This is a genomic window from Paenibacillus sp. sgz302114 (assembly GCF_056120345.1).
This window is the reverse complement of sequence record NZ_JBVYOI010000002.1, coordinates 1-115,343: the sequence shown is the minus strand read 5'-3', so window position 1 is coordinate 115,343 and position 115,343 is coordinate 1. Positions and strand designations below refer to the sequence as shown.

Annotated in this window: 103 protein-coding genes, 1 rRNA gene and 1 other RNA gene (1 of these 105 running past the window's edge); 72 read left to right on the top strand and 33 right to left on the bottom strand. The window is 50.2% G+C overall.

The features are described 5' to 3' along the window. The 6 genes from AC0LWF_RS05565 to AC0LWF_RS05540 form a co-directional block, all read right to left on the bottom strand. On the bottom strand, positions 1-71 hold the start of the coding sequence (locus tag AC0LWF_RS05565; RefSeq protein ID WP_474650570.1) for a YheC/YheD family endospore coat-associated protein. Its footprint begins 1,060 nt before the window's first position; 71 of the gene's 1,131 nt are visible here — the first part of the coding sequence; the start codon lies at positions 69-71; the stop codon falls past the left edge of the window. Between the two features lie 134 nt (positions 72-205). Further along, complete coding sequence (locus tag AC0LWF_RS05560; protein ID WP_474650569.1) at positions 206-781, bottom strand: GNAT family N-acetyltransferase; 576 nt, start codon at positions 779-781, stop codon at positions 206-208. Positions 782-817: 36 nt separating this feature from the next. Then, positions 818-1,960, bottom strand: coding sequence for a YheC/YheD family endospore coat-associated protein (locus tag AC0LWF_RS05555; protein WP_474650568.1), 1,143 nt, complete (start codon positions 1,958-1,960; stop codon positions 818-820). Further along, positions 1,960-3,336 carry a YheC/YheD family endospore coat-associated protein gene (locus AC0LWF_RS05550; protein WP_474650567.1) on the bottom strand — a complete coding sequence of 459 codons (1,377 nt, stop codon included), beginning with the start codon at positions 3,334-3,336 and terminating at the stop codon, positions 1,960-1,962. The genes AC0LWF_RS05555 and AC0LWF_RS05550 overlap by 1 nt, the downstream gene beginning before the upstream one ends. Then, on the bottom strand, positions 3,333-4,526 hold the full coding sequence (locus AC0LWF_RS05545) for a YheC/YheD family endospore coat-associated protein (protein WP_474650566.1): 1,194 nt from the start codon (positions 4,524-4,526) through the stop codon (positions 3,333-3,335). Before AC0LWF_RS05545 ends, AC0LWF_RS05550 begins: the two co-directional genes overlap by 4 nt. Before the next feature lie 21 nt (positions 4,527-4,547). After that, a complete protein-coding gene (locus AC0LWF_RS05540) occupies positions 4,548-5,909 on the bottom strand; it encodes a YheC/YheD family endospore coat-associated protein (RefSeq protein ID WP_474650565.1) in 1,362 nt (453 codons plus the stop codon). Between the two features lie 274 nt (positions 5,910-6,183). Here AC0LWF_RS05540 and AC0LWF_RS05535 point away from each other — a divergent pair, with 274 nt between their 5' ends. Beyond that, positions 6,184-7,476: a DRTGG domain-containing protein gene (locus tag AC0LWF_RS05535; protein WP_474651201.1), complete on the top strand. Its 1,293-nt coding sequence runs from the start codon at positions 6,184-6,186 to the stop codon at positions 7,474-7,476. Here AC0LWF_RS05535 and AC0LWF_RS05530 read toward each other — a convergent pair. The 3 genes from AC0LWF_RS05530 to AC0LWF_RS05520 all read right to left on the bottom strand — a co-directional run bounded on the left by AC0LWF_RS05530 (position 7,473) and on the right by AC0LWF_RS05520 (position 8,820). Beyond that, complete coding sequence (locus tag AC0LWF_RS05530) at positions 7,473-7,769, bottom strand: YtpI family protein (RefSeq protein WP_474650564.1); 297 nt, start codon at positions 7,767-7,769, stop codon at positions 7,473-7,475. The two genes, AC0LWF_RS05535 and AC0LWF_RS05530, sit on opposite strands and share 4 nt — an antisense overlap. Before the next feature lie 208 nt (positions 7,770-7,977). Beyond that, positions 7,978-8,490 (bottom strand): sporulation membrane protein YtrI, encoded by a 513-nt coding sequence (locus tag AC0LWF_RS05525; protein WP_474650563.1) that lies wholly within the window; start codon positions 8,488-8,490, stop codon positions 7,978-7,980. Between the two features lie 3 nt (positions 8,491-8,493). Next, positions 8,494-8,820: a YtrH family sporulation protein gene (locus tag AC0LWF_RS05520; RefSeq protein ID WP_090578996.1), complete on the bottom strand. Its 327-nt coding sequence runs from the start codon at positions 8,818-8,820 to the stop codon at positions 8,494-8,496. A gap of 144 nt (positions 8,821-8,964) precedes the next feature. Between AC0LWF_RS05520 and AC0LWF_RS05515 the strand changes: the two genes are divergently transcribed. From AC0LWF_RS05515 to AC0LWF_RS05480, 8 genes are all read left to right on the top strand, one after another. Next, positions 8,965-12,723 (top strand): DNA polymerase III subunit alpha, encoded by a 3,759-nt coding sequence (locus AC0LWF_RS05515; RefSeq protein ID WP_474650562.1) that lies wholly within the window; start codon positions 8,965-8,967, stop codon positions 12,721-12,723. 228 nt (positions 12,724-12,951) lie between these two features. Next, positions 12,952-13,434, top strand: a complete 483-nt coding sequence (locus tag AC0LWF_RS05510) for a phosphatidylglycerophosphatase A family protein (RefSeq protein WP_474651200.1) — start codon at positions 12,952-12,954, stop codon at positions 13,432-13,434. A gap of 183 nt (positions 13,435-13,617) precedes the next feature. Then, a complete protein-coding gene (locus AC0LWF_RS05505) occupies positions 13,618-13,812 on the top strand; it encodes a glutamate decarboxylase (RefSeq protein WP_090578748.1) in 195 nt (64 codons plus the stop codon). A gap of 42 nt (positions 13,813-13,854) precedes the next feature. Further along, positions 13,855-14,727, top strand: a complete 873-nt coding sequence (gene accD / locus AC0LWF_RS05500) for an acetyl-CoA carboxylase, carboxyltransferase subunit beta (protein WP_474650561.1) — start codon at positions 13,855-13,857, stop codon at positions 14,725-14,727. Continuing rightward, on the top strand, positions 14,717-15,724 hold the full coding sequence (locus tag AC0LWF_RS05495; RefSeq protein WP_090578754.1) for an acetyl-CoA carboxylase carboxyltransferase subunit alpha: 1,008 nt from the start codon (positions 14,717-14,719) through the stop codon (positions 15,722-15,724). The genes accD and AC0LWF_RS05495 overlap by 11 nt, the downstream gene beginning before the upstream one ends. A gap of 56 nt (positions 15,725-15,780) precedes the next feature. Beyond that, positions 15,781-17,535, top strand: coding sequence for a pyruvate kinase (gene pyk / locus AC0LWF_RS05490; RefSeq protein ID WP_474650560.1), 1,755 nt, complete (start codon positions 15,781-15,783; stop codon positions 17,533-17,535). A gap of 171 nt (positions 17,536-17,706) precedes the next feature. Then, positions 17,707-18,228: an acyl-CoA thioesterase gene (locus tag AC0LWF_RS05485; RefSeq protein ID WP_474650559.1), complete on the top strand. Its 522-nt coding sequence runs from the start codon at positions 17,707-17,709 to the stop codon at positions 18,226-18,228. A gap of 3 nt (positions 18,229-18,231) precedes the next feature. Then, complete coding sequence (locus tag AC0LWF_RS05480; RefSeq protein ID WP_474650558.1) at positions 18,232-18,624, top strand: FxsA family protein; 393 nt, start codon at positions 18,232-18,234, stop codon at positions 18,622-18,624. Positions 18,625-19,183: 559 nt separating this feature from the next. Here AC0LWF_RS05480 and ytvI read toward each other — a convergent pair. Further along, complete coding sequence (gene ytvI, locus AC0LWF_RS05475) at positions 19,184-20,302, bottom strand: sporulation integral membrane protein YtvI (RefSeq protein WP_474650557.1); 1,119 nt, start codon at positions 20,300-20,302, stop codon at positions 19,184-19,186. A gap of 190 nt (positions 20,303-20,492) precedes the next feature. On the opposite strand from ytvI, the gene ppk1 reads away from it, so the two are divergent. Further along, complete coding sequence (gene ppk1, locus AC0LWF_RS05470) at positions 20,493-22,553, top strand: polyphosphate kinase 1 (RefSeq protein ID WP_474650556.1); 2,061 nt, start codon at positions 20,493-20,495, stop codon at positions 22,551-22,553. Here the strand turns inward: ppk1 and AC0LWF_RS05465 are convergent. Then, positions 22,544-24,073 carry a Ppx/GppA phosphatase family protein gene (locus AC0LWF_RS05465; RefSeq protein ID WP_474650555.1) on the bottom strand — a complete coding sequence of 510 codons (1,530 nt, stop codon included), beginning with the start codon at positions 24,071-24,073 and terminating at the stop codon, positions 22,544-22,546. The genes ppk1 and AC0LWF_RS05465 overlap by 10 nt on opposite strands. Before the next feature lie 303 nt (positions 24,074-24,376). Here AC0LWF_RS05465 and citZ point away from each other — a divergent pair, with 303 nt between their 5' ends. From citZ to AC0LWF_RS05425, 8 genes are all read left to right on the top strand, one after another. Continuing rightward, a complete protein-coding gene (gene citZ, locus AC0LWF_RS05460; protein ID WP_474650554.1) occupies positions 24,377-25,489 on the top strand; it encodes a citrate synthase in 1,113 nt (370 codons plus the stop codon). Positions 25,490-25,616: 127 nt separating this feature from the next. Next, positions 25,617-26,909 carry an NADP-dependent isocitrate dehydrogenase gene (gene icd / locus AC0LWF_RS05455; RefSeq protein WP_474650553.1) on the top strand — a complete coding sequence of 431 codons (1,293 nt, stop codon included), beginning with the start codon at positions 25,617-25,619 and terminating at the stop codon, positions 26,907-26,909. A 320-nt stretch (positions 26,910-27,229) separates the two neighbouring features. After that, positions 27,230-28,183, top strand: a complete 954-nt coding sequence (mdh, locus tag AC0LWF_RS05450) for a malate dehydrogenase (RefSeq protein ID WP_474650552.1) — start codon at positions 27,230-27,232, stop codon at positions 28,181-28,183. A gap of 98 nt (positions 28,184-28,281) precedes the next feature. Continuing rightward, a complete protein-coding gene (gene recQ, locus AC0LWF_RS05445; protein ID WP_474650551.1) occupies positions 28,282-30,528 on the top strand; it encodes a DNA helicase RecQ in 2,247 nt (748 codons plus the stop codon). Between the two features lie 108 nt (positions 30,529-30,636). Continuing rightward, on the top strand, positions 30,637-31,068 hold the full coding sequence (locus AC0LWF_RS05440) for a hypothetical protein (RefSeq protein ID WP_474650550.1): 432 nt from the start codon (positions 30,637-30,639) through the stop codon (positions 31,066-31,068). 31 nt (positions 31,069-31,099) lie between these two features. Beyond that, complete coding sequence (locus AC0LWF_RS05435; protein WP_474650549.1) at positions 31,100-32,056, top strand: sugar kinase; 957 nt, start codon at positions 31,100-31,102, stop codon at positions 32,054-32,056. Continuing rightward, positions 32,057-32,860, top strand: a complete 804-nt coding sequence (locus tag AC0LWF_RS05430) for a DeoR/GlpR family DNA-binding transcription regulator (RefSeq protein ID WP_474650548.1) — start codon at positions 32,057-32,059, stop codon at positions 32,858-32,860. 140 nt (positions 32,861-33,000) lie between these two features. Beyond that, positions 33,001-33,933 (top strand): NHL repeat-containing protein, encoded by a 933-nt coding sequence (locus tag AC0LWF_RS05425; RefSeq protein ID WP_474650547.1) that lies wholly within the window; start codon positions 33,001-33,003, stop codon positions 33,931-33,933. A gap of 506 nt (positions 33,934-34,439) precedes the next feature. Here AC0LWF_RS05425 and nagA read toward each other — a convergent pair. Together nagA and nagB are read right to left on the bottom strand one after the other, a co-directional pair. Continuing rightward, positions 34,440-35,621 (bottom strand): N-acetylglucosamine-6-phosphate deacetylase, encoded by a 1,182-nt coding sequence (gene nagA / locus AC0LWF_RS05420; RefSeq protein ID WP_474651199.1) that lies wholly within the window; start codon positions 35,619-35,621, stop codon positions 34,440-34,442. A gap of 3 nt (positions 35,622-35,624) precedes the next feature. Then, positions 35,625-36,347, bottom strand: a complete 723-nt coding sequence (gene nagB, locus AC0LWF_RS05415) for a glucosamine-6-phosphate deaminase (RefSeq protein WP_474650546.1) — start codon at positions 36,345-36,347, stop codon at positions 35,625-35,627. A 212-nt stretch (positions 36,348-36,559) separates the two neighbouring features. Between nagB and fni the strand changes: the two genes are divergently transcribed. Continuing rightward, positions 36,560-37,633 (top strand): type 2 isopentenyl-diphosphate Delta-isomerase, encoded by a 1,074-nt coding sequence (gene fni, locus AC0LWF_RS05410; RefSeq protein ID WP_474650545.1) that lies wholly within the window; start codon positions 36,560-36,562, stop codon positions 37,631-37,633. 67 nt (positions 37,634-37,700) lie between these two features. Here the strand turns inward: fni and AC0LWF_RS05405 are convergent, their stop codons facing one another. The 3 genes from AC0LWF_RS05405 to AC0LWF_RS05395 are packed head-to-tail and all read right to left on the bottom strand — an operon-like array spanning position 37,701 to position 41,232. After that, positions 37,701-38,801: a Ger(x)C family spore germination protein gene (locus tag AC0LWF_RS05405; protein WP_474650544.1), complete on the bottom strand. Its 1,101-nt coding sequence runs from the start codon at positions 38,799-38,801 to the stop codon at positions 37,701-37,703. Continuing rightward, the gene (locus AC0LWF_RS05400; protein WP_474650543.1) at positions 38,798-39,907 is read right to left on the bottom strand and encodes a GerAB/ArcD/ProY family transporter; all 1,110 of its coding nucleotides are present in this window, start codon (positions 39,905-39,907) and stop codon (positions 38,798-38,800) included. The genes AC0LWF_RS05405 and AC0LWF_RS05400 overlap by 4 nt, the downstream gene beginning before the upstream one ends. Continuing rightward, a complete protein-coding gene (locus AC0LWF_RS05395; protein ID WP_474650542.1) occupies positions 39,904-41,232 on the bottom strand; it encodes a spore germination protein in 1,329 nt (442 codons plus the stop codon). The genes AC0LWF_RS05400 and AC0LWF_RS05395 overlap by 4 nt, the downstream gene beginning before the upstream one ends. Positions 41,233-41,377: 145 nt before the next feature. On the opposite strand from AC0LWF_RS05395, the gene AC0LWF_RS05390 reads away from it, so the two are divergent. The 4 genes from AC0LWF_RS05390 (at position 41,378) to AC0LWF_RS05375 (ending at position 45,381) form a co-directional block, all read left to right on the top strand. Next, positions 41,378-42,133, top strand: coding sequence for a class I SAM-dependent methyltransferase (locus AC0LWF_RS05390; protein WP_474650541.1), 756 nt, complete (start codon positions 41,378-41,380; stop codon positions 42,131-42,133). Next, positions 42,130-43,152 carry an MBL fold metallo-hydrolase gene (locus AC0LWF_RS05385; protein ID WP_474650540.1) on the top strand — a complete coding sequence of 341 codons (1,023 nt, stop codon included), beginning with the start codon at positions 42,130-42,132 and terminating at the stop codon, positions 43,150-43,152. The genes AC0LWF_RS05390 and AC0LWF_RS05385 overlap by 4 nt, the downstream gene beginning before the upstream one ends. A 76-nt stretch (positions 43,153-43,228) precedes the next feature. Then, positions 43,229-44,641, top strand: a complete 1,413-nt coding sequence (locus AC0LWF_RS05380) for a CapA family protein (protein WP_474650539.1) — start codon at positions 43,229-43,231, stop codon at positions 44,639-44,641. A gap of 8 nt (positions 44,642-44,649) precedes the next feature. Further along, the gene (locus AC0LWF_RS05375) at positions 44,650-45,381 is read left to right on the top strand and encodes a glycerophosphodiester phosphodiesterase (RefSeq protein ID WP_474650538.1); all 732 of its coding nucleotides are present in this window, start codon (positions 44,650-44,652) and stop codon (positions 45,379-45,381) included. A gap of 59 nt (positions 45,382-45,440) precedes the next feature. Here AC0LWF_RS05375 and AC0LWF_RS05370 read toward each other — a convergent pair whose 3' ends face one another. Next, positions 45,441-46,577 (bottom strand): GAF and HD-GYP domain-containing protein, encoded by a 1,137-nt coding sequence (locus tag AC0LWF_RS05370; protein WP_474650537.1) that lies wholly within the window; start codon positions 46,575-46,577, stop codon positions 45,441-45,443. A 144-nt stretch (positions 46,578-46,721) separates the two neighbouring features. Here AC0LWF_RS05370 and AC0LWF_RS05365 point away from each other — a divergent pair, with 144 nt between their 5' ends. From AC0LWF_RS05365 to ssuE, 6 genes are all read left to right on the top strand, one after another. Continuing rightward, positions 46,722-47,570: a DUF92 domain-containing protein gene (locus AC0LWF_RS05365; protein ID WP_474650536.1), complete on the top strand. Its 849-nt coding sequence runs from the start codon at positions 46,722-46,724 to the stop codon at positions 47,568-47,570. A gap of 235 nt (positions 47,571-47,805) precedes the next feature. Beyond that, the gene (locus AC0LWF_RS05360; RefSeq protein WP_474650535.1) at positions 47,806-48,525 is read left to right on the top strand and encodes an ABC transporter ATP-binding protein; all 720 of its coding nucleotides are present in this window, start codon (positions 47,806-47,808) and stop codon (positions 48,523-48,525) included. Further along, positions 48,506-49,561: an efflux RND transporter periplasmic adaptor subunit gene (locus AC0LWF_RS05355; protein ID WP_474650534.1), complete on the top strand. Its 1,056-nt coding sequence runs from the start codon at positions 48,506-48,508 to the stop codon at positions 49,559-49,561. The genes AC0LWF_RS05360 and AC0LWF_RS05355 overlap by 20 nt, the downstream gene beginning before the upstream one ends. 36 nt (positions 49,562-49,597) lie before the next feature. After that, complete coding sequence (locus AC0LWF_RS05350; RefSeq protein WP_474650533.1) at positions 49,598-52,465, top strand: ABC transporter permease; 2,868 nt, start codon at positions 49,598-49,600, stop codon at positions 52,463-52,465. Between the two features lie 3 nt (positions 52,466-52,468). Next, a complete protein-coding gene (locus AC0LWF_RS05345) occupies positions 52,469-53,365 on the top strand; it encodes an ABC transporter ATP-binding protein (RefSeq protein ID WP_474650532.1) in 897 nt (298 codons plus the stop codon). Between the two features lie 130 nt (positions 53,366-53,495). After that, entirely contained in the window at positions 53,496-54,056 is a 561-nt protein-coding gene (gene ssuE, locus AC0LWF_RS05340; RefSeq protein ID WP_474650531.1) for an NADPH-dependent FMN reductase, read from the top strand. An 86-nt stretch (positions 54,057-54,142) separates the two neighbouring features. Here the strand turns inward: ssuE and pepF are convergent, their stop codons facing one another. The 3 genes from pepF to AC0LWF_RS05325 all read right to left on the bottom strand — a co-directional run bounded on the left by pepF (position 54,143) and on the right by AC0LWF_RS05325 (position 56,625). Further along, a complete protein-coding gene (gene pepF, locus AC0LWF_RS05335) occupies positions 54,143-55,933 on the bottom strand; it encodes an oligoendopeptidase F (protein WP_474650530.1) in 1,791 nt (596 codons plus the stop codon). 177 nt (positions 55,934-56,110) lie between these two features. Further along, positions 56,111-56,290, bottom strand: a complete 180-nt coding sequence (locus AC0LWF_RS05330) for a hypothetical protein (protein WP_474650529.1) — start codon at positions 56,288-56,290, stop codon at positions 56,111-56,113. A 101-nt stretch (positions 56,291-56,391) separates the two neighbouring features. Beyond that, positions 56,392-56,625, bottom strand: a complete 234-nt coding sequence (locus AC0LWF_RS05325; RefSeq protein ID WP_474650528.1) for a hypothetical protein — start codon at positions 56,623-56,625, stop codon at positions 56,392-56,394. A 214-nt stretch (positions 56,626-56,839) separates the two neighbouring features. On the opposite strand from AC0LWF_RS05325, the gene AC0LWF_RS05320 reads away from it, so the two are divergent. Next, complete coding sequence (locus tag AC0LWF_RS05320; RefSeq protein WP_474650527.1) at positions 56,840-57,547, top strand: class I SAM-dependent methyltransferase; 708 nt, start codon at positions 56,840-56,842, stop codon at positions 57,545-57,547. Between the two features lie 79 nt (positions 57,548-57,626). Beyond that, positions 57,627-57,824 carry a cold shock domain-containing protein gene (locus AC0LWF_RS05315; protein WP_116189961.1) on the top strand — a complete coding sequence of 66 codons (198 nt, stop codon included), beginning with the start codon at positions 57,627-57,629 and terminating at the stop codon, positions 57,822-57,824. 297 nt (positions 57,825-58,121) lie between these two features. Here AC0LWF_RS05315 and AC0LWF_RS05310 read toward each other — a convergent pair whose 3' ends face one another. Both AC0LWF_RS05310 and AC0LWF_RS05305 read right to left on the bottom strand, forming a co-directional pair. Beyond that, entirely contained in the window at positions 58,122-59,336 is a 1,215-nt protein-coding gene (locus AC0LWF_RS05310) for an MFS transporter (RefSeq protein WP_474650526.1), read from the bottom strand. 18 nt (positions 59,337-59,354) lie between these two features. Then, complete coding sequence (locus tag AC0LWF_RS05305) at positions 59,355-60,671, bottom strand: multi antimicrobial extrusion protein MatE (protein WP_474650525.1); 1,317 nt, start codon at positions 60,669-60,671, stop codon at positions 59,355-59,357. A gap of 113 nt (positions 60,672-60,784) precedes the next feature. On the opposite strand from AC0LWF_RS05305, the gene AC0LWF_RS05300 reads away from it, so the two are divergent. The 5 genes from AC0LWF_RS05300 (at position 60,785) to AC0LWF_RS05280 (ending at position 64,176) form a co-directional block, all read left to right on the top strand. Beyond that, positions 60,785-61,099, top strand: coding sequence for a hypothetical protein (locus tag AC0LWF_RS05300; protein ID WP_474650524.1), 315 nt, complete (start codon positions 60,785-60,787; stop codon positions 61,097-61,099). Between the two features lie 39 nt (positions 61,100-61,138). After that, positions 61,139-62,218 carry a tetraprenyl-beta-curcumene synthase family protein gene (locus AC0LWF_RS05295; protein ID WP_474650523.1) on the top strand — a complete coding sequence of 360 codons (1,080 nt, stop codon included), beginning with the start codon at positions 61,139-61,141 and terminating at the stop codon, positions 62,216-62,218. A gap of 62 nt (positions 62,219-62,280) precedes the next feature. Next, on the top strand, positions 62,281-63,249 hold the full coding sequence (pfkA, locus tag AC0LWF_RS05290) for a 6-phosphofructokinase (RefSeq protein ID WP_474650522.1): 969 nt from the start codon (positions 62,281-62,283) through the stop codon (positions 63,247-63,249). Between the two features lie 105 nt (positions 63,250-63,354). Next, on the top strand, positions 63,355-63,558 hold the full coding sequence (locus AC0LWF_RS05285) for a DUF3906 family protein (protein WP_474650521.1): 204 nt from the start codon (positions 63,355-63,357) through the stop codon (positions 63,556-63,558). A 72-nt stretch (positions 63,559-63,630) separates the two neighbouring features. Then, positions 63,631-64,176, top strand: a complete 546-nt coding sequence (locus AC0LWF_RS05280; RefSeq protein ID WP_474650520.1) for an NADPH-dependent FMN reductase — start codon at positions 63,631-63,633, stop codon at positions 64,174-64,176. Positions 64,177-64,251: 75 nt separating this feature from the next. Here the strand turns inward: AC0LWF_RS05280 and AC0LWF_RS05275 are convergent, their stop codons facing one another. The 3 genes from AC0LWF_RS05275 to AC0LWF_RS05265 form a co-directional block, all read right to left on the bottom strand. Then, on the bottom strand, positions 64,252-65,514 hold the full coding sequence (locus tag AC0LWF_RS05275) for a putative glycoside hydrolase (protein WP_474650519.1): 1,263 nt from the start codon (positions 65,512-65,514) through the stop codon (positions 64,252-64,254). A gap of 146 nt (positions 65,515-65,660) precedes the next feature. After that, positions 65,661-65,855 (bottom strand): hypothetical protein, encoded by a 195-nt coding sequence (locus tag AC0LWF_RS05270; RefSeq protein ID WP_090578880.1) that lies wholly within the window; start codon positions 65,853-65,855, stop codon positions 65,661-65,663. 181 nt (positions 65,856-66,036) lie between these two features. Next, positions 66,037-66,870, bottom strand: a complete 834-nt coding sequence (locus tag AC0LWF_RS05265) for a YitT family protein (RefSeq protein ID WP_474650518.1) — start codon at positions 66,868-66,870, stop codon at positions 66,037-66,039. A gap of 191 nt (positions 66,871-67,061) precedes the next feature. Here AC0LWF_RS05265 and cshA point away from each other — a divergent pair, with 191 nt between their 5' ends. Then, positions 67,062-68,651 carry a degradosome RNA helicase CshA gene (gene cshA / locus AC0LWF_RS05260; RefSeq protein ID WP_474651198.1) on the top strand — a complete coding sequence of 530 codons (1,590 nt, stop codon included), beginning with the start codon at positions 67,062-67,064 and terminating at the stop codon, positions 68,649-68,651. A 64-nt stretch (positions 68,652-68,715) separates the two neighbouring features. On the opposite strand, the gene AC0LWF_RS05255 is transcribed toward cshA, so the two are convergent. Further along, positions 68,716-68,787 carry a YjcZ family sporulation protein gene (locus tag AC0LWF_RS05255; protein ID WP_474651197.1) on the bottom strand — a complete coding sequence of 24 codons (72 nt, stop codon included), beginning with the start codon at positions 68,785-68,787 and terminating at the stop codon, positions 68,716-68,718. Positions 68,788-68,993: 206 nt separating this feature from the next. Here AC0LWF_RS05255 and AC0LWF_RS05250 point away from each other — a divergent pair, with 206 nt between their 5' ends. The 3 genes from AC0LWF_RS05250 to AC0LWF_RS05240 all read left to right on the top strand — a co-directional run bounded on the left by AC0LWF_RS05250 (position 68,994) and on the right by AC0LWF_RS05240 (position 70,506). Further along, positions 68,994-69,788 (top strand): YesL family protein, encoded by a 795-nt coding sequence (locus AC0LWF_RS05250; RefSeq protein WP_474650517.1) that lies wholly within the window; start codon positions 68,994-68,996, stop codon positions 69,786-69,788. 48 nt (positions 69,789-69,836) lie between these two features. Next, positions 69,837-70,018: non-coding RNA, 6S RNA (ssrS, locus tag AC0LWF_RS05245), on the top strand. Positions 70,019-70,113: 95 nt separating this feature from the next. Next, positions 70,114-70,506 carry a DUF1499 domain-containing protein gene (locus tag AC0LWF_RS05240; RefSeq protein WP_474650516.1) on the top strand — a complete coding sequence of 131 codons (393 nt, stop codon included), beginning with the start codon at positions 70,114-70,116 and terminating at the stop codon, positions 70,504-70,506. A gap of 76 nt (positions 70,507-70,582) precedes the next feature. On the opposite strand, the gene tpx is transcribed toward AC0LWF_RS05240, so the two are convergent. Next, positions 70,583-71,101 (bottom strand): thiol peroxidase, encoded by a 519-nt coding sequence (gene tpx / locus AC0LWF_RS05235; RefSeq protein WP_090578888.1) that lies wholly within the window; start codon positions 71,099-71,101, stop codon positions 70,583-70,585. Positions 71,102-71,194: 93 nt separating this feature from the next. Here tpx and AC0LWF_RS05230 point away from each other — a divergent pair, with 93 nt between their 5' ends. The 3 genes from AC0LWF_RS05230 (at position 71,195) to AC0LWF_RS05220 (ending at position 74,774) form a co-directional block, all read left to right on the top strand. Beyond that, positions 71,195-71,803, top strand: a complete 609-nt coding sequence (locus AC0LWF_RS05230) for a rhomboid family intramembrane serine protease (RefSeq protein WP_474650515.1) — start codon at positions 71,195-71,197, stop codon at positions 71,801-71,803. 54 nt (positions 71,804-71,857) lie between these two features. Next, complete coding sequence (gltC, locus tag AC0LWF_RS05225) at positions 71,858-72,766, top strand: glutamate biosynthesis transcriptional regulator GltC (protein ID WP_474650514.1); 909 nt, start codon at positions 71,858-71,860, stop codon at positions 72,764-72,766. Between the two features lie 181 nt (positions 72,767-72,947). Then, entirely contained in the window at positions 72,948-74,774 is a 1,827-nt protein-coding gene (locus tag AC0LWF_RS05220; protein ID WP_474650513.1) for a peptidoglycan D,D-transpeptidase FtsI family protein, read from the top strand. A gap of 18 nt (positions 74,775-74,792) precedes the next feature. Here AC0LWF_RS05220 and AC0LWF_RS05215 read toward each other — a convergent pair whose 3' ends face one another. Next, the gene (locus AC0LWF_RS05215; protein ID WP_474650512.1) at positions 74,793-75,905 is read right to left on the bottom strand and encodes an AI-2E family transporter; all 1,113 of its coding nucleotides are present in this window, start codon (positions 75,903-75,905) and stop codon (positions 74,793-74,795) included. Positions 75,906-76,121: 216 nt separating this feature from the next. On the opposite strand from AC0LWF_RS05215, the gene AC0LWF_RS05210 reads away from it, so the two are divergent. Next, positions 76,122-77,564 carry a polysaccharide deacetylase family protein gene (locus AC0LWF_RS05210; protein WP_474650511.1) on the top strand — a complete coding sequence of 481 codons (1,443 nt, stop codon included), beginning with the start codon at positions 76,122-76,124 and terminating at the stop codon, positions 77,562-77,564. A gap of 70 nt (positions 77,565-77,634) precedes the next feature. Here the strand turns inward: AC0LWF_RS05210 and AC0LWF_RS05205 are convergent, their stop codons facing one another. Together AC0LWF_RS05205 and ilvD are read right to left on the bottom strand one after the other, a co-directional pair. Further along, positions 77,635-78,249: a PH domain-containing protein gene (locus AC0LWF_RS05205; RefSeq protein WP_474650510.1), complete on the bottom strand. Its 615-nt coding sequence runs from the start codon at positions 78,247-78,249 to the stop codon at positions 77,635-77,637. A 120-nt stretch (positions 78,250-78,369) separates the two neighbouring features. Continuing rightward, on the bottom strand, positions 78,370-80,058 hold the full coding sequence (ilvD, locus tag AC0LWF_RS05200; protein WP_474650509.1) for a dihydroxy-acid dehydratase: 1,689 nt from the start codon (positions 80,056-80,058) through the stop codon (positions 78,370-78,372). Positions 80,059-80,340: 282 nt separating this feature from the next. On the opposite strand from ilvD, the gene AC0LWF_RS05195 reads away from it, so the two are divergent. The 6 genes from AC0LWF_RS05195 to AC0LWF_RS05170 are packed head-to-tail and all read left to right on the top strand — an operon-like array spanning position 80,341 to position 85,110. After that, a complete protein-coding gene (locus AC0LWF_RS05195; RefSeq protein WP_090578912.1) occupies positions 80,341-80,646 on the top strand; it encodes an urease subunit gamma in 306 nt (101 codons plus the stop codon). Positions 80,647-80,669: 23 nt separating this feature from the next. Then, the gene (locus AC0LWF_RS05190; protein WP_474650508.1) at positions 80,670-81,038 is read left to right on the top strand and encodes an urease subunit beta; all 369 of its coding nucleotides are present in this window, start codon (positions 80,670-80,672) and stop codon (positions 81,036-81,038) included. After that, on the top strand, positions 81,035-82,753 hold the full coding sequence (gene ureC, locus AC0LWF_RS05185; RefSeq protein WP_474650507.1) for an urease subunit alpha: 1,719 nt from the start codon (positions 81,035-81,037) through the stop codon (positions 82,751-82,753). Before AC0LWF_RS05190 ends, ureC begins: the two co-directional genes overlap by 4 nt. A gap of 19 nt (positions 82,754-82,772) precedes the next feature. Further along, on the top strand, positions 82,773-83,507 hold the full coding sequence (locus AC0LWF_RS05180) for an urease accessory protein UreF (RefSeq protein WP_474650506.1): 735 nt from the start codon (positions 82,773-82,775) through the stop codon (positions 83,505-83,507). Positions 83,508-83,549: 42 nt separating this feature from the next. Next, positions 83,550-84,272: an urease accessory protein UreG gene (ureG, locus tag AC0LWF_RS05175; protein WP_474650505.1), complete on the top strand. Its 723-nt coding sequence runs from the start codon at positions 83,550-83,552 to the stop codon at positions 84,270-84,272. Further along, entirely contained in the window at positions 84,235-85,110 is an 876-nt protein-coding gene (locus AC0LWF_RS05170) for an urease accessory protein UreD (protein WP_474650504.1), read from the top strand. The genes ureG and AC0LWF_RS05170 overlap by 38 nt, the downstream gene beginning before the upstream one ends. A 410-nt stretch (positions 85,111-85,520) precedes the next feature. Here AC0LWF_RS05170 and AC0LWF_RS05165 read toward each other — a convergent pair whose 3' ends face one another. Beyond that, positions 85,521-85,730: a hypothetical protein gene (locus AC0LWF_RS05165; protein WP_474650503.1), complete on the bottom strand. Its 210-nt coding sequence runs from the start codon at positions 85,728-85,730 to the stop codon at positions 85,521-85,523. Positions 85,731-85,937: 207 nt separating this feature from the next. Here AC0LWF_RS05165 and AC0LWF_RS05160 point away from each other — a divergent pair, with 207 nt between their 5' ends. The 21 genes from AC0LWF_RS05160 (at position 85,938) to AC0LWF_RS05060 (ending at position 113,423) form a co-directional block, all read left to right on the top strand. Continuing rightward, entirely contained in the window at positions 85,938-86,723 is a 786-nt protein-coding gene (locus AC0LWF_RS05160) for a hypothetical protein (RefSeq protein WP_488656653.1), read from the top strand. Then, positions 86,720-86,995, top strand: a complete 276-nt coding sequence (locus AC0LWF_RS05155; protein ID WP_474650501.1) for a PqqD family protein — start codon at positions 86,720-86,722, stop codon at positions 86,993-86,995. Before AC0LWF_RS05160 ends, AC0LWF_RS05155 begins: the two co-directional genes overlap by 4 nt. Next, positions 86,979-87,452 carry a signal peptidase I gene (locus AC0LWF_RS05150; protein WP_474650500.1) on the top strand — a complete coding sequence of 158 codons (474 nt, stop codon included), beginning with the start codon at positions 86,979-86,981 and terminating at the stop codon, positions 87,450-87,452. The genes AC0LWF_RS05155 and AC0LWF_RS05150 overlap by 17 nt, the downstream gene beginning before the upstream one ends. Further along, a complete protein-coding gene (locus AC0LWF_RS05145; RefSeq protein WP_474650499.1) occupies positions 87,449-89,227 on the top strand; it encodes an ABC transporter ATP-binding protein in 1,779 nt (592 codons plus the stop codon). Before AC0LWF_RS05150 ends, AC0LWF_RS05145 begins: the two co-directional genes overlap by 4 nt. Before the next feature lie 34 nt (positions 89,228-89,261). Continuing rightward, entirely contained in the window at positions 89,262-90,239 is a 978-nt protein-coding gene (locus AC0LWF_RS05140; protein ID WP_474650498.1) for a nucleotidyltransferase family protein, read from the top strand. Positions 90,240-90,460: 221 nt separating this feature from the next. Continuing rightward, complete coding sequence (locus tag AC0LWF_RS05135; RefSeq protein WP_474650497.1) at positions 90,461-92,344, top strand: polysaccharide biosynthesis protein; 1,884 nt, start codon at positions 90,461-90,463, stop codon at positions 92,342-92,344. A gap of 29 nt (positions 92,345-92,373) precedes the next feature. Next, positions 92,374-93,408 (top strand): NAD-dependent epimerase, encoded by a 1,035-nt coding sequence (locus AC0LWF_RS05130; protein WP_474650496.1) that lies wholly within the window; start codon positions 92,374-92,376, stop codon positions 93,406-93,408. Next, positions 93,401-94,570: a glycosyltransferase family 4 protein gene (locus tag AC0LWF_RS05125; protein WP_474650495.1), complete on the top strand. Its 1,170-nt coding sequence runs from the start codon at positions 93,401-93,403 to the stop codon at positions 94,568-94,570. The genes AC0LWF_RS05130 and AC0LWF_RS05125 overlap by 8 nt, the downstream gene beginning before the upstream one ends. A 117-nt stretch (positions 94,571-94,687) precedes the next feature. Further along, the gene (locus AC0LWF_RS05120) at positions 94,688-95,995 is read left to right on the top strand and encodes an S-layer homology domain-containing protein (RefSeq protein ID WP_474650494.1); all 1,308 of its coding nucleotides are present in this window, start codon (positions 94,688-94,690) and stop codon (positions 95,993-95,995) included. A gap of 36 nt (positions 95,996-96,031) precedes the next feature. Further along, positions 96,032-100,654, top strand: a complete 4,623-nt coding sequence (locus tag AC0LWF_RS05115; RefSeq protein ID WP_474650493.1) for an OmpL47-type beta-barrel domain-containing protein — start codon at positions 96,032-96,034, stop codon at positions 100,652-100,654. Positions 100,655-100,730: 76 nt separating this feature from the next. Further along, positions 100,731-102,386 carry a glycosyl hydrolase family 28-related protein gene (locus AC0LWF_RS05110; RefSeq protein ID WP_474650492.1) on the top strand — a complete coding sequence of 552 codons (1,656 nt, stop codon included), beginning with the start codon at positions 100,731-100,733 and terminating at the stop codon, positions 102,384-102,386. Positions 102,387-102,486: 100 nt separating this feature from the next. Beyond that, entirely contained in the window at positions 102,487-103,236 is a 750-nt protein-coding gene (locus AC0LWF_RS05105) for a YveK family protein (protein ID WP_474650491.1), read from the top strand. After that, positions 103,220-103,888, top strand: a complete 669-nt coding sequence (locus AC0LWF_RS05100) for a CpsD/CapB family tyrosine-protein kinase (RefSeq protein ID WP_474650490.1) — start codon at positions 103,220-103,222, stop codon at positions 103,886-103,888. The genes AC0LWF_RS05105 and AC0LWF_RS05100 overlap by 17 nt, the downstream gene beginning before the upstream one ends. A gap of 43 nt (positions 103,889-103,931) precedes the next feature. Next, positions 103,932-104,828: a UTP--glucose-1-phosphate uridylyltransferase GalU gene (gene galU / locus AC0LWF_RS05095; RefSeq protein WP_474650489.1), complete on the top strand. Its 897-nt coding sequence runs from the start codon at positions 103,932-103,934 to the stop codon at positions 104,826-104,828. A gap of 6 nt (positions 104,829-104,834) precedes the next feature. Beyond that, positions 104,835-106,190: a UDP-glucose 6-dehydrogenase TuaD gene (gene tuaD, locus AC0LWF_RS05090; RefSeq protein ID WP_474650488.1), complete on the top strand. Its 1,356-nt coding sequence runs from the start codon at positions 104,835-104,837 to the stop codon at positions 106,188-106,190. Between the two features lie 112 nt (positions 106,191-106,302). Continuing rightward, a complete protein-coding gene (locus tag AC0LWF_RS05085; RefSeq protein WP_474650487.1) occupies positions 106,303-107,469 on the top strand; it encodes an O-antigen ligase family protein in 1,167 nt (388 codons plus the stop codon). Between the two features lie 2 nt (positions 107,470-107,471). Then, a complete protein-coding gene (locus AC0LWF_RS05080; protein WP_474650486.1) occupies positions 107,472-108,965 on the top strand; it encodes a nucleoside/nucleotide kinase family protein in 1,494 nt (497 codons plus the stop codon). A 62-nt stretch (positions 108,966-109,027) separates the two neighbouring features. Next, on the top strand, positions 109,028-109,723 hold the full coding sequence (locus AC0LWF_RS05075; RefSeq protein WP_474650485.1) for a hypothetical protein: 696 nt from the start codon (positions 109,028-109,030) through the stop codon (positions 109,721-109,723). Then, the gene (locus AC0LWF_RS05070; RefSeq protein ID WP_474650484.1) at positions 109,720-111,237 is read left to right on the top strand and encodes a lipopolysaccharide biosynthesis protein; all 1,518 of its coding nucleotides are present in this window, start codon (positions 109,720-109,722) and stop codon (positions 111,235-111,237) included. Before AC0LWF_RS05075 ends, AC0LWF_RS05070 begins: the two co-directional genes overlap by 4 nt. Before the next feature lie 22 nt (positions 111,238-111,259). Continuing rightward, positions 111,260-111,928: a sugar transferase gene (locus tag AC0LWF_RS05065; RefSeq protein ID WP_474650483.1), complete on the top strand. Its 669-nt coding sequence runs from the start codon at positions 111,260-111,262 to the stop codon at positions 111,926-111,928. Between the two features lie 58 nt (positions 111,929-111,986). After that, on the top strand, positions 111,987-113,423 hold the full coding sequence (locus tag AC0LWF_RS05060; protein WP_474650482.1) for a glycosyl hydrolase family 28-related protein: 1,437 nt from the start codon (positions 111,987-111,989) through the stop codon (positions 113,421-113,423). A gap of 59 nt (positions 113,424-113,482) precedes the next feature. Here the strand turns inward: AC0LWF_RS05060 and AC0LWF_RS05055 are convergent, their stop codons facing one another. Then, positions 113,483-114,055, bottom strand: coding sequence for a GNAT family N-acetyltransferase (locus AC0LWF_RS05055; RefSeq protein ID WP_474650481.1), 573 nt, complete (start codon positions 114,053-114,055; stop codon positions 113,483-113,485). 356 nt (positions 114,056-114,411) lie between these two features. After that, on the bottom strand, positions 114,412-114,762 hold the full coding sequence (locus AC0LWF_RS05050) for a hypothetical protein (RefSeq protein ID WP_474650480.1): 351 nt from the start codon (positions 114,760-114,762) through the stop codon (positions 114,412-114,414). Positions 114,763-115,215: 453 nt separating this feature from the next. On the opposite strand from AC0LWF_RS05050, the gene AC0LWF_RS05045 reads away from it, so the two are divergent. Then, a 16S ribosomal RNA gene (locus tag AC0LWF_RS05045) occupies positions 115,216-115,343 on the top strand; the annotation flags it as partial.

The following is a 115,343-nucleotide window of genomic DNA, read 5'->3' as shown; positions in this document are numbered from 1 at the left end:
ACTGGCCTCTCCTCGAGCAAGCCATTGTCATTGAGATAGAGGGTTAGGATGCCGAGAACCGGCTGACCCATAATAACTCCTCCTAAAAATTTTTGCGGTTGGCTTTAATTTATGCGTTCGATACCGAAGGTGCAGCAAAAGGTTCTCATGGAAGCATCGGCTAAAATCCAGCGGTTGGTAGCAGATTGGGATGAGCCTGCAGCCGCTAGCTCTCAAACCGGAGCGTCGGCTTACCCGTCGGCCCGGTATGCAGGCTGACCGCCTTCATGCCAGCACGGAAGCACATGCTCATGCTTGCTGGGTTATCAGCAGCAACCGTGCAAGCAAGGCGCCCGAGGCGCCGCTGCAACGCCGCGAGCAGCGCGCTTCCGGCGCCTTGGCCGCGAAACTCCGGCGAGACGACGACAAAGCAGGCACGCTCGCCGCCATCCTCCGCGAAGGCAACGGCGGCGAGCTTGCCGCCTACCACCGCAATCGCTATCGCCGCTTCAGCTCCAGCTCCTGCTTTACCGCCACTTGCGCTCGCTCCAGCTCCAGCTCCACCTTCGCCGCCACTGTCGCCCGCTCGGCTTGCCGCGAGCCGCGCTGGAGCAAGCTCCTGAAGCGCGGCAAGCGCTGCGGTTGTAATCCGTTGATCGCCATGCCGATACAGGAAACGAGTGATCTTCTCTTTCGATGCCGACCACTGGGACGGCGACAACAGCTTCACTTTCACAGGGGAGTTCACTCCTTGCGTACACGTAACCCGCAGGCGCGCTTCGCCGCACGCTCCACATGCCATGTTCTACGCTCCACGTTCGACGTTCGGTTTTTCCTGCTACAGCCCACGCATCTTCAGCAAATATTGGCTGTACTGGAAGATCCGGTCGAGCGAACGTTTGCGGATGTCCGGTTCATCGAACTTCATCGGCTTCGCATTCGCCTCGAAGAACCAGACATGGCCATCCTGATCGACGCCGAGATCCATCGACATCTCCATCAGCTTGCGGCGGGAGCCGCGCTCGATCTGCCTCGCGATAATGAGCGCAGTATTGCGAGTCTTTATTAGCAGTTTACGTGCTTCATCTTGGCCAAATACGCTGACAAGCAGTTTCTCTGGGTCTTCGATGCTGCCGCCGCGCGGCACATGCGTCGTAATGCTATAGGAGCCGGCGACGCGTGCGCCGATGCCGCTAATATCCCACTGGCCGCGCCGGTTCTTCTGCACAAGCGTCCGCAGGTCGAAGGAGCGTTCATTGAATGCCGCGAGCTGAATGCCCTGCTGAGCGATATACCTCTCGCCGCTGCTTTCTTTGACAATCTTGGCCCAGAGCTTCGCAATCGAGCCGCAGTTATAGCTCGTGCTGCCCTTGTCGCCTTGAATCTTCAGCGTATAGGGAAGCGTCTTCTCCGGCTGCAGCTGAATCGTCATAATGCCCTTGCCCGCTTTGCCGCTGACTGGCTTCAAGTAAAGGAAGCGGTGCTTCAGCATCATTTTGCCGAGGCCTCCTGCTGTCAAGAGACGCCGCGTAGCGGGAATGAACGGCTGCGTCGTGCGCGATTGGCGAAGCCACTTGAATAAGCTCCATTTGTTGAAGAACGAAGGATTAAAGATTTGAATTTGCGGATGGTTGACACAGGCCGCGATCTTTCGCCTGGCTTCCGGCTGCAATTCATCCTCACGCAGCGGAATTCGGTTGTAAATCAAATTCGGCACAGGGAACTTCTGTCCAATCCACGTGTCGGTTTCTCTGTCATAGGTGAAGCCGTCAAGCAGCTTCCGACGAAGCTTCAGCTGCTTGACAGTTACGACGTAAACGAGGAAGCCATGATCGGCGCCGGCCGCAATTATGTCGGCGAAGTTGCTCCGGTTGCCGCGAAACAGCTGGATGTCATCTTCAATCGTCAATATTGCGAGAACGGACTGCTTGCTCTGAATGATGGCTTCTTCTGCTGAATCCTCGTGAAATACGAGTGCCATCAATCTTCGCCTCCTTGCCCCGTGAACTTGCTGAGGTACATACAGTGCTCCAGGATATGATTGACCGACTCCCGTCCTTGCGCGCGCAGTGCCGGATGGCTGAAGATCGAACGGCCAGGCTTCGCATTGGCTTCGAACATCCACACCTCGCCGTCCTTGTCGATGCCGATATCAAGGCCGAGCTCGCCGAGCGTATGCGGGAAGTTGCGCTCGATCGCTTCCGAAAGCTTCACGGAAACCTCCTTTGCCTTCGTCAGCATTTCTTCTGAGCGATCTCCGAATGCCTGCTTAAGCGCCTGCTCCGGCGTGAGCAGGGAGCCGCCATTCTTGATATGCGTAGTTACGCTGCCGCGGCCGGCTTTCTTCGCGCCGATGCCGACCGGCACCCATTGGTTGTTGCCGTTCTTATGCATATGAAAGCGGAAGTCGAGCGGACAGCCGTCGATTTCGATGAGCCGTACCCCTTGCTGGCTCACGTACCGGCCGAGTCCGCTGCCATGCCTCGTTTCCAGCATCCGCATCAAACTGTTGAAGTTCGTAAAGCGCAGCAGGACGTTAGTACCGCCTCTGCGGTAACGGGCGAAGTATCCGCGCTTCGGATGATACGTAAGCCGGTAAATACCGATGCCAAGGCTGCCTGCAGTCGGCTTGTAATAGATGAATTGATGGTTCTCGAGCATTTCTTTTATTTTTTCCGAGCGAGGGTTCGTGACGGACTCCGGCAAGTGCTGGAGTGCCTCTACATCCTTATCGAGCAGCTTATACACATCCGATTTGTTGAAGAAACTCCAGTTGAAGAACGGAACGCCTTTGCGGATGAATCGCTCCCGTAATGACATGATCGTAGAAGTCGTCTCAGCTACGCGGCTCGGCAGCCGATTGTAGATAACATCGGGAAGCGGAACGACTTTGCGGTACCAGCCGCCAGTGCTGTTCAGGAAGTAGCCGTTGATCGTGTTTTGATTCCAGTTCACATCTCGCGGCGTGAAGGCGAAGAAGTATGCCTTGCGTTCTCCCATCCGAAGCAGCTGACGAATATAGCCGGAGCGGGAGCCGAACGGAGACTCGCTGTTACGGCCGCCGTCTGTCAGGACTCCGATAAGCGGACCGAGCTGAACCTCATTGTCGCCTCCTTGAACAAAGGAGATGCTGCCGGCTTTCGGCACACGGATAGATTGGCGGACGCCTGCGGACAGATAGAGATGGTGGCCTTGGCGTTCAATTGTTTTGACCGCTGCGGTTATGACCTCGTGACCGAGCTTTAATTGGATGGTCTTCTTGCCGGCGAGCTTCAGCGACTTGAGGAGTGAGCCCGACAGGTAGACAATGCGATCGTTTGATGGTGAGAAGTGTACATGACAAGATGTCAAACTCATGGATGAACCTCCTGGATGTATCTCCCTTGATTTCGGTTTGAATGAAATATCGGTTTCTGGCGAGCAGCGAGATGCAGGGCATATTGTAGCGGCCGCATGACCGCAGTTTCATACGTGTGCTCATCATCCTCAAAAGACTGACGGCCCGGCTTGCTGTTTGCTTCCAGCAGCCATATCCGGCCGTCCTGTTCAATGCCGAAGTCTAACCCAAGCTCGGCAAGCCGCCCGAAATGCTGTTCCAGCACTTCGGCTGCGCATTCGCTGATCCGGCGGATGAGCTGCAGCATCCGAGCTGCGGCTTCTTCGCCGAAGCGCTCACCAAGCGCATCTGCAGCACTTGCTGCTGTGCCTCCGCCGTGCAAATTCGAGGTAACGCTTCCGCTCTCGCCCGTGCGCATAGCAGCGCCGGTGAAAGACCACCTGCCGAATCCGTCCTTCTGCACAAGTGCGCGAACGTCGAAGGGGCAGCCATTCTCGTCAACTAGCTTAAGGCAAGGCTGGATGACGTAAGGCGCTCCCGCTGTAAATCGGAAGATCCAGCTGCCAACGCTCCGCCAATTGGAGAACGCATGTGAAAGAGGACGGTTCCTTCGGTCTCTGCCATCAATCCGCCAGCCGTTTCCCGCCCGAATGAGTCGAAATGCTCCTCTGCCCTGCGCGCCGGCAGATGGTTTCATGAAGATGCCTTCCTCGTGCTGATTAGCAGCAAGTTCGAGACTATGCGCGCCGGAATAACCGATCGAGCGCGGGACATGCGGCGCTAGCTTGGTATTGCCGCTCAGCACGCTGTAGACATATAGCTTGCCGGGAAGCGAGCCGTTCAGCAGCGTATACGGCTTCAATCGTTTTAGTTCGTTCAGCGCTTCTATCGTCAGCGCGTAATGATCGGATGACTTAGGCAGAGCTCGGTCATAGACAAGGTCGGGAAGCGGGAAACTCCCTGCATGCCATTCGCCGCCCCGCAGTTGATAACCGTGGAGCATCCGGTTCGCTGAGTAAGGGACGCTGGTGGCGCAGAAGAAATAAACGAGCAGCCCAAGCGATCTCGAAAGGCTGCTTAGCAGACGGCAGAAGGAGTCCTCCGGCAATGCGGAAGTCGGCTTGCTATCGCCTTGCGTGCCTGACGTGGACTTCGGACGAATTTCACTGATCATAACGCCAAGTACTGGGGATTGTTCAGAGATAGCCAAGCGGTCGCTACCTCCTTTTCATTAAAATTCGGCAAGATGCCGGGCATAGCGAATGATATTGCGGACGGATGGGCGGATTTTGTTATCGTGCAGCGGTGTGTTATCGTTCTTGGACGGCTTCGAGTTGACCTCGAGCAGCCAGACCCGACCGCTCGTATCGAGCGCCAAATCGATTCCGAGCTCACCGAAGTGAGCAGGGATGTGCGTATCAATACCCTTCGCAATTTCAAGAGCGGCGCGAGTTAGCTTCCCCGGCGCATCATTGCTGTTCGAAAGGTTTGACTTTGCGACGGCCTCGCGAACGGTGCTGAGCGTACCGCCTCTGGCGAGATTGGAGACGAAGTGATTGCTTCCGGCTGTACGTGCGACGATTGATGTAAGCATCCATTTGCCCATCTCATTCTTCTGCACAAGCGCCCGGAAATCGACAGGCCGCCCCAAAATATCAATCAGTTGAAGTCCTTGCTGGATTTGGTAACGCACCGTTTTCATTTTGCCGGAGATGGAGGCGTACAGTTTGGCGACCCCGTTAAAATGCTGTCTCCGCGTCCCGAGCGTAGTCGCATATTGCGCTGAATAAGAATCGGTATCGACTCTCGAGATGCGGATGATGCCTTTACCCAGACTGCCGCGCACCGGCTTGAGGAAGACGGTGTTGTACTTGCTGCACATCGCCTTGAGCATCGGTAAGCTGCGCAGCACATGTGACTCCGGCAAATATCTGATTAGGGAGCCGTCCTTCACCAGCGCTTCGAACACTTCGGATTTATCGAGAAACTTCTCGTTGAACACCGTACTGCCATGCCGCAGCTTCACTTCTTTAATAAACTGCTGCACATTCAGGCGATTCTCCAGCTTACGGCTCGTTAAACGGTTGTTGACGACATCGGGAACGGGCATCATCACTTTCCGCCAGCCATCGGAGTAGACCCATCCCTCTACATTATTGAAATTATCTGTCACATGATCCGGAGTGAAAAAATAAACGTGAGCGCCTTGGGCGGCGCAGGCATCGACGAGTTCCTTGCAGAAGAGAGTGATGGAGCCGAATGGCCGATCTCTTGTTTCGGGATCGTCACGGCTGATAAGAACACCGATCAACGGGCCAAGCGAGAGTGTGGACGTATCGTAGTTGTAACGGATGCGAAGCGATGTACCTACGAATAAGCCCATCTTTCTTGCCAAGCTTTGACCGATGCGCATGCCGTCATATCGCTCAACCGGCACCACTTTGACATAATGGCGTAGCGCTCCAAACTTCAAGACGACCGGCTGTCCTTGCGGTATTTTCCATTGTCTTAAATAAGCATCGCCGAGCATTATGGCATCATCCGGCAAGATGCCTGGGCTGATGACCTGAACGGCGACTTTCGATTTGAGCATCGACGAAGCTCCTTCCAGGCTGGATGATGACGAGGTGCAGCTTCTGAAGTGTTAGGCAGTGACACACGAATTAATTCATCATATGAGGACAGATATACCTTGGTGATTGGCGGACAGCGCCGGTACAGTGAAAAATGGGCATTTACCCTACGTTTTTTCTGAAAACTTGACCTGCTTCTGCTACAATAAAACGTATCGAATACGAGAAAAGGAGTGACCGTCCGTGGCTTCCGGAGTAAATGGGCTAGAAGCGCTAACGAAACACGAGCGTCTTATGCAATATATTAATGCGCTCGAAATCGGTACCAAACTATCGGTGCGCACGATGGCAGAGGATCTCGAGGTAAGCGAGGGCACAGCGTACAAGGCGATCAAGGAGGCGGAAGCAGCCGGGCTTGTCAGCACGAAGGAACGGATCGGCACGGTCCGCATTCAGCGCCGCAACCGGGAGACGCTCGATCGGCTGACGTTCGGCGAGGTGGTTGAAATTGTGCAAGGCGAGCTGTTCGGAGGCGCGGCGGGGCTCGATAATACGCTGCACAAGTTTGTCATAGGCGCGATGGAGCTCGACGCGATGGTGAGATATATCGACGCAGGCAGTCTGCTCATTGTCGGTAACCGGGAAGGGGCGCATAGATGCGCGCTCGAGCAAGGCGCGGGCGTGCTGATTACGGGGGGCTTCGGCACAAGCGAAGAGATTAAGCGGCTCGCCGATGAGAAGGGGCTGCCAATCCTCTCCTCCAAGTACGACACCTTTACCGTCGCTTCGATGATTAACCGGGCGATGTTCGATAGGCTAATCCGCCAGAAAATAATGCTCGTCGAAGACATCGTTACTTATAGCCGTCCGGTAGAGACGATGCGTCTTGGCGAGACGAAGAACGATTATATGCTGCTTGCAGCAAGGGTAGGAGGTTCGCGCTTTCCGGTGCTAGATGACCGCGGCCGAGTCGTCGGCATGATGACCGCCAAGGATGCCGAAGGCGAGCCGGATACACAGCTCGTTGACAAGCTGATGACGCGCAGCCCGATTACGGCGGCGCCGAACATTCCGATTGCATCCGCTGCGCACACGATGGCGGCTGAAGGCATTGATCTGCTGCCGATCGTCGATAAGAACCGCAAGCTGCTCGCTGCGCTCAGCCGTACGGAAGTGCTGGAAGCGATGCGTTACGCAGGGAAACAGAAGGAGTCCGGCGAGACGTTCGATGAATTGATCGGCGCGGGATTCGCGAAGAAAGAGAATGAACAGAGCGACTGGCTCTACGAGGGTCGGATTACGCCGCAAATGTCCGGGACGTTCGGCACAATTTCAGAAGGGGTGCTGGTCACCTTAATGACGCAGGCAGCGCGGGGGCTTATACGCGAGATGGGGAAGCGGGAATATATCATCGAGAGCATGACGACTTATTTCGTAAGGCCGATCCAGCTGGAGAGCGAAGTAGTCATTCAGCCGAGCCTGCTGGAGATGAGCCGCAAGAGCGCCAAGCTCGAGATTGAGCTAAGGGACCCAAGCGGCCTCGCTGCCAAAGCCATGCTAACGGCGCAATTAATGGATCCGTACTAACCTTTCATGGACCGGTAAATGCTGTTATTACGCAAGCCCGCGAACAAGTTGAACAGGCCAAGCACGATGAACAGTGCGCCGATAATGACTTTGATCGTCGATCCGTTGTAAGCGAGCATGACGAACAAGGCGATGAAGACGAGCATGATGCCCATGTAGATGTTCATGCGCGCGGCATACATGCCTCTTTGCCGAGCATCGTTCGATCGGCGTGCTTTATAGCTGTTATAAACCGAGAATAGCGATGCGCCGATAATCACGATGACGATCAGCCAGTGAAGTGTACTTTCCATGAGGTGAATTGCAGCTCCTTTTTTGCTGTGCAGGTTGAATAGGTTTGTCCACATTATAGAATGTATAAGTTTCACCTGTATAAATTTCAATAATGTCACCGCGAAACGTAAGCTTTTGCCTCCAGGGGACGGCGTCAGCCGTTTTCACTTGTATTGTAGCATGAATTGCTGCCCGAGCGAAAATAAGGCTGCCTCCCATCTGTGTCGATTATGTGATCGGTCTCGTGTACGGATTCGCTTTAAACCATACCTGCAGCACATTATCGACGACGAGCATCGTCCGAATTTCGACGGTGAATTCTTTGCCGCCCGTCAGCAAGTACACTTTGTTATCCATCAGCTCCCGGCCGAGCTCGCCATTGGCATTAATCTTATAAATGCTCGTGCCGACGAAGACGCTTAAGTCCTTCCTCAGCTTATCCTTCAGCTCCAGCTTCACCTGCTCGTCCTTCAGGGCGGGACTATCCGATGATTTATTGTCCAGCAAGATCGGCTGTATAGTCTTAATGACGGTGTGCTGGTCTTTAAATTTATTCAGCTTCTCAATCCGATCCTCATACTCAATCAATTTATCTTCTAGCCCCGTATTGCTATCTCGCAAGGCGTTGAAGCTCATAAAGAAGACCGCGTGATAGGCCATCGCGCCTAGTATGGCGCCAAGCACGACAAAAGCGCATGCCTGCACCAGCCTCGTATACCGTTCAAAGGGCGGAACGCGCATGGATCAGACCGCCCCTCTACATAGCCAACGTATCAGCTCTGTCCCCATATGCGCGCCGAGAAAAGCGCACAGAATGTAGGCGATCTGAAATGCGACCGGCGATAGATGACCCTCGATCATATTGCTTTCAATGACCCGCATCGGGTCGATTGTGCCGCCTACAGCGGCGACGAGCGCCCAAATCTTGAGCCGTGATGCGGTATCCAGCATGATGGCAGCAGGTGCCGAGAGCACGAATACGGAGCCGATTCCAGCCAGCATAGAGCCGCCGAACACGACGCCGAAGGCGATAAAGAAGTCAATCGTAGCTTTCGATAAGAAGGAGTCCATCTTGTTCATTACACCCTCCTGTGGAATACGTGGGATACGGCTGCGCAAGCGGCTCGTCCCCCTAGTCCATTCTATGGGCGAGCAAGGCGGCAATATGATAAACTAGTATAAATGCTTTTCTCTGAAAGAAAGAAGGGACGAACAATGAGCGGCGAACGCGATTTTGTCCATTTGCACGTGCATAGCGAATTCAGCCTGCTCGACGGGGCTGCTCGGATTAAAGATTTGGTGACCCAAGCTTCTGCGCTTGGCATGAAGTCGCTCGCCTTAACGGATCACGGCGTCTTGTACGGCGCTGTGCCTTTCTATAAAGCTTGTATCGCTAGAGGCATCAAGCCGATTATCGGCTGCGAGGTTTATTTCACGACGGGATCGCGCTTCGACAAAGGCGCGCGCAAGGATAACCCGATCTATCATTTGATTCTGCTGGCGAAGAACGAGACGGGCTACCGGAATCTGATGAAGCTAAGCTCAATTGGCCACTTGGAAGGGTTCCATTACAAACCTCGGATTGACCTTGAAGTACTGAAAGAATATTCGGAAGGGCTTATCTGCCTCAGCTCTTGTTTGGGCAGCGAGATTGCTCAGCACCTGCTGCATGACCGCTACGAGCATGCGCTGAAGTCTGCGGAGCGTTACCGTTCCATATTCGGCGAGGATTTCTATCTGGAGCTGCAAGATCATGGCATGCTGGAGCAGAAGAAGGTGCTGCAGGCGACGCTGCGGCTCGCGCAGGAGACAGGTATTCTGACGGTAGCAACGAACGATGTTCACTACTTGCAGCCAGCAGATGCCGCCGTTCAAGACGTTCTAATCTGTATTGGCACGGGCAAGACTGTTGAAGACGATGACCGGCTCAAAATGATGACGGATCAGATGTACCTCAAGAGCGCGGATGAGATGGCGATGCAGTTCCGCCAGGCGCCTGATGCTGTTGCCCGTACGGTGGAAATTGCGGCAAAATGCCAGCTCGAGCTGACATTCGGCCGTGCGCTGCTGCCGACGTTTAGCCCGATTCCGTCAGGGATGAGCTCGGCGGACTACTTGTCCGCGCTCTGCCATGAAGGACTTGAGACGCGTTATTCCGGGGAATCGGCATGGACCTCGGACGCGGGCTATAAGAAGACCATTACGGAGCGGCTCGACTATGAGCTTGGCGTTATTGACAAAATGGGTTTCAGCGACTATTTCCTCATCGTGTGGGACTTCATCCGGTTCGCACATGAGCAAGGTATTCGCACAGGTCCTGGGCGGGGATCGTCGGCGGGCAGTCTCGTGGCGTATACGCTTAACATCACGGATGTTGATCCGATCAAATACAAGCTGTTATTCGAGAGATTCCTCAATCCGGAGCGGATTACGATGCCGGATATTGATATTGACTTCAACGATGAGCGCCGCGACGAAGTCATCAGCTACGTCTCTGCGAAGTATGGCGATGAGCATGTGGCGCAAATCATTACGTTCGGTACGATGGCGGCAAAAGCAGCCGTGCGCGACGTTGGCCGCGCGATGGCCGTTCCGTTCGGCGAAGTGGATCGTGCAGCGAAGCTGATCCCGAATCAGCTTGGCATTACGCTTGAGGAAGCGATGCGTGTCAGCACGGAGCTCCGCGAAGCATCAGAGCGCCAGCCGAAGACAGCCGATTTGCTTCGGATGGCGCTTAAGGTGGAAGGAATGCCGCGCCATGCCTCGACGCATGCGGCAGGCGTCGTTATTTCCGGCGAGCCTCTCACGCATTACGTGCCGCTCCAAGCAGGAAGCGAGAAGACGGCGCTGACGCAATATTCGATGGAGCATCTGGAATCGGTCGGTCTGCTCAAGATGGACTTCCTCGGCCTGCGCACGCTTTCCATTCTTGAACGTACGCTCGATTGGGTGAAGAAACAGCAGGGAATCACGGTTGATTTCCGCTTCATTCCTGACGATGATCCGGCAACCTATGCGATGCTGTCGCGCGGTGAGACGACGGGAATATTCCAGCTCGAGTCCACCGGCGTTCGGCGCGTGCTGAAGGAGCTGAAGCCGACTCAATTCGAAGATATCGTCTCGGTAACGGCGTTGTACCGTCCGGGTCCGATGGAGTTTATCCCCAAATATATTGCAGGCAAGCATGGAGAAGTGGCGGTGGAATACCCGCATCCGTCGCTTGAACCGATTCTCGCCGATACGTACGGCATTATCGTATATCAGGAGCAAATTATGCAGATCGCTTCGAAGATGGCGGGCTTCTCGCTTGGTGAAGCGGACTTGCTCCGCCGTGCTGTATCGAAGAAGAAGCGCGAGGTGCTCGATGAGCAGCGCGCTCACTTCGTAGAGGGCAGCCTCAGCCAAGGCTACGCAGAGAAGGACGCGAATGCCGTGTACGATATGATCGTCCGCTTCGCGGACTACGGCTTCCCGCGTGCTCACGCGGCGGCGTATGGCGTTCTCGCGTTCCAAACAGCGTGGCTGAAAGCGAATCATCCCGTGCCGTTCATGGCTTCCATGCTGGCGTCGGTCACAGGCAGCCAGCGGAAGACGGCGGAGTATGTAGACGAATGCCGTCGAATGGGCATCAACGTGATGCCGCCGGATGTGAACGAGAGCAACGTGACGTTTACTCCGGTGAACGGCGCGGTTCGTTTCGGCCTCGCTTCGATCAAGAACGTGGGCACGCAAGCGATCGAATCGCTCATGAAGGAGCGGGCGGATCGTCCGTTCGAGAGCTTGCTTGATCTGTGCCGGCGCGCCGACCTGCGCGTTGTGAATAAGCGCGTGCTTGAGTCGCTTATTCAAGCAGGGGCTTGTGATTCGCTAGGCGGACATCGCGCGCAGCTAGTCGCTGTGCTCGATGAGACCGTTGAAGCGGCGCTCAAGTGGCGGAAAGAGCGCGAGGAGCTCCAGATCGAGCTGTTCGGCTTCGATGAAGTGCAGAACTGGGATGTTGAGATGCCGGAGGTTCCGGCTTATACGACAGGCCAGAAGCTGTCGCTGGAGCGGGAGCTGCTCGGCATGTACTTGTCCGGGCATCCGCTCGACGCATATGAGGCGGAGCTTGCAGAGCTGCCGCTCGACCGGCTCGTGGATTTAACGGAAGTGCCGGATGGCGCTTTCGCCATCGTGAGCGCGATGGTGGTGTCGGCGAAGCATTTTACGACGAAGAAAGGACAGGCGATGGCCTTCCTTGAAATCGAGGATCGCATTATGCGCGTCGAGGCAGTCGCATTCCCGACGATCTGGAAGCGCCATTCGGCTGCGCTTGATCCGGGCAGCCTCGTCATTGTGCTCGCCAGCGTGCAGCATCAGGATGAGGACTATAAGCTCCTCATCGAAGATGTCGTGCCGCTTGGCGGTGGCACTGGGATGGGCGGCGCGCCTGCCGACTTGGCCGCTGGGGTGCAGCGGCTGCAGCGGCAGGCCCGCAGCCGCGGCAGCGAAGCAGCGGCGCGCGGCGGAGGCTCCGCGGCCAGCGGTGGCGCGGCTGCGCGGCCGGCGCCAGCGGTGCAAGCTCGCGGCGCTGGGGCTTCGCAGCCGGGCAGCGCCGGCGCTGCCGCACCGCGGCAAGCGGCGCCTGCTGCGCCGGCAGCGCCAGCCCGCAGCGGCGGGGCTCCGCAGCAAGCGGCTCCGTCTGCGCAGCCGGCGGTCACCCGCAGCGCCGGCGCTTCGCAGCAGCCGGCCGCAGCGGTTAAGCGGCCGCAGCGCCTCTACGTCAAGATCGTTGCTGGCAGCGAAGACTCTGCGTCGCTCGCGAAGCTGAAGTCGCTGCTGACGGCAAGCCCAGGCGTCTATGAAACGGTTCTGTTCTATGAGAGCGAAGGACGGACTGTCGCGCTAAGCGACGCCTTCCGTATCAAACCATCGGAGTTGCTGCTGTCGCAAATCGAGTCGATTTTTGGTAAAGGATCGGCGGTTGTGAAATAATAACGCTAATGATCTCGAATAATCGTTTTTGCTCAAGCAGGCACATGTTGATATGAAGCAGCATACATTTAGGAGACACAGAGCGAATAGCAACTTTAATGACGTTGCTTGCAGCTTTGCATTCGCCGCTTGTATGGGCTGAAGAAGCCAGGGAACGGAGTAACGATTCTCCTGTCTCCACCCAATTCGTACAAGCCGGACAGTGGGGGATGAACAGTGTCGTCCGATATGGAGAAATGGCTGAACAGACGCGGTGTATCGGTAAGTGACGTTGCAGATATTGTATTTTCGCTGCAGCGTCCGTATAATGCGGATTTGACCTATGAGGAATGCGAGGAGAGCGTGCTAGCCGTGCTTGGCAAGCGTGAAGTGCAGTATGTTCTGTTTACAGGCATTGCGCTGGATGAGCTGGCAGAGCAGAAGCTGCTGCCGGCACCCCTTCAAGCGATTATGGAAGCCGATGAATCGCTCTTCGGAGTCGACGAAACGCTCGCGCTCGGCATTACAAATGTATATGGCATGATCGGACTTACCAGCTTCGGCTATCTGGACAAAGTGAAGCCGGGCATCATCCGTAAGCTTAATGAGAAGGGCGCGCATGTGCATGTTTTTCTGGACGATCTCGTCGCGGGCCTTGCAGCTGCTGCATCCGCAAGGATTGCCCACCAGGATCCAAAAGCGAACCGGTACGAAATCGCAGACACGCCTTAAACCGCGTTAACGCCGCTTTTCGGGTCTGGAATATGCTCACAGCTCTTGCGCCGTTGCGATGAAAACCAAACATATGGTATCATGATGACATCATATGTCCAATTAACATGTGTTCATTTTGCGGCTTATGCCTATACAAGTGTGTTCAGATGTTCTTTTTATCATTGCAAGGAGGTACCTTTCATGTGGACGGTTATCTATATCGCGCCTACGGCAAAAATTGCGGAGAGCATCAAAAACCGGCTGACCCAAGAAGGGTTTCTCGTTAAAATCAGGCCAATTAACGTATCGAAACAGCAATACGAGATATTGGTCCCATCTGGCGAACTGGAAGAAGTGCAGGAAGTGCTGAACAATATTCTAAACTCGGGGCGGTAATAGTTTAATCTTACTGCGCTCCGCTCCAAAGAGGTGTCACTCGTGTTCAAGGACTTATTTCATAAAAAGAAGTATGCCACAATTCCATCGGGTCAGCCGCGTACGAAGCCGGATATTCCGGAAGGCTTAATGTCTAAATGCCCGAAGTGCGGCAACATTCAATTTAGCAAAGAAGTCGAGAAGAATTTAAAGGTTTGTCCGGGCTGTGGGCATCATTTCCGGCTTAATGCTTGGGAACGCATCGCCATTACGCTCGACGAAGGCAAACTGTCGGAGCTGGACGCGGATCTCGAATCCGTCGATCCGCTCGGTTTCCCGGGTTATGCGAGCAAGCTGGAAGCGCAGAAGAAGAGCTCTGGCCTTAAAGATGCGGTTGTTACGGGAGTAGGGACGATCGGTGGTTTGCCGGTCGTCGCCGCTTTCATGAGCTTTGATTTCTTCGCAGGCAGCATGGGTTCCGTTGTCGGTGAGAAGATTACTCGCGCAATCGAGCATGCGCATGCGAACAAGCTTCCGCTGATCGTGTTCTCCACTTCGAGCGGTGCGCGTATGCAGGAGAGCATTCTCAGCCTTATGCAGATGGCGAAGACAAGCGCAGCACTCGCGAGGTTCCAAGGTGACGGCGGTCTGTATATTTCCGTTATGACCGATCCTACAACAGGCGGCGTCTCCGCAAGCTTTGCACTGCTTGGCGACTTTAATTTGGCCGAGCCTGGGGCGCTTATCGGCTTTGCAGGCCGCATCGTAATCGAACAGACCATCCGCCAGAAGCTGCCGGACAACTTCCAAACCGCGGAGTTTAACCTGCAGCACGGACAGCTGGATAAAGTGGTACATCGTAAAGAAATGAAAGCAACACTTGCAAAATTGCTTGATATGCATTCGGTAAAGGGGGAAATTGTCAATGGCGGGTGAGCTGCCGTTCGAGAAGCCGCTTAACGAGCTGCAAAAGAAAGTCGAAGAGCTGAAGAAGTTCGGCCAAGATTCGGGTATTGATTTCAGCGATGAGATCGCTCGTTTGGAAGAACGCTGTAAACAGCTGCAAGAAGATCTGTACAACGAGTTGACGCCTGCGCAGAAAATGCATTTGGCGCGTCATCATGGTCGCCCTACGACGCTTGACTACATAGGGACGATATTTACAGACTTTATCGAGCTTCACGGCGATCGTCTATTTGCAGACGATCTCGCAATCGTTGGCGGTCTAGCGAAGCTGAACGACGTGCCGGTGACCGTTATCGGTCATCAGCGCGGCAAAGATACGAAGGATAACATTGCCCGTTTCTTCGGCAGTCCGCATCCGGAAGGGTTCCGCAAGGCGCTCCGGTTGATGCAGCAGGCGAACAAATTTGGCCGTCCGATCGTAACGTTTATCGATACGAAGGGTGCTTATCCAGGCAATACTGCGGAAGAACGCGGTCAATCCGAAGCGATTGCCCGTAATTTGCGTGAGATGGCGATGTTCGGAGTACCGATTATTTGTGTCGTCATCGGCGAAGGCGGAAGCGGCGGTGCACTCGGCCTTGGCGTTGGCAACCGCGTCTTGATGCTCGAGAACGCTATCTATTCGGTTATTTCGCCGAATGGCGCGGCATCTATACTATGGAAAGATGCGGCTCGTGCTGACGAGGCTGCTGCTGTGATGAAGATTACGGCTGCTGACTTGCAGGGGTTTGGCATCATAGAAGAAATTATCGCCGAGCCGCAAGGCGGAGCGCATCGTGATCTGGCCGAGCAATCGGAGACGATCAAAGAAGCGATCTGGCGTCACCTTGGCGAATTGTCGAAGCTTTCGTCTGAGGAATTGATCGAAGACCGGTACGAGAAGTTCCGCCGCATCGGTGAGTTCCACTCGCCGGAGCCGGATGCTGATATCGAACAGATACAAGAGGCTGAATCTGCCGGAGTATAAATAATGACTGTATAACGACATTGTGATCGATGCAGACGGAGGATGGAAAATTACTTATGCGTAAAACGAAAATTGTATGTACGATCGGGCCTTCCAGCGAATCGCTCGAAAATACGAAAAAACTAATTAACGCGGGCATGAACGTTGCTCGTCTGAACTTCTCCCACGGCGACTTCGAGGAGCACGGCAACCGAATCAAGAACATTCGTCAAGCTTGCCAAGAGCTTGGCAAAACAGTTGCCATTCTGCTCGATACGAAAGGCCCTGAGATTCGTCTGGGCAAATTGAAAGAAGAGCCGATTGAGCTCGTACAAGGCGACACGATTACACTGACGACGGAAGAAATCCTCGGCGACCGTAACCGCATTCCGGTAACGTACTCGAACCTGCCTGCAGACGTTGAGGAAGGCTCCACGATCTTGATCGACGACGGTCTGATCGGCCTGACTGTTGAAGCAATCGAAGGCACGGAGATCAAATGCCGCATCGTGAACAGCGGTCCAATCAAGAGCAAGAAGGGCGTTAACGTTCCTGGCGTACACATCTCCTTGCCTGGTATTACAGAGAAGGACGCGAACGATATCATCTTCGGTATTGAACAAGGCGTTGATTTCATCGCGGCTTCCTTCGTTCGTAAAGCGACAGACGTGCTCGAAATCCGCGAGCTTCTTGAGAAGCACGGCGCAAGCCACATTCAGATCATCTCCAAAATCGAGAACCAGCAAGGCGTTGACAACCTGGACGAGATTCTTGAAGTTTCTGACGGCCTAATGGTTGCGCGTGGTGACCTCGGCGTAGAAATTCCAGCTGAAGAAGTGCCGCTCGTACAGAAGAAGATGATCCAGAAGTGTAACCTGGCAGGCAAGCCGGTTATTACAGCTACGCAAATGCTTGATTCCATGCAGCGCAACCCGCGTCCGACTCGTGCGGAAGCAAGCGACGTTGCAAATGCGGTCTTCGACGGCACTGACGCAATCATGCTTTCAGGCGAGACAGCTGCCGGAAAATATCCGGTGGAATCGGTTCAAACGATGTCCCGTATCGCTGTTCGTGCGGAAGAGACGCTCAACTACCGTGAAATCTTCACACGTCAAGCGAATGCGCAGCAAACAACAGTAACAGAAGCAATCAGCCAAGCTGTTGCCAACTCTGCACTTGATTTGAACGCAAAAGCGATTATCACGTCTACAGAGAGCGGCTACACAGCTCGGATGATTTCCAAATACCGTCCGAAATCGCCGATCATCGCAGTAACGCCAGTTGAACAAGTGATGCGCCGTTTGGCTCTCATTTGGGGCATCACGCCAGTTCTTGGCACGCCTGCTGAGACAACTGACGAAATGTTCGATATCGCCGTTCAAGGCGGCATCACTTCTGGTATGGTGAAGCTTGGCGATACGGTCATTATTACAGCTGGTGTTCCGGTTGGCCGTTCGGGTTCGACGAACCTGATCAAAATTCACACAATTGGCGAGATGATTGCCAAAGGCCAAGGGATCGGCACTCAAAGCGCAACAGGTAAAGTTGTTGTAGCGCGCACTCCACAAGAGGCTATCGCGAAGACAACAGAAGGCTCGATTCTTGTTACTGTTTCGACAGACAAAGAATATATGCCAGCGATCTCCAAAGCGGCAGCAGTGATTACAGAGCAAGGCGGCATCACTAGCCATGCGGCGATCGTTGCACTGAACCTGGGCATCCCGGTTATCCTCGGGGTAAAGAACGCGCTTGAGCTTCTGCACGACGGTTCTGAAGTAACGGTCTATGCTGAAGTTGGCGTGATTTACTCCGGACAAGCTAAAGTTATGTAATGGATTGAAAGATAGATAAGAAGCGATGGTGCCTTGGGTGCCGTCGCTTTTTGTTCACATTATAGAATTTGCGTGCTTACTTGTATGCATTTCTATAATGTCTCCGCGAAACGTAAGCTTTTGTCTTTAAGGAAGGCGTTAGCCGTTTCACTTGAAAGCAGGTGATTAGAGATGAAGAAAGAAATAGCAGCCGGGGCACAGGCGCTCTGGCATATGCATCCACTTCGCGTCCGCTATCAAGAGACGGACCAGATGGGCGTAGTGTTTCACGGGAATTACTTGACCTGGTTTGAGATTGGACGAACCGAGCTTGTCAGGTCGCTTGGTCTGTCGTACATCGAGATCGAGAAATCGGGGCTTCTGCTTCCTGTCGTTGATTTGGACATCTCTTATGTATCGCCGGCGCGTTATGACGATATCGTATTTATCTGTACGCGGATCGAGGAGCTTTCACCGATTCGGATGGCGTTCCGCTCGGAGATCCGTTTGGCTGATGATCAGGCTGCTTTTCCACAGCCACAGTGGTGGCATGAAGCAGAGCCGCCTGGAAAGCTGCTTACGAAGGGCGGCACCCGCCATGTGTGGGTTAATCGGGATTGGCGCCCAGCGCGGCTGGATAAGGCATTTCCGGTCGTCTATGAGCGTCTGCAGGCAGCTGCCGCCGGCGCTGTGCAAGAGGAAGGGAGCGAGTAACCGATGTTAAAATGGCTCGTCGCTGCAATTATTCTTATTCCGGCAATAGAGATGTGGGGCATCATTCGAGTCGGTCACGCTATCGGCGGCTGGGCGACGTTCGGTCTTATTCTGCTCACCGGCTTCGCAGGCGCACAGCTCGCGCGCCTCGAAGGACGCAAAGCGATCGCGGAGGTGAAATTGCATCTCCAAAGCGGCAAGCCCCCGGGCCATGCGATGCTCAACGGGATTTGCGTCGTAATCGGAGGATTGTTGCTCCTGATGCCAGGATTCTTCACCGATATCGTTGGCATAACGCTGCTGTTCCCACTAACTAGACCGTTCTATCGGATGATGATCTACCGCTGGCTGGAGAATAAGATGCGAAGTGGCTCGATCACGATTTGGAGAAGGTAACTAATACGTAAACAAAGCAGTCGGGGCGATCAGTACCCCGACTGTTTTGTTGTCTGTATGAAACGCCGAAAGTCGGCCGAGAGTGAGAGTACATATACGATCTCTCGGCGCCGTATTTCTACCAATACTCTGTAGCTGAGAGAACTTATGTGCTCTCAGCATCCCAAACTCGCCGAAGTCGGCTGAGAGAACACATATGATCTCGCAGCGCCGAGGCTCATTAAACAAGAATGAAAATACAAAAACACGCTTGGCCACAGGCCAAGCGTGTTTTTGTGCATGCACCAAACGTAAAGCGTGTCCCGAAAGGGACGAAAGCGCGCACCAGCACGCAGAAACACTAACGCACCTCTGTTACTCTCACGTTCCCATGGTCCCACAGGGACACCAGGTACCTAAACAACTCCAAACGTAAAGCGTGTCCCGCAAGGGACGAAAGCGATCACCCGCAACCCAATCTCGCGAGCGCTTCTCTGTAACTCCAACGTTATACATTCCGGGTGTCCAGAGGGTTGGTAAACCCTCGGGGTCCCCCTGGAGAGGGGGATTTAGGGGGTGTTTAAGGTTTAGGCCCCCGCACCACAAACGAATACAAATCTCGAAACACGTTCGCCTTATGTACCGTTGTAAGGATCACTAGCGAGACCGGCCCGATAATGAGGCCGACGACGCCGAACAGCTTGAGCCCGACGAACATGGCGATCAGCGTAGGCAACGCTTCGAGTCCGACACTGCTTGCGAGCACCTTCGGCTCGATCGTCTGTCTACAGACAAGAATGACTCCGTAGAGAATTGACAAGCTGATGCCGAGAGAGACCTCGCCATAGATGAACGTATACGCGATCCATGGGATCATTGCTGCTCCAACACCAAGATAAGGAAGAAGATCGACTAGACCAATCAGCATGCCGATCGTGATCGCATAATTAACGCCTATGATGAGCAGGCCAATCGTCACAACGACCGCCGTAATCGAGATCATAATGAACTGGGCTCGCAAATAACCGAACAATGCTTTTTGCAGGTCAGCCCAGACAACCGACGTGGACTGTCTCATTTGCTCAGGGAACCAGACCGACAGCCGTTTGACATAGATGCTCCAATCCTTCGAAATGAAGAAGGCGGCAAGCAATACGACGATCATAATAGTGGCTACATTTGGCAAGGAAGTAATAATATTCACAATGCTATTCAAGAAATAGGTTATAATATTGGTACTTGTTTGTGCGAGCAAATTGGCCGTATCGGATATTCGAGCGTTAATCGTATCGTGATAGTTGGGATTCGCATCGTAGAAGGAATTGAGCTTGCCGATGAGATTTTGAACTTCTGGTGAATCCACAATAGATTCGAACTCATCGCGCCACCAGTCAATCGAGCTGCTGACTGATTTCGATAGATGAATGATTTCAACCACAATTCGCGTCACAAGCGCAGATACAATCGTTAGCATCGCCACGACGAAAACAAACAGCGTCACAGTAACACCAATCCAGCGAGGCAGCTTCAGCTTCCGATTCAATAAATTCACGATCGGATTAATGGCATAAGCGAGGAGCCAGCCGAGTAAAAATGGATACACGAGCGGCGTTACATAAATTACAGCGAGCACTGTGCCTACCAGTCCGAGAAGCAGCAGAAACGCGCGCCATATCCGTTTCCAAATGACACGATCCATATGAACGTTCACTCCTTTATATAGTGCAGGCGAGCATCATCTTTACCTTACAGTGTAGCATAGCCAGCTCACAATTTACCAAAAAAAGCACGTTCGCCACCAACTTTACGCCTTATTTACAAATCGTTAACATGCGATAAACATTGACATTTCATAATTGTATTATTCGACAAGCAGGAGGACTACACAAATGAACAAACTATTGTCGCCTTATGTAAACCGCGACTTGAGCTGGGTCGAGTTCAATCGCAGAGTGCTGGAGGAAGCGCAGGACCAAGACAATCCTCTTCTTGAGCGGGCTAAATTTCTGGCTATCGTCGCAAGCAATCTCGATGAATTTATGAGCGTACGCGTAGCTGGTATTCAAGATCAGATAAAGGCCGGATACACGAAGCATGATTTTACCGGCTATTCGCCTGCAGGACTATGGAAGCGCCTAATGAAGCGCACAGGCCTAATGGTGGTTGAACAATATCGCACTTATCGTGAAGTGCTTCGAGGCTTAACCAAGGAAGGCATCTGCTTCCGTCAAATAGACGAGCTTAACTCTCACCAGCTGAGAGCGGTCGACGACTATTTCCTCGAAATCGTCTTTCCCGTGCTGACGCCTATGGCTGTGGACCAGAGCCGACCATTCCCGCTGCTTCATACGAAGGAGCTCTATTTATCTGTACTGCTCGGCCGTGAGAATATGCCCGAGGAAGAAGAGCCATTCTTTGCAATCGTACAAGTACCGTCGATTCTTTCCCGGTTCATACAGCTTCCAAACCGAGTGAACAGCAAGAAAAGCGAATTTCTATTGCTTGAGCAATTGATTGAGAGGCATATTAACACGCTCTTTAACGGTTATACGACGATCTCGGTCGATCCGTTCCGTTTAACCCGTAATGCGGATCTCACATTGAACGAAGAAGGCGCAGAGGATCTGCTCGAGGAAATTGAGAAGGAGATTCGCCGCCGCCGCTGGGGGCTTCCAGTTCGTTTAGAATATGGTAAAGACATGCATCCTTATGCGCTGCAAATGCTCAAGGAAGAGCTTGAGCAAGGGGAGAATATGTTTGAAATTGATGGGCCGCTGGACCTAAGCTACTTGATGAAGTTTGCTTCTGCGCTGCCGGGCTATGATAATCTTCGTTTCGAGCGAATAGAACCAGTCTACCCGCATGAGTTCGACGAGGATGATATGTTCTCCGTCATTCGCCAGGAAGATGTGCTGCTCTATCATCCTTACGAATCGTTCGAAGCGGTAACCGACTTCGTAACCGATGCGGCGCATGACCCAGATGTTCTCGCCATCAAAATGACCCTTTACCGCGTGAGCGGGCAATCCGCGCTCGTTCAAGCGCTCGCGATGGCTGCAGAGTCCGGTAAGCAAGTGACCGTTGTACTAGAGCTGAAGGCGCGTTTCGATGAAGAACGGAACATCGCATGGGCGCGTCAGCTCGAGAAGGCGGGCTGTCACGTCGTGTACGGCCTCGTAGGCTTGAAGACGCATGCGAAGATAACGCTCGTCGTGCGCAAGGAGCAAGGCATGCTGCGCCGATATGTTCATGTCGGTACAGGGAACTACAACGATAGCACGGCGAAGCTGTATACCGATATTGGGTTGTTTACTTCACATCCGATTATTGGGGCGGATGCATCTGCTTTGTTTAACGAGATTACCGGATACTCTTCACCATATGAGTGGAAGGCTTTTGGCGTTGCACCTACAGATTTGAAGCAAAAGCTGTTCGATCTGATGGAGCGTGAGAAGCAGCATGCCGCTGAAGGGAAGCCGGCACATATTATTGCCAAGATGAACAGCCTGTCAAATCAGGAAATCATCGATAAGCTGTATGAAGCATCGCAAGCTGGCGTACGCATCGAACTGATCGTGCGCGGAGTATGCTGCCTTCGTCCGGGAGTACAAGGACTGAGTGAGAATATTCGGGTCATTAGCATTGTAGACCGATTTTTGGAGCATTCGCGGATTACGTATTTCCATAACGGTGGCGACGAAGAGGTTTACTTGTCGAGCGCGGATTGGATGACCCGTAACTTAACCCGCCGGATTGAGCTCATGTGCCCTGTATTCGATGCCAAACTGCGCAAGACGTTAATGAACGTGCTTAAACTCAATTTGGAAGATAATAAGAAGGCGCGTGAGCTGCAATCCGACGGCAGTTATGAATCGGTGGAGAATGAACGCCCAGCACTCAGAAGCCAATTCTATGCGAAAAATATTCGCAAATGGAAGAGCTACCGGTAGTCAGGCGTGTGTAAAGTAGGCGTCAAGTTCCACAGCTTCTTGAAGTCGCTCGCGAGGGAATCGACTTCCTTGCGTTCAACGGCGAGCATCCCTTCGGCACGCAGCGCGCGCAAGTGAAGCTTGCTGCCGGATGTTTCAATGCCCAGCTTGCCGATCGCCTGCGTTTCACTGCGGTCGAGTGCGATTGCAAGCTGCAGTATGCCGCCAAGCTTGCATACCGTTTCAATGTCCTCTTCGCTTAATAGCGGTTTGTACGCGGCAGCCGTTTGTTTAACCCTGCTTTTTCCTTTATAGGATGCAATCAGGGAACAGATGAGCTGCTCTCGGTGCGACAAGCCGTTAATATGCGAGTTGATCATCAGATAGAAGGTATGCTTCTTGTAATCATAATAGTCGATGCTTGCACCGATGCGATGCAGAATGGAAGCGATATCGAGAAATTGTCGTGCCCGGTCAGGCTCTGGCAGCTTCGATCCGAGCAGATCAATCAAGCTCAGAACGGTACGATTTACCTGCGAAGTATGCTGCATCGGCGCTTCCGGGTGAAGGGCAGCGAGATTATTAACGCTGTACGTAACGACATCATCCAGCCGCGGTCGTTCCGGGAAACGAGTTGCGTAGAATAAGCCATCCCTGAGACCTGCTGCGCACACTAAATAATGAGAAGCACCGATTGCGCGGAAGATCGTACGCAGAATTGCGATCCCTGGTACGATAATATCGACACGTTCTTTCGATAAACCTGGCAATTTGCTTCGCTTATCCAGAGGCTGCCTGCGCATTTGCTCGAACAGCTCATCGGTCGAAGCGGCATCAATCGGATAATTATTTGTACTCGGGAACGGATATTTGACATGTGCTTGATGCACTTTGCCGAGCGCTCGGACCGTGCCTCCAATGCCGACGAGCGGGAGGTTCGGCGAGCTGCGGAGCCAAGTCTCATGCTCTAGTCTGTCTTCGATATGCTTCTCAAGCTCCTTGAGCTGCTGATCGGACAGCATCCCGCCTTTGGCATATCGTTTCGTCATGCTGACACAGCCGAAAGGGAATGAGATGGCATGGACAAGTTTACGATCCTTGAACAGCGACACCTCCGTGCTTCCGCCTCCGATGTCGATCAGGAAGCCTTCCTCAATTGCCATGGAGTTAATCATACCGAAGTAGCCGTAATCGGCTTCTTGCTTGCCAGAGAGCAGCTCGATTGTCAGGCCTGATTCCGCTTCAATGCGGTGAAGGATATGACTCTGATTCGTTGCATTACGGATTGCAGCTGTTGCAACGGCTCGGATGTGTCCAGTGCGATGATGTGCACAAATAAGCCGGAAGTGATTCAGCATATCGACAAGCTCATCAATGGATTGCTCAGGAAGCGCGCCATCATCATCGAGCTGCTCGCTAAGACGGGCGGAATGTTTGCTGCCGTCGATAACGCGGTTGGCACCGCCGACTGTACGTTCATATACGACTAGCCGAATGGAGTTGGATCCGATATCAATGATGCCGATGCGCTGTTCTGTCATTCGTGTTATTCCCCTTTAGAGGCGTAGAGCCAGTCATGTTATACTGCACATATTACCATTAGGGACAGTCGCAAGAAAGTGTTGATTTGAACGGGTAAAAGTGAAATGTTTAGGGAAAAATCAATGCAGGTTAAGTAGATGAAAAAACCTTTATGGTAGCGATAAAGCAATTTTATATCCGATTTTGTTCACTTCTCGGTCAAAATCCGATATGATTAGAACGACGATTGTGGAACTCGAATCCAATTATTGTTAACGTTACTCCATTTATTTTAAATAAAAGAGACTAAAGGAGAGAGAAACATGACAGTGACCAAAGGTCTGGAAGGTATTGTCGCAACGACATCCTCGATCAGCTCCATTATTGATGGCGTACTGACATATCGCGGGATCAACATCGATGATCTTGCTGAGCATGCTTCTTTTGAAGAAGTGGCTTACTTGCTCTGGTACGGTAAGCTTCCGAACCAATCTGAGCTTGATGAGCTAATCAAGAAGTTTGGCGAATATGCAGCAGTACCAACGCAGGTGCTGGATCAAATCAAGCTGTACCCAAGCAACACGAACTCGATGGCAGCACTTCGTACGGCGGTTTCGAGTCTAGCGCTTTATGATGCATCCGCTAACGAGATGTCGCAAGAAGCGAACATCAAGAAAGCAATTAAACTGCAAGCACAAATCCCGACTATCGTTGCCGCGTTTGCCCGCATTCGCGAAGGCAAAGAGCCGGTGGCTCCGAAGTCCGGTGTATCGATCGCTTACAACTTCTTGTACATGCTGACTGGCCAAGAGCCGGATCAAGTTGCTGTAAAAGCGCTTGACCAAGCACTTGTGCTTCACGCAGACCATGAGCTGAACGCATCCACATTCGCAGCACGCGTTACAGTTGCTACACTATCGGATATTTACTCCGGCGTAACTTCGGCTATCGGCGCGCTCAAAGGCCCGTTGCACGGCGGCGCGAACGAAGCGGTTATGGTTATGCTCGAAGAAATCGGTTCGTTCGGCAACGTTGAATCGTATATCAACGAGAAGCTTGCGAACAAAGAGAAAATTATGGGCTTCGGCCACCGTGTTTACAAAAACGGCGATCCACGTGCGAAACATCTGCAGAAGATGTCCCGTGAGCTTGGCAAATTGACAGGCAACATGGAGCTGTACGAAATGTCCGTGAAGATTGAAGAGCTTGTAACAGGTCAGAAGGGTCTGAAGCCAAACGTTGACTTCTACTCCGCATCCGTTTACACAACGCTTCAAATTCCACGCGATCTGTTCACGCCGATCTTCGCGATCAGCCGTTGCACAGGTTGGACTGCGCACATTCTTGAGCAATACGAGAACAACCGCTTGATCCGTCCGCGTGCTGAGTACACAGGACCGGTAGATCAAAAAGTAACTCCAATTGCGGAGCGTTAAGCTGAAAGAAGCGGCCTTGTCGTGACGGGGTGCCGACTGGCAGCGCCTTATAAAGCGCGGTCAGCCGGCTCCCGTCATGTTATGTATAGCGATTATATGAACTTCAAATTATAGGAGGATTTCAACCATGAAACTCGAAAAATTCGCTCTACCTACTGAAGGACAACAAATTACAATCGATAACGGCGTACTTAATGTGCCGAACAACCCAATCGTACCTTTCATCGAAGGCGACGGCACAGGCCGTGACATCTGGAAAGCGTCCAAGCGTGTTCTGGATGCAGCAGTTGAGAAAGCATACGGCGGCGAGAAGAAGATCGCTTGGTACGAAGTGTTCGCCGGCGAGAAAGCATTCAATACTTACGGCGAATGGCTGCCAGCTGATACGCTGACTGCAATCCGCGAATATATCGTAGCAATCAAAGGTCCATTGACTACGCCAATCGGCGGCGGTATCCGTTCCCTGAACGTAGCGCTTCGCCAAGAGCTTGACCTGTATGTATGCTTGCGCCCAGTTCGTTACTTCGACGGCGTACCTTCCCCTGTTAAACGTCCTGAGCTAGTAGACATGGTTATCTTCCGTGAGAATACTGAAGATATCTACGCTGGTATCGAGTACCAAGAAGGTTCCGCAGAAGTTAAGAAAGTAATTTCGTTCTTGCAAAATGAAATGGGCGTTAACAAAATCCGCTTCCCAGAAACTTCGGGTATCGGCATTAAGCCAGTTTCCGCAGAAGGTTCGAAACGTCTTGCACGTGCTGCGATTGAATACGCGCTGAAGCATGGCCGTAAATCGTTGACACTTGTTCATAAAGGCAACATCATGAAGTTCACTGAAGGTGCATTCAAAACTTGGGGCTATGAAGTCGCTGAGCAAGAGTTCGCTAACGAGACTTTCACATGGGGTCAATACGACCGCATTAAAGAAGCAGAAGGCACTGACGCTGCGAACAAAGCACAAAAAGAAGCAGAAGCAGCTGGCAAGCTGATCGTGAAGGACGCAATTGCGGACATCGCGCTTCAACAAGTATTGACTCGTCCTACAGACTTCGACGTTATCGCTACGTTGAACCTGAACGGTGACTACCTGTCTGATGCACTGGCTGCACAAGTTGGCGGTATCGGTATCGCACCAGGCGCGAATATCAACTACTTGACTGGACACGCGATCTTCGAAGCAACTCACGGTACTGCGCCTAAGTACGCTGACCTTGACGTTGTAAACCCAGGCTCGGTTATCCTCTCCGGCGTAATGCTGCTTGAGCACCTTGGCTGGCAAGAAGCGGCTGATTCCATCTACAAAGGTCTGGAAACAGCAATCAACAACAAAACAGTTACTTATGACTTCGCACGCCTGATGGAAGGCGCTACTGAAGTGAAATGCTCTGCATTCGCTGACGAAATCATCAAAAATCTGTAATAGATGTATTGAATAGGGAGCGTCCATATTTACCCACACTTATTCCTCCCCCTAAATCCCCCTCCAGAGGAGGGGGACCCCAAGGGTTACCACACTTTGGCAACCGGAAGGTATAACGTGGGAGCTGCAGAGACTATATATAGAGTGGTACGTGCACCGCTTTCGCAAAAACCGCATAGCATTCGCTATTGCGGTTTTTGCACGATATATGTGTTCGCGTGAGTTTGCCGCTTGGGGCGGCAGGTCGCTTGCGCGACCGGAGCAATAAAGATATTGCAATCGGGGAAACTAATCCTATGTTTATTAGGAGGTAGTGTACGATGGCGATTAAACGGAACAAAATTACGGTTGTAGGTGCAGGCTTTACCGGTGCGACAACGGCGTTAATGCTCGCTCAGAAAGAGCTTGGCGATGTCGTGCTCGTGGACATTCCGCAGCTTGAGAACCCGACGAAAGGCAAAGCGCTCGACATGATGGAGTCAACGCCTGTTCAAGGCATAGACTCCAAAATCATCGGGACGTCCAACTATGAGGACACGAAGGGTTCATCCGTAGTTATCATTACGGCAGGTATTGCGCGCAAGCCGGGCATGAGCCGCGATGACTTGGTAAACACCAACGCTGGCATCGTCAAGTCGGTCTGCGAGAGCGTTAAAGCGACAAGCCCGGATGCCTACATCATCATTCTCTCTAATCCGGTAGATGCGATGACTTACGTCGCATACCAGGCGCTAGGATTTCCGAAGCACCGTGTCATTGGGCAGTCAGGCGTTCTTGACACAGCCCGTTATTGCACCTTCATTGCCGAAGAGCTGAATGTCTCTACAGAAGACGTTCGCGGCTTCGTCCTTGGCGGTCACGGCGACGATATGGTGCCGCTCGTTCGTTATTCGAACGTCGGCGGTATTCCAATTGAGAAGCTAATACCGGCAGATCGGATTGAAGCGATCGTGCAGCGGACGCGTGTCGGGGGCGGCGAGATTGTTAATTTGCTCGGCAACGGCAGTGCCTACTACGCGCCAGCCGCCTCGCTTGTGCAGATGACAGAAGCCATCTTGAAAGACAAGAAACGAATACTGCCCGTCATCGCATTATTGGAAGGCGAATACGGCTACAATAACTTGTTCATGGGCGTGCCTGTCATTCTTGGCGGCGACGGCATTGAACGGATTTTCGAACTGGAGCTGTCAGCCGAAGAGAAGACGGCGCTTGAGAAGTCCGCGAATTCGGTTCGCAGTGTCATCGCAATCGTCGACAGCGGAAGCAGCAAATAGAAGCAAAATAGAGCACGATAACCTCATGAAGCACATGAGACCCTGACTGCGTTTCCCGTCAGGGTCTTCATTTTTGATGATGGAAGGAGGAGCAAGAGATGATTCATGAAGAAGCACTGCGTACGCTAAAGCAGGTGTATGGCTACGACAGCTTCCGTAAAGGCCAGATCGACATCATTGCAGGTGTGCTGGAAGGGAAGGATACGCTCGCCATTCTGCCAACGGGCGGGGGGAAGTCAATCTGTTACCAGCTTCCCGCGCTGCTGCTGCCTGGCACGACAATTGTCGTTTCACCGCTCATATCGCTTATGAAAGACCAAGTGGATGCACTTAATCGGCTGGGCGTATCGGCTGCCTACCTGAATAGCTCGCTTAGTTCGGAGTCGTACCGTGAAGTGGTGCGGCAGACTGCGCAAGGCGTGTACAAGCTGTTATATGTCGCACCAGAGCGTCTCGATAGCACGATGTTCGACTCGTTATCGAGCCAAATGCATATACCGCTCATCGCGATTGATGAAGCACACTGCGTCTCACAGTGGGGGCATGACTTCCGCCCGAGCTACCGACAGCTGGCAGGCTGGATCGGGAGGCTCGAGAACCGTCCGCCTGTAGCGGCATTTACGGCAACGGCTACACCCGAGGTATCAGAGGACATTGCGGCGATGCTCGGGCTGCGTAAGCCGAATATTTTCGTAACCGGATTTGCACGTACGAATCTCACATTGTCCGTCGTGACAGGGACTGACAAACGGAAGTTTCTGCGCGACTTCGTGAAGCAGCGGCCGGACCAATCCGGTATTGTGTACACCGCAACCCGCAAGGAAGCCGAAGAAGTGAGCGAGGACTTGATGAAGCTTGGCATCGCCACAGGCAAGTATCATGGCGGCTTGAATGATGGGGAGCGGGGGGACGCGCAGGAGAAATTCCGCTTCGACGAATACCGAGTGATGGTGGCGACGAATGCGTTTGGCATGGGGATTGATAAGCCGAACGTCCGCTATGTCATTCACTGGCAGATGCCAGGCGATGTGGAGTCGTATTACCAGGAGGCTGGACGTGCTGGGCGAGATGGTGAGGAGAGCGATTGCGTCCTTCTGTTTGAGCCCCAGGACGTGCAGGTGCAGCGCTTCCTGATCGACCGCAGCACGACAGATCCTGAGCGCAAGACGATTCAGTTGAACAAGCTGTATACGATGATGCATTACAGCCGATCGGAGAAGTGCTTGCTGCAATATATTGTGCGGTATTTCGGAGAGGCGGATGTGCCTGAATGCGGCAAATGCAGCAACTGTCTCGATCAGAGCGCGATGATCGATACGACAGAGGATGCACGCAAGGCGCTTTCCTGCGTTGGGCGGATGAAAGGACGCTTCGGCATATCGCTGGCTGCAAAAGTGCTTAAGGGCTCGAGAGAAAAGCGGATTCTCGAGTTCGGTCTCGACAAGCTATCGACATATGGCCTCATGCGTAGCTGGGCGGAGAAGGAGATTACCGATCTGCTCTATTATCTTGTCGCAGAAGGCTACTTACGGATCAGTGAAGGGGAGTATCCAACAGTGTCGCTGACGGCCGAGGCACTGCCTGTATTGGAAGGCAAGCTGACCGTGCACCGTAGGCAGAGTGCCGCTGCGAAGCGGAGAGAAACGGCTGGAACGAATGTGTCTGCCGCGAACACGCCGCTGTTCGAAGCGCTGCGTGAGTGGCGTCGTGTGACGGCAGCAAGAGAGAGCGTTCCGCCGTTCATGCTGTTCTTCGATGCGGCGCTGCGTGAAATTGCCGACAGGCAGCCAATTACGACCGAGCAGCTGCTAGGTGTGAAAGGCGTCGGTGAAGCAAAGGCGCGTAAGTATGGCAGTGATGTCATTGCAATTGTGCGCGAATTTAAAGAGGGAGCGGCTTCAGGAGCAGCTTCCTTTTCAAACGGTGACATGCCGTCGCAGTCAACAGCACCGGTACAAGCGAGCCGGAAGGCAGCTGAACCGAAAGTACAGGTGCAGGTAAGTCAGGCGGATGCCGCGGAGCTGACGGAGCTTGAGAGCCTGCCGAGCCATATGCAGACGCTCACCTTGATTGGCAGAGGCAAGTCGCTTGCTGAAATAGCAGCTATGCGCGGCATGAGCCGTGTGACGATCGAGAACCATTTGCTTCGCTGTGCTCAGGAAGGCGAGGAGCTCGACTTTGCAATGTTCATCCCCGAACAATATGAGGCGCTCATCGTGGAGACGATTCAGCAGATCGGAAGCGATAAGCTTAAACCGATCAAAGAGGCGCTTCCGGACGATGTCGATTATTTTGCAATAAAAGCGGTCATGGTTAAGCATCGTTTGACACCCTCATACGAATAAAGCTATTTTTTGTATTGAAGCGTGCGTTTTAGTATACTTGAAAGAATAGTACATTATAGCAGATGCTGAAGTGAGCTAATGTATCGAACCTTTAAGGAGGAAGTAAGTATGTTTGATTTTATGTTATTTTTGCACGTAATCGGTGCAGCCGGAATGGGATTCTATATCGTATTGCCGCTAATGGCAGGCCGCGCTTCCAAGCTTGACGGCGCAGGACAAGCCGGACTTGCTGCAGGGCTAGTATCTGCCAACCGCGTTGCCCAATATTTCCTTGTGCTGCAGCTGCTGACTGGCGGCTACTTGATGTCGCAAGGCGAGTACAAAGTGATTTGGATGATTATTGTAACATTGCTCTTCCTTGCAATCGCAGCGCTTGGCGGCATCGTAACAAAGCCCCTGAAACGTATTGCTTCCGCGATTCAAAGCGGTGAGAGCGCATCGGCTCACATTGCCAAGGCGCGCGTGTTGAGCCTTATCATTCTCGTGATTTATATCGTCATTCTTTATTTCATGAAATATCCGATTCATAAAGACATCTAATTTGCCCGAAAGTCAATTTGGAGGGGAAACCATGGCGAAGACAGCGCCGGATTTATTAACATTTGGCGAGACAATGGCTTTATTCATGCCGCCGGATCATCGAGCGATTGAAGGGTCGGCGATGCTGGAGCAGAGCTACGGCGGTGCAGAGAGCAATGTCGCGATCGGTGTTGCGAGACTTGGCGAATCAGTTGGTTGGTTCGGCGCACTCGGCGACGATCCGTTCGGCCGCTCCATACTGAAACGGATTCGCGGTGAAGGCGTCGATGTGTCGCGGGCGTCTCTGTCCGCGGATGCGCCGACAGGCATGATGTTCCGCGAGATGGTCGCTGGTAAGCTGACGGTACATTATTACCGTAAGCATTCGGCCGCGAGCAAGATGAAGCTGAGCGATCTCGATCTGGAGTACATACGCAGCTGTAAGATTTTGCACATTACAGGTATTACGCCGGCGCTTAGCGACGACTGCCGTGAAACAATCTTCGCCGTAGTTGCTGCAGCAAAGGAAGCAGGCGTGAAGATCAGCTTCGATCCGAATTTGCGTCTGAAGCTATGGTCGATAGATGAAGCGCGCGAAGTGGTTCTGCCACTCGCAGCGCAAGCGGATTACTTCTTGCCTGGCTGGGACGAGCTAAGACTGCTGTACGATACGGATGATTTTGAAGCCGTGAAAGAGAAGCTGGTTAGCTTATCTGCCGTTAGCATCGTAAAAGGCGTTGGCGACACGAATGTGGTGCTGGAGAATGGGCAAGTCGTAGAGGTGCCATTCTACCCGATTGAACGCGTAATTGACACGGTTGGTGCAGGCGATGGCTTCTGCGCTGGTTTCCTTGGGGGGCTGCTCAAAGGGATGAGTGTGCTGGAAGCGGTTCGTCTAGGCAGCATTAGCGGCGCGCTTGTCGTGCAAAGCCGTGGTGACTGGGAAGCACTGCCTGACTGGACAACTGTGGAGCGCCGATTATCGGATAAAGGCTGGGTGGAGCGATAGATGGCTGAAGCTGGTTCGTCAAAAGGACAGCGGCGGCGGGAACAGATTATGAATGTGCTGAAGCGCCAAGGGCGGATTACGATCCAGGAGCTCGTGGACCGCTTCGGTGTTTCGGAGGCGACGGCACGCCGTGACCTGGAGCTGATGGAGAAGTCAGAGCCAGTCATTCGTACGATTGGCGGCGCGATGTATGACGGGATGAATGCGGTGCGCGAGCTGCCTTTTGCCGAGAAGGAAGGGCTGTCGTTCTTGGAGAAGGAACGGATTGCAGCTGCAGCTGCCAGTCTAATTCTTGAAGGCGACGTTGTCGGCTTGTCCGGCGGGACGACGAACTATTATCTCGCTAAGCTGCTCAAGACGCGCAGAGGCATTACCGTTGTAACGAATGCCGTGAACGTCGCGATGGAGCTGGCGGGCAGCGACATTAACGTAGTTGTGACAGGCGGCATGATGCGCCACAACAGCTTTGAGCTGTGCGGTCCGCTCGGTGAAGGCATGATCAGCCAGCTGCACATCGGCAAAATGTTCCTCGGCGTTGATGGTGTCTCCTCGACTGGCGGCATCACCACGTACTCGGAGCAGGAGGCGCATATCGCGAAGGCGATGATTCGCCGCTCGCAGGCGACCTATGCGATGTTCGACCATACGAAGATCGGCCGGACCTCCTTGTTCTCGATTGCGCCGTTGTCGCAGCTGCAGGGCTTCATTACGGATGAAGCGCTGCCGCAGCAGCTTGCGTCCATTGCGCAGACTTATGGCATTCAAACGGTCGTTGCCGATACGCAGTACGGGGCGAGTGTCTAAATATTTTTGAACGGAGAAGGTGATGGCTGCCACTGGCGGCTGTTGCCTTTTTTATATCATTTTCCCAAATCGTTCCTTGTACCACTCTCCATTTTTGGTATACTTGGGGATGTATGAAACCTTGAAGGGAGAAATGTGACGTGTCAGAGAAATTAGTAATTGGTAGCGCTTCCCACTCCTATGAAGTTGCACAAGGCTGGGGCAAGCTTCCGGAGGGAATTGCTTACGGCTATACACATGGCATCGTTGTGGATGCAAATGATAACGTTTACGTACATAATACCGGCAAAGACTCCGTTATCAAATTTGATAAAGACGGCAATTTCATTACATCGTGGGGCCCTGAGTTCGAAGGCGGCGCACACGGCTTCTACCTCCATCGCGATAATGACGGCATCGAGTATCTGTACTTTGCAGATACGAACCGCGCGCTTGTTGTGAAGACGACGCTGGATGGCGAGACGCTGCTTGAGATCGGCCGTCCGGACCGTCCGGATCTGTACGATGCTGAGCGCCGCTATGTACCTACAGATGTGTGCGTGGCGCCTAACGGTGACATCTATGTCTCGGACGGCTACGGCCAGTTCCATATTCACCACTATGATGCCCGCGGCAATTATATCCGCTCGTGGGGCGGACGCGGCTCGGAGGCAGGCAAAGTAATTGAGCCGCACGGCATCTCCATTAATCTGCGCGGCGAAGAACCAGAAATCTATGTGGCTGACCGCCGCAACAGCCGGATTCAAGTGTTCACGCTCGAAGGGGAGCATAAGCGCTTCGTCGATCACAACCTCGATCTTCCGTGCAGCTTCTATTTCTTCGGTGACGAAGTGTACATTCCAGATCTCGACAGCCGTATTACGGTGCTCGATCGCAATGACCGCCTCATCACTCACCTCGGCGAGGACCAGCAGGCGTACAAGCAACAGGGCTGGCCGAACCTGCCAAAATCGTACTATCGTCCAGATAAATTCAGCTCCCCGCATGGCGTTTGCGTTGATTCGCAGGGCAATGTGTACGTGGCGGAGTGGATCTTCGATGGTCGGATTACGAAGCTAGTTAGGCAGCAATAATTTATTTTATAATTTGAGTGTTTATGAAAGCAGGCCCTTCAGGGTCTGCTTTTTTTGCGTGGACTACATTGGCGGAAAACTAGCAGATTGAGGGGATAGATGCTGGTGTGGTGGACTACATGGGTGGAAGAGAGTCCTCAGGGTCGCTACATTGGCGAGATTTCGCTGAAGAGGGCAAAAGAGAGTATCCAGATGCACTACTTTGTCGGGGGCTCTTGGTATTTGACCAAAGAAGAGTACCACGTACCCTACCTGAGAGGAAAACAGGAATACGAGCCAAAGAGGGGTAACAGATACCCTACCTGAGAGGAAATCAGGGAGTTCGAGTCAAGAGGTGTACCACGTACCCTACATGAGAGGAAAACAGGTAGTTCGAACAAAAGAGGTGTACCACGTACCCTACATCGGTGATAAACCAGTGATAAACTGAAGAATGTAAACAAAAAGCAGGCCCGTCAGGCCTGCTTCATTAACATGCAATCAATCGCTATAAGTTCGCTATTCGCTTATCCGTAAATCTGACGCCCGCTCACCCATGTGCGGCGCACATTCGTGAACGATGTGTCCGTCAGCACCAGGTCAGCGAGCTTGCCTTCGGCAATGCTGCCTGTAACATCTTCAATGCCGAGCTGTCTCGCCGGATTGCCGCTCGCCATTTGGCTCACTTCAGCAATGCTGAGGCTTGTATGCGCGAGCATATAGCGTACCGCGTCGATCATCGTCAGCGTGCTGCCTGCAAGACTTCCGCCGTCACGAAGGCGGGCGACGCCGTCCAGCACATCGACCACGAGTCCGCCGAGATCGTACTGACCATCGCCAAGCCCGGCTGCCGCCATCGCGTCCGTGATCAAAATGACCCGATCCTTCGGCTTCGCAGCGACCAGCAGGCGAATAGCTGCCGGATGAACGTGATGGCCGTCTGCGATTAGCTCGGCGTGGATGCGGTGGTCGGTCATAACCGCGCCGACTGTTCCCGGTTCACGGTGATGCAAGCCGCGCATCGCGTTGAACGTATGAACCGCTTGCGTCATGCCAGCCTCCGCAGCGTCAATCACTTGCGCATAGGTCGCATCCGTATGGCCGGCAGCAGCGACGATCCCGTTTGCAGCGAGGTATTCCGTCAATGCGAGCGCATTTTCTTTCTCAGGAGCGAATGTAACTTGCTTCATAAGTCCAGGGTACTGCTCGTTCCATGCTTGAATAAGATCAACCCGGGGCGAAATAATGAAAGCCGGGTTCTGTGCGCCAGGCCATTTCTCACTAATGAAGGGACCTTCCAAATGAACGCCTTCCAGCACCGTATTCGGCATGTCGCCGCTTTTACGGTAAGCCTCTGATGCTTCGAGCACGGCTGCGATCGCTTCTGGTGAAGCGGTCACCGTCGTTGCCAGCATTCTTGTTGTTCCTTTGGATGCGTGGAAGCGGGTAATCACATCATAGGCTTCGCGGCTCGCATCCATGAAGTCAGCGCCGCCGCCGCCGTGAACATGCATGTCGATAAAGCCTGGCAACAGCCAGCCGCCATGCCCATCTACCGTCTCAAGCTGTTCATATTCGGCTGGAATAGCGTCGCCTTCAATGATTTTTTCAATTTTGCCGTTTACTACAACTACGCTTCCGTAGGCAACCGTGTCCGAAACGATGGTTTGCACATGCTTGATGAGCCATGAGTCACCTGTAGTTTGCATCAATTATAACAGCCTCCCAGCCTCACGATCGACGAGTACAATTACATTCTTGTGCGTTTGCAAGAGCGATGCCGGCACTTCCGTCGTAATCGGTCCTTGCAGCGCTTGCTTAACGATGCCTGCCTTGTCAGCGCCTTTTACTACGAGCAGGATGGAATCAGCCTTCAAAATCGATCCAACACCCATCGTAATCGCCTGCGTCGGCACTTCATTCAGATTGTCGAAGAATCTTGCGTTCGCTTCACGTGTCGATTCCTCCAGCTCTACCACATGAGTACCGCCTTGCAGTTCTTGATCGGGCTCGTTGAAGCCGATATGGCCGTTCAGACCGAGGCCTAGCAGTTGGATGTCGATTGGCTGCTCAGCAAGCATCCGATCGTAATCTGCACATTCCGATTTCAAGTCTGGTCCGGTTCCTTTCGGCAAGTGCGCGTTGTGCTGAGGCAGGTCGATATGGTTGAACAGCTGTTCTTTCATGAAGTGCGCATAGCTCTGTTCGTGCTCTGGATCCAAGCCGACATATTCATCTAGGTTAAACGTGGTCGCGTCCTTGAAGGAAATGCTGCCACTCTTGTACATCTCTATTATTTTTCCATAAATGCCGACAGGTGTCGAGCCTGTAGCGAGACCTAGCGTCGCATTCGGTTTATTTTTCAGCTTATCTGCAAACAGCTGGGCAGCGAACAAATCGAGTTCAGTTGTGTTGTCAAATGTTTTTACTTGCATCTTTGAGCGCCTCCTGATAATGATCTTCTGCTTTTATTATACGACCATATGTAGTAAACAACAATAAAAATGATTGTTATAGTCAAAAATAAGATTAAAATAATCAAAATTAAGCAAGCGCCGACCGGATTTGCTCTAACCCTACCCATTGTGCCATGATAGCTTTATTACTATAGGAAGCTTTTTAGCGAAAAAGGAGATCGACGACTAGGATGACAGACAGGCTGAATGATGAGCATCTAGAGACTGCCAAACGAAAAGGCGAACATATCCGCATATGCCTTACGGAGAACGTGCAAAGCGTAGGTACCGATCCGGGCTTCGCAAACTATCGGTTCCGCCACCTTGCGCTGCCGGAGCTGGCTTTTAATGATATTGATCTTTCCACTACATTTCTTAATCGCGCGATGGAAGTGCCATTATTGATCAGCTCCATGACCGGAGGCACGTATGAGGCTGCTGCTATTAATGTCAGGCTAGCCGAAGCGGCCGAAGTGCGCGGCTGGGCGATGGGACTTGGCTCCATGCGGGCAGCAATCGAGAACGAATCTCTTGCAGAGACGTTTCAGGTACGGCAATATGCACCGACGATTCCGATTATCGCGAACCTTGGCGCAGTGCAGCTCAATTATGGCTACGGTGTCAACGATTGCCACAGGGCAGTGGAGCTTGCCGAGGCGGATGCGCTCGTCCTGCATCTCAACAGCATGCAGGAAGTATTCCAGCCCGAAGGTGACACGAATTTCCGCGGCCTGCTCGGCCGCATCGGAGATGTGTGTCGCAGCATCGGCGTTCCTGTCGGCGTGAAGGAAGTCGGCTGGGGTATAGACGCAGAGACTGCGGACCGCCTCATCCAAGCAGGCGTATCCTTCATTGATGTTGCAGGCGCTGGCGGAACCTCGTGGAGCCAAGTTGAGAAATTCCGCTCAAGCACCGACCCGCTGCGCGCCGAAGCAGCCGAGGCGTTCGCCGGCTGGGGCATTCCGACCGCGGCCTCAGTCCGCGAGGTCAGAGATGCTCTGCCGCAAGCGACCATCATTGCGAGCGGGGGACTGCACAATGGCGTCGATGCCGCCAAAGCTATCGCGCTCGGCGCGGACTTGGTCGGCTTCGGCCGTTCGCTCCTTGCCGGAGCTGCGGAAGCAGCGGCGGGCGGGAACGGGAGCGAGCGTGACCTGCACCGCCAGATGGAGCGCACGGAATTCGAGCTGCGCACCGCGATGTTCGGCATTGGCGCAGGCTCGCTAAGTGAGCTGAGAAGCACGAACCGGCTTGTCCGGATCTAGATCTAGGGAGCTAGCCCACCAGTAGCTCGCTTGTGTTTACCTGTATACTTTCCCCTTACCTGCAGAGCTACCGCACAATGCCGGAGCCTTCAATAATGACATTCGCCTTCACGTCGAATTTCAGTCTTGGGTAGATCGACTGCCAGTCGCTCCAAGTCTTCACGCTTCCGGCATGTGTCGCACGGAATTTAAGCCCGAAGCCAAACGGATCAACGTCTGCTTGCTGCGCCTTCTCAAGCAGGCGTTTGGCTTCTTGCTCTACCTGCGCATTAAACGTTTGCTCCAGCTTTGTCCAGCTTTGATCATAGACGCCGATTGGCGCTTCCTCGAAGATTCCTCTAATATTTAGCCTTAGCCTCAGAACCCATCCGTCTCTCGTTTTTACGATTCGACTTTTGGACGAAATACTGTCCACGGACATGACCATATTCTGCCCATCGAAAGTGGCCGCAACCGTCGATTTCTTATATTCATTACGTATTTGATTGTACATCTCGGTTTCTTGCGAATTCAGCACGCTAACGAGCTTTGATTTATTAAGCAGGCCAAGCCTTGTGACGACATAGCCGTTCTTCTCCTTGCGCATGATCGGCAGGATGGGGTCCAAGCCGAGTTCGCCGGTGCGCCGCAGAAAATCGAATAAATATTCGTAGATCGTATAAGACGACTCCGACCCGTCATTGCCGAACAACAGAAAGATCGAGTTGCCAGGCATCCGCTCATTCGGAGGCTCAATCTCGATGATCGTCTTCGCATCCGGTCTGCCGATCGCAACGTAGGCGACATTCTGAATATCTCGCCGGCGCGACAGCCAATTCAGCGGCCCTCTGAAATCCTTCTTCACCAGCTCTTCCCCAAGCAGCAGCAGCTTGCAATGCCCAAAATCCAGCTCTTTATCGACATGCGCCTTCAGCAGCCGAACGGCTTCGGCAATGGATGTCGCTTGGATCGTTTCAATCTGTGACTTCGCAGCTCCCGGTTCCACCTTCGGTGATGGTACGGCCATGCGAATCGTGACCTTATAGCCCTTGGCGCCCTCCGGCGCCGGATCGATGCCGATGGAGACGACGAAGAATCGCTTATCGATGTCCTTAAAGCCGCATCCGCCCGTTAGTCCGGCGAGTGTCATCAGCATAACAACCAGCAGCAGCAACCGTCTGTAACTCATGTCGATTGCTTCCTTCCGCCAGCTCCAATGCTAAGAACGAAGAGAAAGAGCACGGAGATCGCTTCCACGAATACGCGGAGGATGAGCCAGTTCGTCGCGAGCGCCAAGTTTTCCTTTTCATCAAAAAAGAAAGAGGTAATGACGGTGATTGCGCCCAGAAGCACGGCGATAATCCAGTTCGTCAGCGGCGTACGCTCCGGATCAATCTGCGGCTTTGCCCCTGGCAGGCAGCTCTTGAACAGCTCCATTGCGATATGCCAGACATTAGTCGAATATACAAGCGTCAAGTTCAAATAGAGAAGAAGGAAAATAAACACGACCCGTTCGAGAAACCCGTATTCCATCGTCATGGAATCGGCTGTCACACTCCACACATATAGGTAGGAGGCTACAGTCTCAGTACCATGAAAGCCAATGGGGACGAAAAAGGAGCTCGCCAGAATAAAGCAGCCGATGAGCGGTATGAGCCAGCGGTACCGGAGCCTGAAGTTCGGCGGATTCAGCCGATTGAAGATGCCATAGCCTGTATAGCCGGTAAAAAGAAAAACCGCCGCTGCGTACGGAGTCAGCTTCGGCGGACTGCGCCAATATTGAGCAACGGTTCGCATGGCATCCCAATCGAGCGACGGACTCCGGTAAGACTTGAACAGAATCATTAAGATGAGCGGCACACTTATAATTAAGCCCATCTCCACGATGAAGATGTTGGACAAGGTGGAGCGGGTCGCCCCGTAAATACAAGCAATCGACAGCAGGCTCAGCACGACAAACGAGCTGGTGTCCGGATTTAGAAAGCGATTAATAAGCACGGAGAACCCGGTTAGCACAATGGAACCGGACATGAAATACATGCAGCCCAGAAGAAACATGAGCGGCGCCGTTACCCATTTCGGGAAGAACATCCCAAATATCTCCGGAAGTCCTTTGCCAGGGAAGGTTTTCATGACATGGGTAAACAGAATCGCCAGCGTAGAACCAACGACTGCTGCGGCGATCATGGATGAAAGAGCCCCCGTATAACGGTCCTGAATGAGCAAATAGGGGACAAACAACATCAAATTGAGCATGCTCACAATCGTGACGCAATAGTAAAAATAACGGTTCATCCTTGATCCACCTGCCCGATATCGCCTGATTGCGAAGGCGTTTTGCTGAAGATGCGAAAATACGGCTTGCCAAAGCTGCGCAAGTCGGCTAAATATACAAAATAAATAAACAGGCCAATCGTCACGCCGGATATGCCGAAGAAGATGGCCAGAACGATGAGCGGATATTTCATGAACCTGATTGCAGTGGACATATTGTTGACCGGAATGACGAAGTTCGAGATTGCTACCACTGATGTGACGATAATCATGATGCTGCTGACGAGTCCAGCTTGTTGAGCGGCCTGTCCGAGAATGAGACCTCCAACGGTCGTGGCGGTAGAGCCGATATACTTTGGCAACCGTACGCTTGCTTCGATAAGTGATTCAATCATAATCAGCATAATGAATACTTCGATGAAGGACGGGTACGGCACAGCTGATCGGCTTCCTGCGATCGAGAAAGTGAGCTGCACGCGAAACAACTCCGGATTATAGGAAACAATTGCGACATACAAGGCAGGCAGCGTAATCGTTAGCACGACGGCGATGTAGCGAAGGACGAGCAGCAAACGCGTCATCCAGAACGAATCATACTGATCGTCAACCGCGCTTATGAAATCATAGAACGTGACTGGCAGCATGATGGCGAACATGGAGCCCTGCAGGAGCAATACGACTTTTCCATCCTGAATGCCGTTGCAGACACGGTCCGGCCGCTCAGTGATGATCATCGTCGGAAACAGCTTATACCGGTCGCCAAGCTCACGGCTAAGCTGGCCGGAGGCGTTAACCATTGGGACTGTTATGCGATCAAGTCTTTGTCTGACCATATTCAGCACATTCGCATCGACACTTCGCTTGTCGTACAGCAGCAGCACACGGGTCCGCGAGATGGTGCCAACGGTTCGCTCTTCAGTCGCAAGCTCAGGGCTTGGATAACGGCTGCGGATGATATTGATCGAATCAATGACGTCCTCGCTGAGGGCGATTTGCGGTCCGGTAATGACCGTTTCCATCATCGTTTGCGGGTTCTCGTTACGGATGATTCGCGCGGCGTCGAGCTTATAGATCTTGCCATTCACCTGGATAAGGACGAAGCCAACCAGAAGCGTATCCGTCCATTTGGCCGGGTCATCGAGCGGCTCGTAGACCGGATTGACCTTCACAATCTCGTCAAAGGGCTGCAGCTGCTTCGTGAAGGGGACGAGGATAAAGTCACTCACTTTACTTCCGTCGCAGAGCGACTCGATATAGGCGATCTCAATGGTCATTTCGTCATTTTGCAGCTGGTGCATCGTTAAATCTCTAGATTCGGCAAACAGTGACTTGATCCGCTTTAGCACTTTGCTTTGACCTCCTTTCCATTCCATAGCTTTGGAATAGTATGGATAACAAGGAAGATAATTATGCCACTTCATGCGTCTTTTGCCAGAATAGCGGACCGTGAAGTACAATAGGAAGCAGTAAAAAGAGAGAGGGGAATCGCTTATGTCGGCATGGTTTGAGCGTAGTTTTGGCTCTGATTATATGATTGTGTACAGGCACCGGAATTGGGAGCAGGCGAAGCGCGAGGTGCAGCGGATGGCAGGCTGGCTAGAGCTTGCGCCCGGCGCGGCGATTCTCGATGTTGGCTGCGGCATGGGCAGGCATGCGCTTGCGCTTGCGCAGCTGGGTTTCGAAGTGACTGGCATCGACCTATCGCAAGCGTTGCTGCAGAAGGCACGTGAGAACAATGATGAGGGACTGATCAAAGAGCTCATCCAAGGCGATATGCGGGAGCTGCCGTTTGCAGACCATACATTCGATGCGACGGTTAATTTGTTTACGTCATTCGGCTATTTCGAGGCGGAGGATGATAATAAGCGCGTGCTTGCTGAAATTCGCCGCGTGCTGAGACCCGATGGTGCTTTTTTGATTGATTTTATGAATGCAGCATTCGTGACAGCCAATCTTGTTCCACGTTCGGAACGATTGGACGCGGAATCCGGCTTACATATTGAAGAGGTACGGTCCATCACGGAAGAGGGCTGGGTCGTGAAGCAAATTGCAATCGGCACAGCAGGGGAAGAAGCGAGCGTTCGGCGTTACGAAGAACGTGTCCGCTTGTTTCCGCTGGCTTGGTTTGAGCAGGCGCTGTCCGAGGCGGGGCTTAAGCTGACACATGTGTATGGAAATTATGAGGGACTGGCGTATGATGAGCTGCGTTCGCCTCGGCTGATCTTGAAAGGGAGGGCAAGCCATTGAGTGAAACGAGCAAGCCTCTAGTCACTGCAAAATGGCCCGGAGGCATTATTCAAGTGAAGGTGCCTCTGCCCTTCTCCTTGAAATATGTAAACAGCTATCTGCTGCATGACGAGCGAGGCTATACAATCGTGGATCCGGGCTTGCATACACCGGATGCGGTGCAAACATGGCAGGAAGCGCTGGATGAGCACGGAATCTCCATCCGCGCGATTCATACCATTGTGCTGACGCATCAGCACCCCGATCATTACGGGCTCGCTGGATGGTTCCAAGAGCAGACGGGCGGCGCGCCGGTCTATATCTCCGAAGCCTCGTATGCGTATACGCAGAGGCTGTGGGGAAGCGATGCAGGAACCGCATTTGCCGCAGATCTGACACAGCTGTACGAAGCGCATGGTATGCCGTTGCCGGTGCTCGATGAGATTGCGCCGCATCTGGACAGCTTTATTCCGAAGGTGTCGCCGCAGCCGAAGGTGACCTTCCTCGAAGCGGGGCAGACGATAGAGATGGGCGGTCTCACCTGGCAGACCATCGATACGCCGGGCCACGCGAAGGGGCAGCTCTGCTTCTACGCAGCTGATGTGAAGCTCATGCTGTGCGGCGATCAGGTGCTGCCTGATATTACTCCCAATATTAGCGTCGTCCCAGGTGACGGCGAAGATCAGCTGGAACAGTTTCTGGATAGCTTAGAACAGATTCGCAAGCTTGAGGTAAAGCTGGCTTTTCCCGGTCATCGGGACCCGTTCACTAACTATAAGGAGCGGATCGAACAGCTCATCGCGCATCATGAACGCAGGCTGACGCATATGTATAGTTTGATTCAAGCAGGCGCGAATACGGGTTATATGTTATGTATGCAGCTGTTTGGCGAGAGAATTGCCGGAAATACGCATAATTTGAGGTTCGCGATGTCAGAGACGCTTGCTCATTTGTTCCATCTGGAGAAGTGCGGGCGCATCGAACGAAGCACTCAGGATGCCAAGGTTTACTTTACAACGAGAACGGATCAGCAGCCGTAAAAAGTTTCCTTTACTCGCTCGCAAATGCGGTATAATGAATGCGTCAATGTTCGAGAGAAAAGGAGCTTAGCCGACTATGCACGCATCAAGGTCTGAAACACATCAGCACCAGAAGAAGCAGCGCTCACGCCGGTTGAAAAGGCTGCTCACAATCAATATCGTTATGCTGTTCATCATAGGCGCGCTTGCTGCCGTCTATTTCGTGCAGCGGCAGGACGGAACAGAAAAGCCGGACATCGCTTCGGGTAATGGAAGCGGAGCTAACACGAGTATTTCCGGCGACGGCAATAATGCCGCAGAGACGGAGAATAACCATTCATCGAATGCATCCGCAGACGGTGGAACGGATTCGAACTCGGATGCCGCTACGAATGAAGCTGCAAATGAAGCTACGAATGATTCGGGGACAGATGCAGATAGCGGCTCAGATGAAGCCAATAAAGGCGAGCAGCAGCCAGCAGCGGGTCAAGAGCCGTCTGATGGAGCGGATGATTCCAACTCAGGTTCAGGCTCGGCAGTTGCATCCCCCGGTTCGACGCCAGGCGATTCCATTACGCTTTCTTTTGCCGGAGATGTATTGCTAGCGGCAACGGTCGAAAATTTAATGCTGAAGAACGGATACGATTATCCGTATACATATGTTCAGCCGTTTCTGCAGAAGCCGGACTTAATGGCGGTGAATCTGGAGACGCCGGTAACGACGAGAGGGACTCCTGCTCAGAAGAAACAGTATGTCTATAAATCCTCGCCGGATGCGCTGCCAGCCTTGAAGGCTTCGGGGATTGACGTCGTCAATCTGGCGAACAACCATACGATGGACCAAGGCGAAGAGGGGCTGCTCGATACGATTGGCCACCTCGATTCCGCAGCCATTCCGAATATGGGGGCAGGCCGTGACGATGCAGAGGCGTTCAAGCCAGTGCTGGTTGAAACCAAAGGCATCAGCGTTGCGTATATCGGCCTATCGCGGGTTATTCCGGAAGGCTCATGGAAAGCGGCCAAGGATCATCCGGGTCTAGCTGAGACGTATGATTCCACGCGAGCAGTGAAAGCGATCAAGGATGCGAAGAAACAAGCGGATCTTGTTGTCGTGATGGTGCATTGGGGCATCGAACGTGAAGATAACCCGAACGATGACCAGAAACGCTTGGCGCATGAATATATTGATGCAGGAGCCGATTTGGTCATTGGCAGTCATCCTCATACTTTACAAGGCTTCGAATCGTATAAAGGCAAGTGGATTGCGTACAGCTTAGGAAACTTTATATTCCCTGGCATGCCGCCGGATAAAACGAAAGATACCGGTGTTGTTGATGCGCGGTGCAGCGTAGATGGAAAGTGCTCGCTGCTTATGCATCCGATGCGCGCAAATCAGTCCCAGCCTGCACCGCTTAAGGGCGATGAGGCGGCTGCACTTCTTGCTCGCATCTCCGCGATTTCAATTCACGCGTCGATTGACGCTGCAGGAAACGTGAAGCCGAAGGAGTGAATGGTCGAATGCTCAACCCATGTGTTGCCCATCGGGGAGCATCCGGGCTTGCGCCGGAGAATACGATGGCTGCTTTTCGGGAGGCGATGCGCTTTCCTTTCGTGCAATGGATTGAACTGGATGTTCAGCTGTCCAAAGACGGCATTCCCGTCGTCATTCATGACGACACGCTGTGGAGGACCGCATGGACAGCCGGAAGGGTAAGCGAATATACGGCGGAGCAACTCGGGAAGCTTGATGCCGGCAGCTGGTTTGATAAGGCTTTTGCCGGGGAAGGCATTCCAACACTGGAGCAGGTCATTCTTGAGACTGTTGGCCGATGCCGTCTTAATATTGAGCTCAAAACGTACGGCGGACGCTATCCAGGCATCGAGAAGAAGGTCGTCGATCTGCTGAACAAGCATAGTCTCCAGCATGACTCGGTTATTACTTCATTCGATCGTAAAGCGCTGCGGGTCGTTCGCTCGTTAACGGCAGATGTACGCACGGGGCTCATTTTGGATGCATCGCCATGGACGCTTGTGCAGGATTTGAAGCAGCTTGGCGCAACGTTTTTATCGATCGGCTATACACATGTTTCGAATCAGCTATTGGAACAGATGCGGGAAGCGGGAGTCGCGGTTATGGCGTGGACTGTCAATGATGCGCCGATGATGAAACGGCTTGGCAGCATGAATCCAAACTTAATGATTTGTACGAATTACCCAGATCGCTTCCAGCAGGCGGCGACCGGTGGGTAAGGATGTACGAATAAAGAGAGAGACCGGCCATCACATCAAGTGATAGCCGGTCTCTTCTGTTATAGATCGCGGTAGCGGTTGCGGATATCCAGAATGGCGGGCAGCTGGTCGTTCAGCACATCGACGAGCCGGGCTTCGAAATGGCGATCGCGCTCTTCATTGAACAACATGAGAATACGCTCAAGCTCCCACGCTTTCTTATAGACCCGTTCGCTGCCGAGCGCATCGAATACGTCTGCAATCGCAGTGATGCGGCCGTACAGATGGATTTCTTCGCCTTTCAGCCCTTGGGGGTAGCCGGTCCCGTTCCATTTCTCGTGATGCTCGTAGGCGACAATTGCGGCAGTCTTGAGCAGCTCGCGGTCGGAGTTCTTGAGCAGATTGTAGCCAATCGTCGTATGGCTCTTCATCTGGTCGAATTCTTCCTCGGTCAGCTTGCCCGGCTTGTTCAGCACGGAATCAGGAATGGCGACCTTGCCGATATCATGCATGGGCGAAACAAGCTTGAGCAGTTCAGCTTCCTCCTGGGACAGACCGTAGCCGAGTGCGAGTATGTAGGAATATTCTGCAACGCGTTTGACGTGGTTGCCTGTTTCTTTGGAACGGCTCTCGCCGATTTCACCCATTGTTGAAATAATTTCGCGCTGCGTAGCGACGATCTCTTCGTGCAGCATGACGGATTCGAGCGATTTGCCTGCATAGGAAGCGGCCAGCTTCAGCTGCTCCAGATCGCGCTCGGTGAATACCGCTTGCGGCGTTAATTTATTAATCGCCTGGTAGGCGCCGATGATGCTGCCATCATTGCCGACGAACGGCACGGTGATGATCGATTTGGTCACATAGCCGGTTCTTAAGTCATTCGCATCGTTGAAGCGAGGGTCTTGGTAGGCATCCTCAATCAGCAAATTGTCGCCTGTCATGATGGAATGGCCGACGAAGCCCGATCCGAGCGGTTGGCGAATTTCGCTAACGCCGTGCGCAATGGTAGTGAATAACTCCCCGCGGTTGCGGTCAATAAGCCATACGGTACACCTGTCAGCCAATATCATTTCACGGCCCATATCAGCCATCAGAAGAAGTACGCTCTTCAGGCTTCGCTGGCTGCCGATTTTAGCGGTATAATCAAAGATAATGCGAAGGAGTTCTTCCGGCGTTCTCTCATTTGCAACTGGTGATGAATCAAGTTCTGGCTTCATTTGGGGTGAGCTCTCCTTATCTGCAATACTCTGGTTAGAGGTATATCGTACTAAATTATGACAATATTTTAGGCAGTTCGACATAAGACTTCAACGCGAAATAGAAAAATCCTTCTTTTGGTATTAGGAAAGGAAGTTTTACATATGACGGATTTGTACTCTTCATCTCTAGCAGGTCGTGTGCTCGTCGGTCTTATCGGCAGCTTGATTCTCGCTGGCGGCGCTTATCGGCTGCGCTCACTGTCTGCTTCAGGCGCGTGGTCAGCCATTGTGATGGGGAGCTGCTTTGTAGCGCTTGGTGGACCATTCTGGTTCGGCTCGCTGATCGCTTTCTTCATCTCTTCTTCGCTGCTCTCAAAGTGGAAGAAGCGGCATAGAAAGAAGCGGAAGGCGGAAGCCAACTATGCGAAGAGCGGCAGAAGGGATTGGCTGCAGGTATGGGCTAACGGCGGGCTCGGCCTGCTGCTGTGCGCCGTGCATGCGCTGTGGCCGCATGGCGGCTGGGCTTTTGCGTTTGTCGGCGTCATGGCTGCCGTGAACGCAGATACATGGGCGACGGAGATCGGCGCCTTAAGCGCGGCTGCTCCGCGCTCCATCCTTAGCGGCCGGCGCGTCGCGGCCGGCACGAGCGGCGGCGTCACGCCGCTTGGCAGCGGCGCCGCGCTCGCTGGCGCCGCATTCATTGGCGCCGTCGCGGCGCTGCTTGCGGCTGCGCCGCCAGCGCCAGCAGGCGCTTTGCCGGGCGGGGCGCTGCTCGCCGCCGCGGCGGTCGCCGGCACGGCCGGCGCTTTCGCCGACTCGCTGCTCGGCGCCACCGTGCAAGCGATGTACCGCTGCCGCGTGTGCGGCAGCGAGACGGAGCGCGCCGAGCACTGCGGCGTCGCTGCCGAGCGGGTGCGCGGCTTCGCCGCAATGACCAACGATGCGGTGAACCTCGCATCGTCCGCGCTCGCGGGCCTGCTCGCGTGGCTGATCGGCAGCTTGCTGGCCTAGCGCAGCAAGCTGCCCGCTCTCATGCTCTTGGAGCCGACATCTTTGTATTATTTTCGCAATATTCACCCATTTGGCTTTGAAAACGGTTATAATCAACTCCATATTGGGTGAATTGCTTCTCGTTGCTGGCAAATTAGAAGGTTGACAGCATATAGCTGCCCTAGTATCCTAACTCTTATAGTAAAAATTTACAGATTATGAGAAGCAAAGGGAATAGGAAGGAGAATGGCTGCCTGTGATAATCACTACGGCGGAATCGTCAACACCTTTAAATCAGCCGCTGCTGAGAGCTGTTAATGTAAAGAAGGTGTTTGGTCGCGGCGACAATTCTGTAACCGCTGTCAAAAATATTAATTTGACCATTAACAAGGGTTCGATGATCGCACTCAAAGGGCGTTCAGGATCAGGGAAAACTACGCTTCTTAACCTGCTTGCCGCTCTCGATCAGCCGACTGAAGGCGAAGTTTTCTTCAACGGGCAAGTTATTTCCAAGCTGCCGGAGAAGCAGCGCAGTCACTGGCGTCGCACTCATCTTGGACTCGTCTTCCAAGCTTTCGGTCTCATTCCGCTCATGTCAGCGTATGAGAATGTCGAGTTTGGCCTCCGCATCGCTGGCAATGACAGCAAGCTGAACAAAGCGCAAGCGGAACGCGCGCTCGAATGGGTAGGGATGAAGGCAAGGATGAAGCATCGTCCGCCTGAGTTATCCGGTGGCGAGCAGCAGCGCGTAGCTATTGCTAGGGCGATAGCGCATCAGCCGATTCTTCTGCTCGCGGATGAGCCGACGGCCGAGCTGGACAGCCGTATGGGATTGCAAGTCATTAAAGTGTTTCGCGACCTCGTAGAGAATCATGGCATGACAGTCGTTATGACGACACACGACCCAGGCATTATGGAAATCGTTGATCACGTTATAGCATTGGAGGATGGACAGATTGTCACTCAGTCGAACTAGTCTAACTCGTAATCGTCGCCGTACCACCATTTTGAAGCAAACCGCTGCCTTGCTCGCGTGCGCAGCTCTGTTATCAGGCTGCTCGCTGCTGCCGCAGAAGGAGCTGAACATTCAGCCTCCGCTCGTGAAGCCGGTTGCAGAGAAGGTCGATGCAATTGAAGTGAAGAAAGCAGCGATTGAATCGAAATTTACCGGCGTCGCTACCGTCGCATCGAGCAATAATGTCCCGTTATTTTATAAGGAAAGCGGTAGATTAAAGGAGCTTTACGTCAAGCAAGGCGATAAAGTGAAGGCAGGAGATTTGATCGCTGAGCTTGATATGGGGGACTTTGACCTTCGTATGAATCTCGAGAAGCTGAATCTGGAGCGTGCTCAGATTGAGCTGCACAGCGCAAGGGTGAACGGGGTAACCGGGACGAGCCTGCGTATGAAGGAAATTGATTTGGAACGCGAACAGTTGATGATGGACTCCCTGAAAGAGCAGTATAATTCGGCGAAGCTAATTGCTCCAATTAGCGGTGAAATTTCGTATGCAGATGTGAAGTCGCCTGGCGACGGATTAAACGGCTATACGCCGCTTGTAACGATTGCGGATCCGACTAAGTTGTGGCTCGTTCATACTGCGGATGACGGGAAGACGCTCTCTGCCATTCAGAAAGACATGCTGGTATCTGTGACGATCGACAAGAACAAATACCAAGGCAGAGTCGTGCAGTCGCCGTCAGATGCTCCGCTAACAGGCAATAAGGATGTCGATGAGCGGAATACGAGACTGCTCTATATTGAGATCACGACCAAAGGCGCGAAGCTTGAGCTTGGCAAGTCGGCCGAAATCACGATCAGTCTTCAAAAGCATGACAATGTAATCGTAATTCCGAAGAGCGGTCTTAGGACGTACCTCGGCCGTACGTATGTGCAAGTCATTGACGGTGACCGCCGCAAAGAAATTGATGTACAGCCTGGCATCACGACATCGACCGAAGTCGAGATTGTCAAAGGGCTTGATCCCGGGAAGTTAGTTGTCTTAAATAACTAATTCGATAGCGATCTAGAAGAGGGTGAACAGGAAACGATGGCGATTTGGACGATGATTTTTCGGAAAATGGCGAAAAATCGCTGGCTACAGCTTAATCTTTGGTTCGGGCTTACGATTTGTGTTGCGTTATTCAGCTCCATGCCGCTATACTCTCATGCTATTTTGCAGCGGACGTTATTTAAGCAGCTTCAGCAGCTTCAGAAGGATCAAGGGATATACCCGGGCTCACTCCGGGCCTCGACTTCCATCTCAGGCACACGTTCGTTCGAAGAGAATCGTTCGCTTATAGCGAAAGCAGACCGTTACATGAAGAATGCTCCTGCTCGGTTTGGGCTGGACGCGCAGTCTTTCGTCACATCGCGTGGAACACAATCCATTAGAGTGTTTCCTGTCGATGCGTCAGACCGGGAGAAGAGGGAGCTTAACGTTTCGGGAAGCTTCCGCACGGTTACCGATTTGGAGAAGCGTGTGCACGTCATCGACGGCCGCTTGCCTGATCCTAACCGCAAAGACGGCGTGTACGAGGTGCTCGTAACCCCGAAATTCATTATCGATTTGAAGCGTGACCTGAACCATGAATTCGTTTATAAGAATAAGGACACAGGCAAGGAGCTGCACCTCATTCCGGTCGGCATCGTAGAGTCGAAGTCCGATAACATTTATGACCAATTTAATGTGGAATCTTATAATTCATCGTTCTATATTCCGTATGAGCAGTTTGATCATGATTTTGTCCAAAATCAAGGGCCGCTGAAGCTATCCGTTATTGCGTGGCAGTATGCCTTCAATTATGAGCAGATGAATATTGATCAAATCGACAATTATTTGGGTCAATTCGCAGCCATCAACAACTATTTCAACATGCGCCTTGGCATTGCTGCCGTTGATATGCCTGCGAAGAACTCGATTGCAACGTATACCGAGAAGCAAGAGAAGCTCGACGTGATGCTCTGGTCGCTCTACTCTCCGGTTATGCTGATGCTGGCGTTCTACCTCTACATGGCTGCTAACCTCATTATTGAGCGGCAGAAGACGGAAATTTCCGTTCTCCGCAGCCGTGGGGCGAGCAGAATGCAAATTATGGTTGTCTTCCTCATAGAGAGCTTGTTGCTCGGAGCGCTTGCGCTGGCGGCAGGTCCGTATATTGGGGTGTTCTTCACGAAGATACTCGGTGCGTCGAGCGGCTTCCTCGAGTTCGTACAGCGCTCATCGCTTGAAGTAGTACTAAACAGCGCTTCATATAAGATTGCGGTTGCGGCTGTGTGTGGCTCAATCATTCTTATTCTGGTGCCGGCGTTTCTTGCGACCCGCACAACGATTGTCGGTCATAAACAGCAGATGGCACGTTCGAACAAAATGTCGTTCTGGCACAAAACAGGAGCGGATATTATTCTGCTCGGCGTTGCGATCTACATGCTGCATAACTTCAATACACGTATGGAAGGGCTGAAAGCGCTCGCACTCGATCCGACCGCTATTCAAGTCGAACCGTTGATGTTCTTCATGCCTGCGCTATTCTCGCTTGGCATCGGACTGTTTGTACTGCGCATCTATCCATGGCTAATCAAGCTTGTATTCTGGATCGGCCGAAGATGGTGGACGCCGGCGCTTTACTCGACGCTGCTGCAGATTAGCCGCTCGTCTTCGCAATATTTGACGATTAAGGTATTCCTCATTATGACGGTTGCAATGGGCCTATTCAGTGCGAATGCAGCCCGTACGATTAACGGCAATATGGAGGACAAGATCCAATATACGACTGGCTCGGATATTCAATTGTCCATCCATTGGGATAACGATAAACCGCCGGCTCCAGCTGGTGGAGGGGGAGCGCCGCCACAAGAAGATACGGCTGAAGCGCCGAAAGTCGTTACGTATACGGAACCTTCCTTTATTACGATGCAGCAGCTCGCAGGCGTCGATACAGCTGCACGTGTATTCCGTAAGGACGATGCCAGCTTCTCAGTGAACGGTGCGAACGGAGCCACGACGCTGTATGGCATTGATACGTATGACTTCGGCAAAGTGGCATGGATGCGCGGTGGTTTGCTGGAGTATCCTCTCAACAGTTATTTAAACCTGCTGGCCTCAAATCCGAAAGCGGTGCTCATATCCAGATCGCTTGCTGACAAGTATAAAGTGAAGCCTGGCGATCCGCTCACTGCCAAGTGGGCTGGACTCGATAGCGCCAACTTCATCGTCTATGGCATCGTTGATTACTGGCCTGGATGGAATCCGCTTCCAGCGGCAGGTGACGCAGATAATCCAGACGTACGTCTGCCAAACCTTGTGGTAGGGCATCTGTCGTACATTCAGAATCATTTGGCGCTAGAGCCATACGACGTATGGATCAAGCTGAAGAAGGATACAAGCAGCGCTGTCATTTACGATGATCTGATTAAGAAAGATGTGCCGGTTGAGAATTTGGTCGACGCTGGTCAGCTGCTCATTCGCTCCAAGAACGACCCGTTCCGCCTTGCGATTAACGGTGTAATGACACTTGGGTTCGTCATTTCCATGATGATCAGCTTCTTCGGGTTCCTGTTGTTCTGGGTGCTTACTCTATCTGGACGTACGCTGCAATTCGGTATTTTGCGAGCGATGGGTATTTCGTTTTTGCAAATTATCGGCATGCTGCTGAGCGAGCAGCTGCTCACCTCGGCAGCTGCGATTCTGTTCGGTGTATTGATCGGTAACTCGGTCAGCAGCATGTTCGTTCCGCTATTTCAGCTGTCCTTCAGCGCTTCGGACCAGGTTCCGCCGTTCGAGATCGTTCGTCAGCTTAGCGATTATGTCCAGCTGTACAGCGTAGTCGGCACGATGATTACGATCGGGCTGCTCGTGCTCGGCATCCGGATTTCGCGTATGAAGATTACGCAGGCGCTGAAGCTTGGGGAGGAATAACAGATGATTCATTGCGATGGACTTGTAAAAATTTATAAAACAGATGATCTCGAAGTTGTCGCTCTGCAAGGTCTCGATCTCCATGTAGAGTCCGGCGAGCTAATGGCGATTATCGGCAACAGCGGCAGCGGCAAGTCAACGCTTCTCAATATGCTGGGCGGTCTCGACCGCCCTTCCGCTGGCAAGCTGCTTGTCGACGATAAGGATTTGCTCAAGTTTACGGAGCGCGATCTTGTGAAGTACAAGCGCGAGACGGTCGGCTTCGTCTGGCAGAACAATGCGCGCAACTTGATCCCGTATCTAACCGCACTTGAGAACGTGGAGCTGCCGATCATGCTCAGAGGCGCACGCAAGCGTCTACGGGCGCTGGAGCTGCTCGATGCGGTTGGACTTAGCCACCGGACGAAGAACCGGTTAAGCGAGCTCTCCGGCGGTGAGCAGCAGCGTGTCGCTATCGCCATCGCGCTCGCGAATGAGCCGAAGCTGCTGCTGGCGGATGAGCCGACAGGCTCGCTCGACACGCGGATGTCCAATCAGATTCTTGATTTGTTCCGCGAATTGAACCGCAGCATCGGCATTACAATTGTCATCGTAACGCATGATCCGCTGCTCGCAAGAAAAGTGGACCGTGTCGTCGCAATCCGAGACGGCAAGACGTCATCCGAGATTATTCGCCGGCAGTCTTATGCGGAGGAGCTTGCAGCGATGGCGGAAGGCGGCAGTGGCTTCGCTCCGGAAGAAAGCCATGTCGAATATGCCGTCATCGATAAAGCGGGACGGCTGCAAATTCCGTCGTCTTACTTGCAGGCGGATGAGTTCAAAGAGAAGAATAAGGTGCGCGTCGAGATGGAAGACGGGCGAATTATTCTTTATCCGCCGGAAGAAGTCAAAGCGAAGTGAATTTACAACGATTCCGGGAGCTATGCTGATTAACCAGCGGTTGCTCCCGGATTATTTTTACACTATTCATAGTTTACTTATCGGAATTATGGTAGTATAATATTTCCAGAATAGTAGGGAGGGCGACATCATGCCGAATGTAGTTATTGTATCGGGAAGTCCAAGTGGGGTTTCACGTTTGAATGGATTGACGGGATATGCGGAGGAGAAGCTGCGCCAGCTCGGCTGGGATATAAGCCATCTGCATGTGGCATCACTGCCAGCAGAAGATCTTATTCTTGCACGATGGGACAGCCAAGCGATTATTGAAGCGAATAAGCGAATCGAAGCAGCGGATGCCATCATCATTGCAAGCCCAGTGTACAAAGCTTCTTTCACGGGCGTGCTGAAGACTTATCTCGATCTGCTGCCGCAGAACGGTCTGGAAGGGAAAGTTGTTCTTCCGCTCTTCATCGGCGGAACCATTGCTCACTTGTTGACGATCGATTATGCACTGAAGCCGGTCTTGTCAGCCCTCTATGCGAAGCATATTACCGCAGGCGTATATGCGGTTGACTCGCAGGTGAAGAAGCTTGATGCAGGCGGCTACGAGCTTGATGAAGACTTGGCGAAACGGCTGGAACGCGCTGTTCTCGGCTTCGCGGAAGCGACGGAGTTGTTCAGAAACAGTAAGACGTCTATCTCTTCCTAAGGGCAGGGAAAGGAAAGGGGCTACCTTCGGACTTTGCCATAAGTGGCACTGACCGGGATAGCCCCTTTTGTTATGCGTGAATGGAATTAAGAAGTAAGCTGCTCCATCTGTGCAATCAATTCCTCGAACACGCTCATCGCTTGTTCAATCGGCTCTGGCGTAGACATATCGACGCCGGCCTTCTTCAGAATGTTGATGGAGTAGTCGCTGCCGCCGCTCTTCAAGAAGCCAAGGTAACGTTCTACAGCCGGAGCGCCTTCCTCGAGAATTTGCTTCGAGAAGCTCGTCGCAGCCGAGAAGCCTGTCGCGTATTTGTACACATAGAAGCTTGTGTAGAAATGCGGGATGCGTGCCCATTCCATTTCGATATCTTTATCAATGACCATGCCTTCGCCGTAGTACAGCTTATTGAGGTCATAGTAGATTTTGCTGAACTCTTGCGGCGTAAGGGAGTCGCCTTCCTCTGCGCGCTCATGGATGATTTTCTCAAACTCCGCGAACATCGTCTGACGGAATACAGTCGTCCGGAACTGGTCGGCATAGTACGTCAGCAGATACATTTTTTCCTTCGGATCCGTCGACTTCTTCAGCATATAATCCATTAGCAGCGCCTCATTCAAAGTCGAAGCAACCTCAGCCAAGAAGATCGTATACTGTGCATCACGGTACTCCTGCGTGGTGTCGGAGTAGTAGGAATGCAGCGCGTGGCCCATCTCATGCGTAAGCGTGAACATGCTGTTCAGGTTGTCCTTATGGTTCAACAGCACGTAAGGATGCGTACCGTATGCCCCCCAGCTGTATGCACCGCTGCGCTTGCCTTCATTCTCATAGACGTCGATCCAGCTCTTGTCGAAGCCGTCTTGCAGCACCGTCAAGTAATCATGACCGAGAGGCTTCAAGCTCTCGCTGACCGTTTTCTTCGCTTCTTCGTAGGTAATGTCCATCTTGAACTCATCGACGAGCGGAGCGAACAGGTCATACATATGCAGCTCATCAACCTTCAGCAGCTTCTTGCGCAGCTCCATATAACGGTGCATGAGCGGTAGATGCTTGTGAATGGTGCTGATCAAATTCGTATAAACCTCTTTCGGAATGTTGTCGCCGTAGAGCGACATCTCCAGTGTCGACGGGTACTTGCGGGCACGGGAATAGAAAAGGTTCTTCGTCACATTGGCGGCGAGCGTCGATGCGATCGTGTTTTTCAGCTTGCCATACGTATCATACATCGCCTTGAAGGCGCCTTCGCGGACTTCACGGTTCTTGCTCTCGAGAAACTGTATGTAGCGGCCTTGCGTCAGCTCTACTTCGTCGCCGTTCTCGTCCTTCACTTTCGGGAATTTGAGATCGGCGTTATTCAGCATGCTGAAGATCGTGCCAGGAGCTTGCGAAATGTTGCCCACTTGCGCCAGCAGCGCTTCTTCGGACTTGGAGAGGACATGCGCTTTCTGGCGACGCATCTCTTCTAGCGTTTGGCGATACTTGGCAAGGTCGGCATTCTCGATCATGGCACCAAGCGCTTCATCGGAGAGGCTCAGCACTTCAGGTGTAATGAAGGACAGTGCTTCGCCCGTCTCAACGCTCAGCTTCTTGGACTTATCCGAGAGCGCCTGGTACGTTGGCTCCGCGGTATCTTCGTGATGCTTCATATTCGCGTAAACATAGAGGCGCTCGACTTTGAGGGAAAGCTCGTCCTCAAGCTCAAAGCAAGCTTTCAGCTGCTGCGCATCCGCGAGCTTACCTTGGAAAGCTTCGACTTTCTTCATCTGCTCTTTCGCCTGTGCGTATTCCTTGTCCCACGCGGATTGATCCGCGAATATGTCCTCGAGCTTCCAGCGGTGCTCAGCGGCAGTCTCGGAACGTTTCGGTACTTGGTTCATAGGAACCCTCCTCGCCTGATAGTTAGTCGGTAAAGCAGAATGGGATTGATCCTCGTGCTGTAAGCTGACATTGCTGCCGGCAAGCAGAGAGAACGATAGCACAATTGGCAGATATCTCACTAGCAGTCACGCTCCAAAGGCAGGTTGTGACAGTAGTTTAGCCCACCGCGCGCCTCGTTATGACCCCATCGTTGTCAAATTGTACACGATTAAGAAAAAGGCAAATGCGACAAACACGATTGTTGCGATGGCAAGCCCTCTGCGTAAGTTCGCAGGAATGTTGTTCCGCTGCATGATGACGATGAGTCCCAGCGAGAAAGCAGCAATAATGAAAATAATCGCAGCTGTTGTATCCACTTTTGCTCGATACTCCCCTTTTGCGATAACCTATGCAGCTTGGTACATGGTTATGTTCGATATGCAGGATGAATTTTCCTCCTGCGGTTATGAGGTTCTAATTAGACGGAACGGAAACGCTCCATAATTTCTGCGCGCTCTTCCTCACGACCAACAAAATCAGCCTCGCGGAAGCGGTTCTCTGCCCAGTGCAGCATCTCTGGACGGCTAACGAAGATGTGGCATTCTTCGCCCCATTGATCGTTAATTTCGCGCAAGACGAGTGTCTTGCCTTGCACCTCTACGGAGAGCATATTGTATTTGTCTGTTTTATAAATTTGTACCTTCTTAAACATTAGGACCATCCCTTCGAAAAATAGCATGTTGTATTCTTCAATCATAGCCATAAAAAGGGGTAGAAATCAAATGTTTGTCATGGTAGAATGTGGCAAACGCGGACTGCGTTTGGCGTAAGAAAGCCTTTAGCTTGAGCGTCAGAGCAAGAAAATGTAAGACGAGATGAGCCGAGATGAGCCGAGATGAGTCGAGAAGAGATGAGGAGAGATGAGAATGAGTACGAGTAAAGGGTATCCGCAAGCAGGTGTCGCGGTGACATGCCGCAGTTTCAAAGAATATGTCCTCTTGTTTGATCTTAATGAAGCGGAGCTGCACGGTGAGAAGCTGCTTGATATTGCAGCAGGCGCTTCTTCGTTCACGGCGGATGCATGCGGTAAGGGAATCGACGCGTACGCAGTGGATCCGCGCTATGCAAAGCCTCATGAGCAACTGGTATCCGAAGCGCGCGAGGAAATTGACGTTTCAACGATGAAGCTAATGAGCCTCGGCAACAAATATGATCTGAGCTATTACGGAAGCTTTGAACAGCATCGAGCGGGACGAATAGCGTCACTGAATGCTTTCGCGGAGCATCATGGTCGCGAGGAGGAACGGACGAAACGCTATCAGGCGGGCAGCTTGCCGAACTTACCTTATGAAGACGGTGAATTTGGGCTCGTACTGTGCAGCCACTTCCTGTTTCTGTACGAAGATCAGTTCGATTACGAGTTCCATTTAGGTGCTGTAATGGAGATGATCCGAGTCTGTAAGCCAGGGGGGATAGTGCGTATTTATCCAATTATCTCGCTTCGGTGGGAGCCGTACTCAGAGCTTGAGCGGCTGCGGGCCGATTTAAGCAAGAATGGCGTAGTGACGGGCTTGTTCCAGTCCAAGCTGCCATTTATTCCTGGGTCAGAGCTCGGTCTATTTGCCCACATTTAATTGCAAAATTATCCATCTGGGTATATAATAAATCAAGTCGCCCTGGTTTACAGGCGTTCATTTTTAGGAGGTTGTTACATTGAAAGGAACAGTTAAATGGTTTAACGCAGAGAAAGGCTATGGCTTCATTCAAGTTGATGGCGGAGAAGACGTGTTCGTTCATTATTCCGCAATTCAAGGCGAGGGTTTCAAGTCGCTTGATGAAGGTCAATCCGTAGAATTCGATATTACGCAAGGCAACCGCGGACCACAAGCTGCTAACGTTGTTAAACTGTAATCATCGTTGCTTCCTTAAGGAAGCTTCCAATACGTGAACTCATTCATGATAAAGACCCGACCATTCGTTGTCGGGTCTTTTTTTTGTTGTTGTTCTAGGAATTTATAGGATTACTGGTTTTGTGGATAACTCCAGAGGAGCAGTGCAATGTAGGGGTCATTACTTGGCAAGATCAGCGAAAGCAGAGTACCGGCTCTCATGCCCCATGCAGGCACGAGAGAGCGTATTTGCTCTCTCAGCATCTTTTCCACGAACATTCTTGCCTGCTTGAGGCAGGAGAGAGCCTATGTGTTCGGATCAATGTTCTCGGCTGAAGTAATGCTTCGTCATGAAGGCAGCCGCAGCGAGAAGCGACAGCGCCGTTGCGGTTTGGAAGAAGACAGAGCTGCCGTAATGCTCGTAGATGACCCCGCCGACCGTACCGCTTATGACGCCGGCGAAGCCGCTCCAGACGATTGCATAGACGGCTTGTCCGGAAGAGCGGAACTCGTCAGGGATGATTGTCGTGAGGTAGCGCAGCGCTGTTACCATGAAGATGCCGAATGTAACGCTGTGCAGCGCTTGAATAGGGATAATCCAAATCGGCGACGGCATTTCGCTGATCAGGAAGAATCGTAAGGCGTACATCACGCCTGCAATGGCAAGCAGCGGAAGCTCCTTGAACTTGTGGCCGTATTTGCCGAGCAAATACAGGATTGGAATTTCACTGATTGCCGATGTCATCCAAGCGAGCCCTATAAGCGAGTCGCTTGCACCCATCTTGCGCAGCGTCACGCCGAGAAAGCCTTCATTCATCCGATGTGCGACTGATAGCACAAGGATGATCGCGAAGTAGATCAGGATGTCAGGCTTGCGCAGCAGTTTCAGAAATCCACTGAAATCGACTTTGCGCCTCGCGCCTTGGTAATCTTTTAGCGTAAGGGAGACTAGGAAAGTCAGGCCAATCGTGCACATCGCTAGCGGAACTGTGGCAGGGGAGCCGACTGATTTAAGCAGCTGCCCGCCTAGGAACGCCGACAATGCAAAGCCGAGAGAGCCGAATACGCGGATGAGCGCGAACGGCGTTCCGGTATACCGGCTGGACAGCAGAATGAGACTGTCACTCAGCGGGTTGACAGGCATTTGGAAGAAGTAATAAGCCAGCATGATGACGCAGATCACGGCGAAAGTATTCGTCATGAATAGCATAGAGATCATGACGAGCTGCCCGAGCATCAGCAGTGTCATGATCTTCTGGATCGTTCTGAATTTATCGCTAGCCGTGCCGAATATAAGGTTAGCGAAGATCGAGATGAACGGGCCGCACGAGTAGATGACGCCGATTTGGCTCGCGTTGAAGCCTTTGTCCAGGAAGTAAAGCGGCAAATAAGTAGCGACGACTGCTTGCGTCGTATAGACGAGATACAAGAATATGCGGAGCATCAGCACTTCCCGCTTTGGGGAAGAGGACGCGGATAGCTCGGATTCGCCTGATGGGTTTGAGATATTCGATGATGACGATGATGAATTCACGGTATTTCACTCCAAATCTTAAGCTTGTTGAGTCAAGGCGCGGTTTGTTCCAGTGAGCCTCCGAAGAGAAAGGGCAACGAATAGGCATTCAGCGCCAATTCCGACTGATTGTGCCCATGCTCCGATCGAGCCGTTCCAGCCAGGCGTAATAGCGACGAGCACTACGGATGTTGTCACAGTAAATATGAGGTTCGCGGATTGCGAGCCTAAGAAAATACGAGTGAAGCCTCGTACCATGCTGATGCCATTCAATACATCAAGCCACGGCAGCACAAGCGCGTACAGCACGAAAGGACGCATCGCATGGATCGTTTCGACCTTTAGCTGGCCTTCTGCGCCTAAGATATGTCCGACGATGAATTCACCGATAGGAGAGAAAGCGAGCAAGCCGACGAGCAGAGCAGGCAAGAATCCAAGCAACAGCGTAAAGTTACGGACTGCGCGCGGATCTGTCTTGTAGAAGTTCAGCACAATCTGATGAAAATACGAGAAGAAGCTGACCATCAGCTGGACCAGATTCGCAGCAAGCGCAAATGAAGCAATCGATAGAGCTGCGTCGCCTGTTTTTCCGAGCAAGGCATTGATGGACGGGCCGATCAATATGGTGACGAGTGTGGAGATGAGCATCGGTCGATAGAATGAGAAAATTTGGCGTGTCGAACCAATCTGGTGCCCTGGGGCACGTTCCGGCAGCCTTCTTACGAGTGAGGAGCCTTCGAAGTAGCTCATGCCTGCCTCAATGATCATCCCCGACAGAAAAATGATCGCACCGACTGTGCCGCTGTTTACTCCCGTATGTATAAAATAAAGCGATAATCCATACATCCCGAGCAATCGTATCACCATGCCGATGGTCAGCCATTTGGTCTGCAGATTGAAAATGATTACCCCGTGGTAGAGGCATCTGATTCCCGAAAAAATGCTGACGAACATGAGCACTTGATAGACATTGAGGACATGCGGAACGAGCGAATCGGATGCGCCGAGAGGTCCGCCGAAGATCCATTTGCCCAGCGGTGAATAGCTGATGGCGAGTCCAAGCACGAGGATGGCGGTGAACACCAGCTGTCCGACGCGCAGCATCGCGCGGAAGGATCGTTTGTCGCGCACAAGCGCGGAGCATGTTTGACGCAGCATGACAGCCGGTCGCTCCGTTATGGTAAGCAGGCTCATCGCGATCGCATAGCTGGCGATAACGGTCTTCTGATCGGCTGCTCGCGTCAGCGTACTATTAATAATGACATGCGAGATCGTAACAAGGCTTGCCGAGATGCCAAGCGGCAGAAAGAACCGCCACAGCTGTCTCAGCGTCACCGTGCCAGGTTGATTGCTCATTTGTCATTCTCCCCCAAGATAATATGTCCCAAAGTATAACATAGGGGGAACAAGTTTTCGCGCTGGATTTGTATTCTATGAAATGGTACATTAGTGGATGGAGGTTTTGAGACGTGAACCAATATTTTGCTTGGGATGACCGGCTTGGAATCTCGCTGCCGACGCTTAATCAGGAGTGGGAGCTGTACAGCGAAGAAGCACGGACTTTCATCGTAACGCAGTGGGAGATCATTCGCGGCACAATTCCTGACCGTGTATTTGCCTTCGAGCGTATCATTAATGTGAAGCAAGCGGAGCTTTTTGAAGAAGAAGATTTCGAACTTTCATGTACCATTAACTCGGACATTGCCGAATTGGCAAGCCGGATTAATGATTTACATATCTGGTACCGAACAAACCAAGAAATTGAGCATAAGCGCCATTCTTAACGTTTAGAGGGTAGTGGAGGAAGGGGGGCGCCGCCATCTATGAAAATGAATGAACAGGCCCGCCGGTTGCCACAATCGCCGATTCGTCTTATGCATCGCGTGTACAAATATGTACTGCCTGAAGTAAGGGCTGAGCTTGGCCGGTTGCGTGCCATAGCTGATCGAATCCCGGATGACGAGCTGCGTACGCAGGCGATCGCCAGCATGACAAGCAAGCAGTTCCATTGTGAAGGCGGTGGCGTATACGCCGCAGCCAATCTGGAGAGCAGGGCGATACTCGTTCCGCTTATCGTAGCTCTACAGACGATCAGCGATTATTTGGACAATTTATGCGACCGCAGCACTTCGCTTGATCCGGATGATTTTCGGCTGCTGCATCAGTCGATGCTCGATGCTGTTGACCCGAACGCGCCGCTCGTCGACTACTATGCGCTGCGTGTAGAGCGTGAGGATGGCGGTTACTTGCATGAGCTTGTCCGAACCTGCCAGAACGCAATCAGGCAGCTGCCTTCTTACGCGGCGGTGCAGCCTTATGTAACAGAGCTCGTCGGCCTTTACGGCGACTTGCAGGTGTACAAGCATATCGCGAAGCCGAAGCGCGAACCAGCGCTGCTCGCATGGTGGGAGCAGCACAAGCAGAAGGTGCCGCAGCTGTATTGGAATGAATTTGGCGCTGCAACAGGCTCGACGCTTGGCATGTTCATGCTGTTTCTAGCTGCTTCCTTCGATAATTGCAGCAAAGAAGATGCACGATTCATCCGCAATTCTTACTTCCCGCATGTTTGCGCCCTTCATATTATGCTGGATTATTTGATTGATCAGCATGAGGATCGCGAGGGCGGTGACCTCAATTTCTGCAATTATTATACGGATCAGCGTCAGCTCGTGGACCGGATCGGCTTTATCGTCGAGAATGCCCGCGAGGATGTGAGACGTATGGCTGCGCCGAAGTTTCACGGGATGGTCATTGAAGGTCTGATGGCCTTGTATCTGTCTGATCCGAAGGTTCGGGGCCAAGAAGATGTGTTGCTGGTATCAAAGCGTCTTATGAAGAAAAGTCCGCTTATGAGGCTGTTTTTCTGGGGCAATAGTGTTTTAATTCGTATGCGTCAATCTTAATTGTTTATATAGGTTATCAGAAGTTAGAGAAAGACACAGATAAAATCAAGGAGTGGATAGGAATGTCAGCTGTAAAAAGAATTGCCGTTCTAACTAGCGGTGGAGATTCACAAGGGATGAATGCCGCGGTACGTGCGGTCGTCCGTAGCGCTTTGTATCATGGATTGGAAGTTTACGGCGTACAACGCGGTTACCAAGGCTTGCTTAACGATGATCTTCGTCAGATGGATCTTCGCAGCGTAGGCGATATCATTCAGCGCGGCGGTACGATTCTTCAAACTGCACGCTGTAAGGAGTTCTTGACTCCCGAAGGCCAGCAGAAGGGCGCAGATGTACTGCGTGCACGCGGCATCGACGGTCTCGTCGTTATCGGCGGAGACGGTTCCTACCAAGGCGCGAATAAGCTGAGCAAGCTCGGCATCAAGACAATGGGTCTGCCTGGAACAATTGATAACGATATTCCGTTCACGGACTACACAATTGGATTTGATACAGCTGTCAGCATCGTTGTCGATGCGATTAACAAGCTGCGCGACACGATGACATCGCACGAGCGTTCGTCGGTCGTTGAAGTTATGGGTCGCCATTGCGGCGATATCGCGCTGTACGCAGGTCTTGCAAGCGGTGCGGAGACGATTATCGTACCGGAAGTGCCGTTCGATCTGGATCAAGTGGCAAACCGGATGCAGGAGAACTTCGGTTCCGGCAAGCGTCACAGTATTATTATTGTTGCTGAGGGTGCAGGCTCCGGCGAAGAAATCGGTAAAGGCATTACACAGCGCTGCGGCATGGAGCCGCGTGTTACGGTACTCGGCCACATTCAGCGCGGCGGTTCGCCGACGCATAATGACCGTATCCTCGCGAGTCAGCTTGGCGACTTTGCGGTGCGTAAGCTGATGGAAGGCGATTCCGGCAAAGCTTGCGGCATCATCAACGGCGAGCTAACCGTCACGGATATCGATAAAGTTGTAAATACGAAGAAACCGTTCAACATGGATCTCTACAACCTGGCGCTTCGGTTATCTCAATAATAAGCGAAAGCCTTGCACGGCGCTTAAGTCAGGGACAGATTCATTCAAAGTCCCTTGGCTGCGCGAGTGTAAGGCTTTTTGCATCTAAATGAAAGGTGTGGGGTCATGTTCTTGTATAAAATCGAAATCGAAATGGAAGATAGCTCGGCTCATCTCATTCTGCTGGCGGAGACAGACGAGAAAGCATTCTCGGTCGTAGACAGCCATGTCGAGCGTCATTATTTGAAGAAGCCGCTTCTCAAACAAGTGGCGATCGTGGAGAAGAAGCGTACGGAAGCGGGCAACGGATATTTAATTCCGAATTCGTAATTGGCGATATTGACCAAATAAACAAAACATACTATTATGTATGTAAAGTGAGTTTGTTTGGAAGGGGAAATAATGATGAGAATCGCAATGATAGCAGGCAGCAACCGAGCGAATGCCACGAGTACGAGCTTGTCCCTGTACATCAAGAAGGTAATGGAGAACGAAGGGCACGAGGTTACGTTGATTGATTTATATAAACAACCATTGCCTTTCTATGGCAGTGCAGATGCGGATGCGAATGTTGTGGCAATGCGCCAAGCGGTGCTTCACAGCGACGCTATCGTACTTAGCACTCCAGAATATCACGGCAGCATGTCAGGCGTGCTGAAGAACGCACTAGACTTCATGGGCGGCGAGCACTTCGACAGCAAAGCAGTGTTGTCGGTCAGCTCGGCCGGCGGCGCGGTTGGCGTAGCTTCACTGACGCAGATGCAAGCAATCGTGCGCAACATGCACGGCGTGAACTGCCCGGAATGGATCTCGATTGGCGGCGCTCAGCGTGAATTCAATCCGGATGGCTCACCGAAGTCGACGGATGTACAGACTCGCATCCATAAGACAGTGCCTTATTTCTTGCACTTGGCGGCTATGCTCAAGCGCTCTCCGATCGTTAAGTAAACAAACAAAAAACGCTTTGCATCCTATTCGGTCATTTGAACCGGACAGGATTGCAAAGCGTTTTTTATATCTCATTTAGAATTTTACATCTGATGTGTAGCGGTTGTTCGCGTTCCATAATAAATATTCATGAATGCCAGTATCATTAAGCGCTTTAATTTGAGCTTCTACTTCTGTTTTGCCGTATGGAGTATAATGCCCTTTGCCGAGCCAGCTTGCGGTAAAGTCTTGAATCCAAGGCCGAATAATCGGTTTGTACGAGCCGATCGGATCAAGCTTCTTATGTGTATCAAGCATGGATCCTTTGATCGTAGCATAAGGGCTCTTGTCAGGATCCTTCTGGCCGAACCAGCCTGTCGTATAGTGGCTTGGATAGACCATTGGCGAGATGACGTCGACGTACTTGGATATCTTCACAAAATCTTGACCGATGCCCTCAGCTGCCGGCACTGAAGCGGCATAGCCGAATATATCGACCGATACGCGCACACCGAGCGGTTCGAGCTGTGACTTGGCGTACTTCACGAACGAGGCGATCGTGTCGACGCGTGAATCCTTTGTTTTATCGAATACGAGGGAGTCGGCTTTCTTCTCGAATCCTTCAGGGAACCGCACATAGTCGAATTGAATTTCCTTGAATCCAAGCTTCACCGCTTCTTTGGCGATGGCGACGTTATAATCCCACACTTCTTTGCGGTAAGGGTTCACGAAGCTATCACCTTTGCCATTCTCCCAAACGGAGCCGTCTTTGCGGCGGTATGACAGCTCAGGGTGGCTGTGCGCAAGCATTGTATCCTTGAACACGACGATTCGTGCAATCGGATAGACGTCATGCTTCTTCAGCCGCTCCATCAATTTATTCACATCACCAATGTAACGCTGTGTCTTCCCAAGCTTCAGCAGTTCCGGATTCTTAGTCGGATATGTAATGTAGCCTGCATCATCCTTTAAATCAATGATCATACTGTTCAGCTCTGTCGTATCGAGCAGGTTCAGCAGCTTCTCCATTCGTGCACCGCCTGCACTGTGAGCGGTTACATAAATGCCCTTCACAACAGGCGCATCTGGCTGAGGATCATGCTTCGTGAAGCTTGTCCCTGCATTCGGATCCGCTGTACCCGTGCTCCCAGAGCCCGCCGGTTTACCTGTACCAGATCCCGGTTGCACGGCTGTTCCTGGCTGAATATGCTGCTGTGACGCTGTTAATAGCGTAGCAAGCAGCTGCTGGGTGGTGGCGGTTTGCGTAGCAGTTGTTCCGACAGTTCCGGTTTCAGCCTCAACGCTTACACCTGTTAACACATGAAAAAGCAATAATAACGTTTGAATTACTACATCCATTTCGGCTCTCTCCCCGCATGCGAAGTCAGTAAAGATTATAATTCAGTTTCGTAGATGGGCGCGAGAGGTATTTTGTAGGATTTTGTACGATGAAGACAAAAAAAGAACGAGCACCTAAGGAAGGTCTCGTTCCATGTTCAATCATTCTATTGCAGTAGCACTTCTTTCTGATGTTCGCAAATGCTATGCTGCACAATTTCAACCGCGTCTTCGGGCTCTAGAAATGCCAGTCCATCACGCAGCACGATATTAAGGTTCAGTTCCCGCTCCGTGAGAAAAGGCACCAACTCTGGTACTAGCTTCTCCACAATCTGTAATAGTCTGACTGTTTCCATATCCATGAAGCATCACCCTTTCATCGTAATGGAGGGTAAAAACGTATGGCACGAAACTTGAGGTATAGGTTTGGGATAGCTTTATTATAACAGCAGCATCATGAAAAACCTAGTGCTCTACCGGAAATTTCCATGAATGCCGCTGCCCGATATTTTGGAGCATGGCTGCCGTTCGCTTTTTTCGTGCTTATAATGATGGTTTCCGGAAATCACCTAGCACGCCTACTGTTTCTACAATGTTAACGAACGCACGCGGATCAGTATTTAAAATAATTTTGCGCAGCTGATTCAGCTCGTATCGCGTCGTTACCGTCATCAGCATGTCATTCTCAGTATTGGTGTAGGCACCGCGCGTCTTAATAACCGTTACGCCCCGGTATAGCGGTATTAACGCTGCGCGAAGCTCTTCGGTCTTCGTCGTCACGATGAACGCCGTCACCTTTACATGCTTAATATGGATAAGATCGATTATCTTGCCCGTCGTGAAGATCGAGAGCAGGGAGAATAGTGCAATGTCCCAATCATTGGTCAGCATCCCAAGCGCGGCAATAACTGTACCGTTCAGCAAGAAAATCAGCATGCCTACCGATATATCGCGTTTGCGCGTTATTATGGCGGCAATAATATCAAACCCGCCCGATGAAGCGCCTTCCCAGAGCGCGAGGCCGCTGCCGAAGCCAACAACGACGCCGCCGAATACGGCGCCAAGTGTCAAATCCGCCACGAGCGGCTTAACTGGAATTAGCTGCATGAACAGCGTCGTTGCTGCGACTGAGACCGCGCTCCAGCCGACAAAACGGATGCCGAGCTCGCGCCAACCCCAGATTAAAATAGGCACGTTTAGAATAAAATAAAGCCAGCCGATGTTGAGGCCGGTTGCGTAACCCACAATCATCGTAATGCCGGATACGCCGCCGCTAATCATTTTGTGGGGGATGAGCAGCTGGTTGAAACCGAACGCAATGAGCATTGCGCTGATCAAAGTGATTGCTGCGGTTCGTGATGTTCTCATGCTTTTCATGGTGAATTCACCTCAAGGAAGTTTAGAAAGCCAGTAAGCAGTTTAACAAAATAGCCTAAAGTTTGTCTATTGGTTCAAATAGGGCTAGTATGTGTCTGAAGTGTTAACTGGTATTCTGAAAGCCGTTTGTGCTATAATGAACTGAATATTTTCTGTAGGATGCAGATAGAAGGAGATTGAAACATTTGAGTTTGAAAACATTTGCTGAATTCGGCTTGGAACCTAAGGTTCTTCAAGCCATCACTGACCTTGGATTTGAGGAATCAACCCCAATCCAATCCAAATCCATTCCAATTGCGCTTTCCGGTACCGACATGATCGGCCAAGCACAAACAGGAACGGGTAAGACGGCTGCCTTCGGTATTCCGCTTGTTAACAAGATTCCGGTAACCGAAGAACGTATCGTCGCACTAATTATGACCCCGACCCGTGAGCTTGCGATCCAAGTTTCGGAAGAAATCGGAAAGCTTACACGTTACAAAGGTTTGCGTTCGCTTCCAATTTATGGCGGACAAGAGATCGGACGTCAGATCCGCGCACTGAAGAAGAAACCACAAATCATCATTGGTACACCAGGTCGTTTGCTTGATCATATCAACCGCAAAACGATCAAACTTGATGATGTACAAACGGTTATTTTGGATGAAGCGGACGAAATGCTCGACATGGGCTTCATGGAAGACATTACTTCCATCTTGTCCCTCGTACCAAGTGATCGCCAAACGATGTTGTTCTCGGCTACAATGCCGCCTAACATCCGCAAGCTGGCTGACCAGTTCCTGCGTAACCCAGAGCACGTGTCGGTTATCCCAACACAAGTTAGTGCTCCGACAATTGATCAAGCTTACATCGAAGTGCATGAGCGCCAGAAGTTTGATGCGCTTAGCCGTTTGCTTGATATGGAATCGCCTGAACTTGCCATTATCTTCGGTCGTACAAAGCGTCGTGTAGATGAATTGAGCGAAGCATTGCAGAAGCGCGGATATTCCGCTGACGGCTTGCATGGCGACTTGTCCCAAAATCAGCGTGACAACGTTATGCGTAAATTCCGTGACGGCAGCATCGATGTCCTTGTAGCGACAGACGTTGCAGCGCGCGGTCTAGACGTATCTGGCGTAACGCATGTAATTAACTTTGACTTGCCGCAAGATCCGGAGAGCTATGTACACCGTATCGGCCGTACAGGCCGTGCTGGTAAAGAAGGCGTCGCTTGGTCGTTCGTAACGCCGCGCGAGCTGGATCATATGCACTTCATCGAGCGCGTTACTCGCCACAAGATCGCGAAGAAGCCGTTGCCAAGCCTTGCAGAAGCAATCGAAGGCAAACAGCGTCTTACAGCGGAGCGTATTCTTGAAGCGCTTGATTCGGAAGGCGTAAGTGAGTTCAAGGCAATTGCAATCCAATTGCTTGAGCAATACGATTCCGTAAACCTGCTGGCAGCAGCAATTAAATTGATTACTGGCGAGAAGAAAGATGTGAGCATCGAGCTTACGCCAGAAGATCCTATTCGTGCGAAGAAGCGCAGACCGGATGTTCGTTCGAACGGACGCCGTTTCTCCGGCGGTCCATTCGGCGGCGGCAGCCGTTCCGGAAGCGGTCCACGCGGACGCGGCGAGAGCAGCGGACGCGGCGGCTACGGCAGCAACCGCAGCAGCAGCGGTAGCAGCAGCAGCTCTAGCAGCAGCAGCAGCTATGGCCGTGACCGTGATGGCGGAAGCAAGGGTCGCAGTAGCGAAGGCCGCAGCGAAACTCGTCGTCCACGTCCATCCTCTGCTGAATAAGCTGGAATAAACACCGGGGCTTCTGTTTAGCCGAGCAATCGGATAAATAGAAGCCCCTTTCTTATTAACAGAAGCATGCTCCTAAGATGATGATCAGCAAGATGAACAGAACGAGAATCATAGCTGGGGATGTCATGGAACCGTGATGGGCGTTGCTCATGAGATGCGACCTCCTTTACCTGCTGGCATGGGCAATCGTAACACTATAATGTATGCATTTAGGTAATAGCCGTTTAGACATATGCCTACGTATTCCCGAAAATGGGCGTTGGCTTATGGGGAAGACTATATTATAGTTATCGTAGAAGAAAATGAAATCGCTTGCTAGGAGGATAAAGCAACATGGAAATGAGAGGCATGATGGGCGGGTTTTACAAAATCTCGGAATGGATAATGCGTCTATCGGTGACGAACGTACTCTGGATTATTTGTTCGCTGCCGTTTATTATTCTGCTGTTCCCTGTATTATTCGCGCAAAACGGTGATCAATTGCTCGGTTACTTTATCGTAGCAGGCGTTGTAGCTCCGTTCACGGTATTCCCTGCAACTGCGGCCATGTTCTCCGTAGCGCGCAAATGGGTGATGGGTGAGGTAGACGCGCCACTGCTGCGTACTTACTTCCGGAATTACAAAGACAGCTACAAGCAAAGCATGATTGGCGGCGTCATCTACGTTATTCTGTTCTCGATTCTAATCGTTGACTTCCGCGTTTACTTGGTCAAGCTGGAATCGCTGAAGCTGCTATCGTACTTGTTTATTGCTTTATTCGCACTGCTTGCTGTATCGCTGTTCAACTTCTTCTCGATGGTCGTTCACTATCACATGAAGACGATGCAGCTGCTCAAGAATGCGGTGCTGCTCACCATCGGACGTCCTTTCCGTTCGCTGTCGACTGTCATCATGTCTGGTGCTGTCATAGGGATCAGCGTGAGCTCCGCGAAGCTGATGTTCCTGATACCGTTCTTTACCGGCAGTGTCGTGGCGTTGCTGGCATTCTGGAACTTCTACGCCGTCTATATGAAGCTGCAGGAGCAGATGCAGAAAGCGGCAGAAGCAGAGGCCGAAGAAGAGCGTAAACGGCTCGAAGAAGAGGGCTTAGTCTTGAATACAGAAGAAGGGCAAGCGTCCATTAAATAGCTTCTGCACTCAAGTTTACTTTTGCTGTAGTTACGTCTATAATAGCAATACATCCTGCGATGTACGTTACGGCTTATCACTTGTTTTGAACCAATGGCTGTATTTAGGGAGACTCAATTGAAGCGCGGCTGACATGCCCTCGAAAAGGGATCTCAAAACCGCTTCTGCGGCCACCCACCTGCGAGAGCGGGTTCAGAAACAAGCAAGCTGGACGGCAGAGCGGGTTCATAGTTCCAATGAAAAGGGGGAAACCCCTTTTTTTTGTATCATCATCTATGCTATGATGTTTGTTAGTGTACATAGACATTGGAGGGGGAGATTACTTTTGTTGAAGCGGACCCTCATCGGGTTGCTGCGCAGTCATGAATTGACTGGCGATAAAGCGAAAGATCCGTTGCTTAAATCCCATTATTACAAATTATCCCGGGAGAAGGCGTGGGAAGAAGTCGTCTCCACACTCAAAAAAATGCAAGGCTATAAGGTGCTTCACGAAGTTCAATCTGTAGGTGAGATTGTTCTCGAGAAACGGACGGTTACCGGCCGTACAATGGACATTACCATCTCTGTTATTAACGTAAATCCAGTAACTGCTGCTGTAGATATTTATTCCGCGTCGCGCGGTTCTTTCGGAGACCTTGGTTCCAACTATCGGATTATTCTTGATATTTACCGGACTCTCGATAAGAAGCTGGCTCAATATAAGACAACCAGCATTTAATAACGCAAGTGCATAAATTAGAAAAAGCGAGGAAGGGAGCCCCTTACCTCGCTTTTATCATGTGTGGTTATGTAGCTTATACGAGTGCTTGGAGAGCGTTAAGCGCATTCTCGTAGTTCGGGTGTTCTGTCATTTCGCTAAGCACTTCCACGTATTGAATCGTGTCGTTTGCGTCGATTACGAAGATTGCGCGCATGTCGAGGTTCAGATCCTTAATCAATACGCCGTAAGCTTCGCCGAAGTTGTTGTTCTTGTAATCGGAGAGCATAACGACTTTGTCTACGCCAGCTGCGCCACACCAGCGAGCTTGAGCGAATGGAAGGTCAACGCTGACAGTTAAAATTGCAACGTTCTCTCCAAATTTGCCGGCTTCTTCGTTGAAGCGACGTGTTTGCGCGTCGCAAACGCCTGTATCGATGGAAGGAACGACGCTGACAAGTTTAACTTTGCCTGCGAAATCCTTCAAGGAGACAACGTCAACTAGCGATTTGTTCAGTTGGAAATCTGGTGCTTGGTCACCAACTTTAAGTTCTGGACCGATCAGTGTAAGCGGGTTTCCTTTAAGCGTTGCTACGCCAGTACGTTCTTGAGCCATTAAAAAACAGCCTCCTTGAAATATAATAGGTTCATACCAAATAATTATAATCATAATGAAATAGCATTGTCCAATAGGGAGTGTGTAAACGAAATGATTTTCCTCCGCTATGAAAGCTTCCGCAGTTATTTGCGGTATTACCCGGTTACTGCAGCGATTATTGCGATCAACATTCTTGTGTACGCGCTGGACCATCTTGTATTCAACGGTTCCTTGCTTGAACATGGCCTATTTTACAGCGGAGGAGCATACAATTATTTCTCCCTCGATGAACCGTGGCGCTATGTAACGGCAGAATTTCTGCATCTGGACATTTCACATCTTTTCTTCAATATGTTCAGCATACTTGTCTTTGCTCCGCCTTTAGAGCGGCTGCTGGGACATGTGCGGTATGCACTATTTTACTTGCTATGCGGTATGGTTGGTCACTTGTTTATTGCAATTGCTGGAGCGAATCCAACGGTTGGAGCGTCAGGCTCCATCTATGGAGTATTCGGTGCATATCTGTATTTAGCGTTGATGAAGCGTTCACTAGATCCGAATTCGCGCAAGACGCTCTATATGATTCTGATCTTCGGGGGCATTTTTTCGCTAATCGGTCCGGATGTTGCCATATGGGGCCATATCGGCGGCTTATTCGCAGGCATCGTGCTTGCTTACGCATACGACTGGTATGTTACATTAAAACAAAATCGCAGATAGTCATGATATAGGCTTAGCTGCGGCAGGCAGTTTTGGAATAGAAGAGGGGACGTCATGGAGCTTCGTCAATTGTATTATTTTGTGAAAGTGGCTAAGAAAGAGCATGTTACGAAAGCGGCGGAGGAGCTGCACGTAGCTCAGTCTGCAGTCAGCCGCCAGATTCATCAGCTCGAAGAAGAGCTTGGGGCAAAGCTATTCCTCCAGAAAGGGCGGAATTTGCAGCTGACACCTGTCGGTTCGTTGTTTCTGAAGCGGGCTGAGGTTATATTGGCTGATCTTGAGCGCTCCGTGGTGGAGATTCAAGAATTTCTCGATCCAGAGAAAGGGGAAATCAGGCTCGGCTTCCCGCACAGCCTAGGAATCTCGCTTATTCCTGAGGTGGTGGCTGCGTTCCGCAAACTGAATCCGAACGTGAAGTTTAGGTTCAAGCAAGGGATGTACCCGTCGCTCATTCAGGATGTGAGAAAGGGAGAGGTCGATCTCGCGTTCGTCTCCCCTTGTCCGGAGAGTCATCCGCATGTGACGGGGCAAATTGTGCTGACGGAGGAGCTCTTCGCAATCTTGCCGCCTACGCATCCGCTTGCGGGTGAAGAATCAATTGACTTGCTGCAGCTGAAGGACGAGATGTTCGTGCTGTTCAGTGAAGGCTACTCGCTGCGCCCAATTGTTTGGGAGGCGTGCAAAGAGGCGGGATTCACTCCTCGAATCGGATTTGAAGGCGAAGAGACCGATACGATTCGTGGTTTAGTAGCCGCAGGCATGGGTGTAAGTCTGCTGCCAGAGATGGCGCTTTATGCTTCGGGGCCGCTGCAGCCGGCGAAGGTGCGCGTGAAGTCTCCGCATGTGACGCGCACGATCGGCCTCATTTATCGTTCAAACGAGAAGCTGCCTCTGGTTGCGAAGGCGTTCCAGACCTATCTTCTTGATTTCTTCGAATGCGATCGGTTTAAGAAGAGGTCGTAGTCGCTTTAGCATTGCTTATATTGTTTTTTTAAGTCTCCTGTTTAGAAGTCTCCAGTGGAGTTCAGCTCCCTGTGAGGCTTTTTTTATTTGCCAGAGGGATTAAGGCTGCTTGTCTGTCTGCCGCGATGGAGGGATGGGGATAATGTAGAAAAGAGTAGAAGTGAAGGGAATCGGTGCATGGATGAGTGTCGAACGGCGGAGAAAAAGACAACGGCGGGTATATACGGTGCTGCTCGGGATGAGCTTTCTGCTCGTGCTCTACATGCTGCGGATTGCTTGGCTGCAGTTTGCTCCCTCTGCCCCAGCGATGACTAGCCGTGCAAGCACGCAATTGAAGGCGGAGTCTGTCGCGCAGCGTGAACGCGGGCTTGTGCTTGATACCGGGCGGGGCGACTTCTACGACAAGAACGGGATTGCGATCACGGGAGAGACGTACAAGGCGCTAGCGGTGTTCCCGCTGCAGCAGAAAGCGAGAACGGAATCGCAGAAGGAACTCACTAAGCTTGCTGATGCACTTGGTGTGAGCGAGACTGCGCTAGGCGGATGGATGCGTGGACTGAAGGAGGCTGCATTCTGGCGGAGTGCGAATGAGCGACTGCCGCACAAGCTGACGGAACGACAGCTCCGGCTGATAAATAAGCTGCATGTGAACGGAGTTAGAGTGCTGCCTTATCGAAACCGGTATCCGGAGGCATTCGATCCGTTGCATGTAATCGGTTATACGAGCCAGCATCCAGAGCTGCTTCGTTCGGATTATTCAGAGCGGCTGGCGGAGAAGTCGATGAAGCTGACGGATCAGACGGGAGGCTCCGGGCTTGAGCGCTCCTTGGATCAGCTGCTGCAAGGCGTAGGCGCGACCTCGGTTTCGTATTTCACGAACGGAGCGGACGAGCCGCTTCATGGACTCGACCTGCGGTTAACTGGGCCCGATAATCCCTATTATCCGCTGAAAATAACGACGACGCTCAATTTGCCCATTCAGAATAAGCTGGAGAAGTATTTAGATAAAAATGTTTTGAAGGAAGGCGCTGTCGTTGTTCTGGATGCTGCGACAGGCGATATTGTCAGCATGATTTCACGGCCAAAGCTTGTAGTGAGTCGGATCGGAGTGGAAGGAACGGACTCGGCGAATCATGCGATTCGAGCGGCAGTACCAGGCTCCATCTTCAAATTAGTGACGGAGGCGGCTGCTTTGGAAGCGGGGATGACGAACGAGGGGGAGTCCTTCTTCTGCGGAGGCAGTTACGGCCGCTATGGACTTAGCTGCTGGAAGCGCGGCGGACATGGCACTGTGACGCTGCAGGAGGCGCTCGCTGGCTCGTGCAACGTAGCGTTTGCTACAATTGCGGAGCGGCTCAGCGCTCGCCAGCTTACGATTGCAGCTGATCAGCTTGGACTTGCTCGCCAAGTAGGCTGGACGAGCGAGCATGATTTCCAGCCCCTTGGTAAGCCGCTTAAACAGCTCCAGGATGAAGAAGCAGGCGCCGTATTCGCAGTGGCTCCATCTATGCGAGACGGAGGGCAGCTGGCGCAGACGGGAATTGGCCAGCGGGACGTGCGTATGTCGCCGCTGCAGGCTGCGAACTTGATGGTCACGTTGCTTCATCAAGGCGTCGTGCAGGAGCCACGCCTCGTGAGCGAGATTCATTATGGCAATGGACAACTGCTAACGAAGCTGCCTCATCAGCTGGCGCCTTCGCCTTATGGACAAATAAGCCCTCATACGGCGCAGACGCTGCTGCACGGGATGGAGGCTGTTGTGGCCTATGGAACAGGCCGTTCAATCAATGAGGGCCGCTGGAGTGTTGCTGGCAAGTCAGGAACAGCTCAAGTGTTACTGGGAGGCCATGAGCGCATCAATCATTGGTTCGTCGGCTATGGGCCGGTGCAATCGCCGCGTTATGCGGTTGCTGTACTTGCCGAGAATCGCACGCCAGGCTTGTCCAATAAGGCGACTGTGCTCTTTCGCGGTGTAATGGACATTTTGGCAGCAGCCGAAGAAGGCTAGAGCTCGTCCAAGTCCATGTTAGATATGATCTGCAGGATTAGTCTGGTTATCGAACTCGCCCCTTGGAGAATGGATCCACCTGTGGAAGTATCGCTGTTCATACAATGCTTTCAGAAGGATCATCAAGATAGGCGACAGAATGACGCCGGAGATGCCGAAGATCGACAAGGACACGATCATGAATGCGAGCATCGTGAAAGCAGAGACGCCGAGCGTATCGCCGGTAATCTTCGGTTCAAGAATTTGGCGCGTCAGTACGACGACTAAGAACAGCACGGTAAGCCAGATGGCAAGCGTGGTCTTGCCAACGATGAACAAATAGATAATCCAAGGTACGAACACGGTTCCGACGCCAAGCAGCGGCAGCACATCGAAGAAGGCTGATAGCAGCGCGACGGAGAACGCATTATCGATGCCAAGAAGCAACAACGAGACAAAGATAACGATGAATGTGATGCTGATTAGTTTGCCTTGAGCTTTCAGGTAGCCGGCGATGCCGGAGAAAACATTTTCCCGCAGGAACAAGAACGCTTTCTTGAACGTATTCGGCGTCTTCTCCTTCGCAAGCTGCTTCCACTCTTTAATCTCCAAACTTAGGAAGTATGCAAGAATGATGCCGATGGAGAAATTAAAGATAAAGGTGGAGAAGGATTTCAAATAACCGCCCAAGGAAAGAAGGAACGAACCGGCCAAGTTCGAGCCCCAGCTCGTAATGTAATCAAGGATGTCTTTCGCTTTGGCGACTACGCCAGGCGGCAGCCCAGAGAACTTCTCCTGGATATCGGATGCGTTGTTCTGGAATTGCTCAACTAGCAGGTTCTGGTATTTGTTTAAATTCCCGGCAAGGCCTGTAATCTGAGATGTCATCACATAGCCAGCACCTACGAAAGCGCCGACAATAACAAGCGTAAAGACGAGCACAGACAAGCCGGCAGCGATCGATTTCTTCATCCCTAATCGCTGGAGCCAGCGTGCGGGCGGCTCGATGAACATATAAATCACGAAAGAAAGGAAAACAGGCGTCGCAATCCGGTATAAATAGCTGAAGACAAGCATAATGAGATATACCGTGAGAACAATGAGGGCAATATCAAACGCGGTGCGCCAATATTTACGGTAGAAGGAAAGCATTGAATAGACTCCTTTTGCAGCGATATTGAACAGATTTATTATGATTGTACTATAAAATAACAGTGTTTCCCATTCGTTCATTTCTTATGAGTACTGAACCTGTAGATTATGTTAAGTTACGTAGCCGTTTCGACAGCTGCTATGGTACAATATATGGAGGCATCAGGCAGTACGGACTAACTCTCTCCATTGGACGTGAAAGAGACGTAAAACAAGGTGGTGGGAAAACGAATCATGGAGAACTTCCTGCTATGGGGCTTTTATTTTTTAACTTTTTATGCATTTTTGCCAGGTATCATTAGTCGGACATTCGGGTTTCGAGTATTTAAAGAAGGCCTTGCGAAGAAGGAGATTGCTCTCACTTTCGATGACGGGCCAGATCCGAATTATACGCCACAGCTACTCGATCTGCTGAAGCGCTACGATGCGAAGGCAACCTTTTTCGTCGTTGGTATCCATGCGGAACGTCACCCGGAACTTTTGAAACGGATGCATGACGAAGGACACGTCATCGGCATTCATAACTACGTTCATAAATCTAACTGGTTAATGCGGCCAAGCACAGTCAAGAAACAGATTCACCGCACTTCCGAAATTATTCGTAAAACGACGGGTGTTCGTTCAGCTTACTATCGTCCGCCGTGGGGAATCGTCAATTTATTTGATTTCTCCAATCTCGGTTATTTGCAAATCATTCTTTGGTCGTCCTTATTCGGTGATTGGCGTAAACGGGTTGGTGCTGAAAGACTGCAGAAACGGATTATGAAGAGGCTGCGGCCGGGTGAAGTGCTGCTGTTGCACGATTGCGGGCAAACATTCGGTGCGGATGAGGATGCCCCAGCGAACATGCTGCAAGCTCTCGAACCGGTGCTTAAGGCAGGCAGGGAACGCGGCTACAAATTCGTTCATATTACCGATATGATTGCCATTACAGACAAGAACAAAGCGGCTGCTCCGTCGTTTAGCTTGCTGAAGCGGGCGATTATCGCTTGCTGGATGGGCTGGGAACGGGTGTTTCATGTGCTGTTTCGCGTGAAATCCGGCGGCGAGGGAGCGATCTTCCACTACCGCATCATTCCTTATGGCGGCAAAACGATTGAGCTTGCGGACGGACGCCGGATTGAGCCGAAGGATCCTATCGTTGAGCTTCACTTTGATAACCAAAAGCTGCTCGGGATGATGGCGGAATCGAAATCGATGATGCATGTAGCCATAAGACTTATTCGAGAAGTGCAGCATGGCATGCCTAAGCTTGCCAAGAAGCTATTGGATGATGAAGCAGCCGGGACGGTAAAAGGACTTTATGGTGTGAGCATGATTAATCGTGGTGCAGAGCAGTTCGGCTTCAGTGTGTTGCCGATTCCCAAGGGATTGTTCGATAAGTCGGCGCGGATCTACTTGAAGCTGCTGCTTCGAGTGCTCCATCCTTCGGGCAAGCAGCGACTAGCTGAACAAGGCGCGCGACTGGAACCGAGGATTATTGCGATGTCGATGGCGGAATTCTGGCATCGGTACGGCCAAGATACGAAGATGGCCAGGGAATGGAAGGCTTCTGCTGCTGCTAAGGCAGAAGCGAAGCGGAATACAGGTGCTCATAACAGTTTGGCGCCAGGTACTTTCGATAATGCCAACGCTGCAGCTGGTGAAGCTGCGCCTTAACGTATCGGCAGTAGCGTTGTATGAGAATAGAAGAAGGCGCCGCCTCGATGCGGCGCCTTCTTCTTGTTTTCTAATGATTAATATAGCGCTCGAATACAGCGCCAAAGTCTTTCGACTTGTATTGCTTCTGCGTTTCATGCAGCCAATTGAAGGCGAGTTGATTGATGGATTTGAACTGTTCGGACAAATCAATCTCTGCTTTGTAAATTTGGCTGACGGTCGATGACGCTAAGTCGAGGCTCTGTCTTGCAAATCCGAGATTAACCTCGTTCTCATGCGAAATCTCAGCGATCTTAATGAGTGCTTTGTATAAGTCTTTAATGTCTTCGATAAATTTCTTATGTACATCAATGGTGAACTCGGTGCTGCCCAGCGTGAATTTAATCTCGACGTCAAGGTCGACCGTTCCTGCTGTTTCCAGGCTGACGCCGGAAATGCGGTTCGAGCTGTAGGCGTAGCGGTGAAGCGTCCGTTTCTTGCTAATGGCGCTTGTACCGTCGAGATGAATGAGCGCCTGGTTCGTAAAGCAGTATTCATCCGATTTCGATTTAATCAGGAAGTAAATTTTCTCGTTATCCTCATGAAGCACGTAATCGTCGGCATCCACCTTATCGTAATTTTCCGGCTTGATGACCGAGCCCAAATCGCTTAATCCGAGCACATCCGCAGCTACCTTACCAAACATAAGCGTAACCTCCTCGATTTCATAAGTCCATCCATACAAAAAAAGATCGCCCTGCAAGGATGACGTTCATTCTGTCATACGCAGGGCGATCTTATTAAGTTGCAGGTTTAGCGCAAATTTCTAATTGAATCTCAATACGCCGCCTGTGCTTGCATTTGTAACGAGGTGGGAATAACGAGCGAGATAGCCTTTAGTAATCTTCGGCTCGAAACCTTTCCAGTTCGCACGGCGAGCTTCGAACTCTTCGTCGCTGATTAGCAGGTTCATCTCGTTGTTGATCAGATCAAGCTCCACGAGGTCGCCATCCTGAACGAATGCGATTGGTCCGCCTTCAGCCGCTTCCGGAGAAACGTGCCCGATACTGATACCGCGGGATGCGCCGGAGAAACGTCCGTCTGTTACGAGACCGACTTTCGCGCCGAGGCCCATACCGACGATTTGCGAAGTAGGAGCAAGCATCTCAGGCATGCCTGGTCCACCTTTAGGTCCTTCATAGCGGATGACAACGACATGGCCTTCTTTAACCTTGCCGTTCGCAATGCCGTGCAGCGCTTCGTCTTGCGAATCGAAGCAGATTGCAGGACCTTTGTGGTAGCCGCCAACCGATTTATCAACGGCACCGACTTTAATGATTGCACCGCGTGGTGCGAGGTTGCCGAACAGAACGGATAGACCGCCGCGTTCGCTGTGCGGATTATCAAGTGTGTGGAGAACATCTGTATCCTTGATATCATGGCCAGCTACGTTCTCGCGAAGCGTCTTGCCTGTTACCGTCAGCATATCGCCGTTCAGTGCGCCTTCTTTCTTGAACAGCTCGTTAAGAATTGCGCTTACTCCGCCGGCGTTATGCACATCTTCGATGTGGTAGTCGGAAGCCGGAGCGATCTTAGCAAGATGCGGTACCCGTGCAGCCACTTCGTTGATGCGCTCGATTGGATAGTCGATACCAGCCTCATGCGCAATTGCAAGCGTATGAAGAACAGTATTCGTGGAACCGCCCATCGCCATATCAAGAGCGAATGCGTTATCGATCGATTCTTTCTTCACGATATCGCGAGGTTTCAGATCCATCTTGATTAGTTCCATCAACTGGCGAGCAGCTTGTTTAACGAACTCTTTACGCTCAGGCGATACAGCAAGAATCGTACCGTTGCCTGGAAGAGCAAGGCCAAGACCTTCTGCAAGGCAGTTCATGGAGTTCGCCGTGAACATGCCGGAGCAAGATCCGCAAGTTGGGCAGCCGAACTGCTCCAGCTCTTGCAAGCCTGCTTCGTCGATTTTGCCTGCTTGGTATGCGCCAACGCCTTCAAATACGCTGGACAACGAAATGGAACGGCCGTCGGAAGTTTTACCCGCTTTCATCGGTCCGCCGCTGACAAGCATAGTCGGAATGTTGACGCGAAGCGCGCCCATGATCATCCCTGGTGTAATCTTGTCGCAGTTCGGAATGCAGACCATGCCGTCGAACCAGTGCGCGTTAACGACTGTTTCTACGGAGTCAGCGATAATTTCGCGGCTGGCAAGCGAGTAACGCATGCCGATATGACCCATTGCGATACCATCGTCAACACCGATTGTGTTGAATTCAAACGGCACGCCGCCTGCTTCACGGATTGCTTCTTTAACGAGCTTGCCGAATTCTTGCAAGTGAACGTGGCCAGGAATGATATCAATGTACGAGTTACAAACCGCGATAAACGGTTTGCCGAAGTCCTCTTCCTTTACCCCGGCAGCACGCAGCAAGCTGCGGTGCGGAGCGCGGTCAAATCCTTTTTTAATCATGTCTGAACGCATCTTGTTTGCCGCCATTTCTGTCCCTCCCAAAGTAATTCAATAAATTTTAGTCTACCACATTGCCTGTCCGATGGCTAGCTTGGCTGTCGAAAGGTGAAGGTGGTAAACAATAGAACTGGCGCGGGGATAGCGTGATTTCACGTTAGCAAAGCTCGACATGAACTGACACGAAACCCTCAATGTCGCATCATTTCGCGAATTATGTATCATTAAATGTTAGTTAAGTTAACATAAATGATTTACTTACCTATCTTCGGTCGGTATAATAATAGAAAAACGTAGAACAGAGGTGTCAACATGCAACTAACTGAACGTGAAAAAGAAAAACTGCTCGTCACGATCGCTGCTGATTTGGCGAAGCGGAGGCTTAATCGCGGCGTGAAGCTGAATTACCCTGAAAGTGTTGCATTGCTGACTTCCGAAATATTAGAAGGCGCTCGTGACGGCATGACCGTTGCCCAGCTAATGGAATATGGCACAAACATTCTTAGTCGCGATCAGGTGATGAGCGGCGTTGCAGATATGATTCATGACGTGCAAGTGGAAGCGACTTTCCCAGACGGCACGAAGCTCGTAACGATTCATCATCCCATCAAAGGCTGATCGAAAGAAAGAAGGTGAGCGCATTGATTCCAGGACAATATCGGATCGTGCCGGGTGAGCTTGAGCTTAACGCAGGAAGGCAAACGACGAAGCTGCTTGTTGCCAATATAGGAGACCGGCCGATACAAGTCGGATCACATTTTCATTTCTTTGAAGTGAATCGAGCGCTGCGCTTTGATCGCGAAGCAGCCTTCGGTATGCGGCTAGATATTCCGGCAGGTACGGCAGTGCGGTTTGAGCCAGGCGAGGAGAAGCCGGTTCAACTTGTAGAGCTCGGCGGCAGCAAGCTCTCTTATGGTCTAAACGCGCTATCCGGCGGGGCTGCTGTTCATGGTGCAATGTCGGAGGATGTTCGAGCAAGGCTTGCAGCTTGGAAGGTGGAGCAACCATGAGCAGAATGGATCGAGGCAGCTATGCAGCCATGTTTGGTCCGACAACGGGTGATGCCGTGCGCCTTGCGGACACCGAGCTGTGGGCGGAGATTGAACACGACTACACCGTCTACGGGGATGAATGCAAATTCGGCGGCGGCAAAGTTATTCGAGATGGCATGGGGCAGTCCAGCGGTGCCCTTCGGGCTGATGGTGTGCTGGATACGCTCATTACGAATGCAGTCGTTATTGATCACTGGGGCATAGTGAAGGGCGACATCGGCATTCGGGACGGCGTCATCGTCGGCATCGGCAAAGCCGGGAACCCGGATATTATGGATGGCGTCACTCCGGGAATGGTCGTCGGCGCAAGTACGGAGGTTATTGCAGGCGAAGGCAAAATCATCACTGCCGGAGGTATCGACACGCACATTCATTATATATGCCCACAGCAGATTGAGACTGCGCTCTCTTCCGGAGTCACGACGATGATCGGCGGAGGAACAGGTCCTGCGACGGGGACGAATGCAACGACATGTACGCCAGGAGCTTGGCATATGTACCGGATGCTGGAGGCCGCGGAAGCTTTTCCAATGAATCTCGGTTTCACTGGAAAAGGGAACGCATCATTCGCGGGTCCGCTCATCGAACAGGTGGAAGCGGGAGCAATCGGACTGAAGCTGCACGAGGATTGGGGTACGACGCCTGCGGCTATCGATATTTGCCTCGAAGTCGCGGACCAGTATGACGTTCAGGTTGCCATTCACACCGATACGCTGAATGAAGCGGGATTTCTTGAAGATACGCTTGCGGCGTTTAAAGGCCGGACGATACATACGTACCATACAGAAGGCGCCGGCGGCGGTCATGCACCCGATATTATCCGCGCGGCAGGCGAGCTGAATGTACTGCCTTCCTCGACGAACCCGACGCGTCCTTTTACCGTCAACACGATTGAAGAGCATCTCGATATGCTGATGGTATGCCATCATCTGGATAGCAGCATTCCCGAGGATGTTGCTTTTGCGGACTCGCGTATTCGCCCGGAGACGATCGCAGCGGAAGATATTTTGCATGATATGGGCGTTTTCAGCATGATTAGCTCCGACTCCCAGGCGATGGGCAGAGTTGGCGAGGTCATAATCAGAACATGGCAGACCGCTGACAAAATGAAGAAACAGCGAGGCGCGCTTGAAGAGGAAACGAGTGCAGAAGCCGATAATTTCCGCATCAAACGTTATATCGCCAAGTACACGATAAATCCTGCGATTACACATGGCATCTCGCATCTCGTCGGTTCAATAAAGCCGGGCAAATTCGCTGATCTCGTCGTTTGGAGCCCGATGTTCTTCGGTGTGAAGCCGGACCTTGTGCTGAAAGGCGGCATGATCGCTTATGCGCAGATGGGTGATCCGAATGCATCGATTCCGACGCCTCAGCCTGTATTCGGTCGGCCGATGTTTGGCGCTTTCGGCAAAGCGAAGTACAAAAATTCCATTACCTTCGTTTCTCAAGCGGCTTATGCGAGTGGAATAGCTGAACAGCTTGGTCTCGCGAAGAGGATCGAGCCTGTTCGCGGCTGCCGTACAGTAACGAAGAAAGATATGATTCACAACGATGCGCTGCCCAAAATTGAAGTGGACCCAGAGACGTATGAGGTTAAGGTTGATGGTGTTCTCGCGACTTGTGAACCTGTGGATGTGCTGCCGATGGCTCAGTTGTATTTTCTGTTCTAATAAATGAGGTGAAGCTGCAGTGGTTGAACAACTATCGGGTTCGCTAACGCGGCCGCCTTCTACGGCGGGCATCGTTCCTTGGCTCGCGCTTCAGCAGCTGCTCGACTCAGCGCTGCCGATTGGCGGATTTTCGCATTCTTTCGGTCTGGAAACACTCGTTCAGGAAGGCTCGGTCCGAACGGCTGCCCATCTCGAGGAGTACATGCGAGCGATGCTGCTGCAAAGCTGGAGCACGGCGGATGTAATGGTTATAAAAGCAGTATATCGGGACTTACCCGTACGTAAGCTGGACTCGCTTTGGGCGGTAGAGAGACTTGTGCATGTTCAGCGGGCGGCGATTGAATCTCGAACCGGTGTTCAGAAGATGGGCAGACGGCTGTTACAGCTGCTTGTTTCCCTATATCCGCAATGTGATTGGTCGCCGCTAACCGAAGGTGTTCGCACGAATGATTGCCTCGCGACACATCCGCTTGTTTTTGGCTATGCGTGTTGCCAGCTTGGCATTAGTTTGGAGCAGGCGGCGCAAGGTTACTTGTACGCTTGTATTGTGACTTGTGTGGGGAGTGCACTGCGGCTGATGTCAATGGGGCAGACAGAAGGGCAGTCCATCATTGCACGCCTAACCCCGATAGCGGCTGAAGCTTGGCACATTGCAGAATCGATGGAGCCGGAAGAAGCTTATTCGAATATGCCGTTAGCCGAAATAGCGATGATGCGTCACGAGACGCTGTATTCCAGGCTGTTTATGTCCTAATTACGAGGGAACAATCAGATAACATTCTAGGAGGCGTTCAATATGTGTCAAGGACAAGGTCATCACCATCGCGAGTGGGAGCAACCTTCGATCGATCGCTCAAGACCGATTCGGATTGGAATCGGAGGTCCCGTAGGCTCAGGCAAGACGGCGCTCGTCGAGCGGTTGGCAGGCGCGCTCAAGGATAAATATAGTGTCGCTGTTATCACGAATGACATCTATACCAAGGAGGACGCGCGCATTCTGACGGCAACTGGCGTGCTGCCGGAGGAGCGCATTATTGGTGTGGAGACCGGAGGTTGCCCGCATACTGCCATTCGAGAGGATGCCTCCATGAACTTTGAAGCGGTCGATGAGCTGACGAGCCGTTTCGATGATCTCGATATGATCTTTATTGAGAGCGGCGGTGATAATCTAGCTGCTGCATTTAGCCCAGAGCTGGTTGATCGGTTTATATATATCATCGACGTTGCTCAAGGGGAGAAAATTCCACGCAAGGGCGGGCCAGGCATTATGCGATCCGATCTACTGATTATTAATAAGATAGATCTTGCTCCGCATGTCGGCGCCAGCCTGCAGGTCATGGAAGAAGATACGAAGCGTATGCGCGGAGATCGGCCGTATGTGTTCTCGAATTTGTTCGGAGGCGTTCACGTCGATCAGATCGTACACTGGCTAGAGCATGAGCTGGCCCACGCTCATGGTCGCGAGCATCATCATGAGGATCATGACCATCATGCTCACGGACATCATAGCCACGTCTAGTGAGAAGGGGCGGCGCATTTCGCAGCTGCGGGCCGTATTTGAGAAGCGGGAGCGGGGCTCCATTATCACAGCGAAGTACCACACTGCGCCTATCAAGATTGCGAAAGCTTTTCCGCTTGGAGACACTGTCGGTGTCATTGTAATGGATGTTTCTCCTGGACTGCTTGCTGGCGACCAGTACGAACTGTATTGGAAGGCAGAGGACGAAGCTCATGCCTATATCACGAATCAATCCTTTACAAAGGTTCATCCTGCGCATGAGAATTATGGCGGTTCTACGATGATTCAATGCTTTGAGCTTGGGAAGGGTGCTATCGTCGAGTCAATGCCTGAGCCGACAATGCTATATCGGGATGCGGAATTTACGATGCATACTGAGGTTCGTCTTGCTGAAGGAGCAATCTGGATGGGGGCAGAGGTACTGTGTCCGGGAAGAGCGCTCCGAGGCGAGAGGTTTGCTTATCGTTCTTTTCGGAGCAGGTTCAATGTCTACTATAAGAATGAGCTGATTTATGCGCAAAATCAATTTATTGAGCCCTTGTCACAAAGGCTTGCTGCACGAGGTTGTTATGCGGGGATGACACATACAGGTGTATTCTATGCGTTCTCGGATCGGATGCAGGCTGCGCATGCTGAAGCGATAAGGGCTGTACTCTCGGAGCTTCCGATTCTCAAGGAACATCCGATTGAATGGGGCGTCTCTATGACGTATAAGTATGGGATTGCTGTGATGATGGCAAGTACTGCTGCTTGGGCTCTTCAGGAAGCTTTGTCTACCGCGTGGGCGAAAGCTCGCGAGGTTGTGCTTGGTCTGCCGCCAATCGCGCTGCGTAAGTAAAGAAAAGGATGGCGAACAAGGTCTTTAAACTAGTCCCTTAGTAGAGGACTCTTAAAAAGAGTGCAAGCCCACACTTTAGAGATGATTCCTGTATTGAACAGGAGTCGTCTTGTTAATTTCCACTGTCCCGGCAGTTATCTCGCTTTGACGCTGATAGTCCGCTTTAAGCGCTGCTGCCCCATTAACGATCTATGGTTCCTGTTGCTAGCGGAAAATGGGTGAAGCGCGCCTGTATGCTCATCTGCTAGCGTACGTTCCTGGCGGGCAGAGTTGAGATAGTTGTAAAAGTTCAATACAGTATATATAAAGGTACCCATGCGCTAAACACTTTTTCAAAGTGTCCAGTACATGGGTACCAGTTTAGTTGCATGCTTTACATCTGTGATCAAGCGATCTGTAGATGCAATTTATTAATGATGACCGTTGTGGTTGCCGTTGTTGTTGCCAGGTCCGTTGTGGTTACCGTTGTTGTTGCCAGGTCCGTTGTGGTTGCCGTTGTTGTTGCCTGGACCATTGTGGTTACCATTATTGTTATTATGACCTTGGCCAGATACGTTTGTTTCAAATACGATGCCTTGGCTTTGTAGTACTTTCGGTGCTTGATAGTTTTGTTTTTGCAAAATAATCGCTCCCTTTAGTTTGTTTGATACGTTATGTATCTGAATTGATTGTAGTATAAAAGTCTCTCGGTTACAATATGTATCTTGAAGAAATATTTTTTGTAAATAAACAGACGATGCCTATTGACCTGATACAGATTGTATATAATAATAATGTTACAAATTGTATCTAAAAAAAGTCGAAATGAGGGGTTTTTATTGAATTCTGTGCACTATAAAGTCGCAGAACACAGCATTTGCTTTCATGCAGCAGATGAAGATGTCGTTGAGTTTTTTAAAACATCCGCATGGTCAAATTTTATCAAGCATTCGGATGATAGTAGTTCAATAGACTTGGAAGTTCGGGTTGAGTTGGGCTTCGGCATTCCTTTTATAGACTTTGAGGTAACCAGTGAGGTAACAGATGAAGCCATTGTATTTACAAGAGGTGATTATCGAATCGAGCTGGACATTGGATTTGGGCACGCGACGATCCGTGCCTACAATGAATTTGCATTAAAGCATGCGCTGATGAATTTGTATAGTACTTATATTGTTCATCAGAAGTGGGGGCTGCTCCTGCATTCATCTTGCGTAGCTCGGCAAGAGGAAGCGTTTCTTTTTACCGGCCATTCAGGTGCCGGTAAATCTACCGCAGCTAGACTATCAGCTCCAAGACCGATACTATCTGATGAAGCCACTATCGTCAAAGTAAGCGGCGACGAAGTTCGAGTATATGATTCTCCGTTCCGCAGTGAAATCGTGAGCGTAGGTCAAGAAAGAAGCCGTCCGCTATCCGGAATCCATCTCTTGCAGCAAGCCATGCATAATCACAGATCCCTATTAAAGAGGACGGATGGTTTATTTCGAATGATAGATAAAATTTTCTATTGGCCTCATCATGTGAAGGAGACTCAAAACGCGCTTGTTCTTTGTAAAATGATGGCTGAGCGAGTTCCGATCTATAACCTCGCCTTTAAAAAAGAAAACACATTTTGGGAGGAAATCTCATGAAAACAAATTATAAAAGCGCAAATGAAGTGGAAGTTACACAGCTGGACGACGAGTGGCTCGTGCTCAACTCTAGTACCTACTCTGTCACTAGACTGAACCACGCGGGCGGCTTCTGTCTATCCATGTTGGACACCCCAAGGGATGTCGATTATCTGGTCGAGCAATTGGGAGGGTATTATTCCATTTCTGCTGAGATTGCAAAGCGAGATGTTGAACTGTTCTTGTCTCAACTCATGGAGATGGGATTGGTCGAATATGCAGAAGGCTATTGATTTTCGAATGATTAGGGCAATGCAGAGAAACGGTGTTATGGAAATCCCTTCAAACGGTAATAGCATGTATCCGCTGTTAACGACAGGAAATATTTGCAAAGTCATTTCGGTTAAGCCTAGCGAAATACAAAGAGGAGATATTCTCCTCTTTGTATCTCGTCGTCAAGTATTGACGGGGCACCGACTGCTGAGGGTTATTCAAAGTGATCATGGACCCATGTACCAATGCAAAGGAGATGCAAATTTACATAAAGACGAGCCGGTGGAATTTGAACGAATAATTGGCAAGTTGATTGAAATTAAGAAGGCCCGCTTTACGATTCGCTCAACCCAATTTATGTTTGTTCTCTGGAAACGGATCATTTTATCGGCACCTGTGGTGTCTGTAGTCATTAAAGCGATATTAAAAATCAAGTTTATTACGAGAAGCTTGATAAAGAGGGTTCGAAGCGTATGAGAATGATAAAAGGTCTTCTTGAAGTTGGTGAAGTGAAAAAACCGCTCCGATTTTTGGGCAAATATATGCGCAGCTACTGGCCGATGTATGGGGGACTATTCCTGTTACTGACGCTCGGCATCTTCGTTACGCTCGGTTTCGCATGGTTTATGAAGAATATTACCGATGCCGCGATCAGCTTGGATACGCATCGTTTGAGAGAGTTGTTTCTCATTGGTGTTGGTTTAACGGTTGTGGACTGTATCATCCTATATCTGAATACATATTTGGAATCGAATGTGGTCATCAAAATCAAGCAAGACTTAAAAAATGATTTGTTCCATCATCTGCTTAGACTGCCCGCATCATATTTCAACAAACACCACTCTGGACAAACGCTTTCGCATCTAACCAATGATATCGGGAATATCGGAGGCATCGTTGGAGCTAATATCGTTAATATGGTCAGGCTGCCAGCAACCGCGATTGCGGCGCTCGTGTTCCTGATGCATATTGAACCGAAGCTAACATTAATTTGCTTGGTGTTTGGACCTCTTGCTGTTTGTTCAGCAGCGGTTTTTGGCAAGCTGCTCAGGAGTAATGCGAAATTACTCCAGGCCGCATGGGGAAAACAATACAGCTTTCTTAACGATACTCTTGTTTCTCAAACCATAATTCGATCGTTCTCTTTGGAGAAGCTGTTCTTTAAACGTTTTGTCAATAGCAATGATGCGCTTGTATCGCTTCAGTTAAGGGATACCAAATTGTATTCTTACTTTCGAGTAGGTACTTCGGCAGCGCTTTCTTTCGCCTATTTGGCTAATATCGGACTTGGCACGTGGTTTGTCGGCAATGGGACGATCACTGTAGGCTCCCTGTTGGCCTTTACAACACTTATGAATCATCTGATTTATCCATTTACGAGTATGGCAGGTCAATGGGGGAGCTTTCAGAGGTCGCTTGCCTCGGTGGAGCGTTTTATGGCCGTTTTTGATATGCCTGCTCAAGTAAGGTCGCTACCTGAGGCGGTAGCGAGTGTGTCTGTTAAACGATCCATCCAATTCCGCAACATCCATTTCAGCTACGACGGATCGGCAAGTGTGTTTGATGACTTCAATCTTACGATCCCTGCAAATAAGGTAACAGCCCTCGTAGGCTCTAGCGGTGCGGGCAAGAGCACTATTTTTTTATTGCTCCAAGGCTTATACAAGCCAGACCGGGGGGATATCTTCTTTGATACGACGCCGACGGATTGGATGAGTCTCTCTCAACTTAGAAGCAGTATCGCATATGTGCCTCAAGAGGCAACCTTGTTCGATGGAACGATTGGAGAAAACATTTCTTACGGTAAGTTGGGTGCCAATCAAAGCGAGATTGAACAAGCAGCGAGGGATGCCAATATTCATGATTTCATCATTTCGTTGCCAGACGGCTATGAGACAAATGTAGGGGAGCGCGGCGTGAATCTGTCGGGAGGACAGAAGCAGCGAATTGCGATTGCCAGGGCGCTGCTGAAGAATGCGCCTGTACTCTTACTGGATGAAGCGACTTCGGCACTTGATAGTGAAACCGAGCATCTCGTTAAAAATGCGCTAGAACGTTTGATAAACAACCGGACTACACTTGTTATTGCTCACAGGCTTTCCACCATTCAGAATGCTGACCATATCGTCGTCATGGATAAAGGTGCGATTGTTGAGCAGGGCAAGCATAGCGAATTGCTTGGAAATAAAGGGCTTTATTCTCGCTTTCATCATCTCCAGTTGCCGGAAGGGCAAACAATTGCTAGTCAATGACGTTTTGACAAATCGCCATGAAGGAGTCAATAGTATGCTCATCTTTTTTTTGAGAAGCTTATACAGTCGTGATGATGGTTTCCACTATACGGAAGAACAAGTTAAGGAGATTATGAATGAGATCGAAGTGTTTCAAATTTACGCGCAGGTATATCATGCACTGCTAGGCGATGCCCGGAAGGAGCAGATGCCTTCTTTTTTTATCGACTGGCTTAAAGTGAAGGCGGATCGGGTATGCAGTCAAAATTTACTGCTGCGAACCGAAACAGAAACGTTGCTCGGCAGGCTGGAACGGCATACCATTCCAGTGATGCCGTTGAAGGGCACGCGGTTTGCGGAGAGCTACTTTGGACATTTTGCAGCCAGAGGGACTAGCGATATTGATTTATTGGTACCTCGGGAGCAGATGGAGCTTGCAATAGCCTGCGCGGAGGAACTCGGGTATCATCCGACAAATTCCGTGGAAGACCATCATAACGTAACGCTGAGAAAGGTCTCAGGTAAGTTGCCTGCTCCAGTTGAGCTTGAGCTGCACCATCATATTATGGATATGCGGACCTGTGATCTGCCGGCTTCTACGCTTTGGAGCGGCAGCGTTCCATACAAATCTTATAAATCAGTGCAAGAAATGTCAGTGCAACAGACCTTTTACATGATTTGCTTGCACGGCATTAAGCATCGGATGGACTCGATCAAGTACATGATCGATATTCTGCAAATGATTGAACAGTGCGGCGATCAACTAGACTATGACGAGCTGATGCGGCAGGCTGAGAATGACAAAACAAGGTCAAGAATCGTCGCGGCACTGTCCATTGTCTACGAATGCTTCCCTCATCTGCATCGCCGTAAACCTTTTCATTGGATGAAGAAGGTCTACTTCTGGAATTACAGTCTGATTCATCGACTGAATACGAGACACCAGTCGATAAAGCCAGTATTTAATAAGTTGTTTCCTTTGCTATTACTGGACACATGGACTCATCGCTTGAATTATATTAAGAGAATGTAAATTTAGAATTGACTAGATACACTTTGTATCATAAAATGAATATAAGCTGTTGAGTGATTGCTTCGTTTGGATATTCCGGTTCTGCAGACAATGAAGCACGGTGTTTCCGATGTTGGGGGAGTCGCTTTTTATTATTTATGTTACAAATTGTATCAATTGATAGGGTGGAATTCATTGATTGCACACAGTGGATTCCCTCTCAGATTTAAGGGGGACGTGCCGTGGGTTACAGGGCAAGAGTCATTTACTTTGCAGCAGTCGACTTGATTATGGTTTGGATCAGCATGTTTATTGCGTTTGCCCTTCATTTCGAAGGCCGCATTCCGAAAGAGCATCTTGTTCAGTTCGGGCTATTCTCCATCTGTACCTCGATCGTCGGAATTGCTTTCATGTACCTATTCAAGCAGTATAAGCAAGTATGGCAATATGCCAGCGTTGAAGAACTGGTATCGGTGCTTCGAACGCTCTTTTTAAGCTGCGGTCTCTCCTATCTTATCGTGCAGGCAGTTATTGGGCTGCATATACCAACCTATGTATTAATAAACCATTTCGAGACGCTGATTTTGTTCACACTGGGGACGAGACTGACATGGAGAATCGTCAGAAGCTACAATGTGCGTAAGCAGCATGTTCAGAGGAACGCGCTTATTATTGGGGCGGGCGACTGCGGCAGGTTGATCGCCAAAGAAATGCAGTTTAGCCGCACCTGTTCGCTTCGTCCGGTTGGCTTTATTGACGATAACGCTATGAAACACCGACTCGTAATCGGTGGCTTGCCGGTGATAGGCGGAAGAGATCAAATATCAAGTGCCGTGGAACGGTATGCTATCGACGAGATTATTATCGCGATCCCCTCGTGCTCCCGTAAGGAGATTGCGGAAATTATCGAGGTTTGCAAGCCGACGAAAGCGAAACTGAAAATCATACCGCACATAACTGACCTTATTCACGGAACTGTCGCAATTAAGGAGATGCGCGATGTAAGCGTGGAGGATCTGCTCGGCCGCGATCCGATCGAAGTAGATCTTCAAGGAATCGCGAACTATGTTCAAGGTCAGGCCGTGCTCGTCACCGGTGCAGGCGGATCCATCGGTTCAGAGTTGTGCAGGCAGATCGCTCCTTTTACACCGGAGTTGTTGATCCTGCTCGGTCACGGAGAGAACAGCATCTATACGATCGAAATGGAATTGAGACAAAATTATCCAAAACTTCAAATTGAAACCGTGATCGCCGATATTAAAGATCTTAACCGCATGGACGAGGTGTTCCGGCAATTGAGGCCAAGGGTTGTGTTCCATGCTGGTGCCCACAAGCACGTGCCGCTGATGGAAAAGAATCCCGCCGAAGCAGTGAAAAACAACGTATTCGGGACAAAAAATTTAGCGGAATGCGCGGATCAATACGGTGTAGAGCGGTTTGTCCTAATTTCTTCCGACAAAGCAGTGAATCCGACAAATGTAATGGGCACGACGAAGCGGATTGCCGAGATGGTCATTCAAAGCATGAACAAAAACAGTCAAACGAAGTTTACTGCAGTCCGATTCGGAAATGTACTTGGCAGCAGAGGCAGTGTCATTCCGAGATTCAAAGAACAGATCGCAAAAGGAGGACCGGTAACGGTTACCCATCCCGAGATGATCAGATATTTTATGACCATTCCCGAAGCGGTACAGCTCGTCATCCAAGCTGGGGCGCTCGCCGAGGGAGGAGAAACGTTCGTGCTCGATATGGGTAAACCGGTAAAGATCGTAGACTTGGCCAGAGATCTCATCCAGCTATCCGGATATGAGCCGAATATTGACATTGAAATTGCGTACACCGGCATTCGTCCTGGCGAGAAGATGTATGAGGAATTATTAACTGATGAAGAAGGATTAACCTCGACAAAGCATGATAGAATCTTTATTGGCCGGGCTTCCTCGATGAACCGGGCTGAGCTGGAATTCGAGTTGAAACGGTTGGAACGGGTCGTGGGCGAGGGCGATGCCGTTGTAAGAGAAATGTTGAAATATCTGGTGCCTTCCTACAAGGATCCCAGCTATCCGACAGAATTTAAGGGATATGATCAAAGGCAACGAGGATTGGCTCGCGCTTCGACTAATTGATAGCTGCAAAGAGATAGGAGGGAAGGGAATTGAACCTTTTAGTTACCGGCTGTGCCGGATTTATCGGCTTTCATGTAGCGCGGCGTCTGCTTGAGCAGGGATTCAGTGTAGTCGGAGCGGACAATATCAATGATTATTACGAAATTGGCTTGAAAGAGGCGAGGCTACACCTGTTGGACGCGTACGAAAAGTTCCGTTTTGTGAAAATTTCTCTTGAGGATATAGAGAAAACAAAGCAATTGTTTGAGGAAGAATCGTTTCAAGCTGTCATTCATTTGGCAGCGCAAGCTGGAGTGCGTTACAGTATAACGAATCCTCACGCCTACATCCAATCCAATATTGTCGCTTTTACGAATATATTGGAGGGTTGCCGGCATCAGCATGTGCGGCACTTATTATACGCGTCATCAAGCTCCGTATATGGCGCTAATGTGAAGATGCCATTTGCCACCTACGATAACGTAGATCATCCAGTCAGTCTCTATGCAGCCACCAAGAAGGCGAATGAGCTGATGGCGCACACATACAGCCATTTGTATGGTTTGCCTACCTCGGGACTACGTTTCTTTACCGTATATGGACCATGGGGAAGACCGGATATGGCCTATTTCAATTTCACGAAGTGCATTATTGAAGGTAAACCGATTCAAGTCTTTAATAACGGGAATATGAAGCGGGATTTCACATATATCGACGATATTGTCGAAGGCATCGTGCGGTTAATAGACCGTCCTCCAGTGCCGAATTCCACCTGGGATCGGGAGTTCCCAGATCCCGGTACAAGCTATGCGCCTTATCGAATTTATAACATGGGTAACAATCAGCCGGAAGATTTGATGTCGATGATCAGGACGATTGAGGAGCTCGTAGGCAAACAAGCGGTCATTGAGTATTTGCCAATGCAGCAAGGAGACGTTGTTGCTACTTATGCCGATATTCGCGGCTTGGAGAGCATGATCGACTTTAAACCTTCGACTTCCATCAAGCAAGGTTTAAATCAATTTGTGAACTGGTATATGAGCTATTATTCAAACCGAGCGAAAGAAGTGAGATGCCATGAATAAAGTCGCGCATATTTGCACGTCCAGCATCAGCCACAAAATATTGGCTGATAAATTGATGCTTATGAAGTACAAGGGATATGACATTCATCTGATTTCATCCAAAGAAGGCTACGATGAAAAGCTCATGAAGCAATATCCATTGACGCTTAAATTCGTGCCTATGAATCGCAGCATCCGGCTGCTCAAGGATATACGCTCGATCTACAAGCTCGTGAAGCTGATTAAAAGCGAGAAATATGACATTGTCCATACTCATACGGCCAAAGCGGGATTGATTGGCAGAATTGCTGCTTGGCTGACGCGCACGCCATTAATCATTCACACGACCCACGGACTTCCTTTCTATGAAGGTCAAGGCGCGATGAAAAACTTTGTTTACAGATCCTTGGAGAAGGTGGGCTCATGGTTTTGCGATGCGATCGCGTCTCAAAACAAAGAGGATATGGAAAAAATCAAAGCCTACGCGCCTGGGAAAAGGGTGTTCTATGAAGGGAATGGCGTCGATCTTGCGCACTTAGACAAAAGAATAGCAGGTATATCCAGTGATGAAATCCAAACACTGAGAGAGAAATGGAATATACGTTCCAATCAGAAGGTACTGCTTGTCGCAGCAAGACTTGAACCGGTAAAAAACCATAGCTTTCTATTGGCTGGTTTGCGAAAATTGGTGGAAGCCGGGCATACCGACTTTGTTTGTTTGCTTGCGGGAAAAGGACCTCTGGAAACTCAAATCCGAGAGGAAATCAAGAAGCTGGGTTTGGAGCCTCACGTGAAGCTGATCGGACATCAGACGGATATTTATCCATATATTAAAATGTCGGACGCTGTCGTGCTCACTTCCGAGAAGGAAGGCATACCGCGTATCGTCATGGAAGCAATGGCTTTCTCGAAGCCTGTCATCGCAAGCGACGTTCTCGGTACGCGGGAAGTAGTCGTGCATGAATCAACAGGTTTGCTCGTTCCTTATCTGCAAGAGAAGGAGTTGGCGGAAGCAATTCGACAAGTTATTGTTAACTCGACATGGGGAAAGCAGCTTGGGGTAAATGGTCGAAAAGTCGTCGAGAAAGAATTTACTGAAGAAGTTGTTACGCAGCGGATCGATCATTATTACCGACAATTAAACGGCGGAGTCGTCGTAAAACGTCAGATGGAGTTTTCTTAAAGATTTTCTAAAAAATATTGAATCTCAAGGTCAAAAGAGGTTGCTTTAAACCTCTTTTTTTTGCTAGCATATGGATGATACAAAATGTATCTCATGCCAAAGGGGTTGTGATTGAAGATGTCGATCATGCAGAAGCAAATGAAGGTGTTCTTTATCCTAGTGCTCTTCTTATCACTAAATGTACTTGATCCTTTCACATCGTTTGCCCATGACACATCAAAAAGAGACGATTCGACGGAAGCTCAGCTCTACGAGAAATGGATGGATCTAGTCGAGCATACGCTCGTGGACAACAACATTATGGACAGTGGCTCTCATCTTGCGAAGCATTCCCATGATACGCCAATTAACCGGATGGACTTTATTACCATGTTGATGAAGACCGTATATTCGGCAAGTGCGCTGGCAGATCTTCTCAAGAACATTAATAAGTGCTCCTTTTCGGACGTAAGGGACACAACGGGCTGCAAGTACTTGGAATTGGCTAAAAAACAGAGAGTGGTCACCGGTTTTCCGGACGGCTCGTTTAAACCGGCACGTGATATTACGAGAGCGGAACTGGTAGCGATGACGATCAAAGCGATTCCGTTCCCGATTGTAACGACGGGGCCAAAACAGAGTTTCTTCGACGTCAGCAAAAAACACTGGGCGTACGATGCGGTTACGCTGTCCGTTCAGCTTAATTTAATTACAGGCTACTCAGACGGTAATTTTAAACCGAATCAGCTGGCGAAGAACGGAGAGGGGCTTATCGTACTTTACGAGGTTCTGAAGCTTGTGAAACAAGAGAAGGTGAAACCGGAGGATCAATCGAATCCCGATCCGGCAGCACCGGGCAAAAGCCCAAAGAACCCGCAGCCTGTTAACGATCTCATGATTGGATGGGGAGACGATCTGCTCATTCACGGCAATATCGTAACGCCAGGCGAACGCCTTCCATTGGAAGTCGTGCTGAAAAATGCGGAGCGGGATAAGGTGAAGTTGAAATGGACCGCGAGCGGCGGCACAATCACGCAGCAAGCGGGATTAACGGCACTGTGGACAGCTCCGATGGTGGATGGGGAGTTCGTTCTAACGGTTACGGCAAAATCCCCATCAGGGACAACAGTTACATTATCTGAACGTTTTGTCGTATCTACCCTGGCACTCGAGGATGAATTTAAATTTTCCGATCCGGCGAATTTTATTGACGACGCTCCTGATGATATCGACTCCGATGGCGATGGTTTAATGGACTTCGAGGAGACGGCACTGAGAACGGATCCGAAGAAGGCCGATACGGACGGAGATGGATTAAGCGACTACTATGAAGCCAAAGTGTACGGCTCAAATCCATTGGTGTCGGATTCCAATGGCGACGGTATCAAAGATGGAAAGGTTTGTGACTCCACAAACTATGCAACCGGCACCTGCAAGCGTGGTTGATACATTTTGTACCATTATGTTCATTGGGGGATGACCATGAAACGAATTGGCAAGGACTCCGTCCTGAACGCTGTTTATGAGTCAAAGCACATTTTCCATGCTCACGGTATATTTCGTTCCTCTATCATAACTGCTGCTATGCTTGCTTTTGTGCTTTATTTGATGAGCGTTCATGCCCCAATCGCGCATGCGGACGGCGAGCCGGTCGGTCAAGTTACCATCCTTCACGATACGCATATTCACGGCCGATACGCTATGCCGACGACCCCAGAATTGAATATGGCGAATCTGTTCGGTGTCGCGAGAATGATTGAGAAGAATAAGCCTAACGCACTCTATTTGGCTAATGGCGACGACATTGCTACATCCGTTTTATCAGACGTATTTCAGGGGAAGCATGTCACGGATGCCTTTAATGTAAGTCCGGTCGATTACGACACGTTCGGCAACCATGATTTCGACTACGGTCCTGATGTGCTGAAGCAGCGGGTGAGAGAAAGCCGCTTCCCTTGGATTACGGCCAACATTATCGATACGCGTACAGGTGATATTTTCGGTAAAGAAACAGGCAATGTGCAAAAGTTCGTCATTCGAGAAGTGAATGGCGTGAAGGTCGGGATTACGGGGCTCGGACGTACAGGCGCTTACATGGATGCGACAGTTGCTGTAGTGGACCCTGTTATCACGATGACAAAGCTTGTGCCTGAGATGAAAGCAGCCGGCGCGGATATTATCGTCGTGATCTCCCATTTGTCCAATAAACAATCCAGACTGCTTGCTAGCCAAGTTAACGGAATATCTGTCATCGTCGGCGATCATAGTGAGAGTGTCTTGGAAAAGCCGGAAGAGGTGTTGAATCCGGATGGAAAGCACGAAACGATTCTTTCCTTCCGAGGTTGCGAATTTAATTATCTCGGAGAACTGACACTTCAGGTTGACGTCAAAAAAGGCATTGTAACCTACTATACCTATGTGAAGCATGTTATCCTCGACGAGATCAAAAAAACGGGGTTTACGCCTGACCTTGCTGTGAAGAATGTGATGGATCAGTATTACGCCAAAGCGAGCGCAACCATGATCGGAACAAGCGCAGTACCGATTGAAACGCGTAAAACCGTCATTCGCAAAAAAGAGACGGCAATCGGAAATTATGTGACGGATGTTATGCGCGCCTGGAGGAACAGCGACGCTGCGATACTTGTCTCCTCGCAAATTGCCGGTAATATGTTGTATCCCGCGGGGCCGTTAAGTCAAAAACAGATTCTGGACCTCCTTCCCAATACATCGCTAATGGTGGAACTGCGAGTTACCGGCAGCCAGCTGCTCCAGGCACTCGAAAGCGGTGTTAGCAAGGTGGAGATTACTGACGGGAGATTTCTGCAAGTCAGCGGGATTAATTTTTCCTATGATTCAATGAAAGCGGCAGGGAGCCGCATTGTCAAAGCGAGCATTAATGGATCCCCTGTTAACCCGAGCGCATATTACACCCTTGCAACAATTGACTACGTTGCCAATGGTGGAGCTAGTGGAGGTACGAATACCCCATCTGACTATGAAATGCTGAAATCGGCGGAAATAGTAACAGACCCCGAGAAGGGACCTCTGTTAACCACGCTCGTCAGGAATCAGATCCAGCAGGACGGAACGATTTCCCCTGATATCGAAGGCCGAATTGTTGCGAATGATTTCGTACCTCCTATAACGTCGCCGAATGTCACGCCTGCAGCGCCGGATGGTGTCGGAGGATGGTATACGCATAATGTTACGTTTACGCTCTCCGCATATGACGCGTACGATCCGGTTTCGGGAATTGCCAAGACGGAATACCGCATCAATAACGGAAGCTGGATCACCTATACGGGCGCAGTGACGCTCTCGACTGAAGGCATTCAAAAAGTAGATTACCGAAGCAGAGATACTGCCGGTAACATTGAATCGTACAAATCCATGAGCTTCCAAATTGACAAAACAGCTCCTGCTACAACCTATGCGCTGAATCCGGCACCGTCTCCGGATATGAGCTACGATAAGCTTGTTACGTTAAGTCTAGCCGCATCCGAGAGCGGTTCAGGTCTTACCAAGACCGAATACCGTTTGAGTGGCGGAGCTTGGGCGACATACGGCGGACCGCTTCTCTTCACTGATGACGGAAACTATGTCATCGAGTACAGAAGCACCGACCAGGCGGGAAACATAGAGACGCAGCATGAGGTTAGCTTCAGGATCGCAAAACCGTTCGACGATACACTTGCGCCGAATACAACTGTTCAACTTAGCCCGGAAACGCCTGGAGACAGTAATGGCTGGTATACAAATGACGTGCAAGTAACGCTAAATGCCGTGGATGATGTATCGGGAGTCGCATTAACCGAATATCGAATCAATGACGGCGCATGGGTCCCATTCACCGGCGCGTATACGTTGACTAGAGAGGGTACCACGATTATTAGCTATCGGAGCAAGGATGTCATCGGCAATTTGGAAACAGCCAAATCGGTAGCGATTCAGCTAGATAAGACAGCTCCAACTACTTCGAGCACAATCGATCCTTCATCAAGCGGCGGCTTATATCACGATGATATACAGGTAAGTCTTACTGCAACAGACGTGATTTCCGGCTTGCTCAAAACGGAATATCGCATTAACAGTGGAGCCTGGTCGCCTTACATTGCTCCCGTACTGTTTAATCAGGATGGTGCTTTTACCGTAGATTATCGCAGTATTGATCAAGCTGGCAATGTAGAAGACAGCCATGCCATAAGCTTCACTATTGCCAAGGATGCTGCCGCTCCGGAAACGCAAGCTTCGCTGAATCCGTCATCACCAGGAGGCAGCGGAGGCTGGTATAACGCAGATGTTCAAGTTTCTTTCATTGCGTCCGATGACGTTTCCGGCGTAGCTGCGACTGAATATCAGATCAATAGCGGCAGCTGGCTGCACTATAACGGTCCGATCACGATATCAGCAGACGGCATCTATTCGATCAATTACCGGAGTAAGGATCTTGCAGGTCATTTAGAGAGCGTGAAGACGCTCAGCTTCAATCTCGATAGAAACGCGCCGGTGACGTCCATTGCGATGAATCCGTCTAATGGTTCACAGCCATACCGGTCAGCTGTAATCGTAACGCTTGCAGGACAAGATGCGACTTCATTGATTGGGCAGACCGAGTATCGCGTAAATAGCGGAGCGTGGACTTCGTATAGTGAGCCGCTGATCTTTAGTGCAGACGGTAGCTATACGCTGGATTATCGCAGCACAGATCAGGCGGGCAATCTGGAGATTATCCAATCGGCAGTTTTTACGATTGCTTCCGCCGATACGACTCCGCCGGTCACGACCATTTCGCTTAAGCCTGTAATTTTGAGTGGTTTCGTAACCAAGGTAGGCATCTCGTTTGCGGCGATGGACGATTTCTCCGGCGTTGCCAGGACATACTACCGGATCAACGGGGGAAGCTGGACCGTCTATACAGCTAAATTCAATACCCCGCAGAAAGAAGGGGCATACGTAATTGATTTCTATAGTGAAGATAATGCAGGTATGAAAGAGACTGTGAAAACCGCAACAGCTTACGTAGATAATGTTGCCCCTGTGTCGAACGCTACGCTGTCGCCATCATCAGGCCAAGGTCCGTACGCAACGGACGTGACCCTGTCGATAACTGCTTCTGACATCACTTCTGGGGTAGCGAAGACGGAATACCGGTTGAATGGAGGAGCTTGGACTAATTACAGTAATCCGGTATTGTTCACCTTAACCGGAACATTCAACGTCGATTATAGAAGCATTGACCAAGCAGGTAATCAAGAAGCTTGGAAAACGGTCAACTTCTCGATCGTCAAAGGGGAGGTTGTGGACCAGACGGCTCCTATTACGATCGCAGCTTTAAATGCAAGCGTTCCGGCGAGCGGCTCCGGTTGGTTTAAGACCGATGTCGGCGTCACGCTGGCCGCAACGGATGATATATCGGGCGTCACCCAAACGGAATACCAATTGAACGGAACCGGTTGGAAGGTGTATACCGGCGCAGTAACCATCACGAGCGAGGGCGTGAATACCTTAGAGTACCGAAGCCACGACGCTGCCGGCAATGTGGAAACTGCTAAGGTTATATCCGTGAGCATTGATAAGACAATTCCATCAACCACTTCCAAATTAAACAAGCTAGCGAATGGGAACGGATGGTATACGAATAAGGTGTATCTATACCTCTATCCGAAAGACAACATTGGTACTCCTGTGACCGAATATCGGATCAATGGCGGCAGCTGGACAACATACACGGATACAATTGCATTTCTGAACGACGGCAGTTATCTGGTCGAATACCGAAGTATGGACGCAGCGGGCAACGTGCAGCTCGTGTCGCTATCGGTCATTCTGATTGATAAAGCGGCTCCGGTATCGAGTGCAGCTGTAACTGCTGCGACTAATGATGGCAAGAATCTCACGATTACGGCAACAGATGCGACGTCCGGTGTGGCGAAGACGCAATGTCGGATTAATGGCGGCGCGTGGATGCCGTATACCGGGACGCTCAACTTTAGTGCAAAAGGCACCTATTCCATAGATTACTCAAGCATAGATATCGCTGGAAACGACGAATCGGGTGCTGACGGAACGCAGTATAAAAACATACAAGTAGTGGTTAATTAGTGATTAAAGGCGTCCTCTTAGAAGGCATACCTTCTGAGAGGACGCCTTATCTTGATAAAGGCTGGTGTTTAATTTAGTGTTGCGCTTAATCAAATCATATCGCGGCAAGTTGTCTATCATTATCGCGGCGCTCCTTGTCGTCGTCGGTACGAAGTACCTGAGAAATGAGATCAAACCGGTCGAAGCGTCGGTTGACCACCATGTGTCGATTACGGTTTTCGGTGCGAAGCCGATCGAAAAGAAGAAAGGTTTCAATAGCACGATTGCGATTCAGAAAGCGATTAGAAGTGCAATTGAAAAGCAGCTGCCTCTCTATATACCTTCTGGCACCTATGAGGTGGATAGCGGAGAATTGAAAGCAAGGATACCCGGAGGGAAGCGCCTGGAAATTATCGGTGAAGGATCAACAAGCGTCATCCGCCGCAAGTCGGGATCGGTCACTCGTGACTCTCAGGATATGCTGGTTATCACATCCAAGAAAGGAACTGTTAGCAGTGTCATTCTCAGGAACTTTGCACTAGATGGAAATGCCACCGGAAATCCGCTGCCTAAGAGCAGCAAGGATACTTATCTTTGGCAGCATAGCTCCGGAATACGAATTAGCGGCGCGAGCTCGAAGTCGAGAATCAGCTCGGTGCTGATCGACAATTTAACATGCTACGATCCGGTGGCTGATCATATCTTTTTTCCCGGAAGTGGAGACTCTTACGTAGATACCGTGCGCGTAAGCAATATGAAAGCTTATAAGAGGAATCGAGTGCGTTCCGATGTGACCGTGACAGGGGGCTTAAAGCAGTTAATTGTAACCAATTCGGAGCTTACTAAACTTGAAGTGGAACTAAATAAACCGTATAAGGGGACTTTCTTGGTTAAAGTATCAAGTGTAAAAATCACCCAGAAGCTAGATATCGCTGGAGATAATATGGAATTTCAAGGTACTCAAATAGTTGCGGCTCACTTTAGGTTTTGGAAAGCTAAGGGCTGGGTGAAAGACTCGAAGCTCTATTTCGAGAAGGATGTCATGCCTCCGAGAGTCGATCAGATTTATGGCATCAGATTCGTAAATACCGAGTTTCATTATCCGGTTGCTTCGGACGGGACAATCTATCCGTTGACGCTCAACTATATGTTTAACGTTTCTTTCGAAAAATGCAAATTTCTTATCGATGCAGACCCTGAGGACAGTTCCGTTTCTTATAAAGGAAGTGCGCTAGAAACGAGAACTAGAACTGATCAGAGCGAGGTCCGCATGCTTAGAGTTACGGATAGCGAGTTTGATAAAAGATTCAGCGAAGATATCCGCCTAGACAGGAGCGGGTCGGCGATTCTCACAAACAATGTGTACAGCGGAGTCGATGCGGCAATTTACATGTCCGGCTCTCAGAAATATAGGTTAAATGTCGTAATCGACGGAGGAACGTTTGAACATATTACCGGTTTGCCATTCCGGTTTGATTCGGTCGATGGCCTAACGTTGACCTTAAAGAATATTCGAATGCCGGCGGAGCTCGGTGGGTACAAAAAAGAGAAGGATTCCTCCAACCCGATTTATATAACTAATAATCGAGAGCTGATTGCGACGCAACTACCGTCAGGCGGTGCAATCAGAGGTGACACCTTAACGATTACAGGCAATAGTAATATCGGTGCTACCAAATGGATCGCTATGCAGTCTAGTAGTGACGCAGCAGTTTGGTCTCCTATAACAGAGATCTCAATAAAAACTAAATAAATCACTTGACATGTTACAAAATGTATCTAAAATAGAAGTATGGGATTGATACTAATTGTATCATCTTTAGAAGCATAAATACTTGGTGGAGGTTTTAAGGATGGAGCTGGATTTGCGTAAAATTTTACAAATTATTACAAGAAGACTGTGGGTCATCGTTTTGACCGTCTGCATCGTTTGCGGAGCGACAGCCGCTTATACGATGTATGACGTCAAGCCTGTGTATGAGGCGTCTACGCGGCTGATTGTGACGAACAAAGGCGGCGCCGATATGAAACAGCTTGATTACAGTCAGATCAATGCCAACATGCAGCTAATTGAAACGTACAAAGAAATTATTACAAGCTCGAAAATTTTGGATGTTGTTGTTAAGAAACACCCGGAGCTCGGACTTGACGTCAATCAGCTGCTGAAGAATGTCAATGTCAGCTCCATCTCCAACACCCAAGTCATGGTCATTTATGCAACGGATTCATCATCCGAGCGAGCAGTCAAAATTGCCAACGCGGTATCCTTAGAGTTTCAGAAATTGATTCCTTCCATCATGCAAGTCGATAACGTATCCATATTGGACGAGGCGGAGTCAACGATCGATATCAACGTAATTACTCCAGATTCGAAGTTAATGCTTCTGCTAAGCCTTGTCCTTGCACTATTCTTGGCTGCAGGGATCATCTTCTTAATGGAATATTTCGATGACCGGTTTCGGTCGGATGAGGATATTGCGAACGTGTTGAACATTCCTCATCTCGGAACAATCGTTACGGTTAAGAAGCGGTATCTGAAGCCTGTTAAATCCCAAATCGTTAAAGGAAGGAAGGTTGATTCGAATTATGCTAGAGTCAACTAACAAGATCGTAACGATGGTTAATCCGGAGAGCATGGTTTCGGAAGCATACCGATTGCTATCCACCAATATCGAATTTGCGTCTCCAGAGAATGAGATGAAAGTCATTCTGGTCACTTCGGCATCTCCTAGTGAAGGGAAAACAACGATTGCTGCTAACCTGGCCGTTACATTCACCCAAGAGAATAAGAGAGTACTGCTTATTGATGCAAATGTACGGAGACCAATGCTGCATCAATTATTTATGAAGAGCAATGCCTTCGGACTTACAAGTATTCTTAGAAACGGCAGTACTGAAGGCGACCTGCTTCAATTCTGTTTGCAAGATTTATTCCTCATCGCGTCCGGACCGAATACGACTAATCCGTCGGCTTTATTTACTTCTGACTTGTTTCAAGAGCTGCTAATCGAGATGAAGCAGGAATTCGATATCGTTATTGTTGATAGCCCTTCTGTGCTATCGCTCGCAGATGTGCCTAAGCTGGCGGCCGTTTGCGATGGAGTATTGCTCGTGATTCATTCGAAGTTAGGGAAGAAGCGGCTCGTGAAGCAAGCGATGTCTAAGCTGAAACTCGTCCAGGCCAATGTAATTGGTGCTGTGATGAATCAGAAGAAAAACAATGATCTTAGCAAAAACTTCTCCTATTACAACTAACTAGCTTCATAAGGACTTTCGAAAAAAAGGTGGTTTTGACGAGATGAGCATTAAAAAAGCGATCATTCCTGCTGCGGGGCTTGGAACCCGGTTTCTGCCGGCAACTAAGGCCCAGCCGAAGGAAATGCTGCCAATTGTGGATAAGCCGACGATACAGTACATCGTGGAGGAAGCGATTGAGTCAGGCATCGAAGACATCATTTTTATTAGCGGTAGAGGGAAAAGGGCGATCGAGGATCATTTTGACAAGTCCTACGAATTGGAGGACGCTTTGCTCAAGAAACAGAAGATACAGGAGCTGGAGCAAATACGAAAGATATCCGACATGGCACGAATCCACTATGTCCGGCAGAAGGAACCGCTTGGTCTTGGCCATGCGATCTGGTGTGCCAGGTCCTTCATAGGCAATGAACCGTTTGCGGTTCTGCTTGGCGATGATATCGTACAATCGGAGACGCCCTGTTTAAAACAGCTTATCGATGTCTATAACCGCTATCATTCGTCAGTGGTCGGCGTTCAGCGGGTGGATGGTCAGGATGTTTCAAAATATGGCATTATTGCTCCGAAAGGAAACGAAATTGAGCATAATTTGCTTCAATTACAGTCCTTAATCGAGAAGCCGTCGATCGCTGAGGCGCCATCTAACTTTGCGATTATGGGCAGATATATTTTGCGCCCTGAAATTTTCGATCTGCTCGAGAACCAGTCTGCAGGTGCAGGCGGTGAGATTCAGCTTACTGATGCAATCAAGCAGCTAAACGAAACCCAAGCTGTGCTTGCCTATAACTTCAATGGCATTCGATACGATGTAGGGGATAAGCTAGGTTATATCAAAGCAAGCATCGATTTCGCTTTGCAGCGGGATGATCTTAAAGTCGATGTATGGAATTACTTGAAGCAGGTTTTCGAGAAAGAGATCATCGGTGGAAAGGTCGGGTAATTGAACATGACAAAAATCACAGTAATCGGTACCGGCTACGTCGGCCTTGTATCAGGAACATGCTTTGCCGATATTGGTCATCATGTCATTTGCTGCGATGTAAATGAGCAAAAAATAGAACAGCTGAGACGGCTAAGGATGCCTATATACGAGCCAGGCTTGGAGGAATTGGTTAAGAAAAACACGAATGAAGGCAGGCTATCCTTTACATCGGACATCTCGTGGGCCGTGCGATATTCCGACATTATTTTCATAGCCGTCGGTACGCCGATGTCTGAAACAGGAGAGGCGGATCTGCGTTATGTCAGGGCTGCTGCCCAAACTATTGGCGAGAATCTGTTTGAATATAAAGTAATCGTGACGAAGAGCACAGTGCCTGTTGGAACAGGACGGATTGTCCAGCGGATTATTCAGGAGCATGCTTCCCCACACGCTCATTTTGATGTCGTATCCAACCCTGAATTTTTGCGGGAAGGAAGCGCCATCCATGACAGTATGAACATGGATAGGGCGGTAATCGGCGCGACCAGTCCCAAAGCGGCTAATATCGTGGAGGAACTGCACAAGGCTTTCAAAACCCAAATCCTCGTTACTGATCTTGAGAGTGCTGAAATGATTAAATATGCCTCGAATGCCTTCTTGGCGACTAAAATTTCGTTTATCAATTCGATTGCTAATATCTGTGAACGTATAGGCGGAGATATTGAGAAGGTAGCGGAAGGCATGGGACTGGACAGCAGAATCGGAAAGAAATTTCTCCAAGCGGGTATCGGTTATGGAGGCTCTTGCTTTCCGAAGGATACCGTGGCGCTCCATCATATGGCACAATCCGCAGGCTATGATTTTTCGATTATCAAGTCTGTTATGTCCGTTAACGATGCTCAAAAAACAGTCGTCATCGATAAGCTCCTGCAAATACTAGGTGACTTGAGCGGCCAGACGATTTCTATTTTAGGGCTTACGTTCAAGCCCAATACGGATGACCTCCGATTCGCACCATCTCTGACCATTATTCCGGTCCTGCTGCAACATGGTGCCAATGTGCAAGTGTATGATCCGGTTGCACTGAACGAGGTGAAGGCGCAGTTCGGAGCTTCGATCACCTATCATCACAATGTATACAGCGCGGTGCAGCATAGTGACGCATGTCTCATTCTGACCGAATGGAAGGAAATTTTGGATATGGATCTGGAGCTTATCAAATTATGCATGAAGTCACCTATTATTGTGGACGGTAGAAATTGCTTTGAGCTTAACAGCATGAATGCTCTAGGATTTTACTACCACTCTATTGGGAGAATGGCAGTGGGAGAGCAGCACAATCGGGTTCACAGTTTTAGCGGCGCATCGTTTCAATCGTAGCTCACGTTGCGAAACAGATCTATTTTTTTTGATTGCATAGATACGAAATGTATCATAAATGTGGTTTTGATTTAAGATCCAATTTCAGTGCTAGAGGGGAGCAGCGTACAACATGCAGGCGCTTGTCATACAGGATCGGGAGTTTTCGCTCAACCGAATGAAATTATACATCGTTCTCTTGTCAGCCTACCTCGTTCTTAAGCCGTTTTACATCTTGTCGAGCGGGCTCCCTCAAATTGCCGACATCGTACTGACGGGCATGATTTGCTTTTCTTTGTTATCACTGGAGAACGGGATAATCAGCGGCAGTCCACTGATTCGTTGGGGTACGCTTTTCCTGTACTACAGCATTCTTGTCAACATGATTTGGGCGATTATACTAGGCGGAGAATCGCAAACGGTACTTCGTTCCGTTTTCTACTTATTTAATTTAGTCGTAATGATCATGTTTCTGAATATCGCCATCAAACTCGGCAAGCCGCTTTTTATGAAGGTTGTGTTTTATGCGACTGCATATTCAGTACTCCTTCAAGCGCTTCTTATACCGCTGTTTTTGCAGAAAAACGGGATACGCACGACAATGATGTTCAATAATCCTAACCAGCTGGGATATTTCGGCCTTTTATCTCTGGCGCTCCTTATCGTTGCTTCTTCCCACATTAAAGTTCGTCCGCTCTTCTTCTTTTTTTCGATTCTGGCAAGTTTGGCATTAATTATTATTTCATTATCCAAGGCTGCCATCATCAGTGCAGTGCTTACTATATTTCTTTTCATATTTTTGAAGAACGGAAATGATGTGGGAGTCCGAAAAACCAAAATGTATTTGGTTCTCCTTATAGGATTATTAGTGACATTGTTTCTCATCAACGCCAAAGTGATCGTACATAGCAACTTCGTTCAAGACGTGCTGTATCGAATGGACTCCGTCGGTCAGTCGAAGGACGACAATTTGGAGGGCAGGGGCTACGACAGAATCATATCCTACCCGTATTACGTGTTTTTAGGTGCGGGCGAAGGTTTGTACTATCGGTTTAATGCGTATCACGAAATGCACTCCACGATCGGAAATATCTTGTTCTCATACGGCATTGTCGGTTTATTGCTGTTCTCGATATTTATTTACAAAGGCGTGTCTAAACTTCGTTTCGCACAATTTTATCCGTTGCTGACGGTTCTCATATTCGGCTTGACCCACAATGGAATCAGACATACCTATTTATGGCTACTAATTGTTCTTTTATACCTGACTAAGACAAAAATGAATGGGAAGCTGGGGTAGAAATGGAAGAGTTGCTTATCGTCAGAGATGTGCTCCAACAATTTGAAGCCAACAAGATTGTATACTGTCATTGGAAGAGCAATGAGCATGTCAAGGAAGGTCTTTGCGCGATTACGGATTTGGATCTCTTAGCGGACAGCAGCCAGTACGGTAAAGTGCATGATTTGTTGGTGGCACGCGGTTTTAAGCTGTTTGTCGCCTCGTTCGGTATCCGATACGACGGGATCGAAGACTTCATTGGGCTTGATGAAGCGACCGGTAAGATTGTTCATTTGCATATGCATTTCAAGATGACCCTAGGCGAGAAGTATTTGAAGGGTTATTGCCTACCATGGGACCGAACGATATTAGAGACGCGGAAATGGGACGAAGAGAACCGCATCTATGTTGCGGATCCCAATATCGAGCTGGTTCTGCTGCTCGTTCGTGCTGCTTTGAAGTGGAGGTTTAGAAACGGGGTTTCTGCTCTGTTAGGCAAACCTTACTTTCGCGGAGACTTTAAGCGGGAATATCTTTGGTTGAAGGAACGCATTCACGCAGAGCATTTTGAACGGTATTGCAATGAGCTTATCGGAGCCGAGGAGTCAGGCATCTATAAGAAGATGATCCAGGAACCGTTCGATATCAGCGATTTTATGGCCTTTAGGCAGTTAGCCTTGCAGAAGCTGTCTTATTACAAAACATACCGTCAGACTGCTGCTTTTTTCTGGAAAGGGTTTCGGGAATTCACTTTTGTCTTTGCTATGTTTCGAAAGAAGTATTTGAAAATGGCTGTTCCGGTCAGGAGAACCTTGCCATCGGGCGGCATTATTGTCGCTTTCATCGGATCAGACGGCTCGGGTAAATCTACAGTTGTCAAAAAGATCGTCGAGCAATTTAATAAAAAATTCGATGCGACTCATGTCTATTTTGGTAGCGGCGACGGGAAGAGCTCAACATTGCGCTTTCCGATAAAGGTTGCGAGAAAGCTGTTTCTGAAGTCAGCCGGCAAGAAGACGGGGACTGACGCTTCGCGTGCTGCTACCTCTGTTAAGAATAAATCAGGCTTTATCTATCAAGCCGTAAAGCTGTTTTGGGCAATGACGCTTTGGCGTGAGAAACATCAAAAACTGAGAAATGCATGGAAACAGCGTAGATCCGGAATGGTAGTCATTACAGACCGATACCCGCAAACGCAAGTAAACGGCATTAATGATGGCCCGTTACTTAGCCATTGGATTGATCATAAGAATAAGCTTCTGCATACAGCAGCTTCGAGGGAAAGGGTCGCTTACCAAGAGGCGGAAGGCCAGACCCCTGATTTGGTAATTCGGTTGAATGTGACGCCAGAGGTAGCATCTTCCAGGAAGAATGATATGACCTTTGAAGAGTTCGCTCAAAAAATCGAGATTGTCAAATCATTAAAGTTCGATACGAACGTTATCGAAATCGATGCTACTCAGCCGTTGGATGACGTCATAATTGAGGTGAAGAAAGCAATATGGGCTCAAATGTAGACGGTCGGCGAAGTCCTGTCATAATTGAGTTTTTTGGTGTCCCGGGATCCGGGAAGTCTACCTTGTCACACCGCGCTGCACAGATGCTTCGTAATTTTGATTACTTCGTATCTGAGCCTTCCTACGACCTTGATCATCAGAAAAAGACAATTACAAGACGATATATGAAACTGTTTAAAGCGCTAAAACAGCTGTTCCTGAAGCCAATTGGTAGCTTAAGAGGAATCTGGACTATCACTCGATCCGATCAACGCAGCATGAAAGAGATCGTAAAGCTCTCCATTAACCTGCTGTATATTATCGCGTTTTATGGGGACTGTCATAAAAAAGGCGGAATCTATATTTTTGACCAAGGCTTCTTCCAGGCGCTCAGCTCCATTCTATATTCCTCCCGGAATCCATCGATAAAGGATGCTTTGCCGCAAATAGCTGAGAAGCTGATGCCAGATTGCAAATACTTGATTGTGTCGGTACATGCAGAACCGGCTACGGTGTTAAGCAGAATGGAGCAGCGCGGTGGCAGCAATAGCAGGCTAGAGAAGGTGAAGCATGCAAATGAACGAAGCGAACAGCTTGATATTTTCTATCGAAGCTTGCATATGACAGAAGAAGTCATTTTGGGTTTGGCACATAATCATATCCATTCAGCGGTCAATAGGTTTACGACAATTACGATCGAGAACGGTATCGGTAGTAGATTAGGAGATAATGATAGTTTGTTGTCCAGATTTATTCATAATGAGGTGATGGTGCATTGAAATTAGTCGATAGAACAATTAACAGTTTGCTTTGGATGTTTACGGGAACTGCAGCGCAAACGTTAATGACGATTCTTGTAACGGCTATACTAGCACGGCTACTGTCACCTGAGGAATTTGGCCTCGTTTCCGCTTCATTGCTGGTCATTAGCTTTACAACGATTTTTTCCCAATCAGGGATCGGTCCCGCTATTGTACAGAGAGTTGCTTTGACGCCGAATCATGTAAAATCGGGTTTTACATTCTCAGTGCTGCTCGGCCTATTTGCAAGCTGTGTTATTTGGTTGTGCGCTCCTTTGTTTGCCGTAATGCTGAATATCAAGGGTATAACGCCCATTCTGCATGTGCTATGTCTGACCTTTTCTTTTCAAGGTATTTCTATCGTTGCGGAGGCACTCATGCAGAAAGAGTTGCGTTTCCGTGAGATAGCCCTTGTTAGACTCTGCTCGTATATCGTCGGGTATGGCATATTCGGTGTAACTCTAGCTTATTTCGAATTTGGTGTTTGGGCTCTGGTAACAGGCCATCTGCTGCAAACCTTCCTTCAATCGTTCCTTAACGTAATTCTGCAACCACACTCAAAAAAAATGGGCTTCCATTCTAAATCGCTGAAAGAATTGTTATGGTTTGGAGGAGGGCACACGCTTGCCCGCGTCGGAAACTACGTGGCTTTGTTCGGCGATAAGTTTGTTGCGGCAAGGTGGCTAGGAGCTGCGGCCTTAGGTCTATATGAGCGTTCCTATCAATTTATGGTTATGCCTGCAGTATTGATTGGTACCGTTCTTCAGCAGGTTCTATTCCCGGTACTGTCCAAAATGACGGATGACCAAGTAAGGCTACAGAGCACATTCAAAAGGGGGACATCTATTATCTGTTTGGTGACCGTCCCGGCTTCGGTATTGTTCGTGTTGCTGGCTCCGGAAATTATACATATCGTTCTTGGTGCCAAGTGGGGTAGTGCCATCGTTCCTTTTCAGATTCTGGCAATCGGGATTTATTTCAGAACGAGTTATAAAATTGCAGATTCTTTCACTCGCTCGGTAGGAGCGGTCTATAAAAGGGCATGGGTGCAGTGGGGTTATGCAGCCCTTGTATTCGGCGGCTGTATCTTCGCTCAAATATGGGGAATAACCGGAATAGCAACGGCAGTATTATTTGCACTATTTATCAATTACGTGCTCATGACCAATTTAAGTTTACGCATCTTGTCCTATAACTGGGGATCATATTTGCTGATTCACCGTAGCGGGCTGGCGATGGGCGTTGTAACAGGACTGGTTGCGTCAGGCGTATTGGAGCTATGCCGTTGGAAGTTCCATCTAAATGCTTGGGGAACGTTGATTATTACGGTGGCTTCAGTTTTTCTGGCCTGTGGTTTGCTAATAAGCAGGAAGCCTGGCTTTTTTGTGGGAGAAGACGGGATCTGGCTAATCAAAAAATTACAAGAACGATTCGGAAAAAAAACAATGCTTCAATCTACCAAACTAAGCAAAACAACGGCAGATCAGCCATAAATTAATGCGGGAGGTTAGTGTTGTGGAAATCAATACAGTTAAAGAAACGGTGCTGACGCGTCCGGTTTCAAAAGCATTGGCTTCATACCAAGTTACTAAAAGAATGTTTGATATTGTCGTAAGCACAATCGCGATTGTCATATTATCGCCGGTCTTATTGTTACTATCCACGCTGATTTTGATTAGGGATGGAAGGCCAATTCTGTTCAAGCAGCAGAGGGTTGGGATTAATAATACAAGATTTACGATTTGGAAGTATAGAACGATGAAAGTGAGCGCCAAACAATCGGAGCATCACAATTATGAATGGCAATCAGGAATTCCGGATGATCAGCTTATTCGCAACTCGTCTTCGTCGTCAGATATTACGAAGTTAGGGGCTTTCTTGCGAAAGTATAGCTTGGATGAATTACCTCAGTTTTTCAACGTTTTAATGGGTGATATGAGCATTGTGGGTCCTCGTCCCGAAATACCTGAGATTGCGAGACATTATGATGATAAACAGGCAAAGAGGCTGCAAGTGAAGCCAGGCATAACCGGATATGCTCAGGTTAACGGAAGATCCGATATATCCCATGGCGACAAAATTAAATACGACTTGTTTTATATCGACAATTGTTCGATGCAACTCGATGTTTCTATCGTTCTGCGAACCATCAATCTTGTCATTTTTAGTAAGGGCGCATATTAATTGAAATAAAAGCAAGCAAGAACGACCGTATCCCGGATAAGGGGAGCGGTCGTTCTTTTTGTTTGCTTCAAAAAAAACGGATATTTTAACTATTTTATTTAATTACATGCACGGCTTGTCTGGTATTTTCATAATTATGATAAAGGAGATTAATATATTTATCCTTTATTTACTAAGAAAAGGGAGTGACAACATGAGTCCGAGTTATTTAAATGGTTTAGATTATGGGATGAAAAGCCAAACTGATAGCACAAGTGGTTTCCAGAAAGCAATTAACGCAGCGATATCGAATCAATTGCCATTATATGTGCCTAAAGGCACATATTTTATTAACAGTGGCGTTGTAAAGGCGAAACTGCCATCCGCTAAGTCTTTTGTCCTGTATGGAGACGGTGTTGAGACGGTGTTTAAAAGAAAAGATAAGTCGATTACAAAAGACGGGCAAGACATGCTTGAAATTTACAGCGTTAGTGGTGATGTAGTAAAGGTAGAGTTATATAACTTTTCGCTTGACGGCAATGCCCGCATGAATCCGCTACCTGCCGGTACAACTGATATGTATTTATGGGAGCATTGCGCCGGAATTGTAATAAAAGGGGTACTTGGCGCTAAAATCAAAGATGTTCTTATTCATGATTTGACTGCATATGACCCTGTTGCTGATCATATTCTATTTCCTGGTTATTCGAATTGTTATGTGTCGAATGCGCATATCTACAACTTTAATGGCTACAATAGAACACGCACCCGTTCCGATATTACAATAACCGGCGGTATGCAGCAGCTGCTTATTGAGAATTCCACAGCGACCCGTATTGAGTCGGAGCTCAACGAGCCGTTTGATGCAGGCGTATGTAACATGATCGTTAATAACTGTATTATTACAACAAGACTGGATATTATGGGATGCAATAAGGATGATGGAACAGTTACGATGAACTTTTCCGGTAGTAATATTAAAGCACATGATATAAAGTTTCATATGATTACCGGTGGTTTGTCCAACAGTAAAGTGGACATGTCTTTCTCTGACATGACGCGGATGAACAATTTGAAAAAATTTGTCTTCGACGATGTTACCTTTAATATCATGCTGGACGCTAATAATGCAATTCTTGCTCCGCTTACGTTCTACGCTTATGACGGCAATGATGTGACCATACAAAACTCGAAATTTGTTGTGGATAGCGCTGATGCCAATGTTTCTCCAAGCGGTTACCCGATCTTCTTCAAACCGCAAAGCAAATTAAAAATGACCTATCGCGTAAAAAATTGTATGTTTGATGCGCGGCTGAAATCAAACATTGATATCGACCGCAGTGACACCGTTATTTTGGAAAATAACGTGTACAGCGGTTCGGATCACTCCATTCGCGTATACAGCTCAACATCAAGCCCACTTCACCTCACGATTATTGGCGGAGATAAGTCGGCGGTTACAGGAAAATTCCTCTATATTAAAAGAGCTGATGGTTTAGTACTTGTTCAGCAATAAGTGAGCTTATAATAAAATAAATGCAGTAGGTTTAAAAGGATGGCGAACGCTCAGGTTCGTCATCCTTTTTGCTGTTTGCCTTCAAAATAATCCTCGCTCGTCAAGCCGTAGTAGTTGATATCCTCGAATTGATCCCATTTGCGAATATGCTGCTTGAACAGCCCTTCGTGCATCAGGCCGGCTTTCAGCATGACTGCGGAGGAAGCAGGGTTCTTCGTCATGGCGGCGCCCCAAATGCGGTTGAGCTGAATCGTTGAGAAGCCGAAATGAAGAATTTGTATGAGTGCTTCCGTCGTGTAGCCGTTGCCCCAGAAGCTCTGTCCGAGCCAATATCCGATTTCGCCTCGTTTATGTTCAGAAGTCATGTTAAGGCTGATGCAGCCCATCAAAGCATGAGATTCTTTATGGACGATTGCGAACGTATATCCATGACCATGTCTTGCAGCATCCGTGCGAAAATCAATCCACATCCGAGCGGCGCCATCTGGGTATGGATGAGGAAGAGACAATGTGGTGCGTGCAACTGCATGTTCGCCAGCGAGCCGTTGCACAACGGTTGCATCGCTCGGTACGAAAGGACGCAGCAAGAGCCTTTCCGTTTCGAAACGATAGGAAGGAGCTTTGTTCGCCATCGGATCATTCACTCCCTAGAAACTTTTACTTCATTATAGCAACGGACAAGTACAACAAAAAACCCTTTCTTCCTGTTTGTTGAATACAACTCGGGGAAGAAAGGATTTGGTGATCTTTTTGCTATTGAGCTAAGTATATTAGTCTTCCGCGCTGCTGTTTGTTTTCTTATTATTACTTTGGGAGCCCTTCGAGGTCGTATTCTTACGGCCCTGACCTTGCTGCTTTGCCAATCCTATTCCCTCCCTTCCGTATTGCTGTAACCTATTGTGCGTAGAAGAGGGATACATTATGAGTGAATTGCTCAATAAAAAACCTCCTATCGAATGTTAAACATCCGCTAAGAGGTTTCATGTTATTACATCGCTACTTTGTTGTTGGTCGACAGCTGGTGTTTGATAGCTTGAAGCCGCCATTTGGATACATGGACTTGCTTCGCTTCCGATGAGCTGTGATCGAAACAGATCAAGCCGTCAGTGATTGAGAGCACCTTCTCCTTGTTGACGTAGCAAGTGCTGCTTACTTTAATGAAACGCCCTGATGAGATATAGCTGTTCAGTTGCTCGGTAGTAATGTTCTTCTTTATGTTGTAGTTTCTACCGTGAAAGCTGACCAATCCGGTCTTCCCGACTTTAAAGTAGTAAATGTCCTTCTCTACCTCAAAGTTCTCATATACGTTGCGGTTCTCATCTGCTACTACCTTCATCATGTATTGAACCCCCTCAAAAAAGATGAATTTGTTAGCGCTTTCATTGTAACACATACGATTTCCATTGTGAACGGGGAGGAGATCAACTTTAAAAAAATTTAGCCGAGTCTACCCTGTTGGAATGTGAATGCATGGATAGAATTCGTGTGTGAAATGTAAAATAATACCTGTTGCAATCGAATTGTGGAACATGGTATATTCTACTTCTGCCGCTGAGACATACACAATGACGCGGGGGTCGAAACGAAAACAAGTTGAAAAATAAAGCTTGCAATTGAGTTTCGATACATGATATATTCTAATTCCGGTCGCGAGGCTGGGACGAGAAATAAGCAAGTTTGTTCCTTGAAAACTGAACAATGAGCGACCTGTCACAAGGTCTAAAACAAGCTAGTTTTTTGAATGAGCTAACAAGCAAATTCATTTGGCGCGAATGGCTCCGCCATTTCGCCTATTATGGAGAGTTTGATCCTGGCTCAGGACGAACGCTGGCGGCGTGCCTAATACATGCAAGTCGAGCGGATCTTGTCCTTCGGGACAAGGTTAGCGGCGGACGGGTGAGTAACACGTAGGCAACCTGC

What these genes read in the sequence shown, in the direction of transcription:
- AC0LWF_RS05080 (WP_474650486.1), top strand. Translation starts at nt 107,472, where the DNA reads ATGGAAGAGTTGCTTATCGTCAGAGATGTGCTCCAACAATTTGAAGCC.
- AC0LWF_RS05400 (WP_474650543.1), bottom strand. Translation starts at nt 39,907, where the DNA reads ATGAACCGTTATTTTTACTATTGCGTCACGATTGTGAGCATGCTCAAT.
- AC0LWF_RS05270 (WP_090578880.1), bottom strand. Translation starts at nt 65,855, where the DNA reads ATGGATATGGAAACAGTCAGACTATTACAGATTGTGGAGAAGCTAGTA.
- pyk (WP_474650560.1), top strand. Translation starts at nt 15,781, where the DNA reads ATGCGTAAAACGAAAATTGTATGTACGATCGGGCCTTCCAGCGAATCG.
- AC0LWF_RS05440 (WP_474650550.1), top strand. Translation starts at nt 30,637, where the DNA reads ATGTTTGATTTTATGTTATTTTTGCACGTAATCGGTGCAGCCGGAATG.
- AC0LWF_RS05485 (WP_474650559.1), top strand. Translation starts at nt 17,707, where the DNA reads ATGAAGAAAGAAATAGCAGCCGGGGCACAGGCGCTCTGGCATATGCAT.
- AC0LWF_RS05390 (WP_474650541.1), top strand. Translation starts at nt 41,378, where the DNA reads ATGTCGGCATGGTTTGAGCGTAGTTTTGGCTCTGATTATATGATTGTG.
- AC0LWF_RS05370 (WP_474650537.1), bottom strand. Translation starts at nt 46,577, where the DNA reads ATGAAGCCAGAACTTGATTCATCACCAGTTGCAAATGAGAGAACGCCG.
- ssuE (WP_474650531.1), top strand. Translation starts at nt 53,496, where the DNA reads ATGCCGAATGTAGTTATTGTATCGGGAAGTCCAAGTGGGGTTTCACGT.
- ytvI (WP_474650557.1), bottom strand. Translation starts at nt 20,302, where the DNA reads ATGGATCGTGTCATTTGGAAACGGATATGGCGCGCGTTTCTGCTGCTT.
- AC0LWF_RS05205 (WP_474650510.1), bottom strand. Translation starts at nt 78,249, where the DNA reads ATGTTTGGTAAGGTAGCTGCGGATGTGCTCGGATTAAGCGATTTGGGC.
- AC0LWF_RS05115 (WP_474650493.1), top strand. Translation starts at nt 96,032, where the DNA reads ATGAAACGAATTGGCAAGGACTCCGTCCTGAACGCTGTTTATGAGTCA.
- AC0LWF_RS05085 (WP_474650487.1), top strand. Translation starts at nt 106,303, where the DNA reads ATGCAGGCGCTTGTCATACAGGATCGGGAGTTTTCGCTCAACCGAATG.
- AC0LWF_RS05365 (WP_474650536.1), top strand. Translation starts at nt 46,722, where the DNA reads ATGACGGATTTGTACTCTTCATCTCTAGCAGGTCGTGTGCTCGTCGGT.
- AC0LWF_RS05265 (WP_474650518.1), bottom strand. Translation starts at nt 66,870, where the DNA reads ATGAAAAGCATGAGAACATCACGAACCGCAGCAATCACTTTGATCAGC.
- AC0LWF_RS05465 (WP_474650555.1), bottom strand. Translation starts at nt 24,073, where the DNA reads ATGACAGAACAGCGCATCGGCATCATTGATATCGGATCCAACTCCATT.
- AC0LWF_RS05100 (WP_474650490.1), top strand. Translation starts at nt 103,220, where the DNA reads ATGCTAGAGTCAACTAACAAGATCGTAACGATGGTTAATCCGGAGAGC.
- AC0LWF_RS05125 (WP_474650495.1), top strand. Translation starts at nt 93,401, where the DNA reads ATGAATAAAGTCGCGCATATTTGCACGTCCAGCATCAGCCACAAAATA.
- AC0LWF_RS05380 (WP_474650539.1), top strand. Translation starts at nt 43,229, where the DNA reads ATGCACGCATCAAGGTCTGAAACACATCAGCACCAGAAGAAGCAGCGC.
- AC0LWF_RS05105 (WP_474650491.1), top strand. Translation starts at nt 102,487, where the DNA reads ATGGAGCTGGATTTGCGTAAAATTTTACAAATTATTACAAGAAGACTG.
- nagB (WP_474650546.1), bottom strand. Translation starts at nt 36,347, where the DNA reads ATGCAAGTAAAAACATTTGACAACACAACTGAACTCGATTTGTTCGCT.
- pepF (WP_474650530.1), bottom strand. Translation starts at nt 55,933, where the DNA reads ATGAACCAAGTACCGAAACGTTCCGAGACTGCCGCTGAGCACCGCTGG.
- AC0LWF_RS05505 (WP_090578748.1), top strand. Translation starts at nt 13,618, where the DNA reads ATGTGGACGGTTATCTATATCGCGCCTACGGCAAAAATTGCGGAGAGC.
- AC0LWF_RS05510 (WP_474651200.1), top strand. Translation starts at nt 12,952, where the DNA reads ATGGAGAAATGGCTGAACAGACGCGGTGTATCGGTAAGTGACGTTGCA.
- AC0LWF_RS05170 (WP_474650504.1), top strand. Translation starts at nt 84,235, where the DNA reads ATGACCATCATGCTCACGGACATCATAGCCACGTCTAGTGAGAAGGGG.
- recQ (WP_474650551.1), top strand. Translation starts at nt 28,282, where the DNA reads ATGATTCATGAAGAAGCACTGCGTACGCTAAAGCAGGTGTATGGCTAC.
- AC0LWF_RS05050 (WP_474650480.1), bottom strand. Translation starts at nt 114,762, where the DNA reads ATGATGAAGGTAGTAGCAGATGAGAACCGCAACGTATATGAGAACTTT.
- nagA (WP_474651199.1), bottom strand. Translation starts at nt 35,621, where the DNA reads ATGCAAACTACAGGTGACTCATGGCTCATCAAGCATGTGCAAACCATC.
- AC0LWF_RS05155 (WP_474650501.1), top strand. Translation starts at nt 86,720, where the DNA reads ATGAAAACAAATTATAAAAGCGCAAATGAAGTGGAAGTTACACAGCTG.
- AC0LWF_RS05140 (WP_474650498.1), top strand. Translation starts at nt 89,262, where the DNA reads ATGCTCATCTTTTTTTTGAGAAGCTTATACAGTCGTGATGATGGTTTC.
- ppk1 (WP_474650556.1), top strand. Translation starts at nt 20,493, where the DNA reads ATGAACAAACTATTGTCGCCTTATGTAAACCGCGACTTGAGCTGGGTC.
- mdh (WP_474650552.1), top strand. Translation starts at nt 27,230, where the DNA reads ATGGCGATTAAACGGAACAAAATTACGGTTGTAGGTGCAGGCTTTACC.
- citZ (WP_474650554.1), top strand. Translation starts at nt 24,377, where the DNA reads ATGACAGTGACCAAAGGTCTGGAAGGTATTGTCGCAACGACATCCTCG.
- AC0LWF_RS05055 (WP_474650481.1), bottom strand. Translation starts at nt 114,055, where the DNA reads ATGGCGAACAAAGCTCCTTCCTATCGTTTCGAAACGGAAAGGCTCTTG.
- AC0LWF_RS05275 (WP_474650519.1), bottom strand. Translation starts at nt 65,514, where the DNA reads ATGGATGTAGTAATTCAAACGTTATTATTGCTTTTTCATGTGTTAACA.
- fni (WP_474650545.1), top strand. Translation starts at nt 36,560, where the DNA reads ATGACAGACAGGCTGAATGATGAGCATCTAGAGACTGCCAAACGAAAA.
- AC0LWF_RS05280 (WP_474650520.1), top strand. Translation starts at nt 63,631, where the DNA reads ATGATGAGAATCGCAATGATAGCAGGCAGCAACCGAGCGAATGCCACG.
- AC0LWF_RS05495 (WP_090578754.1), top strand. Translation starts at nt 14,717, where the DNA reads ATGGCGGGTGAGCTGCCGTTCGAGAAGCCGCTTAACGAGCTGCAAAAG.
- AC0LWF_RS05535 (WP_474651201.1), top strand. Translation starts at nt 6,184, where the DNA reads ATGCAATATATTAATGCGCTCGAAATCGGTACCAAACTATCGGTGCGC.
- AC0LWF_RS05195 (WP_090578912.1), top strand. Translation starts at nt 80,341, where the DNA reads ATGCAACTAACTGAACGTGAAAAAGAAAAACTGCTCGTCACGATCGCT.
- icd (WP_474650553.1), top strand. Translation starts at nt 25,617, where the DNA reads ATGAAACTCGAAAAATTCGCTCTACCTACTGAAGGACAACAAATTACA.
- AC0LWF_RS05540 (WP_474650565.1), bottom strand. Translation starts at nt 5,909, where the DNA reads ATGCTCAAATCGAAAGTCGCCGTTCAGGTCATCAGCCCAGGCATCTTG.
- AC0LWF_RS05345 (WP_474650532.1), top strand. Translation starts at nt 52,469, where the DNA reads ATGATTCATTGCGATGGACTTGTAAAAATTTATAAAACAGATGATCTC.
- tuaD (WP_474650488.1), top strand. Translation starts at nt 104,835, where the DNA reads ATGACAAAAATCACAGTAATCGGTACCGGCTACGTCGGCCTTGTATCA.
- AC0LWF_RS05405 (WP_474650544.1), bottom strand. Translation starts at nt 38,801, where the DNA reads ATGAGTTACAGACGGTTGCTGCTGCTGGTTGTTATGCTGATGACACTC.
- AC0LWF_RS05230 (WP_474650515.1), top strand. Translation starts at nt 71,195, where the DNA reads ATGATTTTCCTCCGCTATGAAAGCTTCCGCAGTTATTTGCGGTATTAC.
- AC0LWF_RS05515 (WP_474650562.1), top strand. Translation starts at nt 8,965, where the DNA reads ATGAGCGGCGAACGCGATTTTGTCCATTTGCACGTGCATAGCGAATTC.
- AC0LWF_RS05560 (WP_474650569.1), bottom strand. Translation starts at nt 781, where the DNA reads ATGGCATGTGGAGCGTGCGGCGAAGCGCGCCTGCGGGTTACGTGTACG.
- AC0LWF_RS05325 (WP_474650528.1), bottom strand. Translation starts at nt 56,625, where the DNA reads ATGTTTAAGAAGGTACAAATTTATAAAACAGACAAATACAATATGCTC.
- ureC (WP_474650507.1), top strand. Translation starts at nt 81,035, where the DNA reads ATGAGCAGAATGGATCGAGGCAGCTATGCAGCCATGTTTGGTCCGACA.
- AC0LWF_RS05430 (WP_474650548.1), top strand. Translation starts at nt 32,057, where the DNA reads ATGGCTGAAGCTGGTTCGTCAAAAGGACAGCGGCGGCGGGAACAGATT.
- AC0LWF_RS05295 (WP_474650523.1), top strand. Translation starts at nt 61,139, where the DNA reads ATGAAAATGAATGAACAGGCCCGCCGGTTGCCACAATCGCCGATTCGT.
- AC0LWF_RS05305 (WP_474650525.1), bottom strand. Translation starts at nt 60,671, where the DNA reads ATGAGCAATCAACCTGGCACGGTGACGCTGAGACAGCTGTGGCGGTTC.
- AC0LWF_RS05250 (WP_474650517.1), top strand. Translation starts at nt 68,994, where the DNA reads ATGGAAATGAGAGGCATGATGGGCGGGTTTTACAAAATCTCGGAATGG.
- AC0LWF_RS05375 (WP_474650538.1), top strand. Translation starts at nt 44,650, where the DNA reads ATGCTCAACCCATGTGTTGCCCATCGGGGAGCATCCGGGCTTGCGCCG.
- pfkA (WP_474650522.1), top strand. Translation starts at nt 62,281, where the DNA reads ATGTCAGCTGTAAAAAGAATTGCCGTTCTAACTAGCGGTGGAGATTCA.
- AC0LWF_RS05320 (WP_474650527.1), top strand. Translation starts at nt 56,840, where the DNA reads ATGAGTACGAGTAAAGGGTATCCGCAAGCAGGTGTCGCGGTGACATGC.
- galU (WP_474650489.1), top strand. Translation starts at nt 103,932, where the DNA reads ATGAGCATTAAAAAAGCGATCATTCCTGCTGCGGGGCTTGGAACCCGG.
- AC0LWF_RS05525 (WP_474650563.1), bottom strand. Translation starts at nt 8,490, where the DNA reads ATGCGCGTTCCGCCCTTTGAACGGTATACGAGGCTGGTGCAGGCATGC.
- AC0LWF_RS05215 (WP_474650512.1), bottom strand. Translation starts at nt 75,905, where the DNA reads ATGCTTTCCTTCTACCGTAAATATTGGCGCACCGCGTTTGATATTGCC.
- AC0LWF_RS05285 (WP_474650521.1), top strand. Translation starts at nt 63,355, where the DNA reads ATGTTCTTGTATAAAATCGAAATCGAAATGGAAGATAGCTCGGCTCAT.
- AC0LWF_RS05120 (WP_474650494.1), top strand. Translation starts at nt 94,688, where the DNA reads ATGTCGATCATGCAGAAGCAAATGAAGGTGTTCTTTATCCTAGTGCTC.
- AC0LWF_RS05550 (WP_474650567.1), bottom strand. Translation starts at nt 3,336, where the DNA reads ATGAGTTTGACATCTTGTCATGTACACTTCTCACCATCAAACGATCGC.
- AC0LWF_RS05145 (WP_474650499.1), top strand. Translation starts at nt 87,449, where the DNA reads ATGAGAATGATAAAAGGTCTTCTTGAAGTTGGTGAAGTGAAAAAACCG.
- AC0LWF_RS05530 (WP_474650564.1), bottom strand. Translation starts at nt 7,769, where the DNA reads ATGGAAAGTACACTTCACTGGCTGATCGTCATCGTGATTATCGGCGCA.
- AC0LWF_RS05480 (WP_474650558.1), top strand. Translation starts at nt 18,232, where the DNA reads ATGTTAAAATGGCTCGTCGCTGCAATTATTCTTATTCCGGCAATAGAG.
- AC0LWF_RS05150 (WP_474650500.1), top strand. Translation starts at nt 86,979, where the DNA reads ATGCAGAAGGCTATTGATTTTCGAATGATTAGGGCAATGCAGAGAAAC.
- tpx (WP_090578888.1), bottom strand. Translation starts at nt 71,101, where the DNA reads ATGGCTCAAGAACGTACTGGCGTAGCAACGCTTAAAGGAAACCCGCTT.
- AC0LWF_RS05220 (WP_474650513.1), top strand. Translation starts at nt 72,948, where the DNA reads ATGAGTGTCGAACGGCGGAGAAAAAGACAACGGCGGGTATATACGGTG.
- AC0LWF_RS05520 (WP_090578996.1), bottom strand. Translation starts at nt 8,820, where the DNA reads ATGGACTCCTTCTTATCGAAAGCTACGATTGACTTCTTTATCGCCTTC.
- ilvD (WP_474650509.1), bottom strand. Translation starts at nt 80,058, where the DNA reads ATGGCGGCAAACAAGATGCGTTCAGACATGATTAAAAAAGGATTTGAC.
- gltC (WP_474650514.1), top strand. Translation starts at nt 71,858, where the DNA reads ATGGAGCTTCGTCAATTGTATTATTTTGTGAAAGTGGCTAAGAAAGAG.
- ureG (WP_474650505.1), top strand. Translation starts at nt 83,550, where the DNA reads ATGTGTCAAGGACAAGGTCATCACCATCGCGAGTGGGAGCAACCTTCG.
- AC0LWF_RS05555 (WP_474650568.1), bottom strand. Translation starts at nt 1,960, where the DNA reads ATGGCACTCGTATTTCACGAGGATTCAGCAGAAGAAGCCATCATTCAG.
- AC0LWF_RS05435 (WP_474650549.1), top strand. Translation starts at nt 31,100, where the DNA reads ATGGCGAAGACAGCGCCGGATTTATTAACATTTGGCGAGACAATGGCT.
- AC0LWF_RS05350 (WP_474650533.1), top strand. Translation starts at nt 49,598, where the DNA reads ATGGCGATTTGGACGATGATTTTTCGGAAAATGGCGAAAAATCGCTGG.